We start from the raw sequence: 111,184 nt of genomic DNA on the forward strand, positions 1-111,184 counted from the left end.
TCCCGGAGCAGCGGCCCGGTCGGCAGCGTGATCACGGTCAGCGGCAAGAACTACAACCCGGACCGCTGGATCAATGTCATCGGCCTCGACGCCTCGGGCACCGGGCTCGACGACAGCGCGGTCTACGTCAAGAGCGGTCCGGACGGCACCTTCTCCGTCGAGTTCACCGTGGTCTCCGAGGCCGTCGTCGCCGTCCAGGCGGACGAGGGCAACGACCCGGCGACCGTACGGACCGCCCCGTTCACCGTCTCCACCGGCGAGGGAGGAGGCGGCAGCGCCGACCAGACGCTGAACACCTCGGTCAGGGCCGGAACCCTGTCCATGGTCCAGGACGGCGACACCGTCGACTTCGGCACGACGGTCCTGGGCGCCGGCAGCGGTGTGCAGCGCTCCCGGCTCAACCGGGTCGAGGTGGAGGACGCCCGCGGCGTCGACAGCGGCTGGTCCCTGACCGCCACCCTCACCGGCTTCACCAGCGCCGACGGCGGCACCATCCCGGCCGACGCCGTCCGCTGGACGCCCAGGTGCACGGCGCAGAACGGCAGCGTCGGGGTGCCGGTGGCCGGATCGCCCGCCGCGCTCGGGAGCGGAGCGGCGAGCCTCTGCCGGATGGACCCGGACGGCTCACGTCCGTTCACCGGCGGCCGGTTCGACGCCGATGCCGATCTCACCCTCACCGTTCCCGGATTCACCCGGCCCGGAGATTACAGCGCGACTCTCACCCTGACCCTTCTCTGAGCACGGAGACGAATAACTCCGGAGGCGCCCGCCCGCTCCATTTCGCATCGGAGCGGGCGGGCGTCGCCATTCCGAATTCGGAGAATTCCCGCAGCCGCGTCCCGGCCGCGGACGACACCCATGGAGGAGCGACATGCCCGCTCGGCAATCGAGAAGAACCGGAAGACCGGGTGCGGTGTTACGCCGTGCCGTGGCCCTCACCGCCGGGGCCGTGCTCGTCTGGACCGGCGGCACCTTCGTGCTCGCGCCCGCCGCCCAGGCCGGCACCGTCACCCCGACCGTCCACTGCACCCTGCCCGCCGGTCAGGGCGAGGCGACCGGGCCGCAGCAGATGAGCGTCGACCTGTCGCCGTCGATCGTCGACCCGGGCGGCAAGGTCCACGCCAAGGTCACCCTCGGCCCGTCCCCCGCCACCAGCGGCCTCAGCCTGAGCGACGTACCCACCACCCCCAGCATCGACTTCGCCATGTCCGGCGGCGCCACCGGCACGGTCACCGTCACCGGCCCCCAGGTCAACCTCGACATCCCGTCCGGCAAGCCCATCGAAATCCCGCCGTACGAAGGGGACTTCATCATCCCCGCCGACGCGAGCGGCCCGATCTCCTTCACCCCGGTACGCAATCTGACGCGTACGAAGGTGCTCGGATCCACCTACGAGACCCCGTGCGACGTGGTGAGCGGCGGCGGCTCCATCGGCACGGTGACCGCCGAGGGCACCGCGGGCCATCCGGCCACCCTGACCGCGCCCGCCACCGCCGTCCGGCCGTCCACAGCCGTCACCCTGTCCGGCAGCCTGTGGACCGCGGGCGCCACCCCCGTACCGTCGCTGTGCGCGGCGGACGGCGGCGGCTGCGATCCCGCCAAGTTCGTCTCCAGCACTCTCTCCATCAGCGGCTCCGGGGAACTGAGCGGCAGCGCGGTGCTCGCCGCCGCCGGCACCGTGCCCGACGGTTCGTACCTGGTGAAGGTCGGCGACGGTACGAAGGAGGCGACCGCGCCCCTGACGGTCAAGGCCTTCGTCCCCGCCGGGCCGCGGGCCATCGCGCTCTCCCGCTCCGGTGCGCCGGTCGGCAGCGTCATCTCCGTCACCGGCAGCAACTACTTCCAGGACCGGTGGATCAACACCGTCGGCCTGGACGCGAGCGGGGCGACGCTCGACGACACCGCCGTCTATGTGAAGAGCACCCCCGACGGCACGTTCAGTGCCGAGTTCACCGTCTCCGATCCGGCCATCGCCGCCATCCAGGTCGACGAGGGCAACGATCCGGCCACTGTGCTCACCACACCGTTCACCGTGACCGACGCCTCCGCGACGCTCTCCGCGGGCGCGGCGAAGGTCAAGCCGGGCGGGACGATCGCCCTCTCCGGTGGTGACTGGCCGTCCGGCACCACGCCCACCGCCGCGCTCTGCGCCGCCGACGGCGGGTCCTGCGACAGTGCCCGGATCAGCGGCTCCACCCTCCGGATCGGCGCCGACGGCACACTCGCCGGCACGGTCACCGTGGCCGGATCCACCCCGCGTGCCGTGTACGCGCTCCAGGTCACCGCCGGGGGAGTGCAGGCCCTCACACCGCTGACCGTCGCCCCGTCCTTCATCGTGCTCACCCCCTCGGCCGGACCGAAGGGCACGGCGGTCACCGTCGTCGGGCAGGGCTTCGCGAAGGTCGCGACCGTGTCCATCGTCGGGCTGCGGGCCGACGGCTCGCAGACGTCCGACCCGGCGAAGACCAAGGTGGTGGGGCTGGACGGGGCGTTCTCGCAGACCTTCACGGTCAACGCCACCGACACCGTCGCCATCCGGGTCCGGGAGGTACTCGTCAACCCGCGCACCGAGACGGCGGCGTTCACCGTGAAGGACGGAACCGCCCCCGCCGGACCGTCCTTCGCGCTCTCGCCGCCCGAGGGGCCCGTCGGCACGGCGGTCCAGGTGACCGGACGGGGATTCGCCCCCGTCGCCACGGTCTCGGTGACGGGCCGCACCGCGGACGGGAAGCAGACCGCCGACCCGTATGTCACCCGGATCGTCGGACTCGACGGCACTTTCGCCCTCGACTTCACCGTCCGTGACCCGGCGACGAAGTCGATCCGGGCCTGTGAGGTGCTCGTGAACGGAAAAATTGTGCAGCAGACATTCACCGTGAGTTGACGACAGTTCACTTCCGGTGCGTGAAGTGCCGTGAAGGCGTCGGCCGACCTGGACGCGCGTAGACCTCCGGGATCCGGCCGACGCCGCGCTGACCGGCACTTATGCTGCTTCAAGCCAACTCCCGTTCCGGCGACGCCCGGATTCTGGACGAGGCCTTCCGCTGAGCGGACTCGCTCGCTACTGTCCCAAAAAATGAACGCCCCGTGGCAGAGCCGCTCCGGGGCGCAGCCGGTGCCTGGTTAGGCCGGCGGCCTCTCCGTGCGTCGCCGCTGGGACCGGCGGCGCACATTCCGTGGGAACCAGCCGCTGCCGCTCATCAAAGAGGAGAGGGCGTCGTGACCGCGGAAACCTCCCAGACGCTCGACCGGGGCCTGAGGGTCCTCAAACTGCTTGCCGACACCGACCACGGTCTGACCGTCACCGAATTGTCCAACAAACTCGGGGTCAACCGGACCGTGGTCTACCGCCTGCTCGCCACCCTGGAGCAACACGCCCTGGTCCGCCGCGACTTGGGCGGCCGGGCCAGAGTGGGCCTGGGCGTGCTGCGCCTGGGCCGTCAGGTGCACCCGCTCGTGCGCGAGGCCGCGCTGCCCGCGCTGCGCTCGCTCGCCGAGGACATCGGGGCCACCGCCCACCTCACGCTGGTCGACGGCAGCGACGCGCTGGCCGTCGCGGTCGTCGAGCCGACCTGGACCGATTACCACGTGGCCTACCGGGCCGGCTTCCGCCACCCGCTGGACCGGGGTGCCGCGGGCCGCGCGATCCTCGCCGCCCGCCAGAAACCGGTCGGCGAGACCGCCTTCACCCTCACCCACGGCGAGCTGGAGGCCGGGGCGAGCGGGGCCGCGGCGGCTCTGGTGGGGGTGACCGGGGTCGAGGGCAGCGTGGGTGTGGTGATGCTCGCGGACTCCGTACCCGAGCGCGTCGGGCCCCGCGTGGTGGACGCGGCCCGCGAAGTGGCGGACGCGCTCCGATAGAGGGCCATCGGCCGGCGGGGCAACCGGCCGACTGGGAAACCGCCCGGCTGGGAAATCGCCCGGCTCGGAAATCGCCCGGCTCGGAAACCGCCCGACTGGGAAACCGGCCGCCCGGGAAACCGATGGGCCCGGAGAACCGATGGGCCCGGAGTGTCGCCGGGCCGAGCGGTCCCCGCGGGGCCGGTCGCGGACCGATTACCGATATCCGGGGCGGATTCTGGCCGGTTCATGTCTTCGCGGGCGCCCGGCCGGGCCGTATGTTTTCCGGGCTCACGCCTTGACCGGAGCGCGTGACCATTTCGGGGGGTCCGGATGGATGGTTCTGTTTTCCTGCTTCTCGTCATCCTGGGCATCGTCGTGTACTTCCTGCCCTTCATGATCGCCGCGGGGCGCGGGGTGAACACCGGCTCGGTGTTCGTGATCAATCTGTTCCTCGGCTGGACGTTCATCGGCTGGGTGGTCGCCCTGGCCATGTCGATGGGAAGCCGTCGGCGGACGCCGTAGGAACGCCCACAGGGCCTGTTCGGCGGATCACGGCCGGGGTCGGCGTACGGGGCGCCCGGCCCGTGCGTCTGGGCCGGGCCGGTTAGATTGGGCGGGTGCTCACTCGCCTCTCGCGCCCCCGTGCCCTCGTTCTGTGCGCCCTGCCCGTCCTCGCCCTGTTCGGTGTGGCCGCGTTCGCACCGCTGCCGTTCACCCTGGCGCAGCCCGGCTCGACGGCGAATGTGCTCGGGAGCGATCACGGCACGCCCGTGATCAGCATCAAGGGCACGCCGACCCGGACCACCGAGGGCGAGCTGCGGATGACGACGATCGTCGCGACCGGGCCGACCGCGGACGTCGGTATCGGTGATGTGATCGACAGCTGGTTCCGTACGGACCGGGCGGTCCTGCCCCGTGAGTCCGTCTACCCGAGCGGCGGCTCCGAGAAGGAGATCGAGAAGCACAATCTCGACGACATGCGCAAGTCGCAGGACTCCGCGGTCGACGCCGCCCTGAACTACCTCGGGAAGAAGCCCGGCTCGGTCGATGTGACCCTGCACCTCGCCGATGTGGGCGGCCCCAGCGCCGGTCTGTTCTTCGCGCTCGGCATCGTCGACAAGCTCGACGGCGACGGCTCCGGCGGCGATCTCACCGGCGGCCGTACCGTCGCGGGTACCGGCACGATCCAGGCGAACGGCGAGGTCGGTGCGGTCGGTGGGGTGTCGCTGAAGACCCAGGCCGCACGCCGCGACGGGGCGACCGTCTTTCTCGTGCCGAAGGCGGAGTGCAGGGAGGCGCGCGCCGAGCTCCCCAAGGGGCTGCGGCTGATCCCGGTCACGACGCTGAAGAGCGCGGTGTCCTCGCTGAAGGCGCTGGAGCAGGGCCACAAGGTCCCGGGCTGCTGATCTCCTCGGACGCCTGCGCAGGCAGGGACGCGCGGTCGGCCACCGCCCCCGCCTCGTCCATCGTGCGCCATGCCGGGAAGACCAGCGGGCTCAGCGTCGCCAGCAGGTACACCCCGCCCATCGCCAGCAGCGCCCCGCGCACGCCCGCGCTTTCCACCAGCAGGCCCGCCGCGAGACCGCCCACCGGCATGGCCAGCTCGCCGCCCGCCGTGAGGACCCCGGAGACCCGGCTGCGCAGCTCGTCGGGGACCGTTCCGTAGATCACCGTCGTCAGGATCGGGTTCAGCACCCCGCCCGCGAGACCGCTCAGCGCCATGGTCACGGCGAGCGGCAGGGTCGTCCCGGTCAGCGCCGCGACCATGTACCTGGGCGCGCCGCACAGCACCACGCACACCGTGAACACGGCCCGTCGCGAGAAGCGGTGCCCGACCGCCCCGTACAGCAGCGCCCCGGTCAGCCCGCCCGCGCCGAACAGGGCGGTGAGCAGGCCGATGTCCCCGGCCCCGCCCAGTTCGGTGGCGGCGTGCACCGGAAGCAGGACGGCGTTCCAGCCCTGGTCGGTGCCGTTCATGAACAGGACCGTCACCACGACCGCCAGCAGCAGCCGGTTGCCGAGCAGGTAGGTGAAGCCTTCGCGCATTTCGGTGCGGTAGGCGCGCAGCGAGACCGGCGCCGCGGCCTTGCGGGGCTCGGCCGCGCGCACCCCCCGGATGCCCGCCGCGATCAGCAGCGCGGAGGTCAGGAACGTCGCCGCGTCCAGCAGCAGTACGGTCTCCGCGCCGACGAGCGCGATCAGCACGCCGGCCAGCGCCGCCCCGACCATCCTGGCACCGCGCGAGACGGCGTCGAAGAGGCTGGCGGCGCGGGCCAGGGTGGTACCGGCGTGTTCGGCGAGATCCGGCACCAGGACGTAGCGCGCGGTGTTGCCCGGGGTGTGCAGGAGTCCGCCGACCGCCATCAGCGCGCACAGCATCCAGAAGGCGAGGGCGTCGGCGTGGTGCAGCAGCGGAATGGCGGCGACGGCGAGGCCGCACACCAGGTCGGAGGCGACGGAGACCCGGCGCCGCCCGATCCGGTCGATGACGGGGCCGCCGATCAGGGCGGAGACGACGATGGGCAGGGTCGCGCAGAAGGCGACGACACCGGCCCGGCCGGCGCTTCCCGTGGTCTCCAGGACGAACCACGGGACGCCGATGAGGGTGAGTGAAGTACCGGCCGTGGATATGGAGTTGGCGGACAGTACGGCGATCAGCGGGATACGGCTGCGGTCCCCCCGGCCGTTCACGCCGGGCCGGCTGCGGCCGAGGCGCCAACGGGGTGGCGGGGCAGGACGCGCAGCCCCAGGTCGACGAGGGCCCAGCCCAGCCGGGTGCGCAGCCCGGTGCGCGAGGGGGTGGGAACGAGGCCGAATTCCTGTGCCTGCTCTCGCAGTTCGGTGGAGCGCAGGTGGTGCAGCCGCAGATGGTTGTCGGGGTGCATGGCGGTGTCCTTCCGGTCAGGAGGGGCTCGTTGCCCGCCGGGGCGTCGTGCTGCGGGCTCGTTGCCCCGCGGGCGGATTACTCCGTGGGGCGCGGGAAGAAGTGCACATGGCTGCGGACGTTGGCCGATCCCTCGGTGCCTTCCGGGACCCGGCCCCGGTAGCTCTCGATGAGGTCGTGGACCTTGAGGATCAGCTCCTCGGTGAGATCCGGGGTGAGGCGCACCGCGAAATCGCTGATGTCCCAGCCGTCGCGCCATTCCTCGGGCCATTCGCGCATGGTGCCGACCCAGGTGTTCAGCTCCTGGGCGTGCGAGTTGGCGATCTCGTGGAGTACGACGTCGACCGCGCCGCGGACCTCGGGGTCCGGGTGGGTGAGGAATCTGCCGCTGTCGAAGATGGTGCCCCGGTGTGCGGCCCGCCACCAGCGCTCGCGGCCCTTGCCGCGCTCCGGGTCGTCCTCGACGAAGCCGTACGCCGCCAGCTGCCTGAGGTGGTAGCTGGTGGCGCCGCTGGACTCGCCGAGCCGGCCGGCGAGACCGGAGGCGGTGGCGGGGCCGTACTCCCGCAGGGCGGTCAGCAGGCGCAGTCGCAGGGGGTGGGCCAGCCCGCGCAGGGTGCGGGCATCGACCTTGTGGATGTTCTCGGTTTCGGCGGAGGGCTCGGCGCCGTCCTCTGGTGCGGGCATGGGACAACCGTAGAGTTGCAAAACTCTCTTTGCAACAAGTTTTTTGCAGTGGATTCTTTGCAACGGAATCTTTGCGAGCGGCGGGCGCCGATCGGGGGAGGGCGGCGACGGGGCTCCCGGCTCAGCCCTGCTTGATGAACCCCTCCTGGATCAGCCAGTCCTTCGCGACCTCGTGCGGGTCCTGCCCGTCCACGTCCACCTTGGCGTTGAGCACCTGGGCGACCTCGGTGGTCAGCTTCTTGCTGACCGGGTCGAGCAGCGCGGCGATCTGCGGATACTTCTCGAAGGTCTTGGTGTGGATCACCGGCGCCGCGTTGTAGTTGGGGAAGAAGTGCTTGTTGTCGACGAGCACGTCGAGGTCCATCGCCTTGATCCGGCCGTCCGTGGTGAACACCTCGCCCAGCAGGCAGGAGCCGGACTTCGAGACCTGGGTGTAGATGATCCCGGCGTCCATCTTCTTGATGTTGGAGGCCGGGAGCGACATCCCGTAGGCCTTCTGCATGCCCGGCAGCCCGTCGTCGCGCGAGGCGAACTCGTTCTCCACGCAGATCGTCACCGCCGACGGGTCCGTCCTCGCCAGCGCCGCGACGTCGGAGAGCGTCCTCAGGTGGTACTTCGCGTTGTTCTTCCGGCTGATGGCGAGCGCGTAGGTGTTGTTGAGCGTGGACGGCGTCAGCCAGGTCACCCCCTTCCTGCGGTCCTCGTCGCGGACCGCCTCCCACTGCTTCACCGGGTCGGGGATCGGCTTCGCATGGCCCAGATACGTGATCCAGCCGGTGCCCGTGTACTCGTACATCGCGTCCGCGTCGCCCTTGACGATCGCCTCGCGCGCGCTGATCGAGCCGGGCAGGTTCGTCCGGTCCAGGACCTCCGCGCCGGCGGCCTTGAAGACCAGGCCGATCATCTGGCCCAGGATGATGTTCTCGCTGAAGTTCTTCGAGGTGACGGTCAGCGAGGCACCGTCCAGCGGCTTCCCCCGGCCGACCGAGCCCGGCTGCACGTCGTCCGCCATCGGCGAGCCGCTCTTCAGCCCGCACCCGGAGAGCACCAGCGCCAGCGCCACCGCCCCCACCAGGCCGGCCCGTACCTTCCGCGGAGCCATCACCCCACCTCCAGTCCGCGCGGCGTCAGCGCCACCTCGGCCAGCGAGGCCAGCCAGTCCACCAGCAGCGCCAGTACCACCGTCAGCACGGAACCGAGCACCAGCACCGGCATCCGCTGGGTCTGGATGCCCGAGGTGATCAGGTCGCCGAGACCGCCGCCGCCGACGAAGGTGGCCAGCGTCGCCGTGCCCACATTGAGCACCAGCGCCGTACGCACCCCGGCCAGGATCAGCGGGACGGCGAGCGGCAGTTCGACCTTGGTGAGCGTCCCCGTCGCCGACATGCCGATGCCGCGCGAGGCCTCGATCAGGTTCGGCTCGATCGCCTTGAGACCGGCCACCGTATTGGAGAAGACCGGCAGTACCGCGTAGATCACCATGCCGATGATCGCCGTCGAAGGACCGATGCCCAGCCAGATCACCAGCAGCGCCAGCAGACCGATCGCCGGTGTCGCCTGCCCGATGTTGGCGACCGCCGTGACCACCGGGGCGCCCTTGCGCAGCCTGCGCCGGGTCAGCGCGATCCCCAGCGGAATGGCGATGATCAGCACCCAGAACGTCGAGATCGCGGTCAGCCGCACATGCTGCCACCAGCGCAGCTGCACATTGCCGCCGGTCAGCGAGTTCCGCGCGATCGAGTCGAGATGGACGTTGGTGATCCACAGATACGTGACGACCAGCACGATCGCCAGCACGAGCGGCATCACCACCAGCTTGCGCCAGGTGATCCGGCGCGGCGGACCGGCCGGTGGCGGGGCGGGCTCCTCCTCCTCGTCCCGGAACGCATGGCCCTTGACGTCGTGCTCGCCGGGCGGGCGGTCCTTGTCGGAGGAGGGGACCGGGCGCTCGGCGCGCGCCCGGCGGGAGGGCTCGTGGTTCAACGGCGAGTTGGGGGTCATGCGCCCGCACCGCCCTCCAGCTCCGCCTCGGTCTGGTGGCTGCGCATCTCCTCCAGATCGTGCTGGTGCTCGATGGCGGCGAGCCGGTCGGCCTCCAGCAGCTCATGGACGGAGTTCATCAGGGTCTGCATGTCGACGACCCCGATGAACTCGCCGCGCCGCCCGGTCACCGCGACCCGCCCGCCGCTGTCGGTCAGCACCGCCTCCAGCGCGTCGTGCAGCGTCGCGTCACGCGTCACCGTGTCATGGACCAGCTGCCCGGCCCGCGCCAGCGAACCCCGGGCCCGCATCAGGTCGCCGCGCCGCAGCCACTTGTACGGGCGGTTCCTGCGGTCCAGCATCAACAGCTCGTTGTGCGGGCCGCTGCGCAGCTTGTTGAAGATCGACTGGAGCGGGTCGTCGACCGTCACCGTCGGGAACGCGGCCATCTCCACATCCCGTACGCGGGTGAGGTTGAGCCGCTTCAGCGCCGCCCCGGCCCCGACGAAGCCCGACACGAAGTCGTCCGTCGGATTGGTGAGGATCGCCTCCGGGGTGTCGAACTGCGCGATGTGCGAACGTTCCCGCAGCACGGCGATCCGGTCACCCAGCTTGATCGCCTCGTCGAAGTCGTGGGTGACGAAGACGATCGTCTTGTGCAGTTCGTGCTGGAGCCGGATCAGCTCGTCCTGGAGGTGGTCGCGGGTGATCGGGTCGACCGCGCCGAACGGTTCGTCCATCAGCAGCACCGGCGGATCCGCCGCCAGCGCCCGTGCCACGCCCACCCGTTGCTGCTGGCCGCCGGAGAGCGCGCGGGGATAGCGCCCGTGGAACTCGCGCGGATCGAGCCCCACCAGATCGAGCATCTCCTCGACCCGGTCCTTCACCTTCGACTTCGACCAGCCGGTCATCTTCGGTACGAGGGCGATGTTCTCGGCGACCGTCATGTGCGGGAAGAGCCCGGACGACTGGATCGCGTAGCCGATCTTGCGGCGCAGCTTCACCGGGTCGATGTCGGTGACGTCCTCGTCGTCGATCCTGATCCGCCCGGACGACGGCTCGATCAGCCGGTTGATCATCTTCAGGGTGGTGGACTTCCCGCAGCCGGACGGGCCGACGAAGATCACCGTCTCGCCGGCCTTGATCTCCATCGAGACGCTGTCCACCGCCGGGTTGGGATTGCCCGGATAGCGCTTGGTCAGGTCCTCCAGCTGGATGGTCGCACCGGATGTGGTCCTCTTCGTCCCGGAGCTCCCGGAGCTCCCGGAGCTCCCGGAGCTCCCGGTCCTCCCGGCGTCCGTGCTCCCGGTGGCGGTCTCAGACACGAATCCCCCTTGGAATGGTGAGCCGCCCGAGCAGTACGTACGCGGCGTCGAAGAGCAGGGCCAGGATGACGATGCCGAGCGTGCCCGCGAGCACCTGATTGAGCGCGTTGGCGCTGCCCAGCGAGGCGATGCCGCGGAAGATCTCGTTGCCCAGGCCGGGACCGGAGGCGTACGCGGCGATGGCGGCGATACCCATCAGCATCTGTGTGGAGACCCGGATGCCGGTGAGGATCGGCGGCCAGGCGAGCGGGAGTTCCACCCGGAACAGCCGGGCCGGCCGCGACATCCCGATGCCCTTCGCGGCGTCGACCAGCGCCGGATCGACGCCGCGCAGCCCCACGATGGAGTTGCGGACGATGGGCAGCAGCCCGTACAGCGTCAGAGTGATCACCGTGGGCGCGACACCGAGGCCGACGAGCGGGATGAGCAGACCGATCGCGGCGAGGGAGGGGATCGTGAGGATCGTCGCCGTCGAGGTGATGGCCAGGGACCCCGCCCAGCCGCTGCGGTAGGTCACGACCCCGATCAGGATGCCCAGCGCGGTGGCGATGACCATGCACTGGAACACGGCGCTGACATGCTGGTACGCGTCGGTGAGCAGCTGTTGGTGCCGGTTGCCCAGGTACTCCCAGAAGCTCACGCGTCACTCCTCGGCTCAGTCGTTGTCCTCCGCGGCCTGCTCGACGAGCGGGATGATCCGCAGCGGGACCGGGTTCTCCATGACGATGGCCGTGGAGGCCCGGACGATGCCATCAAAACCGACAACCCGGTCGATCACCCGTTGGAGATCGGCGTTGGAACGCGCGACGAGACGGCAGAGCATGTCGCCGTGCCCGGTGGTGGTGTGCAGCTCCAGCACTTCCGGTACACCGGCCAAGTGGGCCCGTACGTCGGCTCCTTGACCCTGCTTGATCTCCAGCGTGGCGAACGCGGTGACGGGATAGCCGAGCGCCGCCGGATCGACCGTCGGGCCGAATCCGCGGATGACTCCATTCGACTGAAGCCGGTCGAGCCGGGCCTGCACCGTGCCCCGGGCCACGCCGAGCCTGCGCGACGCTTCGAGCACACCGATGCGGGGCTCATGGGCCAGCAGCACGATGAGCCGCCCGTCCAGTCGATCGATCGCCATGGTCATCTCCGAAGGGGTGGGCGTGATGGTCATCATGTACAGATAGCCCGCTCATCATCCCGACCCGCTGTACAGATTGCCCAGCCGATTCACAAACTATTGCGCACCTTGCGAAGCGGAGAGAGTCTTCGGACATGACTGAGACTCTGCACACCACCCCCGAGACAGCCCGGCAGGCCGACCCCTTCCCGGTCAAGGGAATGGACGCGGTCGTCTTCGCCGTCGGCAACGCCAAGCAGGCCGCGCACTACTACTCGACGGCCTTCGGCATGAAGCTGGTCGCCTACTCCGGACCGGAGAACGGCAGCCGCGAGACGGCGAGTTACGTACTGACCAACGGATCGGCGCGTTTCGTCTTCACCTCCGTCATCAGGGCCACCACCGACCACGGCCGCTTCCTCACCGCCCATGTGGCCGAGCACGGCGACGGCGTCGTCGACCTGGCCATCGAGGTCCCGGACGCCCGCGCGGCCTATGCGTACGCGGTCGAGCACGGCGCCCTCGGCCTCGACGAGCCGCACGAGGTCAAGGACGAGCACGGCACCGTCGTGCTCGCCGCGATCGCCACGTACGGCAAGACCCGGCACACCCTCGTCGAGCGCTCCGGCTACGACGGCCCCTACCTCCCCGGCTACACCGCGGCCGACCCGATCGTCGAGCCCCCGGCCAAGCGCACCTTCCAGGCCATCGACCACTGCGTCGGCAACGTGGAACTCGGCCGGATGAACGAGTGGGTCGGCTTCTACAACAAGGTCATGGGCTTCACCAACATGAAGGAGTTCGTGGGCGACGACATCGCCACCGAGTACTCCGCGCTCATGTCGAAGGTCGTCGCCGACGGCACCCTCAAGGTCAAGTTCCCGATCAACGAACCGGCGATCGCCAAGAAGAAGTCCCAGATCGACGAGTACCTGGAGTTCTACGGCGGCGCCGGCGTCCAGCACATCGCGCTCGCCACGAACGACATCGTCGCCTCGGTGCGCGCGATGCGGGCGGCCGGCGTCCAGTTCCTCGACACCCCGGACTCGTACTACGACACCCTCGGCGAGTGGGCGGGCGAGACCCGCGTGCCCGTCGAGATCCTCCGCGAGGAGAAGATCCTCGTCGACCGCGACGAGGACGGCTACCTGCTGCAGATCTTCACCAAGCCGGTCCAGGACCGCCCGACCGTCTTCTTCGAGATGATCGAGCGCCATGGCTCGATGGGCTTCGGCAAGGGCAACTTCAAGGCCCTCTTCGAAGCGATCGAGCGCGAGCAGGAGAAGCGCGGCAACCTCTGACCCCAGGGTCGGCACACCACAGGCTCCGGGCTGCTCAGCGGCCGCCCGGGGCCTGTGGCGTCGGTACGGGACGCTGCGGTTCGGGCTGCCGCGGCTGCGGTTCGGCCGCTTCCGGCTGCTGAGGCTCCGATTCCCGCGGTACGGGCTTCTGCCGCTCCGGCTGCGGTTCCGGCGCCGCGGCCGGTGCCCCCGGGGATGCCGGCGCCCGCGATGCCTGCGGTGCCTGCGATGCCTGCGATGCCTGTGGTGACGGAGGTGCGGGGGGCTCCGGCTCCGGGGCGGGACGCTCGGCATGCGGGGGAGACGCCAGACCGTCCAGGGACTCCTGGGCGGCCGGACCGTCCAGCGGCGAGAACCGCGGGTTGGAGCGCATGGCCTTCTCCAGGTTCCGGCGCGCCGGACCGTAGTCCCGCAAGGCCTTCTGGACCACGCCCAGGTGGTACGCGTACGAGGCGTCCTGCCCGCCCGTGTCCACCGCGCGGGCCGCGTACGGCAGCGCGGCGGACGGTTCGTCCGAGCGGTACAGGGCCCAGCCCAGCGCGTCCGCGACCGCCGCGCTGCGGTGGCCGCGCGCCCATTCGGCGTCCAGCAGGCCGACCGCCGCGTCCGGATCCCCGTGACCGGCCTCGAAGCGGCCGCGCAGGAGCGCGTTGTCCACGCCCCGGGCATCGTCCCGGTCGAGCGCCTCGCGGAGCGCCGCGTACTGGCCGCGGGCGTCGTCGTCCATCCCCATCGACTCGTACAACTCGCCCAGTTCCAGCATGTATTCGGGCCGGGGGAGACGCGCCAGCGCCGCCCGGTAGTCGCGCCGCGCCTCGTCCGTGCGGCCGAGCGCCACCAGCGCCCTGGCCCGGCCGGCGAGCGACGGATGGTGCGTCCGGTCGGTCCGCAGTGCCGCGCCGTACTGTGCGACCGCCTCCTCCGGCTCGCCCCGCGCCCAGGCCAGCTCGCCCAGCAGGGCCAGGCACTCCGCCTTCTGCACGGGGGTGTCCGCCCGGTCCGCCGCGTCCTGCGCGTTGGCCTGCGCGTCCTCGCGCCAGCCGCGGTCCAGATACATCCTGGCCGTCTGCACGAGCGCCGGAACCCCCGCACGCAGCGCCGTGAACCGTTCCACCGCCGTCTTCACCGACTTGTAGTCCCCGAGACCGGCGTACGCCTCGATCAGCGCCGGATAGACGGCCCACTGCTTCGGCTGCCGCGCCCGTACCGTCTCGCCCCACTTCTTCGCCGTGCCGAAGTCGTGCCGGGCATCGGCCAGCGCCGCGAGCCCCACCCAGGCCTCCGTGTTCCCGCTCTCACCCCGCCGCACGTCCAGCGAGCGCTTCAGCGCCTGCTCGGCCCGCCCGTAGTACGCCGTGTCCGCGGAACGGCGCGCCCACTCCACGTAGGCCGTACCGAGCACCGCCCAGGACCGCGCGTCGGACGGATGGGTGCCCACCCAGCGCTGCCGGTCCCCGATCAGCGCCGTCAGATCGGAGAGCGAGGCCGGGGAGCCGGCCGCCGTCGCCGTCAGCGCACGCGAGACCGGACCGGGTACGGGCGGCGCGGCCTTCTCCCCGTCGTCCGGAACGGCCACCACCGCACCCGTCACCAGCACCGCACCCGCCACCGCCCCCAGGGCCGCCCGGCGCAGCGTCGTACGCAGCGAGAGCGGCGGGAGTTCGTCCTCCGAAGCCGGGTCGAGGAGCGCGGACAGCGCGGAGGCCCCGGAGAAGTCGGAGGCGTCAAGGGGAGCGCGGCGGCTCGGGCCGGGGGACTGCGGAGGCTGCTGCGGCATGACATCCATGCCGATCACTCTGCGTCAGTAATAAGAGCACACCGCGCCTTGCGAAGGCCGCGGCAGACGGGTTCACACCAATGGGCCCGGGTGTCACGCTTGGATCATGAACGGTCTTCTCGAACAACTGCGTGCGGGTCTGCCGGCCGAGGCCCTGATCACGGATCCCGACGTCACCGCCTCGTACGCCCACGACATGGCGAGCTTCTGCGACGCGGGCACGCCCGCCGTCGTCGCGCTCCCGCGCACGGTCGAGCAGGTCCAGCACGTCATGCGCACGGCCACCGCGCTGCGCGTGCCGGTCGTCCCGCAGGGAGCACGTACCGGTCTGTCGGGCGCGGCCAACGCCTCCGACGGCTGCATCGTGCTGTCCCTGGTGAAGATGGACCGGATCCTGGAGATCAGCCCGGTCGACCGGATCGCCGTCGTCGAACCGGGCGTCGTCAACGCGGTGCTGTCCCGGGCGGTCAACGAGCACGGTCTCTATTACCCGCCGGACCCCTCCAGCTGGGAGATGTGCACCATCGGCGGCAACATCGGCACCGCGTCCGGCGGTCTGTGCTGCGTGAAGTACGGGGTCACCGCCGAATACGTGCTCGGCCTGGAGGTCGTCCTCGCCGACGGGCGCCTGCTCAGCACCGGCCGCCGCACCGCGAAGGGCGTCGCCGGATACGACCTCACCCGGCTCTTCGTCGGCTCGGAGGGCAGCCTCGGCATCGTCGTGAAGGCCGTGCTCGCGCTGAAGCCGCAGCCGCCGCGGCAGCTGGTCCTGGCCGCGGAGTTCCCGAGCGCGGCGACCGCCTGCGACGCGATCTGCCGGATCATGGAGCGTGGTCACACTCCGTCACTCCTCGAACTGATGGACCGTACAACGGTCCAGGCCGTCAACAAGATGGCCAACATGGGCCTCCCCGACACCACCGAGGCGCTCCTGCTCGCCGCCTTCGACACTCCCGATCCGTCGGCCGACCTGGCCGCCGTCGCCGAGCTGTGCACCGCGGCCGGCGCCAGCGACGTGGTCCCCGCGGAGGACGCCGCCGAGTCCGAAATGCTGCTCCAGGCCCGGCGGATGTCGCTCACCGCGCTGGAGACCGTCAAGTCGGCCACGATGATCGACGACGTCTGCGTACCCCGCTCGAAGCTCGGCGCCATGCTGGAGGGCACCGCGGCCGTCGCGGAGAAGTACGACCTGACCATCGGCGTCTGCGCGCACGCGGGCGACGGCAACACCCACCCCGTCGTCTGCTTCGACCACACCGACGCCGACGAGTCCCGGCGGGCCCGCGAGTCCTTCGACGAGATCATGGCGCTCGGCCTGGAGCTCGGCGGCACGATCACCGGTGAACACGGCGTGGGCGTACTGAAGAAGGAGTGGCTCGCGCGCGAACTCGGCGAGGTGAGCGTCGAACTGCACCGGGGCATCAAGCAGGCGTTCGACCCGCTGGGACTCCTCAACCCCGGCAAGGTGTTCTGACGGCGGGCGCGAGGGCCGGGCGGAGCGGTGCCCGCTCATGCCTCGCCGTCCTGCGACTCGTCCGACGGCCACGGGTCGCGCATCCACAGGTCGTCGGCCGGCAGCGGCGCGAGCAGTTCGGCGAGGCCCTCGTCGATCCCGAGCAGCTCGGCCTCCGTGCCGGGCGGGACCACCCGCAGCGTCCGCTCGACCCAGGCGGCCACCGCGGCGGACGGCACCTCCAGGAGCGCGTCCCCGTCGGGCGAGGTCAGCGCGACGAAGATGACGTTGCGCTGCTCGACCTTGGTCGGCCAGATCCGGACGTCCCCGTGACCGCACGGCCGGAACACGCCCTCGACCAGCAGATCCCGGGCGAACGTCCAGTGGACCGGGAAGTCGGAGCCGATGTGAAAGGCGACGTGCACGGCGTACGGATCCGCCGTGCGGTACGTCAGACGGGCGGGTACGGGGATGCTGCGCTCGGGCGACAGGACCAGCTTGAGTTCCAGCTCGCGTTCCACGACGGTGTCCATGAGTGCGTCCTTCCGGTGCCTGTGGACCGGTCCCATGACCGGCCCGCACAAGGAGAGAGCGCCCTCCCCGCCATCTATTACGCGACTTCCGAAAAAAATTTCCGGGCGACGGGAAAGCGGCCCAAACCCCTGGAGTGGCCCAGGGGTAGGCGGGCGTCTGGTAGATGTGGACCCGTTGCATTCAGGCCTCGAAGAGATACGGGACCACGGTGATGAGCGCCCCAACCCCGGCACCCGGTGACGAAAGCCCCCGCGAGGGGTACTACCCCGACCCGTCCATCCCCGGATACGTCCGGTACTGGAACGGCGCCTCGTGGGTGCCAGGCACGAGCCGCCCCGCCCCTCGGCAGGGCGAGACGATGCCTGCGGAGCCTTCCGGAGCAGAGCCCTCCGCACCGGCGGCCGAGCCACGGCCGGAGCCGCATCCGCCGGGGCGGCCACCGTCCCGGCCCGCCGTCCCGGCGCCGGTGGACGAGACCGGTCCGGTCTTCCTGGACGAGGAGCCGTCCGCGGGCAATCGCCCCGAACCGGCCACCGCCTGGCAGGCAGACGCCTCCCGGCAGACCGGATTCGGCGGGGAACGCGACCGGCGGGTCTCCTGGGGCGGCACCGGCCAGTCCGATGACCGGAGTGCCCAGGCTGATCAGGGCCGGCCTTCGGGTACGGAGCCGGGCCCCGATCCCCGTACGCCCGCAGTCGCCCCCGCCCCCGCCCCCGCCGACCCCGCCCCCGCCGACCGGGCACCGGCGGACCCGCGACAGCCCGCGGCAGCTCCCCCCGAGAACACGGTGGCGATCCGGCTCGGCCGCCAGGGCCGTCCCGGCAGCGACAGCGGAGGTGACGGAACGGGTGACGCGGGGCGGCCGCCCGTGGACGGGACGGTCACGATCCGGGCCGTGGGCCAGGGCGGCGGCCCGCCCGCTCACCGGACGCCGGAACCGGCGGCCTCGGAGGGGACGATGGCGATCCGCGCGATCGGCCCCGGTACGGGTGCCCAGAACCCCGCCCCGGCCCCCGCGCAGAACCAGGCCCCCGCCCCGGCGCAGAACCCCGCCCCGGCCCCGGGCCCCGTACAGAACCCCGCTCCCTGGGCGCAGCTCCCGGCCCAGCAGCAACAGCCGCAGCCGCAGCTTCCGGCTCAGCAGCAGCCGCAGCCGCAGCAACAGCAGCCTCAGCCTCCGGCCCAGCCGCAGCCGCAGCTCCCGGCCCAGCAGCAAGGGCCCCGGCCTCAGCTTCAGCAGCACCAACTCCAGCCCCAGCGACCCCAGCCGCCGCAGCCGTTCGGTGCGCAGGGTGCTCAGCCGGATCAGCCCGTCGTGCCCTGGAAGCCGCCGGTCGACGACCCCTTCCAGCAGCTCGCACAGGCCCAGGCGGCGGCCCGGCCCGCCGGGCTCGCCAAGCGGTTCGCCGCCCGGCTGATCGACACCGTCGTACTCATGGCGCTCGTCGGCGCCATCGGCTTCCCGCTCGTCTCCCAGGCGCTGGACCACATCGACGAGAAGATCGACGCGGCGAAGCTGTCCGGTGAGACGGTCACCGTCTGGCTGGTGGACTCCACCACGGCCGGCCTGTTCGGTGGGGTGCTCGGCGCGTTCCTCGTGCTCGGCGTCCTGCTGGAGGCGCTGCCGACGGCGAAGTGGGGGCGCACGCTCGGCAAGAAGGTCTGCGGGCTCGAAGTGCGGGACATCGAGTCCCACGACGCCCCGGCCTTCGGCGCCGCGCTGCGCCGGTGGCTGGTCTACAGCGTGCTCGGCGTCCTCGTGATCGGCGTGGTCAACGTCATGTGGTGCCTGATCGACCGGCCATGGCGCCAGTGCTGGCACGACAAGGTGGCACACACCTTCGTCGCGAGCTGAGCGCACCCGTCCGGCTGACGGCCCATCGGGTGAGGGCGGTCGGCGCCGCCCGTTCCCCCGAACGCACCTGAGCCGTTGCGGGCGCCCCCGCGCCGGGGTGCACTGCCCCCATGAGCAACGATCAGCCGACGTCCGGTCAGCCGCCCGAGGACGACCCGTTCCTCAAGAAGCCGCACGAGCCGCCGCCGTCATCGGGTTCGCCGTACGACAGTGCTCCGCCCCCGCCGCCGTACGATCCGGGGCCCTACGGCGGCGGACCGTACGGCGGTGCGGATCCGCTGGCCGGCATGCCGCCGCTCGGGGAGCCGGGCAAGCGCATCCTGGCCCGGCTGATCGACTTCCTGATCATCTCGATCCCGCTCTATCTGATCTCGCTGCCGTGGGGCGGCGCGGTCGAGGTGTCGGAGAACAACGGCAACGGCAACGGCGTCGGCGATGTCTTCAGCCAGACCTACAGCGGGCACCAGTTGGTGTGGTCGCTGATCGGCCTGGTCGTCTACGTCGCGTACGACACGTACTTCACGCACAAGGACGGCCGGACCCTCGGCAAGCGGCTGCTGAAGCTCCGGGTCGCGATGCTCAACGACGGCCGGGTGCCGGACACCGGCGCGGCGTTCCTGCGGGCCGTGGTGCTGTGGCTGCCGGCACTGCTGTGCTGCCCGTGCCTGTGGTGGCTGATCAACATCGTGCTCATGTTCACGGACAAGCCGTACCGGCAGGGCCTGCAGGACAAGGCGGCGAAGACGGTGGTCGTACAGACCAACTGAGCCGGACCGACCGAGCCGGATCGACTCAGCCGGACCGACCGAGCGCACCGGCCGGGCCGGACGGCCCGGCTAGGGCCGCAGCGAGTGCCGGCCCACGTGCTCGCCCGCGGGAGCCGCGGAGCGCTGCGCGGCCTCGCGGGGGGCGGTGACCGGGGTCCGGTCCGCGTCGCGTGCGAGGCCCTCGGCCTCGACGGCCGCGGAGACCGCGTCCTGGTTCACCCGGACCGCGGAGCGGGCCCTTGCCCGCTTCGCGGTTTTCACGTGTGACGGCTGGGGTACGGTCACGGCCACCAGCAGACCGAGCACGAGCGCCGCGGTTCCGATGACGGCGATTCCGATGCCCGATTCCGTACGGGAGAGCAGCAGCATCGCGAGGGTCGAGAAGACGACGGTGACCGAACCGTAGGAGAGCTGTGCGGCAGTGGGATGCGGCATGGCGGTATCCGTCCTCGGGGCATCGGATGGGCAGTCTCTCGACACGGTCGCACTGTCGATCGACTCTACGACGGTGGATGCCCGAGAGGGGCCACTGGTAAGCGTGGCCTAACCCACGGTGCCGGTGCACAGGGGGCGCACGGAGTCATTCCGTACCCCAACCATGGCCCGTGACGCGCCGGTTGTCCGCTTGGTGAACGTCCGGATAACGGAAGCGCTCTCCTGCATAGTGCACTTGGCCTGTCCAAGTCAAGATCTGTCTTTTCTCGCGTAACTCCGGTCGAATGTCGTCACTTGTGACGCGTATTCGCGCGCGGCCCCACACCACTCCTGGCCGCAGCGGCGAGTGCCGGGGAGGACTGCATCAAGTGACCACAAACAGACGGGCGCTTCGCGCTGCAGCGGTTGTCGTGGCCATGGCCGCCACTGCCGCCACGGCGTCGGCTTTTGCCACGGCCCAGGCAGATGACGCGACGTCGGGGGCCAAGAGCGCCGCCGTCGAACGCCGTGACCCGGGTTCGGCGAAGGGCAACGAGCACGACCTGAAGGGCCCGTTCACGGAGAAGCAGGACGCACAGCGTCAGGCCGCCCTGGAACAGGTCATATCGGGCGACAAGAAGATCACGAAGCGCGGCGGCTCGCAGGTCGTCAAGCTCGACGACAAGAAGTACGTCGAGCTCGGCCGTGAGAAGACCGACAAGATCTTCACGGTCCTGGTGGAGTTCGGCGACCAGGTCGACAACACCACCATGTTCGACCCGGACGGCGACGGCCCGAAGCCGCCCGTCCTGAAGTACGGGGGCACGCCCGGCCCGCAGCACAACAAGATAGCCAAGCCGGACCCCAAGAAGGACAACAGCACCGCCTGGCAGGCCGATTACAACCAGGCGCACTTCCAGGACCTCTACTTCGGTGAGGGCGCCGGCAAGGACTCGCTGAAGACGTACTACGAGAAGACGTCCTCCGGGCGCTACTCGGTCGACGGCGAGGTCTCCGACTGGGTCAAGGTGCCGTACAACGAGGCCCGTTACGGGTCCAACTACTGCGGCTCGACCAACTGCGCCAACGCCTGGGACATGATCAAGGACGGCGTGAACGCCTGGGCCGCCGACCAGAAGGCCAAGGGCCGTACGCCCGAGCAGATCAAGGCGGATCTCGCCCAGTACGACCAGTGGGACCGCTACGACTACGACAACGACGGCGACTTCAACGAGCCCGACGGCTACATCGACCACTTCCAGATCGTCCACGCCGGTGAGGACGAGTCCGCGGGTGGCGGCGCCGAGGGCAAGAACGCCATCTGGGCCCACCGCTGGTACGCCTACGGCACCAACGCCGGCGCGACCGGCCCGGCCGACAACAAGGCCGGCGGCACCGAGATCGGTGACACCGGCATCTGGGTCGGCGACTACACCGCGCAGCCCGAGAACGGCGGCCTGGGTGTCTTCGCCCACGAGTACGGCCACGACCTGGGCCTGCCGGACCTGTACGACACCACCAACACCGCCGAGAACTCGGTCGGTTTCTGGTCCCTGATGTCGGCCGGTTCCTGGCTCGGCACCGGCAAGGACTCGATCGGTGACCTGCCCGGCGACATGACCGCCTGGGACAAGCTCCAGCTGGGCTGGCTCGACTACGCCGAGGCCAAGGCCTCGACGAAGTCCACCCACAAGCTGGGCGTCTCCGAGTACAACACCAAGAACAAGCAGGCGCTCGTCGTCACGCTGCCCGAGAAGCCCGTCACCACCGCCGTCACCAAGCCGGCGGAGGGCTCCAAGCAGTGGTGGAGCGACATGGGCGACAACCTCAGCAACACCCTGTCCCGTTCGGTGGACCTGACCGGCAAGTCCAAGGCCTCCCTGGACCTTTCGGGCTGGTGGGACATCGAGAAGGACTACGACTACCTCTACACCGAGGTGTCGGACAACGGCGGCACCAGCTGGACCGCGATCGACGGCACGGCCGACGGCAAGGCGATCCCGCGCGACGCCAGTGACAAGCCGGCCCTGACCGACGTCTCCGGCGCCTACCAGAAGCTCTCCTTCCCGCTGGACGCCTACGCGGGCAAGAAGATCGACATCCGCTTCCGTTACGCCACCGACGGCGGCGCGGGCGGCGTCGGCTTCGCCGCGGACACCATCTCGGTGACCGCCGACGGTGCCGTGCTCTTCACGGACAACGCCGAGGGCGACGACAACGGCTGGACCGCCAAGGGCTTCTCCCGCGTCGGCGAGTCGTTCACCAAGGACTACCCGCAGTACTACATCGCGGAGAACCGCCAGTACGTCAGCTACGACAAGACCCTCGAGGTCGGCCCGTACAACTTCGGCTTCTCCAAGACCCGTCCGGACTGGGTGGAGCACTACCCGTACCAGAACGGTCTGCTCGTCTGGCTCTGGGACAAGTCCCAGAAGGACAACAACGTGTCGCAGCACCCGGGCCAGGGCCTGATCCTGCCGGTCGACGCGCACGCCAAGCCCCTGAAGTGGGCCGACGGCACGATCATGCGCAACAAGATCCAGCCGTTCGACGCCCCCTTCAGCTGGTACGCGACCGACGCCTTCACGCTGCACAACGCGGACGCTCCGGTCCGGGTGAAGTCGCAGCGCGGCATCCCGGCCTTCGACGACCACAAGGGCACCTACTGGTACAAGGAGAACCCGACCGGAAGTGTTCAGGTCCCTGACACGAACACCCGGATCTCGATCGTCAAGGAGCCGCGCAGCGGCCAGACGATCACCGTCAAGGTCGGTCCTTCGCACAAGTAGTTCCGCATAACCGCAGGTCAAAGCATGATCGGCCGTCGCCCTCTAGCGGGCGGCGGCCGATCGTGTTTAGGTGCGTCTTGTTCAGAAGCTTATTGACACGACGTCTCACGGGGGAGCGCGGAGCATGGCAGGCGGAGGTTTCTGCAAGTTGCCGAACGGCAGTGTGGTGGTGGCGATCACCCTGCCCAGTCCGACGGACGGGGCGGGTCCCGGCACCCCGGTCCGGGTCCTGGTGCACGCGGCCAACCGGGCCCGCGCCCTGACCCGGCTGCGCAACGCGGGCCTGCGCGCCGTCTATCTCCGCGGCAACGCCGAACCGCCCACGCCCGACGAGATCACCGCCGTGCTGCACCACCCCGACGGGCTGCTGTGGCAGGCGAGACCGCAGCGGGCGCAGGAGCTCTGGCACCCGATCCGGGCCCTGCTCCGCCCCGCCGTCCCCGTACGACGACCGGCCTGAGGCCCGCGGGGCGTCCGGCCCGGGGCCTGCGCGGGCCGCCGGGGCCGTGGCGCGCTCTACACCACCGGCTTGCCGGACAGCTTCACGCCGGCCCTGCGGAGCTCCTCCAGGGCCCGCTCCGTGGTCGTCTCGGCGACCCCGGCGGTCAGGTCGAGCAGCACATGCGTCGTGAAGCCCGCCCGGACCGCGTCCAGCGCCGTCGCCCGCACGCAGTGGTCGGTCGCGATGCCGACCACGTCGACCTCGGTGATCCGGTGGTCCCGCAGCCAGTCGGCCAGCCCCACGCCGTTCTCGTCCAGGCCCTCGAAGCCGCTGTACGCCGCGGCGTAGGCGCCCTTGTCGAACACCGCGTCGATCGCGCCCGAGGCGACCGTGGGCGCGAAGTTCGGGTGGAAGCCGACACCCTCGGTGCCGGCCACGCAGTGCGCCGGCCAGGAGTCCTCGAAGTCCGGCTCGGCGGAGAAGTGGCTGCCCGGGTCGATGTGGTGGTCACGGGTGGCCACCACATGGTGGTACCCGGCCTGGGCCTCCCCGATCAGATCGGTGATGGCGGCGGCGACATCGGCTCCCCCCGCCACGGCGAGGCTGCCGCCCTCGCAGAAGTCGTTCTGAACGTCGACGACGATCAACGCGCGGTGCATGGCGGGTGTCCTTCGGTGGGGGACGGTCGGCGGTCGTGGGGGGTGTGTTTTCGAGCCTAGAGACTCCGGCCCCGGATAGGGAGGGGACGGAACGGAGCCTTGCGGCGCCCGGGGCGCACGGTGGTGTGCGGGCACGCCCGCCCGCCACCGTGCTCCGCGGTCACACGTACTCCGTGGGAATCACCGGCTCGCCGCGCGACAGCTGCACCGCCGACATCGGCAGCCCCGCCCGTGCCGCGATGTGCCGCTCACGCGCCGCGTCCAGCGGCTCGCGGGCGATCACCTCACCGCCCCTGACCAGCTCGACCAGCAGCTGCCGGCCGGCCAGCTCCGGCGGGACGGCGCCGGTGCCGACCACCTCGGCCTCGGCCACCCCGTTCTCGTCCAGCCGGCGTGCGGCCCACTTGCGGCCGCCCACCGACGACTTCGCGCCGAGCGACTTCTTGGCCACCGGACGCAGCGGCTCCGCCGGATCGGCCGAGCCGGCACGGGCGACGAGCTTGTAGACCATCGAGCAGGTGGGCTGCCCGCTGCCGGTCACCAGCTGCGTGCCCACCCCGTACGCGTCGACCGGGGCCGCGGCCAGCGAGGCGATGGCGTACTCGTCCAGGTCCGACGTCACCACGATCTTCGTCTCCGTGGCGCCCAGCTCGTCCAGCTGCTGCCGCACCCGGTGCGCGACCAGCAGCAGGTCGCCGGAGTCGATCCGCACCGCGCCCAGCTCGGTCCCGGCGACCTCGACCGCCGTACGGACCGCCTCGGCGACGTCGTACGTGTCGACCAGCAGCGTCGTGCCCCGGCCCAGCGAGTCGACCTGGGCCCGGAACGCGTCGCGCTCGGTGTCGTGGAGCAGCGTGAAGGCGTGGGCGCTCGTCCCGACGGTCGGGATGTTGTAGCGGAAGCCCGCCGCCAGGTCGGACGTGGTGTTGAAGCCGCCGATGTACGCGGCGCGGGCCGACGCCACCGCCGACAGCTCATGGGTGCGCCGTGCACCCATCTCGATCAGGCCACGCCCGCCGGCCGCGGCGGACATCCGCGAGGCCGCGGCGGCGATCGCCGAGTCGTGGTTGAGGATCGAGAGGATCACCGTCTCCAGCAGCACGCACTCGGCGAAGGAGCCCTCCACCCGCAGGATCGGCGAGCCCGGGAAGTACACCTCGCCCTCCGGATAGCCCCAGACGTCACCGCTGAAGCGGTAGTCGGCCAGCCAGGCGAGCGTGGGCCCGTCCACGACGTTCTGTTCGCGCAGGAAGGTGAGCATCTCGTCGTCGAAGTGGAAGTTCTCCACCGCGTCCAGTACTCGTCCGATGCCCGCGACGACGCCGTAGCGCCGCCCCTCGGGCAGCCGGCGCGTGAAGGCCTCGAAGACCGAGCGCCGGTCGGCCGTGCCGGCCTTCAGTGCGGCCTGCACCATCGTGAGCTCGTACTGGTCGGTGAAGAGCGCGGTCGACGGCACACCGACCCGTCGCCCAAGGTCCGCAGAGTTCATGTTCCGGATGCTACCCCTATTTCGTCAGAGTGACGAGATCTCGGGTCGTTTGTGCGATGGACCCTCCCGAGTGGCAGCATGGGGTGGGTGAGCGTCGCACCCACAGAGATCGAGCGTCCCGAATCGGCCGAGGAGAGTGTCGCCGTCCCCGAGCCGGACGTCCCCTGGGTGACGCTGGTCCACAACGACCCGGTCAATCTCATGAGCTATGTGACCTATGTCTTCCAGGCCTACTTCGGCTATCCCAAGGACAAGGCGCACAAGCTGATGCTGGACGTCCACCAGAAGGGTCGCGCCGTCGTCTCCAGCGGCAGCCGCGAGGAGATGGAGCGCGACGTCCAGGCCATGCACGGCTACGGACTGTGGGCCACCCTCACGCAGGACCGCAACTAGACCTCCCCGCCCGTTCGCCCGACCCACCATCGGAGAAAACCCATGGCCGGCCACTTCGAGGCCACCCCCGGCGGCGGCGCGGCCGTCGCGCTCGACGAGGTGGAGATCGCGATCCTGCGCTCCCTCGCCGTCCAGCTGCTGGAACTGATCGGTCCCGGCGACGAACCCGCCGAGGGCGCGGACCCGCTCGCCGCCCTCTTCGCGGAAGGGCCCAGCGAACCGCCCACCGACCCCGCCCTGGCCCGCCTCTTCCCCGAGGCGTACGGCGACGAGGACAGCGAACTGCGGGCCGCCTCCGCCGAATTCCGCCGCTTCACCGAGAATGATCTGCGCACCCGCAAGCGCGACGACGCCCTCGCCGTCGTACGCACCCTGGACGCCCTCACGGTCGCCGGGGACGGCTCCGCCGTGCTCGAACTGACCGGCGACGAATGCCGCAACTGGCTCGGCGCCCTCAACGACCTCAGGCTCACCATCGGTACCCGGCTGGAGGTCTCCGACCAGGACGGGGGCGAGTCCGACTCCTCGCTCTACCGGCTCCCCGACACCGACCCGCGCAAGCCGATGGTCATGGCCTATCTCTGGCTCGGCGCGCTCCAGGAAACCCTCGTGGAAACCCTGATGCCGTAAGGGCTGTCCCGTGGCCGGTGACGGGGCGGCGTGCTCCCGACGGACGTCGGGCGTTCGCTCAACGGACGCTCAAATCCGAATAACGATCCCGTCACCCGAATGGCCTTTTTGCTGCGGCAGGGAACTCTTGTCCGCTTTTTACTGTGGTGTGCACCACATAACGTCCGGTGGCCCGCCCGGGTGTGCGTGATAAATCTTCACGACCACTCGGGGGACGCCACACCTGTTCCCGAGGACGCCACGAGCCGGCCACCACCGGCGGCACTCCATCCATATCCGGGGGGATCAGGACCCGATATGCGGCCTCGACGGCGCGGATCGGCGTGGAGAAAGGCGCAGCACATGACATCGGCACAGGTCGACAATGGGCAGGGCGGCCGGCGGGCCGTGGAAGTCGCGGATGCCGGGCCGGCGGGCGAGGGGTACCAGCGGGCCCTCGGCGCCCGCCAGATCCAGATGATCGCCATCGGCGGAGCCATCGGCACCGGGCTCTTCCTCGGCGCGGGAAAGGCGATAGCCAAGGCCGGACCCAGCCTGATCCTGGCCTACGCCGTCGCAGGTCTGGTGATCTTCTTCATCATGCGGGCCCTGGGCGAACTCCTCATGTACCGCCCGGTCTCGGGCTCCTTCTCCGAGTACGCCCGCGAATTCATCGGCCCCTTCGCAGGATTCGTCACCGGCTGGACCTACTGGCTGTTCTGGGTCGTCACCGGAATCACCGAAGTCACCGCGGCCGCCCAGTACATGACGTTCTGGTTCAGCATTCCCCCATGGGTCTCGGCGCTGATCTTCACCATCATTCTGTACGGCGTGAACCTGATCTCCGTGAAACTCTTCGGCGAACTCGAATTCTGGTTCTCCATGGTCAAGGTGACCGCCATCGTCGGCATGATCCTCATCTGCGCCGGAATTCTCACCCTCGGCTTCTCCGACGCCGGGAACACTGCGTCCGTCACCCACCTCTGGGCGGACGGCGGATTCTTCCCGCACGGCATCAAGGGCACCCTGATGACCCTGCAGATCGTGATGTTCGCCTTCCTCGCCGTCGAACTCGTCGGCGTCACCGCGGGCGAGTCCAAGGACCCCAAGACCGTACTGCCCAAGGCCATCAACACCGTGCCCTGGCGCATCGCCGTCTTCTACGTCGGCGCCCTCCTCATGATCCTCTCCGTGGTCCCGTGGACCGAGTTCTCGCCGGACGTCTCCCCGTTCGTCGAGGCCTTCGACAAGATGGGCCTCGGCCTCGGCGCCGGAATCGTCAACTTCGTCGTGCTCACCGCGGCACTCTCCTCCTGCAACTCCGGCATGTACTCCACCGGCCGCATGCTGCGCGACCTCGCCCTCAACGGACAGGGCCCGAAGCTCTTCACCCGGCTCACCAGGAGCGGCACCCCGCTCGTCGGCACCACCTTCTCCGCCGCGCTGATGCTCGTCGGCGTCTGGGTCAACTACCGGTGGCCCGGCGACGCCTTCACCTACGTCGTCTCGTTCGCCACCATCTCCGGAATGTGGGCCTGGATCATGATCCTGATCTGCCAGATCCGCTACCGGCGCCTCGCCGACCGCGGAATGCTCCCGCAGTCCTCCTTCCGGGCCCCCGGCGCCCCGTACACCAGCGCCTTCGCGCTGGCCTTCATCGCCGTGGTCGTCGTGATGATGGGCATCGACAAGGACACCAGGATCTCCCTGTACTGCGCCCCGCTCTGGGCCGCCCTCCTCGGCATCTCCTACGTGGTCCTCAAGGCCCGCAACCCCGAGAACAAGGCCTTCGCCAAGAACTGAGCCCGCCGACCTGCGGCTTCAGCGGACACGTCCACGATGCGGGCCCTCGTGTACCACACTTCGGTACACGAGGGCCCGCATGCCTATCCTGGCGAAATGCTGACCATCACCCAGGCGCTCCACGACCAGATCGTCGCGCACTCCCGCGCCGACCACCCCGACGAGGCGTGCGGCGTGGTCGCGGGACCGGCCGGGACCGGCCGCGCCGAACGGTTCATCCCGATGCTCAACGCCGCCCGCTCACCCACCTTCTACGAGTTCGACTCCGCCGACCTCCTCAAGCTCTACCGCGAGATGGACGACCGCGACGAGGAGCCGGTGATCATCTACCACTCCCACACAGCCACCGAGGCCTACCCCTCCCGCACCGACGTCACCTACGCCAACGAGCCCGGCGCCCACTACGTCCTCGTCTCCACGGCGGACACCGACGACGCGGGCCCCTTCCAGTTCCGCTCGTACCGCATCGTGGACGGCGAGATCACCGAGGAGGACGTCGAGGTCGTCGAGGCGTACGAACCCGCCTGACCGCGCCCTACCACCGCACCCCGGCAGACCGCCCACCGGCCGGACGGGACCGCACTCACCACGGCCCCGTCCACCTGCCGAACACCGGGCATCCACCAGGTGAGATCACACTCGGGATTACGGACCGGGAATCGATACGATGAGCGCATGGTTCCCCATGACGTGAGCGACAAGACGCCGGGCACGCTGCTCGTCGCGCGCCTGCACGTCGACCTGTGCAGGCTCTCCAGCGCGATCTGTACCTGCCGCACGCCCGCCGGCCGCAAGGCCTGAGCCGGGCCCGCGACCCGAGGCCGCACACAGCACCACACACACACCACCCCCGCGCGGGGCCAGAGCCGCGCGCCCCACGCCACCTCCCCGCTTCCGACAGGAGCCCACGCCATGGCCATCGAGGTCCGCATCCCGACCATCCTCCGCACCTACACCGACGGCGCCAAGGCCGTCGAAGGCAACGGAGCGACCCTCGCCGACCTCTTCACGGACCTGGAAAGCCGCCACAACGGCATCCGCGAGCGCATCGTCGACGGCGACGAACTCCGCCGCTTCGTGAACGTCTACCTCAACGACGAGGACGTCCGCTTCCTCGACGGCATCTCCACCAAGCTCAGCGACGGCGACAACGTCACCATCCTCCCGGCCGTCGCCGGCGGCATGAACTGATGCGGTACGACAGCCCGCTCGCCGCGGTGGGCAACACCCCGCTCGTCCGCCTGCCGCGGCTGTCACCCTCGAACGAGGTCCGCATCTGGGCCAAACTGGAGGACCGCAACCCCACCGGCTCGATCAAGGACCGCCCCGCGCTCCACATGGTCGAACAGGCGGAGAAGGACGGCCGGTTGACCCCCGGCTGCACCATCCTGGAACCCACCAGCGGCAACACCGGCATCTCGCTCGCCATGGCGGCCAAGCTCAAGGGCTACCGCATCGTGTGCGTCATGCCCGAGAACACCTCCCAGGAACGCCGCGACCTGCTCACCATGTGGGGCGCCGAGATCATCCCCTCCCCGGCGGCCGGCGGCTCCAACACAGCCGTCCGCGTCGCCAAGGAACTGGCCGCCGAACACCCCGACTGGGTCATGCTCTACCAGTACGGAAACCCGGACAACGCAGGCGCCCACTACGCCACCACCGGCCCCGAGATCCTCACCGACCTCCCGTCCGTCACCCACTTCGTGGCCGGCCTCGGCACCACCGGCACCCTCATGGGCGTCGGCCGCTACCTGCGCGAACACAAGCCGGACGTCAAGATCGTCGCCGCCGAGCCGCGCTACGACGACCTGGTCTACGGGCTCCGCAACCTCGACGAGGGCTTCGTCCCCGAGCTCTACGACGCCTCCGTCCTCACCACCCGCTTCTCCGTCGGCTCGGCGGACGCCGTCACCCGCACCCGCGAACTCCTCCAGCAGGAGGGCATCTTCGCGGGCGTCTCCACCGGCGCCGCACTCCACGCGGCGATCGGAGTCGGGAAGAAGGCCGTCAAAGCAGGGGAGAGCGCCGACATCGTCTTCGTCGTAGCGGACGGCGGCTGGAAGTACCTCTCGACAGGCGTCTACACCGCCCCGACCACGGAAGCGGCCATCGAGACGCTGCACGGCCAGCTCTGGGCATAAGGCCCGCCCGGCGGACCATCACCGAGAACCCGGCAGGGGTGCGCCCGGCACAGGGCGCACCCCACCGCACTCACCCCAGCCCCCGCACCCGCTCCCACACCTCCGCGTCCACGGCCCCCACCCGCCGCCGGAACCCCCGCACGGCCACCTCCCGCAGCTCGTCCGTCTCCAGGAAACTCGCCCGGCCCTGCGCATCCCCCACCGTCCCGGCGGGCAGCGCGATCACCCCGGGCCTGCCCTCGTGACGCTTGCTGGTGATCTTCGCGACGAGCGCCGAGCCACCCCGTACCGACAGCACCAGACACGGCCGGTCCTTCGCACCCGGCCCGTCCTCGTACGGCACCTCGGCCCACCAGATCTCACCCGGCCGCGGCCCGCGCTCCGGCCCCGCACCGCGCCCGGGCCCCGCCGGCGGCCGGGTCCGCCCGCCCGGACGCCCACCGGAACGCGACCCCGCCGACCCCACCGGCCCACGGGAACGTCCACGCGGCCCCCGCCCACCCCGCCCCCGCCCGTCGGCGACCGCCGCGACGAGCGCGAGCAGCACGACAAGAGCGAGCGCGATCCACCACCACGACATGTCCATGCTCCGACCGTACCGGCGTCCCCCACCGCTTCCATCGAACCGGTGACAGAGCAGGTGAGTTCCCCCACAACGGACGGCCACGGAGGAGCGACCGGCTGTTCCGCGCCTTACGCTCGACAAACCGCTCAACAGACCGCACGAACCCTCCCCGTTCCCACGTCTCGGAGGTTCACGCTCCATGAAGCTCACCGTCGTCGGCTGCTCCGGCTCGTTCCCGTCCGCGGGATCAGCATGTTCGAGCTACCTCGTAGAGGCCGACGGCTTCAGGCTGCTCCTCGACATGGGCAACGGCGCCCTCGGCGAGCTGCAGCGCCATGTCGGTCTCTACGACCTCGACGCCATCTTCCTCAGTCACCTCCATGCCGATCACTGCATCGACATGTGCGCGTACTTCGTCGTCCGCTACTACCGGCACGACGGAGGGCGCCCCGCCGCCATCCCGGTCTACGGACCCGAGGGCACCGAGCAGCGGCTGACCACCGCCCACGCCGACACCCCGTCCGAGCACGCGATGAGCGAGGTCTTCGACTTCCACACGCTGAAGCCGGGATCGTTCGAGATCGGCCCCTTCTCGGTCCGTACGGAGAAGCTCTGCCACCCCGTCGACACCTTCGGGATCCGGATCGAGCACGGCGGCCGCTCGCTGGCGTACTCCGGCGACACGGGGATCTGCGAGGCCCTGGACGAACTCGCCGAGGGCGTCGACCTGTTCCTCTGCGAAGCATCGTTCGTCCACGGCAAGGAGGACATCCCGGACCTCCACCTCAACGGCCGCGAGGCGGGTGAGGTCGCGGCCCGCGCCGGCGTGGGCCGCCTCGTCCTCACCCACATCCCGCCGTGGACCGACGCCGACCGCAACCTGGCCGACGCCCGCGTGGTCTTCGACGGACCGGCGGAGGTCGCGGCGCCGGGGGCGGTGTACGAGGTCTAGGACCCGCTGCCGCGCGGCGGACACGACGAAGCCCTCACCTCCCGCCATGGGAGGTGAGGGCTTCGCCGTGCGTCGGGCGAGGTCTACTTCGCCTCGGCCTTGAGGAGCTCGGCGAGCTCCTCGTCGGACTCACGGCCCGGAGTGGGCAGGTTGAACCTGGTGATCGCGAAGCGGAAGACCACGTAGTAGACCACCGCGAAACAGAGGCCGACCAGCACCAGCATCCACGGCTTGCTCGCGATGCCGAGGTTCAGGAAGAAGTCGACGGCACCCGCGGAGAAGCCGAAGCCGTCCTTCATGCCGAGCCCCCAGGTGAGAGCCATGGAGACACCGGTGAGCACCGCGTGGATCGCGTACAGCACCGGGGCGATGAACATGAACGTGAACTCGATGGGCTCGGTGACACCGGTCACGAAGGCGGTCAGCGCGAGCGAGAACATCATGCCGCCGACGACCTTGCGGCGCTCCGGACGGGCGCAGTGCACGATCGCGAGGCACGCGGCCGGGAGGGCGAACATCATGATCGGGAAGAAGCCGGTCATGAACTGTCCGGCCGTCGGGTCACCGGCCAGGAAGCGGTTGATGTCGCCGCTCTTGCCGTGGTACTCACCGGCCTGGAACCACGGGAACGAGTTCAGCAGGTGGTGCATGCCGACGGGGATCAGCGCACGGTTGGCGACACCGAAGATGCCCGCGCCGACCGCGCCGGAGCCGACCAGCCACTCGCCGAAGTTGTGCAGCCCGGTGCCGAGCACCGGCCAGATGTAACCGAAGACGATGCCGATGACCAGACCCGCGAAGGCGGAGAGGATCGGGACCAGGCGGCGGCCGCCGAAGAAGCCGGCCCAGGCGGGCAGCTTCGTCCGGTAGAACTTCTGGTAGAGCAGTGCGACGACGATGCCCATCACCACGCCGCCGAGGACCTTGGCGTCCACGGGGGCGTCCGTCATGACGATCTTGCCGTCGACCACCGTGGCGACCTGGGGAAGGTTGCTGTCGGTGAAGGTGGCGAGCACCTTCTGGAAGACCAGGTAGCCGGTGACGGCCGCGAGCGCGGTCGAACCGTCCGACTTCTTGGCGAAGCCGATCGCGATGCCGACGGCGAAGAGCAGCGCCATGTTGTCGAGGATCGCGTTGCCGCCCGCGGCCATGAAGCTCGCGATCTTGGTGACGAAGTCCGGGAACGAGTCCCTGCCGAGCATGTCGTCGTTGCCGAGACGCACCAGGAGGGCGGCCGCCGGCAGCACCGCGACCGGCAGCATGAGGCTGCGGCCGATGCGCTGCATGACCGACATCACGCCGGCGCCCTTCTTCTTGGTGACCGCGGGTGCGGTGTCTGCCGTGGACATCAACTTCCTCCATTGGACAAGGCGCCGCCCAGGACGTTGAGGGGGGAAGGCGACGACTCGAGAAACGCGGCAGAGCGCCACGTGGTCTGGACCACTCAGTGGTGTAGACCAGTTGTAGCACGGTGAGTACGGGATAAGGAACCTGCAAATCCCGACTACTTCGCATGAGCTATCACCCACGCTCGGTGACATGTCGAAGGCCCCCGGACCGCAAGGGTCCAAGGGCCTTCGAAGATGTGCTCCGGGCGGGCCCAAAGGCCCGCCCGACCTGCTATTTCGTGAGGTTCCTCTCGATCTCCTCCTCCAGCTCTTCGGGCTCACGCCCAGGCGTCTGGAGGTTGAATCTGGTGATCGCGAACCGGAAGATCACGTAGTACACGGCAGCGAAGACCAGCCCGATCGGGATGATCAGCCAGGGTTTGGTCGCCAGGCTCCAGTTGATGACGTAGTCGATCAGCCCCGCCGAGAAACTGAAGCCGTCCTTGACCCCGAGCGCCCATGTCACCGCCATCGAGACACCGGTGAGCACCGCGTGGATCCCGTACAGCAGCGGCGCGACGAAGAGGAACGAGTACTCGATCGGCTCGGTGATGCCCGTCACGAACGACGTCAGGCCGACCGAGAGCATCATGCCGCCGACCGCTTTGCGGCGATGCGGCTTGGCACAGTGGTAGATCGCCAGGGCCGCCGCGGGCAGGGCGAACATCATGATCGGGAAGAAGCCCGAGGTGAACTGGCCGGCCGTCGGGTCGCCCGCCAGGAACCGGTTGATGTCACCGTGCACGACCGTGCCGTCCGGCTTGGTGAAGTCGCCGAACTGGAACCAGACGAACGTGTTCAGGAACTGGTGGAGGCCGATGACCAGCAGCGCGCGGTTGGCGACACCGAAGATGCCGGAGCCCACCCAGTCCAGGTCCACCAGCCACTTGGAGAAGCTGGTCAGGCCGTCACCGATCGGCTGCCACAGCCAGGCACACAGCCCGGCGAAGAGCAGACCGACGAACGCCATGATGATCGGCACGAGCCGGCGGCCGTTGAAGAACCCGAGCCAGTCCACCAGCTTGACCCGGTGATACCGCTGCCAGAACCAGGCGGACAGCAGACCCATCACGATGCCGCCGAACACCCCGGGATTCTGGTACTCGGCAGCCGTGACCTTGGCGTCGCCGGTCACACAGGTGCCGAACCAGGTGCCGCCCGAGGTGAACGTCGACCCCGGAGCGCAGTCCACCGGGAAGGCGTGCAGCACCGCGTAGTAGACGAGGAATCCCGCCACCGCGGCGAGCGCGGTCGAGCCGTCCGACTTCTTCGCCATGCCGATCGCGACACCGACGCAGAACAACAGGGGAAGACCGAGCCCCGAGTCGAGCAGCGCACCGCCCGCGGCCGCGAAAACCTTGGCGATGTTGTTCCAGCCCAGACCCTCGTCGCCGAATACGTCCGGCTGGCCCAACCGGTTGAGAATGCCGGCCGCCGGCAGTACGGCGATCGGGAGCTGGAGGCTGCGGCCCATCTTCTGGAGGCCCTGGAAGAAGCCGTTCCACCACGTCTTCTGCGGCACTGCGGCACTGCTTGAGCTCATCGGCATCCTCCCGGAACAAGCACGTTCGGCGGTCGTTGCAGACTGGTGTAGACCAATTGAGGTACGGTGCGTAACCCGCCTGGAAGACAGGGGCACCGGTGATCGTCATCATTGAGGACCACCCGGCCACCCGCTCGCGAAGCTGGGCCAAACGTGCGTTACGGTGACGAAACGGACCCAGGGTGGGCCGTCGCACGCATGTGAACAACCAGGGAGAAGGCCATGGCCAGCAAGGCTGAGAAGATCGTCGCCGGGCTCGGCGGTATCGAGAACATCGACGAGATCGAAGGCTGCATCACCCGCCTCCGCACCGAGGTCCACGACCCGAGCAAGGTCGACGAAGCCGCACTCAAGGCCGCCGGAGCCCACGGCGTCGTGAAGATGGGCACCGCGATCCAGGTCGTCATCGGCACCGACGCCGACCCCATCGCCGCCGACATCGAAGACATGATGTGACCGGCCACCGAACCCCCCGCTGAGCCGACCGCCCGGCACCGCACAGGCCCCGCCCGACCGGACGGGGCCTGTGCCGCACCCGAACGGACGCCACCCCGGTACCCGATAGGGTCGACGCCATGTCTCGTATCGACGGCCGCACCCCCGAACAGCTCCGCCCCGTCACCATCGAACGCGGATGGAGCAAGCACGCCGAAGGCTCCGTACTCATCTCCTTCGGCGACACCAAGGTCTTCTGCACCGCCTCCGTCACCGAAGGCGTCCCGCGCTGGCGCAAGGGCAGCGGCGAAGGCTGGGTCACCGCCGAATACTCCATGCTCCCCCGCTCCACCAACACCCGCGGCGACCGCGAATCCGTACGCGGCAAGATCGGCGGCCGCACCCACGAGATCAGCCGCCTCATCGGCCGCTCCCTGCGCGCCGTCATCGACTACAAGGCCCTCGGCGAGAACACCATCGTCCTCGACTGCGACGTCCTCCAGGCCGACGGCGGCACCCGCACCGCCGCCATCACCGGCGCCTACGTCGCCCTCGCCGACGCCGTCACCTGGGCCCAGCACAAGAAGATCGTCAAGCACGGCCGCAAACCGCTGACCGACACCGTCTCCGCGATCAGCGTCGGCATCGTCGACGGCACCCCCCTCCTCGACCTCTGCTACGAGGAGGACGTCCGCGCCGAAACCGACATGAACGTCGTCTGCACCGGCGACGGCCGCTTCGTCGAAGTCCAGGGCACCGCCGAGGCCACCCCCTTCGACCGCAAGGAACTCGGCGCCCTCCTCGACCTCGCCACGGCCGGCTGCACGGACCTCACCGCCATCCAGCACGAGGCCCTCGCCCACACCCTGGGCGAGTAAAGAAGCAACCAAGAACGCACCACAACGCGTCGTTACGAACACGGGCGCACGGGTCGAACCGTGCGCCCGTCCGCGTATCCGCACCCGGGGAGGAACCGCACCATGGCCAAGGCCACCCGCCACCGCCGCACCACCGTCGCGCTGACCCTGACCGCCCTCGCCCTCACCGCCGCGACCGGCTGCGGCGCCGTCGACAAGGCACTCGACTGCGTCCGCACCGCCGACGCCATCGCCACCAGCGTCGACAACCTCCAACAGGCCGTCTCCAACGCCACCAACGACCCCACCCAGGCCTCCGAAGCCCTCGACGACATCCAGAAGTCACTCGGCGAACTCGGCGACAAGACCGACAACGCCGACCTCGGCAAAGCCGTCGACGACCTCCAGGCCGGCGTCGGCAACGTCCGCGACTCCATCGACAAGGGCGACGCCACCCCCGACATCACCCCGGTCACCGACGCCGCCGCGGAGATCGGCAAGGTCTGCACCCCCTGACCACCCCCGATACTGGGTGACATGACCCGCCTCATCCTCGCCACCCGCAACGCCGGGAAGATCACCGAACTCCACGCGATCCTCGCCGACGCCGGCCTCACCCATGAGCTCGTCGGCGCGGACGCGTACCCGCACATCCCCGACGTCAAGGAAACCGGCGTCACCTTCGCCGAGAACGCCCTGCTCAAGGCCCACGCCCTCGCCAAGGCCACCGGCCTCCCCGCCGTCGCCGACGACTCCGGCCTCTGCGTCGACGTCCTCGGCGGCGCCCCCGGCATCTTCTCCGCCCGCTGGGCCGGCACCCACGGCGACGACAAGGCCAACCTGGACCTCCTCCTGGCCCAGCTCTCCGACATCGACGCACCCCACCGCGGCGCCCACTTCGCCTGCGCCGCCGCCCTCGCCCTCCCCGACGGCACGGAACGCGTGGTCGAGGGCCGCCTCACGGGCACCCTGCGCCACACCCCGTCCGGCACCCACGGCTTCGGCTACGACCCGATCCTCCAGCCCGAGGGCGAGACCCGCACCTGCGCGGAGCTGACCCCGGCGGAGAAGAACGCGATCAGCCACCGGGGCAAGGCGTTCCGGGCGCTGGTGCCGGTGGTGCGGGAGTTGGTGGGGTGAAACGAGAGATGCCTGGTCCCCGAGGGGCCAGGCATCTCTTTCCCGGTGCGCCCGGTCGGATTCGAACCGACACAAACACGACCACCTAAAGATCGCCGCTCACCAGTTGGCGTACGGGCGCAGAACGAAGCCAAGGCTACCGTGCTGCGCGGAGCTGGTGGGAACGGTTGGAGAAATTTGCGCTTTGGCTGTGGCAGGACGGGCACAGGTAGCGCAGGTTTTCCAGGCGGTTGTCGAGCCGGTCGCCGTTGATGTGATCGATCTCCAGGACTAGGCGCTTGCCCTGCCACACTTCCCTCAGGCCACATTCACCGCAGGTTCGCGGTGCCCCGGTCTCGTCGAGTGCTCGTCGTAGCAGGGCTGTCTTGGTTCGCGGTGCCCCGGCAGGGAGCCGTTGCAGGATGTCCTGCGCTGCACGGCGGGTGGATGGCGGGCAGCCAGCGTTGTGGCCTTGCCCCACGAAATGGGCTGTCGACAGCTCGTACAGGGCAATGCTTCGCTTGGCTTTTGCTCTCCCTGCGCCATTCAAGGGATGCTTCCCGAGTGCGCGCATCACGCCAGCCATGCTGCGCGATTCCGCGACGGCCCGAGTGATTTCTTCCCGAGAGAAGTGCCGCTGGTCGCCCCGGCGGCCGGAGCCGGTGAAATGCGCGGTGTCGATGCCGAACTTCTCAAGCCTTCGACTGATGTGGGCGTAGAGGCTGTCGTACGGCACGATGCCCATGAACTCAAGCATCTCGCGGACGCTGTATGAGTGGGCCGCTGCCTCCTGCAGGCGCTCTCTGGTGTACGAACGGGCAGGCTGACGAGGTAGCGGCTCGTCTGCGAAGTGCGTCGTGTCGATGCCGTAGTGGGTCAGCCTGATGCGGAGGTATCGACGAGGCCCGCTGGCAAGGGGGGCGTCGAGGCGACGCATGAGATCGACAAGGCTTGTCGCCGCAGCTGCCGTCCGGGCAAGCAACTCGGGTGTGTACCGCGGACTGTTCAAGACATCGCCCGTCGCTTGCGTCCGCGGTAGGTGTCCGTAACTGCATGGCAGTTGGGGCACAGTAATCTCAGGTTGCCCGGACGGTTGTCCCACCACTCGCCGTTGATGTGGTCCACTTCGTGCCGGAGCGGCTTGTTGTTCCATTCGGTGCCCGTACCGCACAGTGTGCAGCGTTCCGGTACCCCGATGCGGATGAGTTCCCGGCGGAGCCGGTCGCCGGAAGTCCTTCCGGCCAGTGGCGACTTAAGGGTGAGCAGTTCGCCACGCGGGCTTCTTGAGCGGCGCGGGGACGCGGAGAAGTGTGATGTGTCGATGCCCAGCGCTGCGATTCGACGGCTGATGAGAGTGTGGTTGCCTCCAACCGGGCTGATGCCGAGGCGCCGGAGTACATCCTTCATGCTGACGGACTCGGAGACCACCTCGCGCAGTCGCGCTTCGTGGTGGCGGATCCGCCCCGTCGTGAAATGAGATGTGTCGATGCCTGCCTGCGCCATCTTCCGGCGCAGATAGCTCCGGCTCCCCGGCGTCGGCGTTCCCCCGCACCAGCGGACCGCATCGTTCGCGTTCGTGGTTTCCCGCGCCGCCTCTTCGAGTAGCTCGCGGGTGTATCGAGCCGCCATGTTCCCCTCCGCATCCGGCCACGTGTTCGCAGCCTCGTACGGAGCAACGAGCCGTTTATCGGAGGGTCACGTCCGATATCCGACAAGATGTGGAATGGCGTGCGCCGCTTCGGTCGAGGCTGAAGCGGCGTAGGCCATTCCGGGGGCCGGGGCCAGGGGGTCCGGCAGTGTGGTCGGCTCAGATGCCGAGGTCCTTGATGATCTTGGCGACGTGGCCGGTGGCCTTGACGTTGTAGAGGGCGCGTTCGACCTTGCCCTCCTCGTCCACGACGATCGTGGAGCGGATGACACCCGTCACCGTTTTGCCGTAGAGCTTCTTCTCGCCGAAGGCGCCGTACGCCTCAAGGGTCTCCTTGGACGGGTCGCCGACCAGCGTGACCTGGAGGTTCTCCTTCTCGCGGAACTTGGCGAGCTTCTCGGGCTTGTCGGGGGAGACGCCGATCACGTCGTATCCGGCACCGGTGAGCAGCTCCAGGTTGTCGGTGAAGTCGCAGGCCTGCTTGGTGCAGCCGGGGGTGAGGGCGGCCGGGTAGAAGTAGACGATGACCTTGCGGCCCTTGTGGTCGGCGAGCGAGATCTCGTTGCCGTCGGCGTCGGGCAGGGTGAAGGCGGGGGCGGTGTCGCCGGGCTGGAGTCGCTCGCTCATGGTTCTCCTCGGGTGGCACGTGGGGTGTACGGGATCGAGGGTAATAGGGGTGCCGCCGGGTGCGCGGGCGGTCGAGCTGACAGACTGTCGATGAAGGTTTACCGGACGAGGACCACGGAGGCGGCGCAGTGTCGGATGCCAGGACCCCTGCGCAGATCGAGGCGGACATCATCAGCAGGCGTGAGCAGCTTGCGGTGGTGCTCGATGAGATCGGGGTGCGGGTGCACCCGGATACGATCATGGGTGATGTGAAGGCCAAGGCTGTCGAGGCCGTGGACCGGACGGCCGGGCGGGCTTTCGTCGCGGTGAACCGGGCCGTGTCGGATGTGAAGGCACAGTTCGTGTCCGAGGACGGGGCCCCGCGGCTGGAGCGGGTGATTCCGGCGGCGCTGCTCGCGGTGGGTGTCGTGGGTCTGGTAGTGGCGTCGAAGCGGCGCCGGAAGGGCTGATGTCGCGGCCTGTGCACCCCGGAGGGGCGTGCGGGCGCGGCGGGCAGGTAGGTTGCGGGGCGTGAGCGAGAACACCGACGACAAGCTGCCCATTCGCATGCTGCACGACCGTGTGCTGGTCCGGTCCGATACGCCTGAGGGTGAGCGGCGTTCCGGTGGCGGCATTCTGATTCCGGCGACGGCTGCGGTCGGCCGGCGGCTGGCCTGGGCCGTGGTGGTGGCGGTCGGCCAGAACGTGCGGACGGTGGAGCCGGGTGACCGGGTGCTGTACGACCCCGAGGATCGTGCGGAGGTCGAGGTGCGTGGTGTGGCGTATGTGCTGATGCGTGAGCGGGATCTGCATGCGGTGGCGGCGGACCGGTTCGAGGGTTCGGTGGATTCGACCGGGTTGTATCTGTAGGTCCTGTTTCATCCGCGGGTCCTGCTTCTCCGCAGGTCGTGTTTGTTCCGCGGCTCCTGCCGCTGGCGTGGCCCGTGGGTGCGGGTGCTTGGCCTGGTGACCGGTGTCACCAGGCCTTTTGCATGTTCTTTGCTACGGTGGGGGCACCCGACGAGACGCGCCGTACCGGGCTTCGACAAGACGACGCACCGTGTTGTCCGCGTGTTCTGTCTCGTCGGAGGTGCCGTCATGGCGTGGGTTCTGCTTGTTGTCGCCGGTCTGCTGGAAGTGGCCTGGTCGATCGGGATGAAGTACACCGAGGGGTTCACCCGGTTGTGGCCGAGTGTGTTCACGGGTCTCGGGATCGTGGCGAGCATGGTGATGTTGTCGCATGCGGCCAGGACGCTGCCGATCGGTACGGCGTACGGGGTGTGGGTCGGGATCGGTGCTGCGGGTGCGGCGATATTGGGGATGGTGGTGCTGAACGAGCCGGTGACCGCCGCCCGGATCTTCTTCGTCTGTCTGCTGCTGGTGGCCGTTGTGGGGCTGAAGGCGACCTCGGGTCACTGACGCGGGGCGGGGGTGCCCTGAGGTGCGGGGAGGGTTCCGCTGGTTTCTCCTGGGGCGCCCCCTTCGCCGTTGTCGCCGCCGGTGTTTTCGCTGCCGCTGCCGGTGTTGTGTGTGCCGGCGTTGCCGGTGGGGCCTTCGGCCGGGGTGTTGGTGTCGGTGCCGCCGGTGGCGGGTCCGCTGGGGCCGGGGGGTGAGGGCTTGTGGGGCGGGGTGGTTCCGGGGCGGTTGGGCGGGGTGCCGGTGGTGGTTTCGGAGGGTGTTCCGGTGTTCTGGCGGGTTTCCTCGGCGGTGGGCGGGGCGGGTTCTTCGGCGCCGCGTTCGAGTTCGAGGTCGAAGTCGGTGGCCGTGGTGCCACGCAGGGCGGCCTCGGTGTACTGGGCCCAGGTCTGGGCGGGTGCGCCGCCGCCGTTGATGCGGGCCAGTCCGAGTGCTCCGTAGAGCGGTTTCTGTACGCCGGTCCGGGGGTCCTGGCCCATGACGGCGATGACGGTGGTGAGGTCGGGGGTGTAGCCGGCGAACCAGGCGGCTCTGTCCTCCTCGGCGGTGCCGGTCTTGCCTGCGGCGGGGCGTCCGGCGCTCTGGGCGGCGGTGCCGGTGCCGCCCTCGACGACGCTCTGGAGGATCGAGGTCGTGGTGTCGGCGGCCGGGCGGTCGACCGCCTGTTCGGCGTGGCCGGTGTCGGGGAGTGTGAGGTCTTCGCCGTTCTTGCTGATTCGTTCGACGAGGGTGTACGCGTTGTGCCGTCCGTGGTTGGCGAGGGTGGCGTACGCCTCGGTCATGTCCAGGACGCTGGCGGTGGAGACACCGAGTGCGATGGACGGGGTGGCGGTGAGGTCGGGGGTGTTCTTCGGGAGGCCGAGGCCGATGGCGGTCTGTTTGACGTTGTCCGGGCCGACGTCCTCGGCCATTTGGGCGTAGACGGCGTTGACGGATTTGTCGGTGGCGGTGGAGACGGTGATGGGTCCGTAGTCGATGTCGTCCTCGTTGGCGGGGGCGTATCCGGTGGGTCCGTGGGGGCCTTGGACCATGCGTTTGTTGGTGCCGTCGTAGAGGGTGTTGGGGGTGATGCGCCGGCCGTCCTGGGTGGTGGAGCCGTTGGCGACGGCGGAGGTGAAGACGAAGGGTTTGAAGGTGGAGCCGACCTGGTAGTCGCGCCGGGTCGCGTTGTTCACGTACTGCTTGGTGTAGTCGATGCCGCCGTACATGGCGACGACGCGGCCGGTGGCGGGGTCGATGGAGGCGCCGCCGACGCGGACGTTGCGGTCGGCCGGGCGGTCGGGGCTGGTCTGGGACATGACGTTGTCGTCGACGGCCTTGACGAGTGCGTCCTGCTTCTTCTTCTCCAGGGTGGTGGTGATCCGGTAGCCGCCGGTGGCGAGGGTGTTCTCGTCGATGACGTCGTTGCCGGTGAGGTAGTCCTCGACGGCCTGGACGATGTAGCCGCGTTGTCCGGAGAGGCCGGTGGACGGCTTGACCTTGCCGGGCAGGGGGAATTTCATCGCGGCGCGTTCGTCCGCGCGGAGCCATTTCTCCTTGACCATGCCGTCGAGTACGTAGTTCCAGCGTCCGAGGACCGCGGCCTTGTTCTCGGGGTGGACGACGACGTCGTACGCGCTGGGGGCGTTGAGCAGGGAGGCGAGGTAGGCGCCTTCGGCGGTGGTGATGTCGCCGATGTCCTTGGAGTAGTAGGCCTGGGCGGCGGCCTGGATGCCGTAGGCGTTGCGGCCGAAGTAGCTGGTGTTGAGGTAGCCCTCGAAGATCTGGTTCTTGGTTTCCTCGCGGTTGAGTTTGACCGCGATGAAGAATTCCTTGATCTTGCGGACGACGGTCTGTTCCTGGCCGAGGTAGTAGTTCTTGACGTACTGCTGGGTGATCGTCGAGCCGCCTTGTCTGCCCTTGCCGGTGAGGGTGTTGAAGGTGGCGCGGGTCATGGCTTTGACGTCGATGGCCCGTTCGGAGTAGAAGTCGCGGTCCTCTGCGGCGAGGACGGCGTGCTGGACGGTGAGCGGTACCTGGGCCAGTCTGACGTTCTCCCGGTTGATCTCGCCGGAGCGGGCGAGGACGCTGCCGTCCTTGTAGAGGTAGACGTTGGACTGTGCGGTGGCGCTGGTGTTGGCGGCCGGGATGTGGACGAGTTGGTATCCGGCGATGAAGCCGCCGATCAGGAGTACGGCGATGAAGAGGGCGGCGCCGAGGACCATCCGCCAGGTGGGGAGGGCGCGGCGCCATCCGGTGCGTCTGGGGCGCTTGGGTTTCTTCGTCGTGCTGCCCCCGCTTCCGTCGTCGGGATTGCCCGGATGGCCGGGGTTGCCGGGGTTGCCGGACGCACCGGCGCTGCCGTGGGCGGCCTGATCCCTGGGGGCCCAGCCCCGGGGTTCGTGGTCCCCGCCCGGCTGCTGTGGTTCGTCGCTCATTTCCGTGCAGACTCCTCGGCCGCGGTCAGTTCCCCCATAGTGCCCTTTTCTGCGGAATAAGCACCGGATCGACCCCGTGGTCGGCCCTGAAAAGCGGTCGCGGTGGCTGTTCCGGGTGGACTAGGGTCGTGCGCTTTGGTGTCCAAAGCCGTTGGGCGCCGGGTGACGGGGGGTGTATGCGGTGCGGCTTTACGCGGTGGTGGCGGCGGGACAGTTCCGGCGCTACGCCACCTACCGGACCGCCACGGCGGCGGGGGTCTTCACCAACACGGTTTTCGGGTTCATTCTCGCGTACACCTATGTGGCGTTGTGGGACGAGCGGCCGCAGCTCGGTGGTTATGACATGTCCCAGGCGCTCAGCTATGTCTGGCTGGGTCAGGCGCTGCTGATGACCTGTTCCATGATGGGCGGCGGTTTCGAGGACGAGCTGATCGAGCGGATCCGTACCGGTGACATCGCGGTCGATCTCTACCGGCCGGCGGATCTCCAACTGTGGTGGCTCGCGGGTGATCTGGGGCGTGCCGCTTTTCATCTGCTGGGGCGTGGCATCGTGCCGATGCTGGTGGGGTCGCTGGCCTTCGATCTGGCGTTGCCGTCGTCGCCGGGGATCTGGGTGGCTTTCCTTCTGTCGGTGGCGCTCGGTGTCGTGGTCAGTTTCGCGATCCGTTATCTGGTGGCGCTTTCCGCGTTCTGGCTGCTGGATGGGGCGGGGATGGCGCAGATGGCCTGGCTGGCCGGGATGTTCTTCTCCGGGATGCTGCTTCCGCTGACGTTGTTCCCCGGGGTGCTGGGGGATGTCGCGCGGGCGTTGCCGTGGTCGTCGCTGCTCCAGGTGCCGGTGGATGTGTTCCTCGGCGAGTACCCGGGGTGGGAGCTGGTGCGGGCGTATGCCTTCCAGGGCGGCTGGGCGCTGGCGCTGCTGCTGGTGGGGCGGATGGTGCAGTCGGTGGCGACGCGGAGGGTGGTGGTCCAGGGTGGCTGAGGCGACGGGTGCGGTGGCGGGGGCGGCGGAGGTGTCCGGCGGCCGGTCCGCCGAGTGGCCCGAGGAGGTGTTCGCCCGACGGCCGGGGTTCGTCGAGGGGGTCAGGGCGTACGGGCTGATCGCGATGATGTGGTTGCGTTCGACGATGGCGTACCGTGCCTCGTTCGCGCTGACGGCGTTCGGGAACTTCGCGGCGACCGCCTTCGACTTCGTTGCGATTCTGCTGATGTTCTCGCACGTGGACCGGCTGGGTGGCTACACGCTGCCCGAGATCGCGCTGTTGTACGGGGTGTCGGGTACCGCGTTCGGTTTCGCCGATCTGTTGCTGGGGTCGATGGACCGGCTGGGTTCGCGGGTGCGTGACGGCACGTTGGACACGCTGCTGGTGCGGCCGGTTCCGGTGCTCGCCCAGGTGGCGGCGGACCGGTTCGCTCTGCGCAGGCTGGGGCGGGTGCTCCAGGGGGCGCTGGTGCTGGGGTACGCGTTGGTGGCGCTGGACATCGCGTGGACGCCGCTGAAGGTGGTGATGGTGCCGTTGATGCTGCTGAGCGGGGCGGCGATCTTCGGGGCGTTGTTCGTGGCCGGGGCGGCGTTCCAGTTCGTCGCGCAGGATGCCGCCCAGGTGCAGAACGCTTTCACGTACGGCGGGAACACCCTGCTCCAGTATCCGCCGTCGGTTTTCGCGAAGGACCTGGTGCGCGGGGTGACGTTCGTGGTGCCGCTGGCCTTTGTGAACTGGCTGCCCGCGCTGTACGTGCTGGGCCGGGAGTATCCGTTGGGTCTGCCGGACTGGGTGGCGTTCCTGCCTCCGGTGGTGGCGGGCCTGTTCTGGTTGCCGGCCGGTCTGGCCTGGCGTGCGGGCCTGCGTGCGTACCGCAGTACGGGAAGTTGATCCATGACGACGAACGGGGCAGGGCAATGGGCAGGGATGTGGGAAGTACCGCCGGATTCATCGAACTGGACGATGTGGAGAAGGTCTTCGACGTGCGTCGCAGGACCGGTTTCATGCGGGGTGAGCGCCACCGGGTGCGGGCGGTCGATTCGATCAGTTTCCGTGTCGCGCGTGGCGAGATGGTGGGTTACATCGGCCCGAACGGCGCGGGGAAGTCGACGACGATCAAGATGCTGACCGGCATTCTCACTCCGAGCGGCGGCCGGCTGCGGGTGGCGGGTATCGACCCTTCCCGGGAGCGTACGAGGCTGGCGCACCGGATCGGTGTGGTGTTCGGTCAGCGGACCACGCTGTGGTGGGATCTGCCGCTGCGCGATTCGTACCGTCTGATGCACCGGATGTACCGGATTCCCGACGCGCGGTTTCGGGAGAATCTGGATCGCTGTGTCGAACTTCTCGATCTGGGTGAGCTGTTGGATGTTCCTGTGCGTCAGCTGTCGTTGGGTCAGCGGATGCGTGGTGACATCGCCGCGGCGCTGCTGCACGATCCCGAGGTGCTGTATCTGGACGAGCCGACGATCGGGCTGGACGTGGTGTCCAAGTCCAGGGTGCGTGGCTTCCTGCGTGACCTGAATGCCGAGCGCGGTACGACGGTGCTGCTCACGACCCATGATCTGACGGACATCGAGCAGCTGTGCAAGCGGGTGATGGTGATCGACCACGGCCGGTTGATGTATGACGGTGCCTTGGCCGGTCTGCATGAGGTGGGTGAGAGCGAGCGGACGCTGGTGGTCGATCTGGAGCGTCAGCTGCCGCCGATCCGGCTGGAGTCGGCGCCTTCGGTCCGTACGGTGAAGGTGGAGGGGCCGCGGCAGTGGCTGGCCTTCCCGGCTTCGGAATCGGCTGCTCCGCTGGTTGCGCGGATCGCCGCGGACTATCCGTTGGTCGATCTGTCGGTGCGCGAGCCGGACATCGAGGCCGTGATCGCGAAGATGTATGAGTCCGCTCCCGGTATGTAGGACTGTGACGTCTGCGCGGACGTTCAATAGGCTGCGCGGTATGACAAGTGACCTTCCGGAGATGCGTGCCTCCGATACAGAGCGCGAGCGTGTCGCCGAGATCCTGCGCGAGGCGGTTGCCGAGGGCCGGCTGGAGATGGAGGAGTTCGAGCAGCGGCTCGAAGCGGCCTACAAGGCTCGTACGCACGGGGAGTTGCAGCCGCTGGTGCGGGATCTTCCGGCGTCGGGTGCGGAGGTCGCCCCGGTGGGGGCCGCTGTGACGCGGACCGGTTCGCAGAAGCGGTGGGCGGACCGGATCGGCAAGCCCGCCACGTCGAGCGGCGCGTTCGCGCTCTGGGGTGGTTTCGGGCGTCGGGGGAACTGGACGGTGGGCCGGAAGTTCACGGCGTTCGCGATGTGGGGCGGCGGTGAGATCGATCTGCGCGAGGCGAACTTCGAGGACCGCGAGGTGGTCATCCGCTGTTTCGCGATCATGGGCGGTATGCAGGTGACGGTTCCGCCGGAGCTGAACGTCGAGGTCCGGGGCATCGGCATCATGGGTGGTTTCGGGGAGCGCACGAAGGACGACGGGGTTCCGTCGCCGGACTCCCCGCGGGTACGGATCACCGGTTTGGCGCTGCTGGGCGGCATCGGTGTGGAGCGCAAGCGGAGCAAGGCGGAGAAGCAGCGGCTGCGGGACGCGGAGCGCGGGCGCGGCCGGCTGGAGAAGGGCCTGTCGGACTGAGTGCGGTGGTGCCCCTGGAGCATCCCGGGGCACCGCCCGTCGACGTCGCCCGTCAGAGCTGGTCGGACCTGGGCTGTTGGGGCGTCAGCGCCGTCAGGTCCACCAGTGAGCCCAGGAGCCGGTAGCCCGCGTCGTTGAGATGGAGGCGGTCGCCGCTGTCGTACGCAGGCCGGAGCCGGGCCGGGTGGTGGGGGTCGCGGGCCGCCGCGTCGAAGTCGATGACGTGGTCGAAGATCCCGCCCGCCCGGATCAGCCCGTTGACCCGTTCCCGTACGCCGTCGCGTGCGGGTGTCCAGGTGCGGTATCCCTCGTACGGCATCAGTGTCGCGCCGACGACGTGCAGTCCGCGTGCGTGGGCGCGCCGGGTCAGGGACCGCAGGGCGTCCGCGATGCGCTGCGGGTCGGTCTCCTGGGGGGAGCGCTGTACGTCGTTGATGCCGAGCGCGACGACGACGGTCTTCACTCCGGCGATGTCCAGTACGTCGCGCTCGAAGCGGGCGCTCGCCCGTACGCCGCTGCCGTCGCGCAGGATCCGGTTGCCGGCGATGCCCGCGTTGGCCACTCCGTACCGGCCGCCCAGCCGGTCGGCGAGCACGTCGGGCCAGCGGCTGTTCGTGTCGAGGGTGGAGCCGGTGCCCGCGGTGAGCGAGTCGCCGATCACGGCGACGGTTCCGGCGGCGGCCAGGGTGTGCACGTCGACGGCGGTGAGGTAGCGCCAGTCCTCGGTCCGCCGGGTGCCCCACGCGGTGTCCACGTACGAGGTCTGGTGGCTGCGTCCGTGGACGGTGACGGGCCCCTCGGCGGTGGGGGTGCGCAGGGTGACCACCAGGTCGGAGTCGGCGGCCACGCGGACGGCGACGGGGTCGCTGACGACCTGCCCGCCGGCTGCGACGGTCACGCGCCCGGCGCCCCGGAAGGTCACGGGGCGGCTGCTCACGGTGGCGCGGTCCACGAGCAGTGGACGGGTGCCGAAGACATTGGAGAGGGTGATGCGGGCCGCGTCGCCGCCGATGCTGGTGTGCACGATGTTCCGGACGGTGCGTTGGTGCAGGGTGCTGCCGTCGTGGGAGTCGGCGACGCCGGAGACGGGTGCGGCCGCCCAGGTGGCGGCCCAGAGGCCGGTGGAGTGGGCGGGGGCGGCGGGTGTTCGGGCCACGGAGCGCGGGTCGGGTGCGCTGATTTGCTCCGGCGGGGTGCCGGGGCCGGAGAACAGCAGGGAGCCGGCGAAGGCCACGGCGGCGGCGAGTGCGGCGGTGCCCGCCACGGGGGCGATGAGCGGGGCATACCCCTGGCGCCTGGGCATGGGCGGTGTCTCTCCTCATGATCAATTGGACTGGTCCCATGATGGGGCAGGTCGTCGGGAACTCGACGCGTGGCCCGGGAGTAGGTCAGGTAGGGACAATGCGTACGGGACATGGGGGGCGAGGCGTACGCGGACGGGTGGAGCGGATGGAACGGATCGATCGGACCGGCCCCGGGGAGCCGGGGGCGCGGCAGCTGGAGCGTGCCGGGGAGCAGGCGGCGGGTGCGGCCCGGCCGGCACCCGGTGGCCGGGCTGCTCCGCTCGCGTCGTTCGCGTACACGGCGGCGGACGAGGAGAAGCGGCGCGGGGTGCGCCGGATGAAGGCGACGGCCACGGGCCTCCTCCTGCTGGTCGCGTTGGTGTACGTGCTCGCCACCTGGGCGAAGAGCGCGGGTGTGGGCGGCTGGCCGGGCTTCGTCGCCGCGGCCGCCGAGGCGGGGATGGTGGGTGCGCTGGCCGACTGGTTCGCCGTCACGGCGCTGTTCAAGCGTCCGCTCGGCCTGCCGATCCCGCACACCGCCATCATCCCCACCAAGAAGGACCAGCTGGGGGCCTCCCTGGGTTCCTTCGTCGGTGAGAATTTTCTCTCCGGTGACGTCGTGCGGGGCCGGATCCACGCGCTCGGTGTCGGTGGGCGTCTCGGTGCCTGGCTGGCCGAGCCGGAGCACGCGGACCGGGTCACCGCCGAGCTGTCGACGGCGTTGCGCGGTGCGCTGAGGGTGCTGCGGGATTCCGATGTGCAGGCCGTGGTGGGTGAGGCGATCACCCGGCGGGCCAACGCGGCGGAGATCGGGCCCGGTCTCGGCAAGATGCTGGAGAAGATCGTCTCCGACGGCGGCCACCGCAAGGTGGTGGACCTGATCTGCGTGCGCGCCCACGACTGGCTGGTGCTGCACGGCGACTCGGTGATGGACGCGGTGCAGGGCGGGGCTCCGGGCTGGACGCCGAGGTTCGTCGACAAGCGGGTGGGGGAGCGGGTCTACAAGGAGCTGCTGCGCTTCGTCACGGAGATGCGGGACATGCCGGGGCACCCGGCGCGGGCCTCGATCGACACGTTCCTGACGGACTTCGCGGCCGATCTCCAGACGGACTCGGACACCCGGGCCAGGGTGGAGCGGCTGAAGTCGGAGATCCTGGGGCGCGGCGAGGTCCAGGACGTCATCGCCTCGGCCTGGTCGTCCGTACGCACGATGATCATCGCGGCCGCGGAGGACGAGCAGAGCGAACTGCGGCTGAGGGCGCGGGCCTCACTGATGGCGCTGGGGGCACGGCTGGCGAGCGACGGCCGGCTCCAGGCGAAGCTGGACGGCTGGCTGGAGGACGCGGCGGTCTATGTCGTCACGACGTACCGCGCGGAGATCACCTCACTGATCAGCGACACGGTCGCCGGCTGGGATGCGGACCAGACGTCGCGGAAGATCGAGGCGCACATCGGCCGCGACCTCCAGTTCATCCGGATCAACGGCACGGTGGTGGGTGCGCTGGCGGGGCTGCTGATCTACACGGTGTCGTGGGCGCTGGGGGCCTAGGGCCTCGTTCGGTTCAGGCCGGGCCCGCGGGGTCCGGCACGCACGCCCGCCGCCGCGTCGCCGGTCGCCGGGGCTCCTTCCCCGGGCTCTCGGCTCTGCCATGCGATCGCACGGCCGGGCTCTTGGCTCCGCCTCGCGATCGTACGCACCGGACCCCGCTCCCTGATCCGGCTTGATCCGGACGGAAGACCCCGGCACGGCACAGCACGGCACAGCACAGCGCGGGAAAGGGGCGGGGCCTTTCGCGGCCCCGCCCCTTTCCCGTGCTCCCGTGCTTCCGTACGTGCGGCTCAGGCGGCCCGGCGGGTGACCGCCCACGACGCGGCGGCCACGCCGCCCGCCACGGTGAAGACGGCGGGCCAGGCGCCGACCTTCTTGGCCAGCGGGTGCGAGCCGGCGAACGCGGCGAGGTACGCCGCGGTCAGCCCGGCGGCGGCACGCGGCCCGGCCTGCCGGTTCCATTCGTACGCGGCGACGGTGCCCGCGGCGGCGAGGGCGACCCCGCCCAGCGGGCGCTTCCTGGTCCACCGCGCCATGGCGTACCCGCCGACCAGCCCGCTCGCCGCCACCGCCGCTGCCGGAACCTTCGCCATCGCAGCCACCTTCGCCTTCTCGTCCGTGTCGTCCGGGCCGTGGGAGCCCGGGTCTTCGAGGCTAACGCGGCGCCCGGCGTTCCGGTCGCCGAGGGGGTGCACAAGCGTTTACCCTGGGGTGAACGCGCGTGCACCCCTGCGCTGCTTCGCCTCTCACCCCGCACCACCCCGCCCGCCACCGAGCACCGTACGGAGAGCCATGCCCGCGGACATACCCGCCCCGGCCGCCACCACCGAGGCCCCGCATCCCCGCTTCGCCGTCGGTGTGCTGGCGTTCTGCGGTGTCGTGGTCGCGGTGATGCAGACGATCGTCGTCCCGCTGCTCCCGCACATCCCGGCCCTGACCGGCGCGACCCCGGCCGCCGCGAGCTGGCTGGTCACCGTCACCCTGCTCACCGGCGCCGTCTTCACGCCCGTCCTGGGGCGGGTCGGCGACATGTACGGCAAGCGGCGGGTGCTCGTCGCCTCGCTCATGGTGCTGGTGCTGGGTTCGGTCCTGTGCGCGGTCAGCTCCCACATCGGGGTGCTGATCGCCGGCCGTGCCCTGCAGGGTGCCGCCCTCGCCGTCCTGCCGTTGGGCATCAGCATCCTGCGCGACGAACTCCCGCCCGAGCGGGTGCTGTCCGCAGTCGCGCTGATGAGCTCGACGCTCGGCATCGGCGCGGCGATCGGGCTGCCGGTCGCGGCCCTCGTCGTCGAGAACTTCGACTGGCACACGATGTTCTGGGTCTCGGGTGCGATCGGCGTCATCGACATCGTGCTGGTGCTCTGGTGCGTACCGGAATCACCGGTGCGTACCCGTGGCCGCTTCGACGCCCTCGGCGCGCTCGGGCTCTCCGGTGCCCTGGTCTGTCTGCTGCTCGCGGTCACCCAGGGCGCCGACTGGGGCTGGACCTCGGCCCGGACGGTCGGCCTGCTGGTGGCGGCCCTCGTCGTGGCGCTGTTCTGGGGGGCGTACGAGCTCCGGGTGGCGTCGCCCATGGTCGACCTGCGGGTCTCGGCCCGCCCGGCGGTCCTGCTCACCAACGTCGCCGCCCTGTTGATCGGCTTCGCCTTCTACGCGAACTCCCTGGTCACCGCACAGATGGTGCAGGAGCCGAAGGAGACGGGATACGGACTCGGCGCCTCGCTCGTCGTCAGCGGTCTCTGTCTGCTGCCGGGCGGCGTGATGATGGTGGCGCTCTCGCCGGTCTCGGCGCGGATCTCCGCGAAGTACGGCCCGAAGGTCAGCCTGGCGCTGGCGGCCGGGGTGATCGGCGCGGGTTACGTGGTGCGGTACTTCACCAGCCACAACCTCTGGCTGATCATCGCCGGTGCGACGGTCGTCGCCTCGGGCACGGCCATCGCGTACTCGGCACTCCCGGCGCTGGTCATGCGCGGTGTTCCGGTCAGCGAGACGGGCGCGGCCAATGGCCTCAACACCCTGATGCGCTCGATCGGCCAGGCCTTCTGCAGCGCGACGGTGGCCGCCGTCCTCGCCAACATCACCTTCCGGGTGGGCGGCAGAACGGCCCCGACGCTCCACGCGTACCAGCTGGTCTTCCTGATCGCGGCGGGCGCGGCGCTCGCCGCGCTGCTGGTCACCCTGTTCCTGCCGGGCAGCCGGGCACCCGCGACGGGTACGGTCGAAGAGCACCATGACGTTCCCGCCGGCCGGAAGGACGGTGTGGGGACGATGCCGATCCAGGAGGGCGCATGACCAGTGGCCAGGCCACCGCACCGGCTCCGGCCCGGCCCGCCGCCGACCCGGGCACCGGCCGGGACGCGATCCTGCGCGCCGCCCGCCGGGCGTTCACCCAGCGCCCGTACGCCGAGGTCACCATCAGGGGGATCGCGGCCGACGCCGGAGTGAGCCCGTCCCTGGTGGTCAAGCACTTCGGCCGCAAGGAAGAACTCTTCAACACCGTCGCCGACTTCGGGCCCGCCGCCGCGGAACTCTTCGACGCCCCGCTCGGCGTGCTGGGCCGCCACATGGTGGTGACGCTGGTGACCCGCCGCCGCGAACTGCAGTCCGACCCGCTGCTGCGCGTCGTCTTCTCGCTCGGCAACCGCGACGAGCGCTCCCTGCTGCGCGACCGCTTCCAGCAACAGGTCACCGACGCCCTGACCGCCCGCCTCCCCGGCCGCGAACGCGCCCTGCGCGCCGAACTGGTCGCCGGCCACCTCCTCGGCCTCGGCGCCACCCTCAGCCTCCACCGCCAGGGTGCCGGCGCGGACGCCACCCCCGAACACATCGCGGACCTGTACGCGCCCGCGCTGCAGTCCCTGATCGACCGCCCCTGACCGGAACTCCTCGGCGGGCACCCGTGATCGACGGGCGAGGGCGCGGGGCCCGGGCCGGCGAGCCGGGCGGAGAGGTAAGGTCTGGGCCAACCGGACGAGGGGGGCCTCATGTCCATCCGTACCGAAGCATGCCGCGCTGCGACCGCCGTGGTCGCCGCGGTGGTTCTCGGGGCGTTCCTGGCGGGGTGCTCGGCCGAGACCTCGCAGGGGCCGGGCGGTGACGTTCCCGACGTGGCGCCGTCCGCGAACGCAGCCGCCGCGTCCAGGGCCGCCGACCGGGCCGACGCGGCACGGAACGCCGCGGACGAGGCCGGTGCGGAGGCGGAGGCGTCCCGGGCGGCCGAGGCGGAACTCAACAGGCCGGAGGCCGTACGAGACGCCTTCGCGGGCCTCCAGGCCACGTTCAACGACGACTGTGCCCCGGGCTCGTCGAACTGCGCCTACTTCCTGGGCCGGGTCCACGACGAACTGGCCCGCCTGGACCGGGCCATGAAGGCGGACGCCCAGGGCCCCGGCCACTTCAAGGAGCCGATCGCCCGGATCGCCGCCCTGCGCGGGACGCTGAAGGACGACACCTCCACGGAGAACCTGGAGAAGCACCGTTCGAACTGCTCGGCACCCGCGACCGCATCAACACCTGGATGCAGGGCCACCCCGAGGACTACCGCTGACCGTGACCCACCGCTGACCCACGGGCACCTTCACGTTCACGGGCGGTAGAGCGCCCGGCACCGGACGGGGTCGACCGGCTCGCCCTCCCGCACCGGCAGGAAGTACTCCACCTGCCACTCCTGCGTACGGCCCGCCTGGCGACCGGTCGTCGTCACCCACGGCGGGTAGACGCGGAAGGCGCGCTTCCCGCCCACACCGTCGCGCGACACGATGTCCCGCTCGCAGAGCACCTCGCGCGGGAACACGAACTGCCCGAAGCCGTCGGCGCCGCGGGAGCTGATGACGAAGAGGTCGACCGGGTCCGCGGAGTCATAGGGCCGGATCGGCCCGGCCGAGGACCGCTTCCACACCGTCACGAACTGGCCGGCCTTCGTCGGCGTGGTCCGCGCCACCCGGAACCTGACGGCGGAGCCGTCCACGGTGAACGAGTGTGCGCCGTACTCGGCGCTCTCCGCCTCGGCCACCGGCCGCGTGCACACGAGCCCGCTCGGTTCGTAGACCAGCGTCCTCGCCGCGAGGAGGTCGGGATGGAGGGACTCGGGAAGTGTGGTCATTTCCCCCATTCTGTCAGCAGCTGTCCCCTCGTCGCACGGCCGGGGCGGGCGACGGGTTCCCCCGGTGACCACGGCGAACCGCCGCCCCCGCTTCCCGCATACGACACCACCCCGGTACGAGGGCGGGGCGGCTCGTACCGGGGTGGGGGTCGCGGGGCGCGGTGGGATCAGCTGAAGACGACCGAGCGCAGCTTGAGCCGCTCGGAGGCGTGACCGCCCTTGGGCCGGAGGGTGAAGTAGTCGCCCTCGCAGTCGGGGCCGCTGAAGACCGTCGCGCTGGAGTCGGTGAAGTTCCACGGAGTGTGGGCGGGGTTCGTCGAACCGGGGTCGGCCACCTCGGGCAGGGTGATGCACATCCGGCTCGGCGGGTCGACGAGGAAGCCGAACTGTGGCGACCCGTCGAGGCCGGTGTAGGTGTACCTGAAGTCCCCGGTGGCCGCGCCGGCCGAGGTCGGCACGGCGACAATGAGTGCGAGCGCGCCGAGGGCGGCAGCGACGGTGGAACGAAGGCGCATGGGGGGAACTCCTTGTACGGGGTCGGAAACGCCCCAAGTCTGCGTCGCTGACCTGCGGTTACTGTCGAAGGAGAGGCTCCGTCACCCGGACGGGAACCGCTGAAACGGTTCTTCCGGCGGCCAAGTGGGTCATGGGCCGGCCCCACCGTGTTGACCACACCACCGCACCGGTCCGCTGCCAGGTCCTGGTGCGGCCCGGGTAGGACACGGACGACCGTGCTCAACGGGGGCCGGTCGAGGCGATGCCCGCAAGATCACGCGGGGCGACCGCGTCCCGGGCATGGCGGCCGCGCAGGCGGAGCCGGTCCGTCAGGGCGTGACGTACGACATCGAGGTGGACACGACGCGGAGCGGGTCCATGGAGTGCGCGCGGCTCATCGCAGCCCACCTCGGCTGACCGGGCGCGGCCCATCGACGTACGCTCCCGACGCCGCGCCGGGCCGCGCCACGCCACCGACGGAGGCTCTCGCGGTCCCACCGACACAAGCTCGCGCCGTCCCACCAGCACAAGCTCGCGCCGTCCCACCGACGAAGGCTCCCGCCACCTTCTGATCGTTTCCGGCCACAGCACTGCGCACACAGCTCTGCGCACACAGCACCGTGCGCAGAGCGCCGTGCGCAGAGCGCCGCGCACAGAGCACTGCGCACAGAGCACTGCGCACAGAGCACTGCGCACAGAGCACTGCGCACAGAGCACTGCGCAGCACCGCGTGGTACTTCACAGCCCGCGCGGCGCCGTGCGGCAAGCACTACGCGTCGCCGAGCTCCAGCTCACCGACGACCTGATCCCCGCTCATCTCCCCGGTCAGCCGGAATCCGAGCTTGAAGTAGAACTGCTCGGGCCCGTGTTCACCGGGGGCCCAGCTCACGGTCGCACGGGTCTGTCCCCGCCGCCGGATCTCCTCGCAGACCGCCTCCACCGCGAAGCGTCCGTATCCCCGTCCCTGTTGATCGGCGGCGATGTTCAGCCGCCAGAGCCCGGAACGCAACCGGTCGTCGTTCGGGTCGTCCGGATAGAACCGGACGTCGAAGAAGGCCATGACGAAGCCGACGAGCTGCTCGCCGTCGAGGATCAGCCGGGGCCAGGCGATGTCGGGGGTCGCATAGGCCTGGGCCAGCGACCAGGCGACCGGCTTCACGAGCCCGTCCTGGTCGGGTCGTACTTTCAGGTGGCAGGCGGCCTCGACGTTGTCCGGCCCGACCTTTTCCAGCCGCAGTGTTGAAGACATGCGGGCAACCTACGGACGGACGCCCTGCCACAACGAACGAATACCCGGTGCCGCCGAGGCGGTGGCACCGGGTACTCGATGAACTCCCTTTGCCCGAAGGGAAGTTCGAAGGTCAGTTCGCGGGCGCCTGGTACAGGCCCCGGCCGGCGCGGTGGGCCCGGGAGGTGGCGACGAGCCGGTCGAGGGTGCTGCGAACGGTGTTGATGCCGTTGGGGGTGAGTTCACGCCCCAGGGCCTTCGTCACGTCGCGGGCGCGGACGGGGGTGTCGCCGGACGCGGCGAGCACCTTCATGGTCAGCTCGGTGAGGCTGCCGCTGTCGTCGACGGCCGGTGCGGCGTCCGCGGAGGGCGCGGCCTTCTTCGGGGCCTTGGCCTTCGCGGGCTTGGCGGCCTTGGACGGCGCGGTCTTGCTCGTCGCCCTGGCCGTCTTCGTCGCCTTCGCCGGTGCGGCGGACTTCGCCGTCGCCTCGGTGTCCTTGGCGTCCTCGACCTGCTCGGCGGACTTGGCGGCGACGGCCTTCTTGGTCTGGCCGCGCTGGGCCCTCGGCTTGGCGGCGGCCTGCTTGCGGCCCTTGGGCGCGGCAGGCGCCTTGCGGGCGGCGCGGCGCGCGGGGGCGGCCGCGGCCTGCTCCTGCGGGGCTTCCGCCTGGGCGGTGGCTTCGGCGGAGTCGGCGGAGTCGATGGAGGCCTGCGCCTGCTGCGGAATCCTTGCAGCGGGAACGCTCACCGCGTCGGCCCCGGCGTCCTCCGCCTCGACCGGCTCCGCCGCCGCGCTCGCGGAGGGGGCAGGGGCGGGGGAGGCCGACAGCGCGCGCAGCGCCGTCAGTGCGGTCCGCACCGACTCCAGGCGCTCGGTGACGGTGGCGAGCTCCTTCTCCAGGGTCTGCTGGTGCTGCTCAAGGGCCGGAAGTTCCGCCTCCAGCAAGGTGGTTGTGGCATCGATGGTGACCAGTGTGCTGGTCTCGGAGGTCATGTTGTCGCCCTTCTGTCCCGGCCGACCGTTGGTGACCGATGTATCGCAGGGTAAGGGGTGTTGTGTTGTGGCCGGAAATCGCCCGTCCACCACGGCGATCCGCAAAGCACCGTCAGCACCGGTCGCCAGTCTCCTGAACTGCGCCGCGGCGTGCCCCGGAGTTGGTCCGGGAGACACTCGTTTGGCCGTACCGGGGAATCGGTGGAGGTGTCCGGCACGCGGCAACGCCGACCGGATGCGGATCCGTTCAGCCCACGTGGTCCGCCGTGCTTTCGCCCTGCCCACCGCGTGCGGCCGCTTCCGCCATGCGCGCCGTCGTACGGGCACCGTCCAGGGCCTCACGGACGATGTCCGCGTGCCCGCTGTGGTGTGCGATCTCCCGGAAGACGTGCAGCAGCACATGACGGACGGTCCATGTGAGGGGTTCCGGCGGTGACCAGGGGTACCGGGGAAGCGAGACGAGCCGATCGAGATCGGGCTCCTGGCGCACCGTGCGGTCGAACTCCGCTGCTGCCGCCCGGAAGGCGTCGAGCAGCCCGGCCAGGGTCTCGCCCTCGGTCATACGGGTGCCGTCGGGGTCGAGATCGGCCCGGCCGACCTCGGCCGGCGCCGTGCCCTCGACCACCGCGAGCCAGGTTCGCTGGACCTCACCGAGATGCTTGACCAGACCGCCGAGCGTCAGCTCGCTGACGGTGGTGGTGAGCCGGGCCTGGTCCTCGCCGATGTCCGCGAGGGCGTAGAGGAAGTTGGTGCGCTGATCGGCAACGATCGCGAGAAGATCTGTGCGCTCCCCGGCCTGCGCGTCGTCGCCGGTGCTCGTCGTTCCCATCGGGTGTTCCCCTTCCGCCAGGATTCCGGCCCACGGCCCTGGGCCGATTCGCTGGGATCATTCCCGCCGGCCGGGGTCGTCATCGATGATGTCCGTATGACCGACCGCATCAGCGCTTTGATCTCGGCCTTCGGTGTCCTGGCCGGCATGTCGCTGCTCGCCCTCGCCGTTCGTGAGTGCCGTGCCGGGGCATCGGCCCTCTGGATCGGGGCCGGAGCGGTGATCCTCCTCTGTGCCTCGTACACGCTGGTGCGGGATGTGCGGCGGCTCCGCACGGGACCGACGGCCTGAGGAGCACCGCCGTCCCGGTCGGCCCCATCGGTCGTTGTTCATGGGTGCTGTTGACCGACGCACAGCGGGCGCGCGTCCTGCCGGGCGGACGCTCATGGAGCGCGGGGGTTCCCGCGAAGTCGGTGTCGGCCGCTCCGGGGCGCTGCCGGGGCCGTCGGCTCACTGGCCGGGGCCGCTCGGCCGCCCGGTCCCGTCGGCATGGGCGATCGTGCCGTACCGCCGGTTCGAGCAGCGGCAACGTCCGCCGCTGTGCGTCCAGTCCGGCCCGGATGCCGACCGGCTTCGGCGGATTCGGGGCGGCGTACCCGAACTCGACGCCACCCGGGACCGGGATGTCACGGCCGCCGAGGGCATCGAGGACGGTCTCGGGGAGGGGCGGCGCCGCGTCGGGCGTCCCGAGTCCACCGATCTCGCGCGGAACGCCCACGACCGTCCCGGAAATCCGATCGAGGATGCCGCAGTGCCGCAGCACCTGCGGATCGCTCCCACAGTGCCGCAGCACCTGCGGATCGCTCCACACCCACGATGCCTGGCCGCCCCTCTCCTGCCAGAACAGCACCGAGCCGTCGAACCGTTCGCGCGGCAGCGCAAAACGCGTCGCCTGTGCCCGCACCATGCGCTTGAGTACCCCGCCGATCAACCGCCCTTCGGTGCGACCGGCACGCCGGCACTTCCACGACGGGCCGACAGGCAGCGCATCGATCGCTTCTGGGGCGGGTCGGGTCAGACCCCCGCCTCCCCGAGTGCCTGCCCGCTCGGGGAGGGGGACACGGCCTGCCGGTCCCCGCCCCGCTCCAGACCCAGCCGCAGCGCCATCACCAGCAGAGCGGCGACCGCGAATCCGACTCCGGCCCAGGGGAGTTGACGTGCTCCGTACTCGGCCATGACCCAGCCGCCGACGGCGGTGCCGACGGTGATGCCGAGGTTGGAGAACGAGATGAAGAGGCTGTTCCCGAACTCGGGCGCATCGCTCGCGTCCCGCCCCAGCCAGCTCTGGCTCACGACGAGCCCGCCCGAGTGCACGGCGCCCCAGACCAGGACCATCGGAACCATCGGTGCGAACAACGGGCCGACGGCGTACAGAAGGATGTAGACCAGCAGGCACAGCACCGGATACGCGACCGCCGTGCCGACGAGACTGCGCCGCAGCAGGCCGCCGAACGCGAAGTTCCCGAGGATCATCACGATGCCGAACGCCATCAGCATGGCGCTGACCCACGTGCCGTCCATGTGTGCGACCTGCCCCAGGTACTCGGCGGAGTAGCCGTACACCGAGAACATCGCGGCGAAGACGAGGACGACGGAGGTGATGGTCAGCCACATCCGGGGCTGCTTGAGAAGACTCAACTGGTCCCCGTACGAAGCTCGTTGGGAATCAGGAACCGGCATCGACGGGACGAACCGCAGGATGCCGAGGAACGCGATCAGATTGACGAGCGCGCCGAACCAGAAGGCCGAGGCGAGCGACAGGTGCCCGGCGAGGTACGAGGTCAACGGCACGCCGAGCGCGAAGCCGACGGTGACCCCGGCGAACACGGTCGTCGTGGCCCGGGTCGCGTCCTTCGCGGGTACCAGCCGTGCGGCGGTGGCGAGGGCGACCGCGAAGAACACGGGGTGGAAGAGGGCGGGGACGATGCGGAAGGCGAGCATCACCTCGTACTGCGTGGTGAGCGCGTAGACGGCGTTGGAGAGTGCGAACACCGCGATCGCGGCGGCGAGCACCTTCTTGCGGTCGATGCCGGACGCAAGCAGCGTCGTGAACGGCCCGGACACCGCGATGACCAGGGCGAACGCCCCCACGAGCCAGCCGGCGGCGGACGGTGTGACACCGAGTTCGGCCGAGACCCGGGGCAGCACGCCGACCATCCCCATCTCTGTGGTGATGATCCCGAACACGCCCAGGGCGAGCACCAGAACGGTGAGGGAGGTCTTTCTCATCGGAACGGTCGTTACCTTTCGTCAAATCTAGAAAAATAGATGCATTGGAAGGGGTGTTCGGGAGTGTGTGAGGGGTCGTGGTGGGACTACAGCTCGTCGCGGACGTGTGCGGCGAACTCCGCGATCACCGGCTCGTTGCGCCGGTAGTACGTCCACTTGCCGATGCGCTCCGAGGTGAGCAGCCCCGCGTCCTTCAGGGTCTGCAGGTAGCCGGACACCACCGACTGCGCCAGCCCGGACTGTTTCTGGATGTCGCCGACGCACACACCGATGTGGAAGCCGAGCCCCTGCTGCCGGTAGGAGTCCTCGTCGAAATGCTTCTCCGGCTCCCTCAGCCACCGCATGAACTGCAGGCGCGCGGGATTGGCGAGTGCCTTGTGCACGGCCAGCGGGTCCATCGCTCCACCTCTCCGACGATCTCCGTGTTACGCATCTAGCTTTCGCGATATGTAGCGGCGAGTCAAGTCGTGCCGAGACCGGTGCAGTGTGCGACCGTCGCATCGTCCGCCGCCACCGCGTGACGCGCCTCCGCCTGCCGGACGCGATGGACGAGCTCGGCGGGGCCGCTCGATGCCAGGAGGGCCATGGCCCCTGGCCGGTCGACGAGCCGGAACCGGTCCACGATGCGGGCGGCCCCGTTGCTGAGCAGCGCGGCACTGGCCGGGCCGGCGACCGTACGGCTTCCGGTGACCGCCTCGTCCGCCGCCCGTGGATCGTCCTTGGCCACCCAGAACCCGCCCGGACGGTTCCGGTGGGCGCGCAGGTCCCGCAGGATCCGGCGGTACTCCTCGCTCCCCTCGGCGACGGCTCCGAGCGCGGACGCGTACGGCCGGCCGACGATCAGCTCTCGGGGGTCGGAGACGACGAGCGGCGGGCCGTCCGCCGCGTCGAGCACGAGGAACGCGTCACCGAGCACCAGGTGGTCGACGCGGTCGCCGGACAGGCGCAGGACGGCCACGGCCGCCGACGGACTGACCGGGGAGGCGACGTCGCAGGTGTCCCGGTGGTCTTCCGTCACCCGCTCGATGGCCTCCGCGAGGAGCGCTGGAAGGCTGCGATCCGGCACGCGCGACAGCAGGCCGAGGAGACTGCCTCCCAGGCGGCCCGCGTACCAGGCGACACCGTGCCGGCAGATCGACGCGGTGCCGGGGATGCCGGCACCGTCGATCAGCACCACTGCCGTCGGCAGGGCGCCGACGAAGTCCTCATTCGCGCGGCCGGCCCGCGCCGCGACGCTCGTCGTCATCACTCGCACGGTGCGGGGCGCCTCCTGCGTGGAGTTCTGCTGGTGGGACCGCTCGCTGCGACAGGAGCCGTCCACGCCGGCCGGGCGGGGGCGGGCTCACCGGTCCTGGTCCGGTACCTCGCCGACGGCTCGCTGGAGGCGGAGCTGACCGATCTCTGCGGCGTTCTTCATCAGTTCGGCGTTCACCCAGGCAATCATGTGGGCGACGGTGTGCCGAGGATCATTCGGCCACGGGAACGGGGCCGTGGTGTCCAGACCGGCGGGGGTGAGCCGGTCCAGCGCCGCCAGCCAGTCCTCACGCAGGCCGCGCAGCCACTCGATGGCCGGCTTCCCCGCTCCGGGCCAGACGGTGTCCTCCCGCTCCCGGGGCGTTCTCCCATGGGCGTGATCCGCGGCCACGCTCCACCACCAGCCGATGTGCCAGCTCAGCCAGCCGATGGTCGGCACAGGAACAGGTTCGGGCTCGGTCTCCGACCAGTCCGCCGTCCATGTCCCGTCGTCGGCCCGGTGCATCGTCCAGCAATGTGCGGCGGGTTCCCACAGGAAGTCCTCGGGGACGAGCCGCTCCAGGTGGTACTCGAAGAGCGACCATGTCAGGTCGAACTGCCAGCGGAGCAGGTCGAGTGCACGGACGGAACCATCGGGGGAGTCGGTCATCGTACGACTCTGCCACGGGGACGGCTCCGGCGAGAAGCGCATACCCGGCGGGCGGGTCCGCCCGACTGCCCTGCGGGGCTGCGGAGTTGACGGGCCAACGGGTGCGCCAGGGGTCGCGGCGGTTCTTCGCGTACGAGCCCGGCGTTCCCGCTGCCGGTGCCGCGACGACCGGGCACGAGACCTCCGCGCCGCCGATGCCGCGGCAGCCCGCCGGGTTCTTGTCGAGGAACCGCTGGTGGTGACTGCTCGCTACGACAGGCGCCAAGGTCTGTGGCGACTGGAACGAGGCAGTGGCGCAGGGGTGGGCGAAAGGCACCCGTCCTGCTCACCCCGCAGAGGCTGCCCCGACGCAGAACTCATTGCCCTCCGGGTCCGCCATCAGCACATGATGCCCGTCGAACTCTTCAAGGACGGTCCCGCCCGCCTGCACCAGGCGTTCGGACTCTGCCCTGATCCGCGCCCATCGCTCGTCGGGGCTGCCGTGTCCCGGCACTCGCACGTCGATGTGGAGCCGGTTCTTCGCCGTCTTGGGCTCGGGAACCTTGAGGATGCACAAGCGGGGGCCGACGCCATCGGGATCGCAGAGCCACGCGCCGTCGTCCACGGATTCGTCCTCCGGCAGGTCGAAGTGCGCGAACCACTCCGCGCGTGTTCTGAAGGGAGCCGGCGGTGGCTCGTCGACATAGCCGAGGGCCGTCTTCCAGAACACGGCAAGGTGCTGTGCGTCCGCACAGTCAAGCGTCAGGTCGATCTTGGCTGCCATGGGGGGACCGTACTCCGCGCCTCTGACAGCCAGGTCTCCGGAGCATGGATGCCACCCACGCCGTCGCGCCACCCACGCCGTCGTCGCAGTCGATCCCCGGGCGGTGCGGGTCGCGTCCCGGCAGAGTGTGAGCCCGCCCGGACACACCGATCGGCACACGCGCCGCTGCCGCCTGCCAGGCCACCTGCCTTGCCGCCTCCGGAGCCCGCTCCATGTCCTTGGACGCGGCGGTGGCCCGGCTGGTCGCAAAAGCATTCCTCTGCCTCGTTCGCGGCCGGGCCCCGGGTCACGGGCATGCCCCCGCTCCTGCCCGGTGCCGTGCGGCACCGGGTCACGGGCAGCCTGTCACTCCCCGGCCGGAGCCACCCCGATCGGGCACGAGACGCCCGTGCCGCCGATGCCGCAGTAGCCCGCCGGGTTCTTGTCCAGGTACTGCTGGTGATATCCCTCCGCGGGCCAGAACGTGCGGCCCTCGGCCGGGAGGATCTCCGTGGTGATCGTGGAGTGGCCGGCGGCCGTGAGGACCTTCTGGTACGCCTCGCGGGAGGCTGCCACCGCCGCCTCCTGCTCGGGGGAGTGGGTGTAGATCGCCGAGCGGTACTGGGTGCCCACGTCGTTGCCCTGGCGGAAGCCCTGGGTCGGGTCGTGGGACTCCCAGAAGAGCTTCAGCAGCTCGGCGTACGAGACGGTCCTCGGGTCGAAGACGACGCGGACGGCCTCGGTGTGGCCGGTCAGGCCCGAGCAGACCTCTTCGTACGCGGGGTTCTCGGTGTAGCCGCCCTGGTAGCCGACGAGCGTCGTCCAGACGCCGTCCGTCTGCCAGAACTTGCGCTCGGCGCCCCAGAAGCAGCCCAGCGCGAAGTCCGCGACCTCCAGACCCTCCGGGTACGGGCCCAGCAGCGGGTTGCCGAGGACCGTGTGGCGGGACGGGACGCTGAATTCGGGGGTGGGGCGGCCCTTCAGGGCCTCTTCCGGGGTGGGGAGCTGGGGGGTGCGGCGTTGCAGGAACATGCGGGGGCTCCTCCTCGGTGGGGTGTGCAGTGCGTACAACGCGGCCGGGGCGCCATGGATTCCGCCCGGCCGTACGTCCGGCTAGTGCGGCAGCGTCGCCGGGCTGCCGCCGTTCGCCTCGTAGCCGGCCACCGCCAGCGCCCGGTAGACCGTGTACTCGGCGGCCGGGTCGGCGTCCTGCGTCCACGGCAGCGCGCCCACGTGGCCGTCGATGTGGACGAGCTGGGCCATCGCCTCCGACCAGCGCTCCATCCGGACGAGGAAGAGGACCAGCAGATGGCGCACGTGCGCGAGCATCGGGTCGTCCGGGCGGGCCGCGTGCACCGCGAACAGGGCGCCCTCGACCGCCTTGGTCACCACCAGGCCGCGGTAGAAGCCCTGCACCAGATTGACCTCGGGCAGGTGCTCGTACACCGCGAAGAGCGGCAGCGCGGCGAGCAGCGAGCCCTGCGGGGCGCGGGCGGCGGCCGAGGTGGCGAAACGGTCGGCCTCCTCGCGGGAGCCGTGCCACTTCTCGCACCAGAAGTGCAGCGCGGCGATGTGCGCGCCCATGTGGGCCGGGGCCCGGTCCATCACCTTCGCCCAGAGCCGGTCGAACTCCTCGTGGGAGTAGCCGAGTCCGCGGGAGACCGCGAGTTCGACGATGTACGGGACGGGGTCGCCCGGTGCCAGCAGGGCCGCCTCGCCGCAGACCGTACGGGCCTCCTCCAGGATGATCCGGAAGTCGTCCGTCCCCGCGGTCGACGAACGCCACGCCTGCTGCACCAGGAACTCGGCGTGCACCGCCGCACCACCCGCGTCCTTCGGCGCCTCCGCCCGCCACTTGCGCAGCCACGCGCCACCGACCCCGGGCTGCTGCGCCAGCTCCAGCGAGGCGGCACCGGCGAAGGCCTGCACCCGCTGCCACCGCACCTCGCCCTCCTTGGGCGTACCGGCCAGCAGCTGCGAGGCCGCCCGCCAGTCCTGGGAGCGCTGCACGACATCGAGCACATCGAGAAGATCCTGGTCCGGGCCCGGCAGCCGGATGTCCAGCTCCTCCTGGCGCACGAAGCCGTAGGCGTCCGGGTCGGCGGCGTCCGGGGAACCCGGCGCGACCTGGCGGATTCCGCCCCGGCGGCGCAGCACGAAGGGGCCGACGACCGCGGCGAGCATGCACAGGGCGATCAGGAACCAGAGAATCTCCATGCACCCATTGTCACCGGACGGCCCGGTAGTCCGGTGGGCGCCCTCGCGACGAACTACGCTCTGGCCCCATGAGCGACCAGCACAGCTTCGAAACCCTCGCGATCCACGCGGGAAACACCGCCGATCCCCTCACCGGCGCCGTTGTTCCGCCCATTTACCAGGTGTCCACGTACAAGCAGGACGGTGTGGGCGGACTGCGCGGCGGCTACGAGTACAGCCGCAGCGCCAACCCGACCCGTACCGCCCTGGAGGAGAACCTCGCGGCCCTGGAGGGCGGCCGCCGCGGACTCGCCTTCGCCTCCGGCCTGGCCGCCGAGGACTGCCTGCTCCGTACGCTGCTGACCCCCGGCGACCACGTGGTCATCCCGAACGACGCCTACGGCGGGACGTTCCGGCTGTTCGCGAAGGTCGTCTCGCGCTGGGGGGTCGAGTTCTCCGTCGCCGACACCTCGGACGTGGCGGCGGTACGGGCGGCGATCACCCCGCGCACCAAGGCGATCTGGGTGGAGACCCCGTCCAACCCGCTGCTCGGCATCACCGACATCGCCGCGATCGCCGGTGTGGCCCGCGCCGCGGGTGCGCGCCTGGTGGTCGACAACACCTTCGCCAGCCCCTACCTCCAGCAGCCCCTCGCCCTGGGCGCCGATGTGGTGGTCCACTCCACCACGAAGTACATGGGCGGGCACTCGGACGTCGTCGGCGGCGCGCTGATCGTCAACGACCCCGAACTGGCCGAGGAGTTGGCGTACCACCAGAACGCCATGGGCGCGGTCGCCGGACCGTTCGACGCCTGGCTGGTGCTGCGCGGCATCAAGACCCTGGCGGTCCGCATGGACCGGCACAGCGAGAACGCCACCAAGGTCACCGATCTGCTCACCCGGCACCCCAAGGTGACCCAGGTCCTCTACCCGGGGCTCCCCGAGCACCCCGGCCACGAGATCGCCGCCAAGCAGATGAAGGCGTTCGGCGGCATGGTGTCCTTCCGTGTCGAGGGCGGCGAGGAGGCGGCGGTCCAGGTCTGCAACAGGGCGAAGCTGTTCACCCTCGGTGAGTCGCTGGGCGGCGTCGAGTCGCTCGTGGAGCACCCGGGCCGCATGACGCACGCCTCGGCGGCGGGCTCCCCGCTGGAGGTGCCGGCCGACCTCGTACGCGTCTCCGTCGGCATCGAGAACGCCGACGACCTGCTGGCCGACCTGACGCAGGCACTCGGCTAGGGCCTCTCGTCGTCCGGATCGTGCCGGGCTCGTCAGGTCCGGCACGCACGCCCGAATCCGGGCGGACCCGAAGCCTCGGGCCCGCCCGGACGTGCGCGGCGGGGTCAGGCGCCGACCTTCTCGTCCTCCAGCATCGCCCGGATCTGTTCGCGCAGTTCCGGGCTGTCGGCGTGCTCGTGGACGGAGACCGCGTGCTCCGTCGCCGCCCGTACGACTTCCTCCTCCTCACCGGAGATGGTGAGCGAGCAGTGCGACACACTCGGATGCTTGCGGCAGTCAGCGATCTTCCTGGTCATGGCAGCCTCCTCGGCCGGATCCGCGTGCCGCCCATTCCAGGGTAGATCGCCCGCGAGAGGGCAGACCGCCCGCGAGCCCGTGATCACCGGCCGGTGATCACCAGCCGTCCAGCGGCGTCGTCTCGGCGGGAGGAACCTGCCAGGGATGCACCTGAATCGCCCAGACGGTGAAGGCCACCACCGCGGCGCACGCCACCAGCAGCATCAGCCGGCGGGCGAACAGCCGGCGGCGCAGCAGCCTGCCGCCGTGCTCCGCCACCCGCTGCGCCAGATCGGCCGGCACCTGCGGATGCGGACCGTCCAGCATCCGCCGGACCTCGTCCTCCCGGTCGCCGCTGCGGCTCATCGCGCCACCCTCGGCGGGCCCGGCGTGCCGCGCCGTGCCGTGGGCCGGCGGGTGCCGCGCATCGTGGCCACCGCGCGGTTGCAGACCGCCCGCACCCGCTCCACCGGCACACCGATCAGCGCGGCCGCCTGCTCCTCCGCCACCCCCTCGTACAGCCGCAGCACGAGAACGAGGCGTTCCTGCGGGGTCAGGGAGTCCAGCAGACCGCCGCGCGGCCGGTGGTGCCGCCAGACCTCATGGGCGAACCGGGCGGCGAGCTCGCGCCGGGTGCGGTCGTACGGGTCCTCGCCGCGCAGCCCGTCCCACTGTGCGTAGGTGTGCGCCAGGGCGGCCGTGAGCAGCCGCTGGGCACGGGGATTGGCCCCCGGCGGTCGCATGGGCTCGGCCGTGAGCAGCGTGGCGGTGTGCAGCAGTCGGCCGGCCGCGCCCGCGACGAAGGTCTCGAACTCCTGGGCGCGGCGCCGCTCCCGGCCCGTCTGGCGCTCTCGCACAGTCCACATACGAGCCGCTGCGGGACTCCCGGTCAAGAGGTATGCCGCAGTCCGCCCGGGGCCGGGGCCTCCGTCAGCCCGCCGGGGGCGCCTGGTGCGCGGTCTGGCGGGCGGCCAGCGAGGTGTTGAACCGGGTGAGCAGCGCGCAGAAGGTCTCGCGCTCCTCGGCGGTCCAGCTGTCCGTCACCTGGGTCATGAGCTCGCGCCGGGAGCTGCGGACCTCTTCCAGGCGCGCCTGGCCGCGCGGCGACAGCTGGAGCACGACGGCCCGGCCGTCCTCGGGGTGCGAGGTGCGCTTGACCAGGCCGGTGTCGACGAGCGGTGCGACCTGCCGGGTCACGGTCGAGGAGTCGATCCCCATGCCCGCGGCGAGGGCCTTGACGCCCATCGGACCTTCCCGGTCCAGCCGGTTGAGCAGCAGATAGGCGGCCCGGTCCATGGAATTGCGCACCTGGCCGACCCCGCCGAGGCGGGTCTGCTCGGCACGGCGGGCGAATACCGCGACCTGGTGCTGCAGAGCGTCGAGGACGTGTTCGGAACCCGTGGGTTCGGGGGCGGCGCCCCCGGAAGGAGACGCAGCTGTCGTCATGTCCTGAGGGGGCATGGCCGGGGGCTCTCTTCGTGCGGTGTCGGATGGGTGGGGGACAGAGTACGCGGCCACGGGGCAACGTGTACCAGCGCTGCACAAACCTGTGGACAACGGCCCAGGAGGGGACCGGACGCGTCTGCCGGTGCCCCGCCGGACGGCGGGAACCCGCAGGCCGAGCTGCAAGACTTACCGTATGAACTTCCGCGCGACCGGCCACTTCCCCCCACTGATCCTCGACGACATCCTCGGGGCGCAGAAGATGCTCTCCGGTGTGGCCAGGGTGACCGCCATGGAAGGCAGCCGCCATCTGAGCGCGCTCGTGGGCGCGCCGGTCCATTTCAAGTGCGAGAACCTGCAGCGGACCGGCTCGTTCAAACTGCGTGGCGCGTACGTACGGATCGCCGGCCTGTCCCCGGTGGAGCGGGCGGCCGGGGTCGTCGCCGCGAGCGCCGGAAACCATGCGCAGGGTGTCGCACTCGCGTCTGCGTTGCTCGGCGTACGGTCCACGGTCTTCATGCCGGTCGGGGCGCCGCTGCCGAAGGTCGCCGCCACCCGTCAGTACGGGGCGGAGGTCCGGCTGCACGGACATGTCGTCGACGAGACGCTGGCCGCCGCGCAGGAGTACGCCCAGGAGACCGGTGCGGTCTTCATCCACCCCTTCGACCACCCGGACATCATCGCCGGACAGGGCACGGTGGGCCTGGAGATCCTCGAACAGTGCCCCGAGGTGCGCACCATCGTGGTGGGGATCGGCGGCGGCGGCCTCGCGGCGGGCATCGCGGTGGCGGTCAAGGCGGTCCGGCCCGATGTGCGGATCGTCGGGGTGCAGGCGGCGGGCGCGGCCTGCTATCCGCCGTCGCTGGCCGTGGGCCATCCGGTGTCCATCGGCTCGCTGAACACGATGGCGGACGGCATCAAGGTGGGGCGCCCCGGAGATGTGCCGTTCGAGCTGGTCAGGGAGCTGGTCGACGAGGTCCGCACGGTCTCCGAGGACGAGCTGTCCAGTGCGCTGCTGCTCTGTCTGGAACGGGCGAAGCTGGTGGTGGAGCCGGCCGGGGCCAGCCCGGTCGCGGCCCTGCTGAGCGACCCGGAGTCGTTCCGCGGGCCGGTGGTCGCGCTGCTCTCGGGCGGCAATGTGGACCCGCTGCTGATGCAGCGCATCCTGACCCACGGCATGGTGGCGGCCGGCCGCTACCTGAGCCTGCGGCTGCGTCTGAGCGACCGTCCCGGCGCGCTGGCCACGCTGCTGGGCGTGCTCTCGGTGGTCGACGCCAATGTGCTCGACATCGGTCATGTGCGGACCGATCCCCGGCTCGGGCTCACCGAGGTCGAGGTGGAGCTCCAGCTGGAGACGAAGGGGCCGGAGCACTGCACGGAGGTCTCGACGGCGCTGCGCGACGCGGGCTATCTGGTGATGGACTGACCTGTACCGGAGCCGCGCCGGCCCCGGGGCACCCGGGAACCGCCGCACACGCGGGGAGCCTCCGGCCCGAAGGCCGGAGGCTCCCCGCGTCGGCGGTGCGTGATCAGCCGGTGTACGGCTTGGCCGCGAGGATCTTCACCGTGGCCGTCCTGCCGTTCGGCAGCTCGTACTCGGCGTCGTCGCCCATCCGCTTGCCGTTCACGCCGGTGCCGAGCGGCGACTGCGGGGAGTACGTCTCGATGTCCGAGCTCGCGTACTCGCGGGAGGCCAGCAGGAAGGTCATCGTGTCGTCCGGGTCTCCGTCGAAGGCGATCGTCACGACCATGCCGGGCTCGACCACGCCGTCGTCGGCAGGTGCCTCGCCGACCTTCGCGTGCTCCAGGAGCTGGGTCAGCTGGCGCACCCGGAGCTCCATCTTGCCCTGCTCCTCCTTGGCCGCGTGGTACCCGCCGTTCTCACGCAGGTCGCCCTCCTCACGGGCCGCCGCGATCTTTACGGCGATCTCCGTGCGCGCGGGACCAGACAGGTACTCCAGCTCGGCCTTGAGCTGGTTGTACGCCTCCTGCGTGAGCCAGGTGACGTTTTCGCTGGTCTGGGTCACAGGGTGCTCCTCGTCGGTACTGGGAATACAAAGCATCGCCCTACCCGTAAGCATGTGCCACCACGGGTGGGCGAAACCACGAGCCTAACAATTCCCCAGGAAAAGGGGGAGAAGGTAAATCACCGGGACCGCGTATGCGCAGGTCGGACCGGGGAACGGTGGGTCAGGGCCGGCGTGCGCCGGTCAATGCGACGCCCCGTCGTCCATGGTGCAGCCCAGCAGCTCGACGCTGGTGGCCCTGGCCGTCGTACGCAGCGTCAGGATCCGGTCGATCCGGTCGGTGCGCTCGTCGAAGCGGAAGTCCTTGCGGGCCACGTCGCTGCCGTCCTCGTGCTGCGCGCGCAGGGTGCAGTAGCCCTTGGCGTCCTTGTCCTTGCGCACTTCGAGGTGGATGTCGACCCGCTGGTCCGAGACGACCTGGCGCTTGATCACCTCGGCGCTGATGCCCTGACCGGCGACGTAGTCGTAGCCGATCCAGCCGACCACACCGAGGAGCACGACGCCCAGCACCGAGCCGACGATCTTGAGCTGGCGGTCCGCGCGCCGGTCCGCGGAGCGGCCGTAGCGGTTCTCCGGAGGCGCTTCGCGCACCGCAGTCATGATCGTTCCTCCCGTGCCGGGGATCGAGGAATTTTCCACCCCCCGGTTCGGTCACTATAGAAGCCTGCCTACATGCCGAATCACTGAGGATCGAGTCTTGACCGAGCAGCTGCGACTGATGGCCGTCCACGCCCACCCCGACGACGAGTCGAGCAAGGGCGCGGCCACCATGGCCAAGTATGTGTCCGAGGGGGTGGACGTGCTGGTGGTGACCTGCACGGGAGGCGAGCGCGGCTCCATCCTCAACCCGAAGCTCCAGGGCGACGCGTACATCGAGGAGAACATCCACGAGGTGCGCAGGAAGGAGATGGACGAGGCCCGGGAGATCCTGGGCGTCGACCAGGAGTGGCTCGGCTTCGTCGACTCGGGTCTGCCCGAGGGCGACCCGCTGCCCCCGCTGCCCGAGGGCTGCTTCGCGCTGGAGGACGAGGAGAAGGCCGCGGGCCGCCTCGTCCGCAGCATCCGCGCCTTCCGGCCGCAGGTCGTCACCACGTACGACGAGAACGGCGGGTACCCGCACCCCGACCACATCATGACCCACAAGATCACGATGATCGCCTTCGACGGTGCGGCGGACACCGAGACGTTCCCCGAGTCGGAGTTCGGCCCGGCCTGGCAGCCGCAGAAGCTCTACTACAACCAGGGCTTCAACCGGCCGCGCACGGTGGCGCTGCACGAGGCGCTGCTGGCCCGCGGTCTGGAGTCGCCGTACGGCGAGTGGCTCAAGCGCTGGAAGGAGTTCGAGCGCGACGAGCGCACGCTGACCACGCACGTTCCGTGCGCGGACTTCTTCGAGATCCGCGACAAGGCGCTGATCGCGCACGCCACGCAGATCGACCCGGACGGCGGCTGGTTCCGCGTGCCGATGGACATCCAGAAGGAGGTCTGGCCGACCGAGGAGTACGAGCTGGCGAAGTCTCTCGTCGATACCTCCCTCCCCGAGAGCGACCTCTTCGCGGGCATCCGCGACAATGCCTGATATGTACGCGACCCAGGCACTGACCGACCTCGTTCCGCTTGCCGAAGAGCTCGACAAGAACAAGGTGACCCCCGGCGTTCTCGGCTTCATCGTCTTCGCGGCGCTCGCCGCAGGCGTGTGGCTGCTGATGAAGTCCATGAACCGGCACATGGGCAAGGTCGACTTCGAGGAGGCCCCGGACCCGGACGCGGTGGCGGCCGAAGCCACCGCCGGGGCGGGCTCCGCGAAGCGGAAGTAGCAGCAGGGGCAGAAGGGGAGGGCGGGGCGGCCCCGGAGCGTTCCGGGCCGCCCCGCCGTGCGGCGCCGGTCCGGCCAGTCCTTGGCCGGCCGGGCCCGCGCCGCCCTCAGTCGTCGGCCGGGGTGTACCCGGCCGGGACCGGTACGCCCATGACCTCCCGGGCATGCCGCGTCGGCGTCATGCCCAGACGCCATGCCTGCCAGCCGTCCTCCAGGTCCACGCCGCGGTTCAGCACCACCGTGTACGCCTCCGCGCAGTCCTCCAGCTTGCGGTCGCGCGCCGGGTGCCCGGCCCCCAGCAGCTCGGCCAGCTCCTGCTGCGCCACCGCCGTACCCACCTCGCTGCCGCCCGGCGAGGCGTAGGGCAGCAGCGTGCAGCGCAGGAAGCGGGCCCAGTCCGTGCCCCGCGCGTCGCCGTACGAGCCGAACAGCTCCACGGCCTCGCCGCACAGCTCCAGCGCCTGCGGGGCCCGGTTGTTGCCCGCGTCGATCAGGGCCAGCTCCAGGCACGTCCACGCCTCGCCGTGGGCGACCCCGATGCGCCGGAAGTCGGCGCGGGCGTCCACCAGGAGCTGGCGGGCGAAGCCGGAGTTGCGCAGGTTCCCGGTCTGGGCCGCCCGCTGGTCACGGGTGACCCGGCCCGAGTGGTGGCGGGCGCAGGCCAGCCCGTACACGTCCCGCATCCGGGAGAACATCGTGCGGGCCCGCTCCAGCTGCCGGACCGCGCGGTCGGTGTCACCGCTCTCCTCCAGGGCCTGGCCCAGGTAGAACAGCGTCCACGCCTCGCCGCGCGCGTCCTCGTTGTCCCGGTGGCGGGCCAGCGCCCCGTTCAGCTGCTCCACCGCCGGGGCCGGGTCGCCGTCCAGGAGCCGGGCGCGGGCCAGCTGGGTCAGCGCCCATGCCTCGCCGCGCTCGTCACGGGTACTGCCGTACAGCTCCAGGGCCCGGCGCAGTGCGTCCTCGGCCCGCTCCACCTCGCCCATGCGCAGCAGGGTCTGCCCGAGCTGGAAGCGGGTCCACGCCTCGCCGTGCAGCGACTCGCCCTCCCGGTGCAGGGCCAGCGCGGTGTCCAGCAGGGTCAGCGCCTCCGTGAGCCGGGCCCGGTCGCGCTCGACGGCCGCCAGCGCGTGCATCGACCAGGCCCGGTCCTCCGCCTGCTCCTCGGAGGACTGCAGCTCGATCGCCTCGCGCAGCCGCGCCGACGCCTCGGTCAGATTGCCCTGGTGGTGCAGGGTGATGCCGAGCGAACAGAGCGCCAGCGCCGTACCCGCCTCGTTCTGTGCCTCGCGGTACAGGCCGACGACCGACGACAGCGTGGTCCGTGCCTTGTCCAGCTCACCGAGCTGACGGGCCGCGATGCCGGTACGCCACTGCACGGACCGCTCCAGCAGCCCCTGGTCCACCGCCTGCGTCAACTCGCTGATCTCGCCCAGCCGGTAGAGGTCGCCACGCAGCAGGCAGTAGTCGCACAGCGCGCCCAGCAGGTCCAGCACGGCGCCCTGGTCGACGCCCTCGGCGTGCCGCAGCGCGGATGTGATGAAGCTCGACTCGTCGTCCAGCCAGCGCAGCGCCGAGTCCAGCGAACCGAAGCCGTGCGAGCCGAACTGCCCGGCCCTGGTGGACATCTTGCCGTCCACCATGCGGATCACCGCACCGGCCAGGTCCGCGTAGTTGCGGATCAGCCGCTCCTGCGCGGCGGTACGGTCCGCCGTCTCCTCCTCGTCCCGCAGCCGGGCCAGGGCGAAGCCCCGTACGAGGTCGTGCAGCCGGTAGCGCGAGCCCCGTACATGGGTCAGCAGCCCGGCCCCGGCCAGGTCCTTCAGCAGCCGCTCGGCCTCCTGCTCGTCGGCGGAGAGCAGCGCCGCCGCGGCGGCGGCGCCGAGGCTCGCCCGCCCGGCCAGCGCGAGCCGGCGCAGCAGCCGCCGCGCCTGCTCGGACTGGTCGGTGTAGCGCAGCCACAGCGCCCGCTCCACCGGGGCGACCTGTCCGTACTCCGCGAGACCTGCGGCCAGCGCGCCGCGGGTGCGTGCCCCGAGCGAGGAGCCCGCGATCCGCAGCGCGAGCGGCAGCCCGCCGCACAGCTCGGCGACGGTGTCCGTGGCCCGGGCGTCGTACGGCCCCTCCTCCTCGGCCCGTGCCGTCTCGCGCAGCAGCTCCTCCGCACCGGCCGCGTCCAGCGCCCCGACCGGCAGCCGGTGGACCCGGGCCGGGATGTCGGCCGGCAGTTCCAGGGGCTCGCGGGCGGTGACCAGGACGAGGCTGTCGGAACGCTCGGGAACCAGGGTGCGGACCTGCTCCGCGTCGCCCGCGTCGTCCAGGACGATCGTCACCGGGGTGCCGGTCAGATGCTGGTGGTACAGCTCGCTCAGCCGCCGCACCTGCTGCTCGGCGGAGGCCCCCTCCCGGAACAGCAGCTGCTCGCGGGGCGCGCCCAGCCGGTTCAGCAGGTGCAGCAGCGCGTCCCGGGTCGGCAGCGGTGCCTCACCGGCCACATCGCCGCGCAGATCCACCACGCAGGCGCCGCGGAACAGGTCCTTCAGGCTGTGCGCGGCCCGCACCGCGAGCGAGGTGCGCCCGGAGCCGGGCGTGCCGTGCAGGACGACCACGGTCGGTTTGGTCTCCGTCGACGCGCGAGCTTCCCGCACCCAACGGGCGATCTGCTCCAGCTCGGCCCGCCGCCCCGCGAACGGCCCGTCGGAGGAGGGCAGCTGGCCGAAGGACTGCTCCAGCAGCGCACGCGTACGGGCCGCCGCGCTGCGGTCCGTACGGCGCGGCGAGACGGCGGTCCGTGACTGCGCCGGGACCTTCTTCGCCGGGGTGCGGGACGAGGCGGTGAGCATCCGCTGCTGGTCGATGAAGGGGCGGATGCCCCGTACCTCCAGCGCCGCCAGCCACTGGAGCCGCAGCTGTTCGGTGCCGCCGGGCTGCCCCAGCGCGCCGGCCCGCCGGTGGGCGGCGGGCCAGTGGGACGCGGTGACCTTGGCGACGGTGGCGGTCGCCCCCGCGACCGCCACGACGGCGCCCGCGCCGAGCGCCGGCCCGGTCGCCGTACCGAAGGCGACATCCGCGCCGATGGCGGCGACCGCGGCAACTCCCGTCACCAGCAGGGGCGTTCCCATCGTCGCCCGGCTGAACCGCTGCGACAGCGGTTGCGTCCCGGCCCCGGCCGCGTCCAGCGCCCGGGTGTACGCGGCATACTCGTCGTCCGCGGCGACCGCCAGCGAATCCAGCGCGGCCCGCCCGCGCGCCGTCAGTGTGGCCGCGTCGGCCCGGCCGCCCGAGCGCCGCACCTCTTCCTCCACGGCCCGTACCAACAGCCCTTCGGCTTCGGCCCGATGGCTGTCCCGCATGTGTGTCCCCCTCCGGGTACGACGGATACGACGGTTGTGACTGCCCTGCGGCAGACGGTGGTTCGACGTCACGGCCCAGTCTCCTGTCTGCGGCCCGTCAGCGCGAGACGTCGCACCCGTGGCGTGGGGGAGGGGCGGGCGGCGGACCGGCCGGGACCGTGCCCCTTTCTCCCGGGCGCCGGGCAGGGGAGCCGCAGCCGCCCGGCCGGTACGCTTCCGGGGTGATGGAGCACACCGGGCGGGACGGGCGGCGGCCCGCGAACGACGGGCCGAAGGCTGCCGCCCGTAACCGGGCCGCTCTGGTCACCGCCGCCCGGGAGATCTTCGCGGAGCACGGTCTGGAGGCACCACTGTCCGCGATCGCGCGCAGGGCCGGGGTCGGGCAGGGCGTCCTCTACCGGCATTTCCCGGACCGGACCGCCGCGGTGGCCGCCGTTCTGGAGGAGAACGTGCGGCAGATCGAGCAGGCGGCCGAGGCCGAGGACGCGACCTTCGCGGGCGTTCTCGGCGTGCTGACCTGGCATCTGATCGAGTCGGCGGCTTTCATCGGCCTTCTGCACGCCGACCGGGCGGCGGGCCGCTCCGACATCCGCGCACATGCCCTGGGCCTGTCCGAACGCGTGGAGCGCGCCCTGCGAAGAAGGCTGCCCGGCGGTCATCGGCTGAGTGCCGTGAACGACCTCGTGCTCTCGGTCGCCATGGTCTCCGCCGCCGTCACCGGCCCCACCCGGGAGGAGCGGGAGCGCCGGGCGCTGGCCGCCTGGCGGCTGCTCGGCGTCGAGGTGGGACCGGTGCGGGCCTTCGGCGGTTGAGCAAGGGCCGGCGTCAGCCGCCGTTGGACTGCCGGATGCCTTCCGCGAGCGCGTCGAAGGCGTACAGATATCCACCGGCGGGGCCGCTGACGGTCATGTACGCCCTGGTCCCGCCGGGTGTGATGGCCACGTTCGTCGCCGACTCCAGACCCTCGGTCCGTGCGGGAAGCCCGACCGTCGCCAGCCGCTCACCGTGCCGGTCGTACACGGCCATCGCCGCCCGGCCGTGCAGCCCCTGGTAGAGGTTGCCGTCCGCGTCCACGGCGATCGAGTCGGTCTGCGCGATTCCGCCGTCCACGCGGATGGCGGTGTGCCGGGACGTCACCTCGCCCTCGTCGTCGAGGCGCAGGTAGGAGATCCGGTTCTCGGTGAGTTCGCTGAACCACAGCCCGCGGTAGTCCGCGTCGAACGAGATCCCGTTCGGTGCGGCCAGGTCCTTCGCCAGAACAGTGGCGTTCTTGCCGTCGCGGCCGATCCGCACCACACGTCCGTGGGCCTCGCCCTCGGACAGGCCGTGTGAATCGCTGACGTACAGATTGCCCTTCCGGTCGAAGGCGATGTCGTCGGGGTTCATCCGCGCCCCGTCGACCTCGCCGGCGAAGAAGGTCCGCGGATCGCCCCCGTCGGGGGCCAGGCTCACGATCTCGCCGTGGGCGAAGTCGCTGAGGTAGAGCCGTCCGTCGTACGGGCTGAACTGTGCCGAGGTGTAGGCCCCCCGGCCGTCGGTGTGGACGGCGCGGGAGGTCTTCCTCCCGACGTCGACGCGCATGACCTTGGGCTTCCCTTCGGGTGCGGTGACGTCGACGACGTACAGGCCGCCGTCCTCCCCGAACGTCGGCCCCTCCAGCAGGGTCATCCCGGTCTCGGGGTGCACCTGGGTCAGTCGCATGACCTTCTGCGCGCGGATGGTCCTGCCCGCGGCGACGGACGCCGCCTCGTGCTTCTCGGGATCGCCGCTCTGCGTACCGCATCCGGTGAGGACCAGCGTGCCGACCGTGGCGAGAACGGCGAAGGACCGGGGCGAAAGTCGCTGCATGGGGGGATCACTCTTCCTGTCCGCTGCGAGGGGTCTGTGAGCCGGGGACGCGCGGCACGCCGGAGGTGTGAGAGCTGCCTGGCCGAATGTCGCGGTACCGCCGGACTTCAACCGGACACCATTGTCCGGTACTTGTTACCGTAGCGGACCGCCGCCCTGCATGGGCGGTTCCAACTCCCAGGATCGAGGCCCCACATGACACCCCCTCACGATCCCGACCCCCATGGGCTCGCCGCGCTGAGGCAGCGCTACCGCTTCGAGCGCGAGCGGCGCGTCCGCCCCGACGGTGCCGCCCAGTACCGCGACGCCGACGCCGAGTTCGGCTACTACGCCGCCGACCCGTACACGACGGGGCCGAACGAGCGAGAGCCGCTTCACGACACCGTCGACGTCGCTGTGATCGGCGGCGGGTTCGGCGGCATCCTCGCCGGCGCACACATACGGCGGCAGGGCGTGGAGCGCGTCCGGGTCGTCGAGAAGGGCGGAGACTTCGGTGGCACCTGGTACTGGAACCGGTACCCGGGCGTCCACTGCGACATCGAGTCCCATGTGTACCTGCCGATGCTCGACGAGACCGGCTACGTACCGGAGTGGAAGTACGCCCCCGGTGACGAGATCCGCCGCCACGCGGTGCGGATCGCGCGCAGCCACGACCTCTACGCGGACGCGCTCTTCTCCACCGCGGTCACCGCTCTGACCTGGGACGAGGCTTCCGGGACGTGGATCGTGGCCACGGATCGCGGTGACACCTTCCGGGCCACGTACGTCGTCAGCGCCACCGGCACCCTCACCGACCCGAAGCTTCCCGGGATCCCCGGGATCGAGGACTTCAAGGGCCACACGTTCCACACCTCGCGATGGGACTACGCCTACACCGGCGGCACCCCGGAGGGCGGCATGACCGGCCTCGCGGACAAGCGGGTGGGCATCGTCGGCACCGGAGCCACCGGCATCCAGGTCATTCCGATGCTGGCCGAGGACGCCGCGCACCTCTACGTCTTCCAGCGCACCCCCTCCACCGTGGACGTACGGGCCAACCGCCGCACCACCGCCCAGGACGTCGGCGCCGACCGCGAGGGCTGGGCCCGGGAGCGGCGCGAGAACTACCTCCGCATAGTCTCCGGCGAGCCCGCCGAACAGGATCTCGTGGCGGATCGGTGGACCGCTTCGGCGGGCCTGCTGGAGAAGCTCCTGCCGAGCTTCCGGCGCCAGGGCGACCGAAGGACGTTCGAAGCGGACTACGAGGCCGCCGACGCCGCCAAGATGAACGAGCTCCGCGCCCGCGTCGAACAGACCGTCACCGACCCGGAGACGGCACGGAAGCTCAAGCCCTGGTACCGCTACGCCTGCAAGCGCCCCACCTTCTCCGACCTGTACTACCCGGCGTTCAACCGCGACGACGTCACCCTGGTCGACACCGCCGACACCCACGGCATCGAGCGCATCACCGGACACGGCGTCGTCGTCGGCACCACCACGTACGAACTCGACTGCCTGATCTTCGCCACCGGATTCAACGTCGGAACCTCCGGAATCCACTCGGGCAGGCTCCCCGTCCAGGGCCGCGGCGGCGTCCGGCTGCTGGAGAGATGGGCACAGCGGGGCCCGCGCACGCTCCACGGCTTCACCAGCAACGGCTTTCCGAACCTGATCCAGATGGGCTCCCTCCAGAACGCCAGCAGCGTCAACTTCACCCACATCCTGGACGAGCAGGCCAGCCACGCCGCCGCCCTCATCGCAGCCGCCGAGGCCGAGGACGCCCTCATCGAACCGTCCGTCGGGGCCGAGGACGCCTGGACCGCCGTCCTGGCCGAGGGCGCCCCCGATCACGAGTGGTTCCACGCCGAGTGCACCCCCGGCTACTACAACCGTGAAGGAAGAGGACGGCCCAACGGCCCGACCGCCTACCCGCACGGGGCCGTCGCCTTCCACGCACTCCTGGAACGATGGCGCGACGAGTCCATGGGCGAAGTCCTCCGGGCGAGGACCGGGCCCTTCTAGGTCCGCACGGCCGCCGTTCCGGCCCCGCGAGCACCGGGCCGGCACGCCTCTGCCCCGTTCGTGCGCCGTCCCCGTGGCGCATGGGCGGCGCGGAGGCGGGTGCGCAAGGATGGGGGCATGTCCAATCGACTCGCGCAGGCCACCTCCCCGTATCTCCTTCAGCACGCGGACAACCCCGTTCACTGGCGGCCATGGGAGTCGGAGGCGTTCGAAGAAGCCCGGCGGCGCGATGTCCCGGTGTTCCTGAGCGTCGGCTACAGCGCCTGTCACTGGTGTCACGTCATGGCGCACGAGTCCTTCGAGGACGACGAGACCGCCGCGTACCTGAACGAGCACTTCGTGTCCGTCAAGGTGGACCGTGAGGAGCGGCCCGACGTCGATGCCGTCTACATGGAGGCGGTGCAGGCGGCCACCGGACAGGGTGGCTGGCCCATGTCCGTGTTCATGACGCCGGACGGCGAGCCCTTCTACTTCGGGACCTACTTCCCGCCCGAGGCCCGCCATGGCATGCCGTCGTTCCGTCAGGTGCTCGAAGGCGTGCACAACGCCTGGACGAGCCGACGGGACGAGGTGGGCGAGATCGCGGGGAAGATCACCCGGGACCTCGCCGAGCGGCAGCTGAGCACGGCGGGGTCCGGGACGCCCACCGAGGAGACCCAGGCCCAGGCCCTCCTCCGGCTGACCCGGGACATCGACTCCGTGAGCGGCTGGTTCAAGGGAGACACCAAGTTCCCGCCGTCGATGGTGATCGAGTTCCTGTTGCGCCACCACGCGCGGGCCGGTTCCGTGGCCGCCCTGGAGATGGCGGAGGGGCTGTGCGGCGCGATGGCTCGTTCGAGCCTGTACGACCAGGTGGGAGGCGGGTTCCACCGGTACGTACTCACACCGGGTACCGGTGGGCCACTGGTGCCCCACTTCGAGAAGATGCTCTACGACAACGCGCTGCTCTGCCGGGTCTACGCGCACCTGTGGCGGACCACCGGCTCGGAGCGGGCCCGCCGGGTCGCCCTGGAGACCGCCGACTTCATGGTGCGTGAACTGCGCACCGCCGAGGGCGGTTTCGCCTCCGCGCTCGACGCGGACAGCGAGGACGGGGCCGGGCGGCACGTCGAGGGCGCGTACTACGTGTGGACGCCCGGGCAGCTGCGGGAGGTCCTCGGCGAGGAGGACGCCGCCTTCGCCGCGGAGCACTTCGGGGTGACGCCGGAGGGCACGTTCGAGGAGGGCGCCTCGGTCCTGCGGCTGCCGCGGGCGGACGACGGGGCGGACGCGGACCGGGCCGCCCGGGTGCGGGCCGCGCTGCTGGTCGCCCGTGAGCTGCGCCCGCGCCCCGGCCGGGACGACAAGGTGGTCGCCGCCTGGAACGGTCTGGCGGTCGCCGCGCTCGCCGAGGCCGGGGCGTACTTCGACCGCCCCGACCTCGTCGAGCGCGCCACCGAGGCGGCGGACCTGCTGGTACGGGTGCACATGGGCGACACCGCCCGGCTGGACCGCACGTCCAGGGACGGGCGGGCCGGCGGACACGCCGGGGTGCTGGAGGACTACGGCGACGTGGCCGAGGGCTTCCTCGCCCTGGCCTCGGTCACCGGCGAGGGCGTCTGGCTGGAGTTCGCAGGCTTCCTGCTCGACATCGTGCTCCTGCACTTCACCGGCGAGGGCGGCCGGCTCTACGACACGGCGGACGATGCCGAGCAGCTCATCCGCCGCCCGCAGGACCCCACCGACAACGCGACCCCGGCAGGCTGGACGGCGGCGGCCGGAGCGCTGCTCTCGTACGCCGCGCACACCGGCTCCGAGGCCCATCGCACCGCCGCGGAGGGCGCGCTGGGTGTGGTGAAGGCGCTCGGGCCGCGGGTGCCGCGCTTCACCGGCTGGGGCCTCGCCGTCGCGGAGGCACTGATCGACGGGCCTCGCGAGGTCGCGGTCGCCGGGCCGGTCGGCGGCGAGCTGCACCGTACGGCGCTGCTGGGCACGGTGCCGGGTGCGGTGGTGGCGGCGGGGGAGACGGGCGGGGCCGAGTTCCCGCTGCTGGCGGACCGGCCCACGGTGGGCGGGGCGCCGACGGCGTATGTGTGCAGGCACTTCGTGTGCGACGCGCCGACCACGGACGCGCGGGAGCTGGCGCGCGCCCTCGGGGACGGCGGGGCCTGACGCGGTTCAGAGCCCCGGGCCGCCCTCCAGGGTGTCCAGCGCCTCGTCGACCATTGCGACGAGGTCGCCCTTCTGGCCGTGCTCGCCCCAGTACAGCGTCACCTCGCGCAGCGCGCCCAGCACCGCCGCGACGAAGACCCGGACCGCCAGGTCGTCGGGGGCGCGACCGCTGCGGGCGGCGAGCACGCCGGCCAGTTCCTTCGCCGTGCCCGCCATGTTCTCCGCCATCCGGACCCGGATGGCGGGGACTTCCACCATCAGCCGGGTGCGCTGCCGCAGCTCCTGTTCCCCGGTGGCCAGGAAGGCGGCGAGCGTGCCGGTCAGCACCTGCCGGACCGACTCCAGCGGCGGTTCACCGGCCGGGCGGGCGCGCAGGGCGGCGGCCAGGGCCCGGTCGTACTCGTCGGTGAGGACGATGTCCTCCTTGGCCGGGAAGTACCGGAAGACGGTGCTGGGCGACACCTCGGCCGCCTCCGCGATCTGCTCGACCGTCGTCGCGTCGTACCCCTGCTCGGCGATCAGCCGGTAGGTGGCCCGGCGGATCGCGATCCGGGTCCTGAGCTTCTTCCGCTCGCGCAGTCCCAGCTGCGGCGGTGTTCCCGGAACGGAAACGGAAGGGGTACGGGAGGTGGCGGCCATGGTCGTCATTGTCGGGCATCGGCGGGCCGCCGGCACCGGTCGGGAAGCGGGCTCAGTGGTGGTTGTAGGCCACCAGCGAGATGCCGACGTAATGCACCACGAAGGCCGCCAGCGTCAGCGAGTGGAACACCTCGTGGAAGCCGAACCACCGCGGCGAGGGGTTGGGGCGCTTGATGCCGTAGATGACACCGCCGGCGCTGTAGAGCAGCCCGCCGACCACGACCAGCACCAGCACGGCGATCCCGCCGGTGCGCAGGAAGTCCGGCAGGAAGAAGACGGCGGCCCAGCCCATCGCTATGTAGCACGGTGTGTAGAGCCAGCGCGGGGCGCCGACCCAGAACACCCGGAAGGCGATCCCCGCGGTGGCGGCCGCCCAGACCGCCCACAGCAGCGGGGTCCCGGTGGACTCGGGGAGCAGCAGCAGGGTCAGCGGGGTGTAGGTGCCCGCGATGATCAGGAAGATGTTGGCGTGGTCGAGCCGGCGGAGCACCGCCTCGCCGCGCGGGCCCCAGGTGCCCCGGTGGTAGAGCGCGCTCACACCGAACAGCAGGCAGGCGGTCAGGGTGTAGATCCCGCAGGCGATCCGGCCGCGGGAACTGTCCGTGAAGGCGATCAGCGCCACCCCCGCGACGATCACTGCGGGGAACATTCCGGCGTGCAGCCAGCCGCGCATCCGCGGCTTCGCCGGGACGGTGTCGGACTCGGCTGGTTCCAGCCCGGCGGACTCGGGCGCGGCGGCGGCAGCAGTCATTCCCGCATCGTACCTACGCGACCGTAGGTAACCGGTACGAGTGGCAATGCTCACGTGGGCGCCCCCCTGGACATATGGGCGAAACGGTCGGATGATCAAATGAGTGCGGTCGGCACCGGATGAGCGCCAACGGGATTCGAAGGGGTAGAAGCATCCGGGTCGCAGCCCCCACGGGGCAACTACCAAACAGACACCCTCAACAAGGAGCGATCGTGGCGCGCGACATCGCGGCTCCCCTCACTGTCCCCACCGATCACCAGGAGCTCGTTTCCTGGGTGAACGAGATCGCAGCGATCACAGAGCCGGACCAGGTGGTCTGGTGCGACGGATCCGAGGCCGAGTACGAGCGCCTGTGCGGGGAGCTCGTGGCCAAGGGCACGTTCACGAAGCTGGACGAGACCAAGCGCCCGAATTCGTACTACGCCGCGTCCGACCCGAGCGATGTCGCCCGCGTCGAGGACCGCACGTTCATCTGCTCCGAGAAGGAGGAGGACGCCGGCCCGACGAACCACTGGAAGGCCCCCGCCGAGATGCGGGCCGTCTTCACCGGTGAGAAGGGCGTCTTCCGCGGCTCGATGCGCGGTCGCACCATGTACGTCGTCCCGTTCTGCATGGGCCCCGTCGGCTCGCCGCTCTCCGCGATCGGCGTCGAGATCACCGACTCCGCGTACGTCGCCGTCTCGATGCGCACCATGACCCGCATGGGACAGGCCGTCCTGGACGAGCTCGGCACCGACGGCTTCTTCGTCAAGGCCGTCCACACGCTGGGCGCACCCCTGGAGGAGGGCCAGGAGGACGTTCCGTGGCCGTGCAACTCCACCAAGTACATCTCGCACTTCCCCGAGGACCGCGAGATCTGGTCCTACGGCTCCGGCTACGGCGGCAACGCCCTGCTCGGCAAGAAGTGCTACGCGCTGCGCATCGCCTCCGTCATGGCGCGTGACGAGGGCTGGCTCGCCGAGCACATGCTGATCCTCAAGCTCACCCCGCCGCAGGGCGAGGCGGAGGCCCCCAGGTACATTGCGGCCGCGTTCCCGAGCGCCTGCGGCAAGACCAACCTCGCCATGCTGGAGCCGACGATCCCCGGCTGGACCGTGGAGACCATCGGCGACGACATCGCCTGGATGCGCTTCGGCGAGGACGGCCGGCTGTACGCGATCAACCCCGAGGCGGGCTTCTTCGGTGTCGCGCCCGGCACCGGCGAGCACACCAACGCCAACGCCATGAAGACCATGTGGGGCAACTCCGTCTTCACCAACGTCGCGCTCACCGACGACGGCGACGTGTGGTGGGAGGGCATGACGGAGACCGCTCCGGCCCACCTCACCGACTGGAAGGGCAACGACTGGACGCCCGCGTCCGACACCCCGGCCGCCCACCCCAACGCCCGCTTCACCGTCCCGGCCGGCCAGTGCCCGATCATCGCGCCCGAGTGGGAGGACCCGAAGGGCGTGCCGATCTCGGCCATCCTCTTCGGTGGCCGCCGCGCCTCGGCCGTCCCGCTGGTCACCGAGTCCTTCACCTGGCAGCACGGCGTCTTCCTCGGGGCCAACGTGGCGTCCGAGAAGACCGCCGCCGCCGAGGGCAAGGTCGGCGAGCTGCGCCGCGACCCGTTCGCCATGCTGCCGTTCTGCGGCTACAACATGGGCGACTACATGAACCACTGGATCAAGGTCGGCGCCGACAAGGACCAGGCCAAGCTCCCGAAGATCTACTACGTGAACTGGTTCCGCAAGAACGAGGCGGGCAAGTTCGTGTGGCCCGGCTTCGGCGAGAACAGCCGCGTCCTGAAGTGGATCGTCGAGCGCCTCGACGGCAAGGCCGAGGGCGTCGAGTCCCCGATCGGCGTCCTGCCGGCCAAGGGCTCCCTCGACACCGACGGCCTGGACCTCTCCGAGTCCGACCTGGACTTCCTGCTCAGCGTCGACAAGGAGGTCTGGCGCGAGGAGGCGGCGCTGGTCCCCGAGCACCTCAACACCTTCGGCGACCACACGCCGAAGGAGCTGTGGGACGAGTACCGCGCGCTGGTCGAGCGCCTGGGCTGATGCCCCCGGGCGCACCCCGCGCGGGTGCGCCCCGCACGCCCCGCGGCCGGGCTCTCGGACATCCGCCCTGACCTGTGGGGTCAACAGCCCGCCGCGGCAAGGCCCCCGGAATCCCCTCACGGTTCCGGGGGCCTCCCCATGTTCCGCTCCGCGCCCTGCCCGTTTCCTTCCGGTTTCATGAAGAACGGCCCGGCATCGCCCTGCCCTTGCGCACGGCACCTTCACAAGATTCGATGTTCCTCCACATGTCCCCGGCTCGGTCGGCCGGGGACCAACCGTGCCTGTGGGGGACTCAGTTGAGAAGGAATCAGCACCACACACCTGTCGCGGCGACGCTCGCCGCGCTGACGCTCGCCGCCGCCGGGCTCACCGCCCTCGCCCCGTCCGCCGCCCTCGCGGCCGACAGCCCGGTGCCCGGGGACACCGTGGCCAAGCTGCCGATCTCGTCGTACTCGGCGATGGTCGTCGACTCGGCGCACGAGCGGGTCTACCTCACGGACGACCGCCGCAACCAGTACGCGAACCAGGTCCACGTCTACAACTTCCAGGGCCAGAAGACCGGTTCGCTGCCCACCGCCTCCGCGCCGTCCGGGATGGCCCTGAGCACGGACGGCGGCACGCTCTACGTCTCGCAGTCCTCGGGCATCCTCGCGTTCGACACCGTCACACAGCAGGTCACCGGTATCACCTACCCCGCGTACGACGTGCCCTGCCCGCGCGACGTCGCCTTCGCGGGCGGCAAGCAGTGGCACACCGAGACGCCGTACCTCACCACCGAATGCGACAACCGCCAGACCTGGCTGTACGGCACGACGGGCAACCAGAGCACCAACACCGGATGGAACGCGCCGGGCCGGCTGCGGCTGACGAGCGGCCCCGAGGTCCCGGACCGCATCGTGATGGCGCAGAGTCGCAGCACCGGCGAGGCCGACCCCTTCCTCACCACGCTCGACGCGAGCGGCGACACGCTCGTGCGCGGCCCGGAGCGCCGGTTCGCCGATGCCGAGGGCCGAGGTGCCCTCGACATGAAGGACGTGGCGCAGTCCCCCGACGGCCGGCGGATCGCCGTCGCCGACGCCGCGTACGGCACCCGGCTCCTGGACGCCGCCGATCTGTCCGACGCACCGGCCGGGTACCAGCCGCTGCCCGAGGGGGCGAAGGCGTCCGCCGTAGCCTTCAGCGGCGACGGCACCTACATCGCGCGGGGCGCCGCCGCGACCGGGAGCACGGCGGATCTGCTCGTGCAGCCGGCCGACCCGGCGGCCGGTACGGCCCCGCTGGAGTTCGCCTTCGACGGCGCGCTCGACGGGGACCGGATCGCGCCGCGCGGACTCGGCTGGTCGAAGGACGGCTCACGACTGTTCGCCGTCACCACCAACACCGCCGGCAACGAGTTCTGGCTGCATGTCGTCCAGCCCCCGGCCGCCCAGTACGACTCCCGCTTCACCGGCGCGCTCTCCACCACCCCGGGCCGGCCCGTCGTCGGTGAGCCGGTCGGGATCAGGGGCCGGCTGGAGCTCGACGGGCCCGCGCCCGCCGAACCGGTCAGGGTGACGGCGATACGGCACGACGCGAACGGCGACCGCCGGCTCGCCCCCGTCGAGGTCGACGCCGACGGATCGTTCACCGTCCTCGACGTCCCGTCGCTGGTCGGCGACGCCACCTACACCGTCTCGTTCACCGGTGACATCACCCACCGCCCGGCCGAGGACACCGTGCTCACCGTCACGGTCGACAAGGCCCCGACCACTCTCGCCCTCACCGCCCCGGCGGAGGCGACGAAGAGCGCCGGGCTCACGATCACCGGCACCCTCACCGGCCAGGGGCGGCCGCTGCCCGCCGGGATCACGGTGTCCGTGGTGCGCACCGACCGGAAGGGCACCGGCACCCTGACCTCGGCCGCCGTCGCCGCCGACGGCACGTTCACCGTCAGCGACCTGCCCCGGGCCACCGGCCAGGTGACGTACCAGGTCGGCTACACCGGTGACGCCCTGCACAGCGCATCGACGGCGTCGGCGACGGTGCGGGTGCGCAGCTGACGGAAGCCGTTCGCGGCCCCCAGGAACCGCGGCCCGCGGGCCGGGACGGGCACTACCCGTTCCGGCCCCGGTCCTCCAGGTAGCGGGTATGCGTCTGCTGGCGCCGCGTCTCCGCCTCCCGCAGTGATGTCGCCAGCGCCTCGATCTCCCGGTGCAGCAGCGCCAGTTGCTGTTCCAGATGGCGCTCGGGCGGTTCCGTTCCCGGCACCATCCGCGTCCACGGGCGGACCCGTACGAACGCGTCGACCGACTCCAGGAGGTCCTGGCGCACGGCGCGCGCCAGGACATGAACGCCCTCCGGGTCGGCGGCCAGCGCCTCGGCCACCGGCCCGGGGGCCAGCAAGCCGTCGAGCAGTTCCGTCAGTTCGGTGAGCCGTCCGGACGCGGCGGGCGGCAGCTCGACCTCGTCCAGATAGCCGCACAGGGCGTGGTAGTCGGTCCGCACCGCGTCCAGCTGGGTCGACGGGTCGGGGAAGACCGGGACCGGCGGGCGCTCGGGCGGGGCGATCAGCGCGCCCGCGCCGTACAGCCCGGCGACCACCACCGGCCAGTACGCCCCCGCGAGCCCGGTGAAGGTGAGGACGAGGCCGGCCAGTCCGCAGGCGCTCCCGGCGATGTTCTTCCGCGACCCCAGGTAGGCCGGCACCCGGCCCGCCGGCCTGCCGCCGGGCGTTCTACTGGTATCCACGGATCTCCTCGAAGGCGCCGTCCAGCGAGCCGGGGCCCTGTTCCTTCGTCGCGTCGAAGAGCCGGCCGCCGGTCAGTTCGGCGATCCGGTCCAGCTCCTGGCGGTCCGAGTCGCCGAAGACGACCGGGAAGACCGGGGTGACCCGTCGCGCGGCCGGGAGCGCACGGTAGTAGGAGGAGAATCCGCCGGCCGTGTCGCCCGTCGTGTTCTCGCCGTCCGTCATCAGCACGATCGAGGTGAACGCGGACTCGGTGCCGTCGCCGATCTGCTCGTAGGCCGACTTCAGGCTCGAATAGATCGCCGTCTCGCCGCCGGCCGTCAGCGCGGCGGTGTCCGCCCCGATCGCCGCCAGGCCCCGCTGCGGATCGGCGGGATCGACGGTGTGCGTACGGATCTGCTTCACCGACGAGCCGAACGGCAGCAGCGTGACCTCCTCCCGTTCCCTGAAGTCCCCGGTCAGCCCGGTCAGCGCCGCCTTCAGCGCCTTCAGCCGGTCCCCGGCCATCGAGCCGGAGGTGTCCAGCACGTACACGGTGCGCGAGGGTCGGCGGAGCTTGTTCTCGTAGCTGTGGAGCAGCCCGTCGGCGACGGACCGGGTGCCGGGGAAGGGCAGTTCGCGGCGGGCGTCGGTGGCGAGCGGCGCCGCGGGCGGCACCGAGGGCACGACCGGGCGGCGGAAGGTGTCCCGGGTCAGCTGCCGCTGGACGTCGGGCGTGCGGAGGTACGCCGTCAGCGCGCGGACCGAGTCCTTGGCATCCGGAGCGGCGGCCACGAGCGCGCTGAGCGGGTAGTCGGCGGTCACCACCCCGTCGCGGGGGCGGATCACGGTCAGCCCGGTGTGGCTGTCGCGGTTCAGCGAGAGCAGCACCGACTCGTAGTTGATCAGTGCGTCGACGGTGCCGCGCCGGGCGTACGCGGTGGCCAGCCAGCCCGAGGAACCGGAGGTCAGCCGCTGCCCCGCGAAGAACTCCTTGAGCTTTCCGCTCGCCCTGCGGACATCGGCGTCGGTCAGCGCGGACTGCGCGCCGGAGAGCCCGGAGGCGACCGAGACCAGTGCGGAGAAACCGGAGTTGGAGCGGTCCGGATCGGTCATCCCGTAGGTCAGCCGGCCCTCGGCGACCGCCCGGTGCACCTGCGACCAGGTCACCTCCGAGGGCTTCCAGCCCAGCCGCTTCACGGTCGCCGGGCGGACCCCGAGAGCGACCGGCGACGTCATCAGCGGGGTCTGCGAGGTGATGCGCCGCGCCGCCTCCGGGTGCAGCCGCAGATAGTCGTCGGACGACAGCCAGACCGCGTCGTACGCCCCGTCCGCCTTCCCGGAGCCGAGCTGCTCGACGGCGTCCAGCGTGCCGGTCCAGGTGGGCCGCACGGTGATCCCGGTGGCCTTGCGTGCCTGCTCCAACAGGGGCTTCATGTCCGCGAGTTCACTGGAAGCCAGGACCCGCAGTGTGCCGGCCCGCGGCCGGCCGTCGTCCGTCCCGGGCCCGCCGGACGCCCCGTCCAGAGCTCCGTCCTTCGATCCGGAGCAGGCGGTGAGCGGGGCGAGCACGGCGACGGCCAGCAGTGTGACGAGCGAACGGGAGACCCGGCGCCGCAGCCGTACCGGCCGTTCCCGGGAAGGGCCCGTCATGCCGGCCCCCCGCCGTCGAGCGAACCGGCCGACCGGCTGCGTTCCAGATGGGCACCGGCCTGCTGGAGTTCGGCGGTCAGCGCCTCCACGGTCGCCGCCATCGACTCGGTGGCCTGCACCTTGTACGTGTCGATGGCGTCGAGCGTCCGGTAGATCTGCTGGAACGCGGTGCGCAGCGTCTCCGCGCCCACCGCCGGATCGGCCGCGATGCGCTGGATCTCGCCGCTCTGACCGGCCAGCATCTCCGCGTTGCCACGGATCAGGTCCTCGGTCGTGGAGCGCAGCACCTGCACCTGTTCGGTCACCTTGCGCTGGCTCTCCAGTGCCGAGGCGAGCATCACGGCGATCCGCAGCGCGGAGACGGTGGTGGTCGCCGCCCGGTCGACGCCCTTGATGAGCTCGTCGTTGTTGCGCCGTACGACATCCATCGCGAGGTACCCCTGTGCGCAGACCGCGAGCTGGGTCAGCAGGTCCTGGTGCTTCTGCCGCACGGGGAAGAGCACATCGGCCCGCAGTGCGTCCGCCTGCACCGGGTCGGTGGCGGCGGCCCGGGCGATGCGCTGCTCGACGGCGCCGTCCAGTGCCTCGGTGAGCACGACGTACTCCTGGAGCTTGCCCATGGTCTCCCAGAGCCGGGTGCGCTCGGTGTGCAGGGCGGCGTTGTCGCGGCGCAGCTCGTCCTGCCCGCCGCGCAGCGAGCCCACGATCCGGTTCAGGGTGGCTTGGGAGGAGGCGTACTTGGCGACGTGGTCGCGGAGCCTGTTGCCGCCGGGGAGCCGGGCCAGCAGCCGGCGGGCACCGCGGCCCGGGGTGTCGCGCGGGTCGAGGTCCTCGACGGTGCGGCGCAGCTCGACCAGGGACGAGCCGACCCTGGTCTGCGCGTCCGCGCCCCCGGACCCGGCCAGCGAGCGGACGGTGCGGTCCAGCATCCGGTTGGACTGCTGGGCGGCGCTGCGGATGTCGCCCTGCCCGAGCGCGGTGATCTCCCCGATCCGGGTGGTGAACTCGGGGGACCGGGCGTCGAGCCCGGCGAGGCCGCCGACGTACTCGGCGGCGCGGCGTGTCATCTCCGCCCGTACCGAATCGTCGACCGGTACGAGACCGGCGGCCTGCTCGGCACGGACCGGGGCGACCGGCTCCGGCGGGGTGAGGACGAGCGGCGGGGCGGAGTCGCCCGGCGGGGTCAGGGTGAGCGGTTGCGGCTCTTCGGTCATGGCTGAGGTCTCCCGGGAGGCGTGTGTCGTCAGCCGCGGGTCCGCCGCGCCATCGCGCGCAGCACCGTGGCGGTGGGCACGGGCGCCTGGCGGACACCGGTCAGCTGTTGGTCGATGTAGTCGGTGTGGTCCGCGGTGGCCGCGGTGAACTCGGCCGCGGCGCCCTGCGGCCGGAAGCCGTGCCGTACCGCGAGCTTGCGCAACTTCGGGTCGGTGGACAGCAGTTCGCCCAGCCGGCGGCCGGTGTCGGTCAGCGGTACGAGGGTGTGGTCGCTGGAGACGGTGGTGTCGGGGTAGAGGAGGACCAGGTCCCCGGTGTCCTGGCGCTGCATCAGCAGTGAGGCGACCTGCGACTCGTACACCAGGACCAGCGGATTGCCGACCCCGCTGATGAAGTCCCGGAACGGTGCGTCGCTGCTGGTCTGCTGCGCCCCCTGCACCTGGATCAGCTTCTTCAGCAGCGGTGCGGTGCGGTCGATCGCGGCCTCGTCGGCGGCGACCCGGCCGCCGTCGGCCACGTACGAGGCGGCGGCGAGGTAGAGGGCGCCGGAGTTGGACGAGACGGGGTCGGTGCTGGTGATGAACACCGTCCCGGTCAACTCGGCGTGCCTGTCGGCTCCTTCGAGCTGCTGCCAGGTCCGGTCCGCGCGGGCGGCCCGGAGGTAGGGGCCCATGAGGAGCTTGCCGCTGGACTTTCCGTTCAGTGTCGCGAGCCCGTTGCCGGCCAGGACCTGGGCGGCGGAGCGGTGCGCGACGACGACCAGCGGCGAGTAGAAGGGCCTGAGCGGCCCTCCCTTGACGGCGGACCGGCGCTGCAGCTCGTCGGCCGGGGCCTTGGAGCCCGGGAAGGCGAAGTCATAACCCTTGAGCGGGAGTTGGTCCATGGCCCAGGACCCGGACGTCTCCGCCTTGACGGTGAGCCCCTTGGCGGCGAGGGCCTTCACCACGTCGGGATCGGCGAAGAACTCGGCCTTCTCCGACCCGATCACTCCACGCACGGTCTTCGTTGCCGTGCTCTTGTCCCCGCTGTCGCGGCCTGCTGCGACGGCCACTGCCACTCCGCCGATCAGCAGCACCGCCAGGACGATTCCCACGATGCGTCTCACACGCGCAGCCTGCTCGCGGAAACCCACATTCCAGGCGGAGTTGGGTGGACGGAAGGTTAAGCGATGATCCCAGTACGCAACGGAGGCGCGACAGGAACGGAAGCGTCCGCCCGGGCGTCACGGGGATGGGTGGCACCCGGCCCACGCGCCTCGACGGCACGCGGACCGGGGCCGTCAGCGGGCGCCGACCAGCGGGGCGGCGGGGATGGCGGCGAGCGCCGCGGTGTGCGCGTCCATGCGCTCGGCCGCGAGGATCGCGACGGCCGTGTCGGCGCGGGACGCGGCGACCACCAGTGCGCGGCCCGCGAGGGCGTGGGCGCGGCGGTGGAGCGTCGGTGCGGGTGCGTCGGTCCTGCCGGCGTGCCGGGCGGGCGGCGCGCCGCGCAGCCTGGCGACCTGCTCGGCGATGCGGTCGCCCGCCTCGCCGAGGCCCAGCTCGTCGGTGACCGCGAGGAGCGCGGCCAGGTGCCCGGCGAGCTGGATGTCCAGCTCTTCCCCGCGGGAGCGGTGCGGGAAGTCGTCGGCGTGGTCGTCCGGTGTGTGGACCGATTTGGTGCGGATCGGTTCGTACATGGATGGCCTCCTGGTGTTGCAGTGGGACCATCCTACCTTGGATTCAGTCTAAAGTTGTCTGCGATCGATTCTGGTGTGCGCGGAATCGACGGCGGGCGGGATCACGGCTGGCCGTACCCGTCCAGGAAGTGCGCGATCCGGTTCACCGCGTCCGTCAGGTCCTCGGTCGTCGGCAGCGTCACGACCCGGAAGTGGTCGGGCTCCGGCCAGTTGAACCCCGTCCCGTGCACGACCATGATCTTTTCGGCCCGCAGCAGATCGAGCACCATCTGCCGGTCGTCCTTGATCTTGTAGACCTTGGGGTCGAGGCGCGGGAAGAGATACAGCGCCCCCTTCGGCTTCACACAGGTCACACCGGGGATCTGCGTCAGCAGCTCGTACGCCGTGTCGCGCTGCTCCAGGATCCGCCCGCCCGGCAGCACCAGGTCGTCGATCGACTGCCGCCCGCCCAGCGCGGTGGCCACGGCGTACTGCGAGGGCATATTGGCGCACAGCCGCATATTGGCGAGGATCGTCAGCCCCTCGATGTACGAGGAGGCGTGCGCCTTCGGACCGCAGACCGCCAGCCACCCCGACCGGTATCCGGCCACCCGGTAGTTCTTGGAGAGCCCGTTGAAGGTGAGCACCATCAGATCGGGCGCGATCGTCGCGGTCGGGGTGTGGGTCGCCCCGTCGTACAGGATGCGGTCGTAGATCTCGTCGGAGCAGACCACCAGGTGGTGGCGCCGGGCGATCTCCGTCAGCCCGCGCAGCATCTCGTCGTCGTACACCGCACCCGTCGGATTGTTCGGGTTGATGATCACGAGAGCCTTGGTGCGGTCGGTGATCCTGCGCTCGATGTCGGCGAGGTCCGGCATCCAGTCGGACTGCTCGTCGCACCGGTAGTGCACGGCCGTACCACCGGCCAGTGACACCGAAGCGGTCCACAGCGGATAGTCCGGAGCCGGTACGAGAACCTCGTCGCCGTCGTCGAGCAGCGCCTGCATCGACATCTGGATCAGCTCGGAGACACCGTTGCCCAGGTAGATGTCCTCGACGTCGAGGTCGATCCCCTTGGTCTGGTAGTGCTGCATCACCGCCCGCCGCGCGGACAGCAGCCCCTTGGCGTCGCCGTAGCCGTGCGCCCCGGAGAGGTTGCGCAGTATGTCTTCGAGGATCTCGGGCGGGCACTCGAACCCGAACGCGGCAGGGTTGCCGGTGTTCAGCTTGAGGATGCGGTGACCGGCCGCTTCCAGCCGCATCGCCTCCTCGAGCACGGGGCCCCGGATCTCGTAACAGACATTGGCGAGCTTCGTGGACTGGATGACCTGCATGTCTGGGAGCTTACGACCGCACCCCGCGCCCCGCCCGGCCTTTCCCCTCCGGTTGCCCCACCCGGGTGCCCTCCCCGTCTTCCATCGCCATGCCCCCACCGCCCGGCACCGTGGGAACCCCGGGCGGGGACGGCGGCGGGGCTTCGAATGCGGTGGAACAGGGGCGTGACGGACACGGACGGGTGAGATGCGCCACGACACGGGAGGCGTGCGGGGCGTGCGGGCGTGACATAGCAGGACCACATCGAGTGCATCGAGGAGGGCGGTACGGCGCCGGCACGCGGGTACGGAAGGCGGCACGGATGTCCGCCCCCACGCGGCGTCCGGTGGTCCGGCTTCCGTCATTCCGGCAGCCGTGTGCCCGGAGGCAGGCGGATGCCGAAATCGCTCGCCAGCACGCGCAGCACCTCGTCGCCGTCCGCGAGCCCGCGTTCCTCACGGGTGCCGTTCGGCGCGGTGACCGTGAGGGTCCGGCCGGCCAGCGACAGATGGGTTTCCGGAGTGGTGCGCTGGGCGTACACCCGGTGCGCGAACGGGGAGCGCGGGTTGGTCGCGATGTGCCAGTTGATCACCTCGTAGTCCGGCGCCTCGAAGGGCTCCAGGGTGAAGGCGTACTGCGACTCCCACTCCCCGTCGGCGGTGTACGCCTGGAGCTCCCACTGCTCCAGCGGCCCGTCGTGCGGGGTGTTCGCGAGCCGGTGGCGGCGCGGGGTGTCGCGCAGCTCGGCACCGGCGACCAGCAGGATCGGCTCCAGCAGCGCGCCGATGGAGCCGAATCCGACATCCACCACGTACGGCGTCGCCTCGCCCGGCACCCCGGCCAGCATCAGCATGTGCGTGCGCGGCCGGATCTCCCCGGGCCCGGCCCCGACCACGACCCGTGCGCACAGCAGTGTGATCCTGAAGCCGAGCGCGGTCAGCGCGGCGGCGAGCAGGGTGTTCTGTTCGTAGCAGTACCCGCCGCGCCCACCGCGTACGAGCTTCGCCTCCAGGTCCGCGAGCGCCAGCGAGGGTGCACTGCCCAGCACCGGGTCCAGGTTCTCGAACGGGATGCCCAGGGCGTGGGCCCGGTGCACGGAGCGCAGCACCTCCGCGGTCGGCCGGCGCTCCCCGGCCCAGCCGATGCGGGCGAGGTAGGCGTCGAGGTCGGGCAGACGATCGCGGTCGGAAGTCATGCCCCCGACAGTACGCAGCGGGGGCGGGCGGCCGCCTCCGGCCCGGGACGGAGGCGGCCCGGTCCTCGGGGCCTCCGTCGCCGGGCCCCGGACGCCTTCCCCGTACCTCAGATGTGGCTCAACTCGGGTGAGGGAGCGATTCCCCCGGGGGATCATGACCACATGATCGGAAATAGGAAGCAGGACATGCCCGTGGTCGTGGTGCGCGACGCGGAGGCCATCGGCGCGGCGCTCCGGCAGGCGCTGGAGACCGCGGGCGCGGAGGAACGCCCCGGCCTGGAGCGGGCCCTCGCCGTGGTCGCCGACGCGGCCGGCGCACCGGACTCCGAGGTGCGGGGCCGTTGGGCGCGGCGCCTGATCAGGGCGGGCGGCCACCAGGGTCCGCTCGACGAGGTCGCGGCGGTCAAGGCACTGCGCACGGCCGAGCCGGGGCTGGGCCTGCGTCAGGCGGTGCAGCTGTCGAGGGAAGCGGCCGCGACGGAGGCCATGTAGCCCTGCTGCGGCCCCGGCAGAACTCGTATGACGTGCCCGGCGTCCCCGCCGTAGGGTCCCCGCCATGGACTGGCAGGCATGGCACGACACGTACGACGACCCCGATTCATGGCTGACGCGGCGGCTGCGGGCCGTCCAGGACCGGATCCGGGACGCCCTGGACACCGCGCCCCCCGGCCCGCTGCGCGCGATCAGCGTGTGCGCCGGTCAGGGCCGCGACCTCATCGAGGTACTGGCGGACCACCCACGGCGCGAGGACGTACGGGCCCGGCTGGTGGAGCTGGACCCCGGAAACACCGCGACGGCCCGGGAGTCGGCCCGCAGGGCCGGGCTGACGCGGGTGGAGGTGGTGACGGGCGACGCCTCGCTCACCGATCACTATCGCGATCTCGCACCGGCCGATCTCGTGCTGGTCTGCGGGGTGTTCGGCAATGTCGTCGAGGCCGGGATCGAGCGCACCGTCGACACCTGCACCCGGCTGTGCGCGCCCAACGGCACCGTCGTCTGGACCCGCCACCGCGCCGCACCCGACCGGGTGCCGCTGGTCTGCGACTGGTTCGAGGAACGCGGCTTCGAGCGGCTGTGGCTGTCGGAACCGGACGCGGGGTACGGCGTCGGCGCCCACCGCTTCACCGGCCAGCCGGGCGAACTCGCGCCGGGGCAGCGGATGTTCGACTTCGTCGGCTACGACGTCCTGAAGGCGGCGCAGGCCGGTGCGCGGGCCGCGAGGCCCTGATGCGCGACGCCACGACACCGCCGCGCACCGGCCCGTCTCCCCGGAGCCGGGCCCTCGGCCATGTCGCCTCGCTCTCCTCGGGGTGGCCGCTCGACGCCTCGCTGCGGCTGACGCTGAACTTCCATCCCGACCGCGAGGCGGCGGGCCGGCCGGTGCTGGCCGCTCTGGCGCAGGACGGCGTCTACCGCTCGCAGTTCGTGACCGGCACGAGCAACGGCGGTCTCACGGCGCACCCGGGCGGGGACAGGTGGCGTTGGGAGAGCCGGATCTTCGACGGGGCCTACGACGAGGCGCCCGGCGAACAGCGCCCGGTCTACGGTGCGTTGAACTTCCGAAACGTCTCCGTCGGTGCTGCCCCCAGGTTCGGCTCCGCGTATTTCCGGCTGACCGCGGACACCCTCCCGCGCGCCACGTTCTGCTACCCGGACAGCGCGGCCGAGCCGGTGGACTTCGGTGTCGCGTCCGGGATGCACCTCATCGAGCTGGCCGAAGCCGACGAGCGGGACGCGCTCGACGACTACATCGAGGCGCAGATCCACGGCCCGGTCGTCCTCGACCGCCATGTGGAGGCCCTGGTGCTCGACCCCTGCTACCGGTCCACCCCGGTCGAGGAGGCGGCCCGCCGGCTTCCCTGCCGGACGGAGTGGCACGCGGGATTCCGGCTGACCGTCGAGCGGCTGCGGTGCCATCCCGGCTACCGGGGAGCGGAGTTCACCGAACTCGGCACCGAGATCGCCGAGGACGGCCTCCTCGACCCGCGGATCATCGGTGACGCCGCCCGCTCCGGCCGCCACGACCTCCAGTCACTGAAGAAGGTCTGGCACTGCCTCGCCCGCTTCGGCGCACCGCCTCGCCCGACCCGACCGCACCGGGCACAGGATGTCGGGCCTACGGGGGTGCGCGGTTCCTAGCGTGGGTGCCCGTAAGGGAAGGAGGCCGGGGTGCTGGAGAAGCTGAACCAGGCCATGGAACACATCGAGGGCCGTCTCGATCAGCGGATCGAGGCGGCCGAGCTGGCGCGGATCGCCATGACGTCGGAGTACCACTTCCGGCGGATGTTCTCCGCGCTGGCCGGGATGCCGCTCTCGGAGTACGTACGGCGCAGGCGGCTGACGCTCGCGGGCGCCGAAGTGCTCCACGGGGAGCGGACCTTGCTGGAGGTCGCCGTGCGCTACGGCTACTCCTCGGGGGAGGCGTTCGCGCGGGCGTTCCGTGCCATGCACGGCGTCGGTCCCGGCGAGGCCCGGCGGGCCGGTGCGGTTCTGCGGTCGCAGCCCCGGATGTCCTTCCGTCTCGTGGTCGAAGGGAGCAGCAGCATGGAGTACCGGATCGTGGCGAAGGACGGGTTCCGGGTGGTCGGCAGGAAGGCGCGGGTTCCTCTGGTGCACGAGGGGGTCAACCCGGCCATCGCCGAGTTCGTCCGGAGCATCGACAAGGAGACCGTGGCGCGCATCGCCGCGCTGTCCGACCAGCAGCCGGAGGGCATCGTCCAGGTCAGCGACAACCTCGCGGAGAACCGCGCGGAGGGGACCGGACTCGACTACTACCACGCCGTGGTGACCGGCGCGGACGCGCCGGACGACCTGGACGTGCTGGTGGTCGCGGCCGGCACCTGGGCCGTCTTCGGGAACTCCGGGCCCTTCCCGGAGGCGCTCCAGTACCTGTGGCGGGACGTGTTCACCCAGTGGTTCCCGTCCAATCCGTACCGGAGCAGGCCCGGGCCCGAGATCCTGCGCGTCGGGCCGTCGCCGGTGGCGGGGGAGGCCTCGGCCGAGCTGTGGATCCCGGTGGAGCCGGACGCCGGCTGACGGGCCCCGGGTACGGACGGCTTGAAACCGCCCCTTGTGGGGGCCCCTTCAGTGCGCCAACATGCGCATGTCAAATCCGAAGGAAACTTCGGTGGGCGGGAGCCATCAGGACCCTGCCCAGGTCACTTGAGGGGACCCCCACATGAAGAAGCCTCTCGTCGGTGCGCTGTTCGCCGTCCTGCTCCTCGGGGCAGGTGTCGCGCCCGCAACCGCGGCAACCGGCCACGAAGCGGCGGCGTCCGTCGCGGTCAAGGAGAAGGTCAGGCCCAAGGCGGTCAACTTCGCCGGGACCGTGGCGCTCAGCAACTGTTCCGGCTCCGTCGTCCGCACCCCGGACTCCCAGCCCGGCGACCCCGCGCTCGTGCTCTCCAACGGGCACTGCATGGAGACGGGATTCCCGGGCCCCGGCGAGGTCGTGTTCGACCAGCCGTCCACCCGTAGCTTCACCCTGCTGAACGCCTCGGGCAGCGGTGTCGGCACCCTGCGGGCGAGCAAGATCGCGTACGGGACGATGACCGACACCGACATATCGGTGTACCAACTCACCAGCACCTACGCCCAGATCGAGAGCAAGTACGGCATCAAGGCGCTGGAGCTCAACACCGCGCACCCGGTCCAGGGCACCGCGATCACCGTCGTGTCCGGGTACTGGAAGCGCACGTACGCCTGCAATGTCGACGGCTTCGTCTACCGCCTCAAGGAGGGGGAGTGGACCTGGAAGGACTCGGTCCGCTACACCTCCGCCTGCCAGACCATCGGCGGTACGTCCGGCTCCCCGGTGATCGACAACGCGACCGGCAAGGTCGTCGCCGTCAACAACACCGGCAACGAGGACGGCCAGCAGTGCACGGACAACAACCCGTGCGAGGTCGACGAGAACGGCAATGTGACGGTGCGCGAGGGCATCAACTACGCCCAGGAGACGTACGGCATCGTGCCGTGCATCGGCGCCGGCAACACGTTCGACCTCGACCGTGCGGGGTGTGCGCTGCCCAAGCCGTGACCGTGTGAAGGACCCGTCGCCGCCGCGATGCCCGTCACCGGGTGTCGCGGCGGCGGCGCGCGTTTCACGTCCCACGTTCCGTGATTCACCGTTCGCTATTCACCGTTCGCGGTTCACGGGGGTCGCCGCGCGTCCGATCGCCGCCTCGATCCCGTCCAGCAGCACCCCGAGTCCCACGTCGAACGTCTCCCTCGCCTCCCGCTCCAGGTGCGGCACCGCCTCCTCGCCGGGGACGGGGGCCGGTGGCTGCGGGGCGGAACCGGTCTCCATCGCCATCAGGTTCGGATAGCGCTCCGCGAAGTCGGGGGCCACCTCGCCCAGCAGCGCCGAGCGGGCGAACCACCACTCCTCGTCCGGCTCGCCCGTCGCCGCCGCGGCCTGCCGGGCCTCGGCGACCGTGCCGGCGCAGCCGCGGACGAAGTGGGACAGCGTGCCGGTCAGCCGCCGCAGCAGCCGCGCTTCGAGCCCGGTCGCGTTCAGCAGGCGTACGAGGGTGTCCAGTCCCGCGTACTCGTGCGGGCCGAGCACCGGGCGGGCCTGCGAGACCTGGAGCACCCAGGGGTGGCGGAGGTGGAACGCCAGCGTGTCCCGGGCCCAGTCGGTCAGCGCCGCGCGCCAGTCGCCGGTGTCGTCGTACTCCGTGGGCAGCTCGGCGTGGACCGCGTCGTACATCAGATCCAGCAGCTCGCTCTTGCCGGGGACGTAGGTGTAGAGCGCCATGGCGGTGCGGCCGAGCCGCTCGCCCACCGCCCGCATCGACAGCGCGGCCATGCCGTCCTCGTCCGCGACGGCGATCGCTGCGGTCACGATCGCGTCGACGCTCAGCCCGGGCCGGGGGCCGGGACCGGGGCGCCTCTCCCGCTGCTCCGGCCCGCCGGAGCGCCAGAGCAGGGACATCGAACGGCGGGCGTCGCCCTGTCCGGCAAAGACCACCACTTGCGACTCCTTACGTCGTAAAGTAACTTCACCCGGGTAATTCTTTACGGCGTAAGCTATCAGTCGGAAAGGGTGGGGGTCGCGATGGGGCAGGCGTTGGCCGTTTCGTATGTGCGGGTCGTCGGCGTGGAGCGGATCACTCCGCGGACGGTGCGCGTCACCTTCGCCGGTGACGCGCTGGCGGAGCTCATGGAGGACCGGCCCGACCAGCAGATGAAGCTCTGCTTCCCCAGGGCGGGGCAAGCGGCGCCCCGGCTGCCGGAGCCGGAGGCCGACGACACGTACGGGATGCGGTGGTACGAGGCGTACCTCGCGATCCCCGAGCCCGAGCGGCCGCTGATGCGGAGCTTCACCGTGCGCGGGTACGACCGTCGGCTGGACGTGATGGCGGTCGACTTCGTGCTCCATGGCGACGACGGGCCCGCCGCCCGCTGGGGACGGGCCGCGCGACCCGGCGATGTGCTCGGCATGGTCGGCCCGTCGTCGCTGTACGCCCGGCCGCTGCCCGCCGCCGACTGGCTGCTGCTGGCCGGCGACGAGACGGCGCTCCCCGCGATCGCGACCCTGCTGGAGTCCCTGCCGGCCAGTGCGCGGGCGCTCGTCTGCGCCGAGGTCGCCGACGCGGCGGAGGAGCGGCCGCTCGGCCCGCCCGGCGACGTGACCGTCCAGTGGGCGCACCGCGACCGGGGCGGGTCACTGGCGGACGCGGTGCGGGCGGCCCGGCTGCCCGCCGGGTCCGGGGCCGCGTGGCTGGCCGGTGAGGCGGGGGCGGTGCGGGCCCTGCGCCGCCATCTGGTCGAGGAGCGCGGGCTGCCCCGGGCTGCCGTGCGGTTCAGCGGCTACTGGCGGCGCAGCCTCACCCAGGACGACGCCCCGACCGAGGAGGACCTGGCCTGGGCGAAGGAGCAGGCGGGGGAGTGAGGGCGGCGGGGGCCGGGCGCGCTACCCCGCGGCGCGCCCCGTTCCCCGGACGGCCCGGCCCGCCAGTGTCTGGGTGCGGCGGCCGTCCTCGATGACGAACCGCCCGTCGATCAGTACGTGCGGGATGCCGTCCGGCAGGGTGCGCGGCTCCTCGAACGTGGAGCCCGCCGCCACCGTCGCCGGATCGAAGAGGACCAGGTCGGCGCGGTACCCCTCGCGGACGTACCCCCGGTCGGCCAGACGCAGCCGCCGGGCCGGGCGCGAGGTGAGGTGGGCGACGCACTCCTCCAGTGACAGGGTGCCCAACTCCCTCACGTACCGGCCGAGATAGTGCGGGAACGTGCCGTAGGCGCGCGGGTGCGGCTTGTCGCCCTGGAGGATGCCGTCGCTGCCCCCGGTGTGCACCCGGTGGCGCATGATCTCCCGCACGTTCTCCTCGTGGCCCACGTGCTGGAGGATCGTCGAGCCGAGCCGGTCCTCGACGAGCAGTCTGCGCGCGGTCACCCACGGCGCCTCGCCGCGCAGCCGGGCCGATTCGGCGACCGTGCGTCCGACGTGGTCGGCGAGCGCGGGCGTGCCGACCCCCGAGATCTCGATGGTGTCCCACTCGATCGGCACACCGTGGCAGCCGTCCGAGCCCAGCTCCTCCATGTGGTGCCGGATCCGTTCCGCCGTCGCGTCGTCCGCGAGGCGGGTGAGCACCGACTCGGGCCCGCCCTCGCTCGCCCAGCTCGGCAGCATCGCGACGAGGGTCGTGCACCCGGGGGTGTACGGGTAGGTGTCGAGGGAGATGTCGGCGCCCGAGTCGAGGGCGTCGTCGAGCAGGGCGAGCAGCTCGGGCGCCCTGCCCTTGTTCACGCCGAAGTTCATGGTGGCGTGGGCGAGATGGAGGGCGCAGCCCGCGTTCCTGGTGAGCTGCACCATCTCCTTGTAGGCGCCGAGCGCGCCCGCCCCGTAGGAGCGGTGGTGCGGGCAGTAGTAGCCGCCGTGCGCGGCCACCACCCGGCACAGTTCGGTGAGTTCGGCGTCGCCCGCGTACATGCCGGGCGTGTACGTGAGGCCGGAGGACATGCCGACCGCGCCTTCCGCCATGCCCTGGGCGACGAGTTCCTTCATCCGGGTCAGTTCGGCACCGGTGGCGGGGCGGTCCTCCCAGCCCACCGCGTACATCCGGACCGTGCCCTGCGGGATGAGGTAGGCGGCGTTGACCGCGATGCCCCGGCCGTCGAAGTTGCGGTCCAGGCGGTCCAGGTACTCGCCGACCGTGCGCCAGTCGAAGTCGATGCTCGTGTCCTCGGGCGCACCGCCGTTCCAGCCGGTGATGGAGCGGCGGACCTCGGCGAGCGTCCGGTCGTCGACCGGGGCGTACGAGAGGCCGTCCTGGCCGAGGACTTCGAGGGTGACGCCCTGTGCGGCCTTGGCGCTGTGGTCCGGGTCGCGGAGCAGCGCGAGATCGCTGTGCGCGTGCATGTCGATGAAGCCGGGCGAGAGGACGAGCCCGTCGGCGTCGAGCGTGCGGCGGGCGGAGGGGCGCGGGCCCAGGGAGCCCTCGGGGCGGATCTCGGCGATCCGGCCGTCGGTGATGGCTACGTCGGCGCGGTGGCCGGGGGCGCCGGTGCCGTCGACGACATGGGCGTTACGGATGACCAGGTCCATGAGGGGCTCCAGTTCAAGCCCCTCCGGCGATCGAGGAGCGGGGGTCCGGGGGCGGAGCCCCCGGACACGGGAAGGGGCGGGGTGGGGAGCGGCCCCGCAGAGCGGCTCCCCCGGGGCATCAGAAGAACGTGCGGATGTAGTCCGTGACCGTCCCGTCCGCCGCCACCAGCGGAATCAACTGCCACTTGTCGAAGCTGGTGCACGGATGCGACAGGCCCATCCCCACCCAGTCGCCGACCTCCAGCTCCGCACCCGGCTCCGTACGCACCCAGGTGTGCTGGTCCGAGAGCCCGGTCACCGAGACACCCGTCGCGGGCCGGACCGTGCCGTCCCGGCCGGACCGCACGACCTGCGCCTCGGGCAGGTCGAGGTCGTACGCCGCGTCCCGCTTGCCCGCGTTGAGGAACGCCTGCTCGGCCGACGGGCGCGACACGACCTGCGCCCACAGCCGGAAGGCGGGTTGCAGCTCCCCTTCCTCCGGCACCCGGTTGAACGGGGTCAGATGGCGGTAGTGGCCGTCGTCGTGCGAGACGTAGGCGCCCGAGCGCAGCAGCTTCAGCACCGGCGCGGACAGCTCCGGGATCTGTGCGAACACATCCGCCACCGCGTCGAACCACGCGCTGCCGCCCGCACTGATCACGATCTCCTCGCCGGCCGCGAAGCGCCCCGCGCGGTCGAAGTCGACGGCCAGCGCGACGAGCCGGCGCAGCCAGTCCCGTACCCGCTCGCCGGACGCCTCCGGCACCTCGCCCTCGTAACCCGCCACGCCCACCAGACGCAGGGTCCCGGTCGCCGCCACCGCGTCGGCCACCGCAGCGCACCCGTCCTCGGTGCGGACACCGGTGCGGGCACCCTCGCCCGCGCCCAGTTCCACCACGACACCGACGGGGCGGGAGGCGCCCGCCGCGCGCAGCGCCTCGTCCATCAGCTCCACGCCGCGCACCGAGTCGACGTAGCAGACGAAGCGGAACTCCGGATCGGAGTCCAGCTCGGCGGCGAGCCAGCGCAGGGCCGCGGCGTCGACGAGCTCGTTGGCGAGGAAGATCCGCCGGATCCCGTACGCCCGGTACACCCGTGCCTGGTGCGGCACGGCGGCGGTGATGCCCCAGGCGCCGTGCTCCAGCTGGCGGGCGAAGAGCTGCGGGGACATGGACGTCTTGCCGTGCGGGGCGAAGGCGAGCCCGTGGCGCTCCGCGTATGTCTCCAGGAGGGCGAGGTTGTGCTCGACCGACTCGGCGGACAGGGCGAGCACCGGGGTGGTGAAGCCGCCCGCGAAGAGGTTGCGCCGCTCGGCGGCGAGGGCGCCGACGGTCAGGCCCTCCGCGTCGGGCGGGAGCGCCTTGAAGCGGTGGTCGACGGGCTCGTCGGCGAGTCCGGACACAGGACGGTCGGCGCCCAAGGGGGCCTCCTCGATCGAAGTCGTCGTTGCATCATATGCAACACCCATTGCGTATATCGCTTAACGCTGTCTAACATCCGAGCCGACGCCGGGTCAATGGCGTGTACCCCCGCCGCGCCCCGAACCGCAGCACCGAACCCGCGAGGAGCCCCGAGTGTCCGGAACCCCGGCCAGGACCGCCGACGCCGCCACGGCCGCCGAAGTCGTGTGCCTCGGCGAGTCCATGGTGACGTTCCTGCCGTCGCAGCCCGGACGCCTCGCCGACGTGCCCTCCTTCGGCCGCGGCATCGGCGGCGCCGAGTCCAACGTCGCCTGCGCGCTGGCCGCCGCCGGGCACCGGACGGCCTGGGTCAGCCGGGTCGGCGCGGACGGCTTCGGCGACCACCTCGTCGGGGCGATCGCCGGATACGGGGTCGACACCTCCGGAGTGCGGCGCGACTCCTCGCGGCCCACCGGGATCTACTTCCGCACCGCCACCGACCGGGCCACCGATGTGCACGAGGTCGCCTACTACCGGGCCGGATCCGCCGCCTCCGCGATGTCGCCGCGCAACATCCCGTACGAGACGCTCCCCGCGGCCCGGGTCCTGCATCTGTCCGGCATCACCGCGGCACTCTCCGCCGACTGCCTGGACCTGCTCCACGACCTGACCGCGCCCCGCCCCGGCCGCCCGCTGATCTCCTTCGACGTCAACCACCGGCCCGGCCTGTGGCGCGACGCCGACGCGTCCCCCGAGGTGCTCCTCGGCCTGGCCCGCCGCAGCGACCTGGTCTTCGTCGGCGAGGACGAGGCGCAGGAGGCGTGGGGGGTGACCGGCGCGGAGGCGATCCGCGCGGCGCTGCCGGAGCCGTCCGTCCTGGTCGTGAAGCGGGGCGCGGAGGGCGCGACGGTCTTCTCGGGCGCCGGCGGCCTCCCCGGTTCCGGCAATGTCCCGGGCGCCGACGACGTCACCACCGTCCCCGCCCTGCGCGTGGACGTAGTCGCACCCGTCGGCGCCGGCGACGCCTTCGCCGCCGGCTTCCTCTCCGCCACCCTCCGCGACCTCCCCGTGCGCGACCGCGTCCGGCACGGCCACCTCATGGCCGCCGCCGTTCTCACCGTCCCCGGCGACCTCACCGCCCCGCCGGCCCGCGCGCACGCCGACGCCCTTGCCGCCCTGGACGACGAGGCCTGGGGGAGACTTCGTCTCGGCCCCGGGTGGACGGGGGACGACCAGGAGGTACGTACGACATGAGTCAGACCGTCGACCGGGCGCTGAGCATCCTGCCGCTGCTCGCCCAGGGACCCGCCGACCTCGGCCAGGTCGCCGAGCGGCTCGGCGTCCACAAGTCCACGGCGCTGCGCCTGCTCCGTACGCTCCACGAGCACGGACTCGTCTACCGCCAGCAGGACCAGCGCTACCGCCTCGGCGCCCGCCTCTTCGCCCTCGCGCAGGAGGCCGTCGAGAACCTCGACGTACGGGAGATCGCCCACCCCCACCTCGTCGAACTCAACGAGAGCTGCGGTCACACCGTGCATCTCGCGGTGTACGAGGAACAGGAGGTCCTCTACATCGACAAGGTCGAGAGCCGCTACCCGGTCAGGATGTACTCGCGGATCGGCAAGCCCGTCGCGATCACCGTCGCCGCCGTCGCGAAGCTGCTCCTCGCCGACCTCTCCGAGCCCGAGCGGCGCGCCGTCGCCGAGAAGCTCGACTACCCCATGTACACGTCCCGTTCGACCCCGAACGCCGGTGCCTTCCTCAAGGAGCTCACCGCCGTCCGCGAACAGGGCTGGGCCACCGACCTCGGCGGCCACGAGGAGTCCATCAACTGCATCGGCGCCCCCATCCGGGGTGCGGACGGGCGGGTCGTCGCCGCGATGTCGGTCTCCGCGCCCAACGTCGTCGTCACGGCCGAGGAACTCCTCACTCTGCTCCCGCTGGTGCGCCGCACCGCCGACTCCATCAGCCGGGAGTACTCCGGCACCACCCGACCCAAGAAAGCCTGAACAGCCATGACCGAGAAGATCGCCCTCACCCCGAGCACCCACACCACGCCCCCCGCGAAGTTCTCGCACGGGGTGAAGAAGGGGAACATCCTCCAGGTCGCCGGCCAGGTCGGCTTCCTGCCCGCCGTCGAGGGCCAGGCCCCGACCCCTGCCGGTCCGACGCTGCGCGAGCAGACCCTCCAGACCTTCGCCAACGTCAAGGCGATCCTGGAGGAGGGCGGCGCGAGCTGGGACGACGTGATGATGATGCGCGTCTACCTCACGGACGTGGACCACTTCGCCGAGATGAACGAGATCTACAACTCCTACTTCGCCGAGCAGAACCTCAAGGCGGCCCCCGCCGCCCGTACGACGGTCTACGTCGGCCTGCCCAAGGGCCTGCTGATCGAGATCGACGCGCTCGCGGTACTCGGCTGAACCAGCTGATCCACTTGCCGCACCGGCTCCACGCGCACGGCACGGCGCTCCACCTCGTGGGGGCGCCGTGCCGCGCTCCCCCACACCCGAAAACCGTCTCCGACAACGGAGTTACGCATGCTGCTCGCCGCAGCCCCACCACCGGCCGAGACACCGCCCCACACCGGTGGCATCCTGGTGCTGATCGACGGCACCACCGGTCTGCTCACCGTCGCCGCCCTCGGAATCGCGCTCCTCCTCTTCCTGATCATCAAGGTCAGACTGCAGCCGTTCGTCGCGCTGCTCGCCGTCTCCATAGCCGTCGGCCTGGGCGCCGGACTCTCCGTCACCGAACTCTTCGGCACGGTCCAGAGGTCCGCCGCCGTCTCCGTCATCGAATCCGGCATGGGCGGCATCCTCGGCCATGTGGCGATCATCATCGGGCTCGGCACGATGCTCGGATCGATCCTCGAAGTCTCCGGCGGCGCCGAGGTGTTGAGCACCCGCCTGCTGAATCTCTTCGGAGAGAAGCGCGCCCCGCTCGCCATGGGCCTGACCGGCCTCATCTTCGGCATCCCGGTCTTCTTCGACGTCGGCATCTTCGTCCTCGCGCCGATCGTCTACGCCGCCGCCAAACGCTCCGGCAAGTCGATCCTGCTCTACGCGATGCCGCTGCTGGCGGGCCTCTCGATGACCCACGCCTTCCTGCCGCCGCACCCGGGGCCGGTCGCCGCCGCCGGACTCTTCCACGTCTCCCTCGGCTGGGTGATCCTGATGGGCGCCGTCGTCGGCATCCCGTCCGTCCTCGCCGCCTGGGGCTACGCGGCGTGGATCGGGAAGCGGATATTCGTCGCGGTCCCGCAGGACATGGTCGAGGCCGCCGAGGAGGCCAGGGCGGCGGTCGTCGCCGAGCAGCGGGCCGCCGGAGTCACCCCGCGCGAGGAGCCGGTCGCGCTCTCCACCGTGCTCACGATCATCGGCACCCCACTGGTGCTGATCCTCGCCGCGACGTTCTCCTCCATCGCGCTGGACCCCTCCACCCCGCGCTCCGTCATCGAGTTCTTCGGCAATCCCTTCGTCGCCCTGACGATCGCGCTGGTGCTGGCGTACTACCTGCTGGGCATCCGCCGCGGCTGGTCCCGCAAGTCCCTCGAATCGGTGTCCACCTCATCCCTCAAGCCGGTCGGCAACATCCTGCTGGTCGTCGGCGCGGGCGGCGTGTTCGGCGCCGTCCTCAAGGCCAGCGGCATCGCGGACGCCCTCGCCAAGACCTTCGACGACGTCGGCCTGCCGGTCATCCTGCTCGCCTGGCTGATCTCCGTGGTCCTGCGCGTCGCCCAGGGCTCGGCGACCGTCGCCATCGTCACCACCGCCGGCATCGTCGTCCCCCTGGTCGAGGGCCAGGACCTCTCGCAGGCCCATCTGGCCCTGATCATCATGGCGATCTCGGCCGGCTCGATCTTCGCCTCGCACGTGAACGACGGCGGCTTCTGGATGGTGTCGAAGTACTTCGGCATCTCCGAGCGCGACACCCTGAAGTCCTGGACGGTCCTGGAGACGGTCCTGTCGGTCGCGGGGTTCGCGGTGGCGGCGCTGCTCAGTCTGGTGATCTAGGACCTCGTCGGCTTCCGGCCGTGACACCCGGCGGTTGCCGCCCGGACCCGAAGGCCCGCAGGAACCCCGGTCCCGGCGGGCCTTCGGGAGGCCGGCGTTCCGGCCCGGTACGGACGGACCGGCAACGGACGGACCGGCAACGGACGGACCGGCAACGGACGGACCGGCAACGGACGGACCGGCAACGGACAGATCAGCAACGGACGGATCAGCACGGACAGGGGTCCGCACCCGTGCCCGGGCCGAGCACGTCCCCGCCCCAGGCACGTCCCCGTCCCAGGCACGTCCCCGTCCCGCAGCGCGCCGGAGCAGGCCCGCACCCCGGTGGAGGGTGACCGGCGCCTCCGCCGCGCCGGAGTGCGGGCGGGGTGCCGGGGCGCGCCCGGTCAGGCCGCCGAGGCGCAGATGATGCTCCGGCCGTTGTTCACCTGCCAGTACCAGAACCGCTGCCCGCTCCCTGCCGGGCAGGTCCAGTTGGTCCCGGCCGAGGGCGCCCGGTAGTACCCGGTGATCCGGAGGATGGACTGGCCGGCCCGGGGGACGGTCGACGAGTTGCAGGACAGCACCACCGTCAGATCGGCGTTGACGGCCCCCTGGACCTGCGCGGGGAAGCACTGGCCCACCTGGTAGACCCGGTCGAGGCAGAGCGTGCGCTCGATACCGTCCACACCGGACTTGTGCCACCAGGTGAAGCCCTGCCCCGTGTCGCAGGAGCTGGATTCCCCGGACTGCGAGGTGACCCGGTTGACATGCATATAGGCGTTCCAGGCACGGCAGTTGACCCGGACCGGGGTCGTGGCGCTCATCTTGCCGTGCCCGTCGCCGTACACATTGAGACAGTCGCCGGCGCTCACGGCGCGGAACGCCCGGTCGGTGGCGTCGGGTGTCGGTGTGGGGGTCGGGGTCGAGGTCGGGGTCGGTGTGGGTGTGGGTGTGGGGGTCGGGGTCGGGGTCGGCTCGTCGAAGGTGCTGTCCGACTCGTCCGAGGTGCCCCCGGAGCCGTCGCTCCTGTCGCCGGTGCCGGTGTTCTCGTCGGAGTGGGTGTCGAGACCGCTGCCGGATGTGACGGCACCGGAAGTGGTGGTGCCGGCGGAGGAGCCGCCGCTGCCGCCCGCCTTCCCCGACGTGTCCCAGGGCTGCCAGATCACCAGGGCGACGACGACGGCGACGGCGATCAGCCAGCCCCAGTTCGAGGAGCTGCCCGAGGAGCCGCCCGACGGGCGCGTCGTGCCCCCGGCGGACGAGGCGTTGCCGGCCGAGGCGTTGGAGGATGCGGCGTTGCCGGAGGATGCGGCCGCCCGCGCACGCGCGGCGCGGATCGCCTGCTCGGCGCGGGCGGCCTCCTGCGCGCGCTGCCTCTCGGCCCGCTCCCGCGCGGCCGCCTCCCGCCGGGCCTGTTCCTGCGCGGCCCGTTGCCGCTCGGCGCGCGCGGCCTCCTGGCGGGCGGCCTCCGCGCGCTCCCGCTCGGCGCGCTGTGCCTCCTGGCGGGCCGCCTGCGCCCTTTCGCGCTCCGCGCTTTCCTGTTCGGCGCGTTCGGCCCGTTCGGCCCGTTCGCGCTCCTCACGCTCCCGTTCGGCCTGCTCCGCCCGCTGCCGCTCCGCCAGCTCCGCGAGCGCCGCCAGCTCCTGGCGCGTACGGTCGCGGCGGGCGCGGTCGCGGGCGGCGCGGGCCTTGCGCTCCTCCGTGTAGACCATCGTCGGGCGGGGCGGCGGCACCACGTTCGTGGGTGCGTCGACGGTCGGGGCCGCCGGGTTCGCGGGGCGGGCGTTCGCGAGTTCCAGGCCCTGGGTCGCGTACGCACCGATCAGTTCCGTCCACCGCGGGGGCAGCCAGCGGGTACCGCTGTGCGACGCGGGCAGGCCCGCCTGGTCCCGGCGGAAGCGGGCGAGCAGTGCGGCGGGGGTCGGGCGCCCGGCCGGGTCGGCGGCGAGACAGGGCCGGATCGTCGCGACGAGTTCCTTGGGCAGTCCGTCGAGGTCGAGTTCACCGCGCTGGACGCGGGCCAGCAACCGCAGGGTGTCGCCGTCCGAGGCGTACGGCGGCCGTCCCGTGGCGAGCAGGAAGAGCGTCGCGCCCAGCGAGTACACGTCCGAGGCCGCCGTCGACGCCTCGCCGCGCGCCTGCTCGGGAGAGGTGAAGGCGATCGTGCCGAGCGTGAGCCCGGTGAGCGTGAGGTCGCTGGCGTGCGAGATGCCGAAGTCGATGACCCGGGGGCCGTCCAGCGGCAGCAGCACGTTCTGCGGCTTCACATCGCGATGGACGATGCCCAGGCCGTGCAGGGTGACCAGCGCCTCCGCCGTCCCGGCGGCGATCCACCGTACGGCTGAAGCGGGCAGCACCCCACAGGTGCGGACGAGTTCGGCGAGCGAGGGTGCGGCGATGTAGTCGATGGCCATCCACGGCCGCTCGGCGTCCGCGTCGGAGTCCCGTACGCGCGCCGTGTACGCGCTGTCGACCCGCTGCGCGAGCGACACCTCGCGCGCGAAGCGCCGCCGGTCGGTGTGGCTGACGCTCCCCTCGGCCAGCAGCGTCTTCACGGCGACGAGCCCCCGGCCGCCGCGTTCTCCGCCGCGCGCCAGATAGATCCGCCCCATGCCACCGGACGCCAGCCGTCCGATCAGCCGGTACGGTCCGAGCGTCTCCGGATCGTCCGCGCCCAGTGCCTGCACCCGCGCCCCGGCCATGACTCTCCCCCTGTCGCATCACCGTCGAGCCCGACAACGGTGCCACGTGTGCGCTCGAACGGCCATGGAATGAGGGAAGTCCCGGACACTCTGTTGCCGGTCCGGGACAGGAGCCGGACGGCCGCCGGACCCGGAACGTGCAGCAGCGCCGCCGGGGGAGCGGCGGCGCTGCTGGTCATTGATGCCGGCGGGCGGTCGGGGCCGCCTGCCGTGTGGTGCGCACCGGCAGTGTGGTGCGTACCAGGCGCCGGTCACGCACCGGCCGTTGGTTACGGCAGGCCGTGCACGTGCGGGGCCACCGCGTTCGACCAGGCGTTGCCCGACTTGGCGTCCCAGTTGGTCGACCAGGTCATCGCGCCCCGGATGCCGGGGTACGTCTTCGAGGGCTTGAACGTGCCGCAGTTGGTGCCGGCGGCCAGGCAGTCCAGGGCCGCGTTCACGACCGAGGGCGAGACGTAGCCGCTGCCCGCGCCGCTCGGGGAGGCGGGCACACCGAGGCCGACCTGCGACGGGTCGAGGCCGCCCTCCAGCTGGATGCAGGCGAGCGCGGTGAGGAAGTCCACCGAGCCCTGCGAGTACACCTTGCCGTCGCAGCCGAGCATCGAACCGCTGTTGTAGAACTGCGTGTTGACGACGGTCAGGATGTCCTTGATGCCGAGTGCCGTCTTGAAGTACTCGCCCCCGGTGGACTGCATGTCGATGGTCTGCGGGGCCATCGTGATGACGAGGCCCGAGCCCGCCTTCTGCGAGAGCGAGCGCAGTGCCTTCGTCATGTACGTGGAGTTGAGGCCGTTCTCCAGGTCGATGTCGACGCCGTTGAAGCCGTACTCCTGGATGAGCGAGTAGACCGAGTTCGCGAAGTTGGTCGCGGAGGCGTCGCTGTTGACCGAGATGGAGCCCTTCTCGCCGCCGACCGAGATGATGACGTTCTTCCCGGCCGCCTGCTTCGCCCTGACGTCGGCCTTGAACTGGTCGACGGTGTAGCCGTTCAGGCCCGCCGTGTCCAGGTTGAAGGTGACGGCGCCCGGCGTGGTGGTGGCGTCGGCGAAGGAGACCGCGATGATGTCGTAGTTCGCGGGTACGTCACTGAGCTTCTGCACGGTCGCGCCGTTGTTGAAGTTCTGCCAGTAGCCGGTCACCGCATGCTTGGGGACGGAGGTGCCGGGGTTGGGGTTTCCGCCGCCCTCCTTGGCCGTACGGCCGCTGACCGTCGTCGACTTGACGGACTCGCCGGCCGCGTTGGTGGCGGTCACCGCGAACTGGTACGCCGTGTCGGCTGCCAGCCCGGTGACGGTCGTCGAGTTCCCGGTGGCCGTGGTCGCCTTCTGGCCGTCCCGGTAGACGGTGTAGCCGGTCGCGCCGGACACCGCGTTCCAGGACAGGGACACGGAGGAGGAGGTGGTCGCGCCGACCGCGAGCCCGGCCGGGGCGGACGGAATGGTCGGCTCCGGGTCGGTGCCGCCCCCGCCGTCGGGGCCGTTGACCGAGACGTCGTCCACCAGATAGGCGGACTGCCCGTACCAGCCGTGCGTGTAGACGTCGACCGAGGTGGTGCTCGCGCCGGTCTTGAAGGTGGTGGTGAGCTGCGTCCAGTCGCCGGAGCCGGGGGACCAGGTCGACACATCGGTGGTGCCGGTGCCGCTCGCGCCGAGGTACGCGTACCCGCCCTGTACCCAGGAGCTGAGCGTGTACGTCGAGTTGGGCTTCACGGCCACGGTCTGCGTGCACCGCGCGTTGTCCTGGCCGGCCGGTGTGGCCTTGAGGGCGGCGGTGCCGCCGTGCACGGGGGAGGAGACCGTGGTGCCGCTGCCGCCCGTACAGGACCAGTTGGCGAGCCCGGACTCGAAGCCGGCGTTCTTGGCGA

Annotated in this window: 110 protein-coding genes, 1 tRNA gene, 3 pseudogenes and 1 riboswitch (2 of these 115 only partly in view); of the genes and pseudogenes, 55 read left to right on the top strand and 59 right to left on the bottom strand. The window is 70.9% G+C overall.

The window, feature by feature from the left end; all coding sequences use genetic code 11:
* The 5 genes from AB0D53_RS17240 to AB0D53_RS17260 form a co-directional block, all read left to right on the top strand.
* A protein-coding gene (locus tag AB0D53_RS17240) for a hypothetical protein (protein ID WP_362446663.1) crosses the window boundary here: on the top strand, positions 1–738 show its 3' end. 876 nt of this gene lie to the left of the window's left edge; the window shows 738 of its 1,614 coding nt (coding positions 877–1,614); its start codon lies beyond the left edge, outside the window; its stop codon occupies positions 736–738.
* 175 nt (positions 739–913) lie between these two features.
* Entirely contained in the window at positions 914–2,884 is a 1,971-nt protein-coding gene (locus AB0D53_RS17245; RefSeq protein WP_362446666.1) for a hypothetical protein, read from the top strand.
* A gap of 335 nt (positions 2,885–3,219) precedes the next feature.
* Positions 3,220–3,861: a helix-turn-helix domain-containing protein gene (locus AB0D53_RS17250; RefSeq protein WP_124723277.1), complete on the top strand. Its 642-nt coding sequence runs from the start codon at positions 3,220–3,222 to the stop codon at positions 3,859–3,861.
* A 312-nt stretch (positions 3,862–4,173) separates the two neighbouring features.
* The gene (locus AB0D53_RS17255; protein WP_362446669.1) at positions 4,174–4,365 is read left to right on the top strand and encodes a superinfection immunity protein; all 192 of its coding nucleotides are present in this window, start codon (positions 4,174–4,176) and stop codon (positions 4,363–4,365) included.
* Between the two features lie 95 nt (positions 4,366–4,460).
* Positions 4,461–5,249 carry a S16 family serine protease gene (locus AB0D53_RS17260; RefSeq protein ID WP_362446671.1) on the top strand — a complete coding sequence of 263 codons (789 nt, stop codon included), beginning with the start codon at positions 4,461–4,463 and terminating at the stop codon, positions 5,247–5,249.
* Here the strand turns inward: AB0D53_RS17260 and AB0D53_RS17265 are convergent.
* The 8 genes from AB0D53_RS17265 to AB0D53_RS17300 all read right to left on the bottom strand — a co-directional run bounded on the left by AB0D53_RS17265 (position 5,179) and on the right by AB0D53_RS17300 (position 11,848).
* Positions 5,179–6,534 (bottom strand): MFS transporter, encoded by a 1,356-nt coding sequence (locus tag AB0D53_RS17265; RefSeq protein ID WP_362446674.1) that lies wholly within the window; start codon positions 6,532–6,534, stop codon positions 5,179–5,181. The genes AB0D53_RS17260 and AB0D53_RS17265 overlap by 71 nt on opposite strands.
* Positions 6,531–6,728, bottom strand: a complete 198-nt coding sequence (locus tag AB0D53_RS17270) for a hypothetical protein (protein WP_362446677.1) — start codon at positions 6,726–6,728, stop codon at positions 6,531–6,533. The genes AB0D53_RS17265 and AB0D53_RS17270 overlap by 4 nt, the downstream gene beginning before the upstream one ends.
* Positions 6,729–6,805: 77 nt before the next feature.
* Positions 6,806–7,414, bottom strand: a complete 609-nt coding sequence (locus AB0D53_RS17275) for a winged helix-turn-helix domain-containing protein (protein WP_362446680.1) — start codon at positions 7,412–7,414, stop codon at positions 6,806–6,808.
* A 121-nt stretch (positions 7,415–7,535) separates the two neighbouring features.
* Positions 7,536–8,516 (bottom strand): glycine betaine ABC transporter substrate-binding protein, encoded by a 981-nt coding sequence (locus AB0D53_RS17280; RefSeq protein ID WP_362446683.1) that lies wholly within the window; start codon positions 8,514–8,516, stop codon positions 7,536–7,538.
* Positions 8,516–9,415, bottom strand: a complete 900-nt coding sequence (locus tag AB0D53_RS17285) for an ABC transporter permease (protein WP_362446686.1) — start codon at positions 9,413–9,415, stop codon at positions 8,516–8,518. Before AB0D53_RS17285 ends, AB0D53_RS17280 begins: the two co-directional genes overlap by 1 nt.
* The gene (locus AB0D53_RS17290; RefSeq protein ID WP_362447077.1) at positions 9,412–10,611 is read right to left on the bottom strand and encodes a betaine/proline/choline family ABC transporter ATP-binding protein; all 1,200 of its coding nucleotides are present in this window, start codon (positions 10,609–10,611) and stop codon (positions 9,412–9,414) included. Before AB0D53_RS17290 ends, AB0D53_RS17285 begins: the two co-directional genes overlap by 4 nt.
* A 100-nt stretch (positions 10,612–10,711) precedes the next feature.
* Complete coding sequence (locus AB0D53_RS17295; protein ID WP_362446689.1) at positions 10,712–11,359, bottom strand: ABC transporter permease; 648 nt, start codon at positions 11,357–11,359, stop codon at positions 10,712–10,714.
* 15 nt (positions 11,360–11,374) lie between these two features.
* Entirely contained in the window at positions 11,375–11,848 is a 474-nt protein-coding gene (locus AB0D53_RS17300) for an Lrp/AsnC family transcriptional regulator (RefSeq protein WP_329818261.1), read from the bottom strand.
* Between the two features lie 134 nt (positions 11,849–11,982).
* On the opposite strand from AB0D53_RS17300, the gene hppD reads away from it, so the two are divergent.
* On the top strand, positions 11,983–13,128 hold the full coding sequence (gene hppD / locus AB0D53_RS17305; RefSeq protein ID WP_362446693.1) for a 4-hydroxyphenylpyruvate dioxygenase: 1,146 nt from the start codon (positions 11,983–11,985) through the stop codon (positions 13,126–13,128).
* A 34-nt stretch (positions 13,129–13,162) separates the two neighbouring features.
* On the opposite strand, the gene AB0D53_RS17310 is transcribed toward hppD, so the two are convergent.
* On the bottom strand, positions 13,163–14,914 hold the full coding sequence (locus tag AB0D53_RS17310; protein WP_362446696.1) for a tetratricopeptide repeat protein: 1,752 nt from the start codon (positions 14,912–14,914) through the stop codon (positions 13,163–13,165).
* Between the two features lie 97 nt (positions 14,915–15,011).
* Between AB0D53_RS17310 and AB0D53_RS17315 the strand changes: the two genes are divergently transcribed.
* Entirely contained in the window at positions 15,012–16,379 is a 1,368-nt protein-coding gene (locus AB0D53_RS17315; RefSeq protein WP_362446699.1) for an FAD-linked oxidase C-terminal domain-containing protein, read from the top strand.
* 35 nt (positions 16,380–16,414) lie between these two features.
* On the opposite strand, the gene AB0D53_RS17320 is transcribed toward AB0D53_RS17315, so the two are convergent.
* The gene (locus AB0D53_RS17320; RefSeq protein ID WP_329818257.1) at positions 16,415–16,891 is read right to left on the bottom strand and encodes an SsgA family sporulation/cell division regulator; all 477 of its coding nucleotides are present in this window, start codon (positions 16,889–16,891) and stop codon (positions 16,415–16,417) included.
* 212 nt (positions 16,892–17,103) lie between these two features.
* On the opposite strand from AB0D53_RS17320, the gene AB0D53_RS17325 reads away from it, so the two are divergent.
* Positions 17,104–18,747 (top strand): RDD family protein, encoded by a 1,644-nt coding sequence (locus AB0D53_RS17325; protein WP_362446704.1) that lies wholly within the window; start codon positions 17,104–17,106, stop codon positions 18,745–18,747.
* 110 nt (positions 18,748–18,857) lie between these two features.
* A complete protein-coding gene (locus AB0D53_RS17330) occupies positions 18,858–19,514 on the top strand; it encodes an RDD family protein (RefSeq protein ID WP_362446707.1) in 657 nt (218 codons plus the stop codon).
* A 69-nt stretch (positions 19,515–19,583) separates the two neighbouring features.
* Here the strand turns inward: AB0D53_RS17330 and AB0D53_RS17335 are convergent, their stop codons facing one another.
* Positions 19,584–19,949: a hypothetical protein gene (locus AB0D53_RS17335; RefSeq protein ID WP_362446710.1), complete on the bottom strand. Its 366-nt coding sequence runs from the start codon at positions 19,947–19,949 to the stop codon at positions 19,584–19,586.
* Positions 19,950–20,317: 368 nt separating this feature from the next.
* On the opposite strand from AB0D53_RS17335, the gene AB0D53_RS17340 reads away from it, so the two are divergent.
* Complete coding sequence (locus tag AB0D53_RS17340) at positions 20,318–22,717, top strand: immune inhibitor A domain-containing protein (protein WP_362446713.1); 2,400 nt, start codon at positions 20,318–20,320, stop codon at positions 22,715–22,717.
* A 124-nt stretch (positions 22,718–22,841) separates the two neighbouring features.
* A complete protein-coding gene (locus AB0D53_RS17345) occupies positions 22,842–23,177 on the top strand; it encodes a hypothetical protein (RefSeq protein ID WP_362446716.1) in 336 nt (111 codons plus the stop codon).
* A 56-nt stretch (positions 23,178–23,233) separates the two neighbouring features.
* On the opposite strand, the gene AB0D53_RS17350 is transcribed toward AB0D53_RS17345, so the two are convergent.
* Both AB0D53_RS17350 and AB0D53_RS17355 read right to left on the bottom strand, forming a co-directional pair.
* The gene (locus AB0D53_RS17350; protein WP_362446719.1) at positions 23,234–23,818 is read right to left on the bottom strand and encodes an isochorismatase family protein; all 585 of its coding nucleotides are present in this window, start codon (positions 23,816–23,818) and stop codon (positions 23,234–23,236) included.
* Between the two features lie 160 nt (positions 23,819–23,978).
* A complete protein-coding gene (locus AB0D53_RS17355) occupies positions 23,979–25,307 on the bottom strand; it encodes a nicotinate phosphoribosyltransferase (protein WP_362446722.1) in 1,329 nt (442 codons plus the stop codon).
* 78 nt (positions 25,308–25,385) lie between these two features.
* On the opposite strand from AB0D53_RS17355, the gene clpS reads away from it, so the two are divergent.
* From clpS to AB0D53_RS17390, 7 genes are all read left to right on the top strand, one after another.
* The gene (gene clpS, locus AB0D53_RS17360) at positions 25,386–25,700 is read left to right on the top strand and encodes an ATP-dependent Clp protease adapter ClpS (protein WP_329818249.1); all 315 of its coding nucleotides are present in this window, start codon (positions 25,386–25,388) and stop codon (positions 25,698–25,700) included.
* Between the two features lie 42 nt (positions 25,701–25,742).
* Positions 25,743–26,330 (top strand): DUF2017 domain-containing protein, encoded by a 588-nt coding sequence (locus AB0D53_RS17365; protein WP_362446726.1) that lies wholly within the window; start codon positions 25,743–25,745, stop codon positions 26,328–26,330.
* Positions 26,331–26,672: 342 nt separating this feature from the next.
* Positions 26,673–28,112: an amino acid permease gene (locus AB0D53_RS17370; protein WP_362446729.1), complete on the top strand. Its 1,440-nt coding sequence runs from the start codon at positions 26,673–26,675 to the stop codon at positions 28,110–28,112.
* 96 nt (positions 28,113–28,208) lie between these two features.
* Positions 28,209–28,640, top strand: coding sequence for a M67 family metallopeptidase (locus AB0D53_RS17375; protein WP_072484210.1), 432 nt, complete (start codon positions 28,209–28,211; stop codon positions 28,638–28,640).
* A 147-nt stretch (positions 28,641–28,787) separates the two neighbouring features.
* Positions 28,788–28,913, top strand: a complete 126-nt coding sequence (locus AB0D53_RS17380; protein WP_362446732.1) for a putative leader peptide — start codon at positions 28,788–28,790, stop codon at positions 28,911–28,913.
* A gap of 111 nt (positions 28,914–29,024) precedes the next feature.
* Positions 29,025–29,303, top strand: coding sequence for a MoaD/ThiS family protein (locus tag AB0D53_RS17385; RefSeq protein ID WP_329818245.1), 279 nt, complete (start codon positions 29,025–29,027; stop codon positions 29,301–29,303).
* Complete coding sequence (locus AB0D53_RS17390; protein ID WP_362446736.1) at positions 29,303–30,253, top strand: cysteine synthase; 951 nt, start codon at positions 29,303–29,305, stop codon at positions 30,251–30,253. The genes AB0D53_RS17385 and AB0D53_RS17390 overlap by 1 nt, the downstream gene beginning before the upstream one ends.
* Positions 30,254–30,323: 70 nt before the next feature.
* Here the strand turns inward: AB0D53_RS17390 and AB0D53_RS17395 are convergent, their stop codons facing one another.
* Positions 30,324–30,839: a type II toxin-antitoxin system PemK/MazF family toxin gene (locus AB0D53_RS17395; protein WP_362446739.1), complete on the bottom strand. Its 516-nt coding sequence runs from the start codon at positions 30,837–30,839 to the stop codon at positions 30,324–30,326.
* Between the two features lie 178 nt (positions 30,840–31,017).
* On the opposite strand from AB0D53_RS17395, the gene AB0D53_RS17400 reads away from it, so the two are divergent.
* The gene (locus AB0D53_RS17400; RefSeq protein ID WP_362446742.1) at positions 31,018–31,770 is read left to right on the top strand and encodes an MBL fold metallo-hydrolase; all 753 of its coding nucleotides are present in this window, start codon (positions 31,018–31,020) and stop codon (positions 31,768–31,770) included.
* Positions 31,771–31,853: 83 nt separating this feature from the next.
* Here AB0D53_RS17400 and AB0D53_RS17405 read toward each other — a convergent pair whose 3' ends face one another.
* Both AB0D53_RS17405 and AB0D53_RS17410 read right to left on the bottom strand, forming a co-directional pair.
* Positions 31,854–33,119: a PTS transporter subunit EIIC gene (locus AB0D53_RS17405; protein WP_362446745.1), complete on the bottom strand. Its 1,266-nt coding sequence runs from the start codon at positions 33,117–33,119 to the stop codon at positions 31,854–31,856.
* 271 nt (positions 33,120–33,390) lie between these two features.
* Positions 33,391–34,701 (bottom strand): PTS transporter subunit EIIC, encoded by a 1,311-nt coding sequence (locus tag AB0D53_RS17410; protein ID WP_362446748.1) that lies wholly within the window; start codon positions 34,699–34,701, stop codon positions 33,391–33,393.
* 222 nt (positions 34,702–34,923) lie between these two features.
* On the opposite strand from AB0D53_RS17410, the gene AB0D53_RS17415 reads away from it, so the two are divergent.
* The 4 genes from AB0D53_RS17415 (at position 34,924) to rdgB (ending at position 37,133) form a co-directional block, all read left to right on the top strand.
* The gene (locus AB0D53_RS17415; RefSeq protein WP_014156020.1) at positions 34,924–35,157 is read left to right on the top strand and encodes a PTS glucose/sucrose transporter subunit IIB; all 234 of its coding nucleotides are present in this window, start codon (positions 34,924–34,926) and stop codon (positions 35,155–35,157) included.
* Positions 35,158–35,276: 119 nt separating this feature from the next.
* Positions 35,277–36,014 carry a ribonuclease PH gene (rph, locus tag AB0D53_RS17420; protein ID WP_362446751.1) on the top strand — a complete coding sequence of 246 codons (738 nt, stop codon included), beginning with the start codon at positions 35,277–35,279 and terminating at the stop codon, positions 36,012–36,014.
* Positions 36,015–36,116: 102 nt separating this feature from the next.
* Positions 36,117–36,509, top strand: coding sequence for a hypothetical protein (locus AB0D53_RS17425; protein WP_362446754.1), 393 nt, complete (start codon positions 36,117–36,119; stop codon positions 36,507–36,509).
* A gap of 21 nt (positions 36,510–36,530) precedes the next feature.
* Positions 36,531–37,133: an RdgB/HAM1 family non-canonical purine NTP pyrophosphatase gene (rdgB, locus tag AB0D53_RS17430; protein ID WP_362446757.1), complete on the top strand. Its 603-nt coding sequence runs from the start codon at positions 36,531–36,533 to the stop codon at positions 37,131–37,133.
* 46 nt (positions 37,134–37,179) lie between these two features.
* Here the strand turns inward: rdgB and AB0D53_RS17435 are convergent.
* The 4 genes from AB0D53_RS17435 to bcp all read right to left on the bottom strand — a co-directional run bounded on the left by AB0D53_RS17435 (position 37,180) and on the right by bcp (position 39,387).
* Positions 37,180–37,254, bottom strand: a tRNA-Leu gene (locus AB0D53_RS17435).
* Positions 37,255–37,269: 15 nt separating this feature from the next.
* Positions 37,270–37,869: an HNH endonuclease signature motif containing protein gene (locus AB0D53_RS17440; protein ID WP_362446760.1), complete on the bottom strand. Its 600-nt coding sequence runs from the start codon at positions 37,867–37,869 to the stop codon at positions 37,270–37,272.
* Between the two features lie 248 nt (positions 37,870–38,117).
* Positions 38,118–38,741 carry an HNH endonuclease gene (locus tag AB0D53_RS17445; protein WP_362446763.1) on the bottom strand — a complete coding sequence of 208 codons (624 nt, stop codon included), beginning with the start codon at positions 38,739–38,741 and terminating at the stop codon, positions 38,118–38,120.
* Positions 38,742–38,919: 178 nt separating this feature from the next.
* A complete protein-coding gene (gene bcp, locus AB0D53_RS17450; protein WP_362446766.1) occupies positions 38,920–39,387 on the bottom strand; it encodes a thioredoxin-dependent thiol peroxidase in 468 nt (155 codons plus the stop codon).
* A 128-nt stretch (positions 39,388–39,515) separates the two neighbouring features.
* Here bcp and AB0D53_RS17455 point away from each other — a divergent pair, with 128 nt between their 5' ends.
* From AB0D53_RS17455 to AB0D53_RS17465, 3 genes are all read left to right on the top strand, one after another.
* Complete coding sequence (locus tag AB0D53_RS17455; RefSeq protein ID WP_329818233.1) at positions 39,516–39,836, top strand: DUF3618 domain-containing protein; 321 nt, start codon at positions 39,516–39,518, stop codon at positions 39,834–39,836.
* Positions 39,837–39,897: 61 nt separating this feature from the next.
* Positions 39,898–40,236, top strand: a complete 339-nt coding sequence (locus AB0D53_RS17460; protein ID WP_030923137.1) for a co-chaperone GroES — start codon at positions 39,898–39,900, stop codon at positions 40,234–40,236.
* A gap of 120 nt (positions 40,237–40,356) precedes the next feature.
* A riboswitch (guanidine-III (ykkC-III) riboswitch) is annotated at positions 40,357–40,426 on the top strand.
* Between the two features lie 38 nt (positions 40,427–40,464).
* Positions 40,465–40,785, top strand: coding sequence for a multidrug efflux SMR transporter (locus tag AB0D53_RS17465; protein ID WP_329818232.1), 321 nt, complete (start codon positions 40,465–40,467; stop codon positions 40,783–40,785).
* On the opposite strand, the gene AB0D53_RS17470 is transcribed toward AB0D53_RS17465, so the two are convergent.
* A complete protein-coding gene (locus tag AB0D53_RS17470) occupies positions 40,779–43,199 on the bottom strand; it encodes a transglycosylase domain-containing protein (RefSeq protein ID WP_362446771.1) in 2,421 nt (806 codons plus the stop codon). The two genes, AB0D53_RS17465 and AB0D53_RS17470, sit on opposite strands and share 7 nt — an antisense overlap.
* Positions 43,200–43,380: 181 nt before the next feature.
* On the opposite strand from AB0D53_RS17470, the gene AB0D53_RS17475 reads away from it, so the two are divergent.
* The 4 genes from AB0D53_RS17475 (at position 43,381) to AB0D53_RS17490 (ending at position 46,816) form a co-directional block, all read left to right on the top strand.
* A complete protein-coding gene (locus AB0D53_RS17475; protein WP_362446774.1) occupies positions 43,381–44,181 on the top strand; it encodes an ABC-2 family transporter protein in 801 nt (266 codons plus the stop codon).
* Between the two features lie 31 nt (positions 44,182–44,212).
* Entirely contained in the window at positions 44,213–45,073 is an 861-nt protein-coding gene (locus AB0D53_RS17480; RefSeq protein ID WP_362447080.1) for an ABC transporter permease, read from the top strand.
* 26 nt (positions 45,074–45,099) lie between these two features.
* Positions 45,100–46,092: an ATP-binding cassette domain-containing protein gene (locus AB0D53_RS17485; RefSeq protein ID WP_362447083.1), complete on the top strand. Its 993-nt coding sequence runs from the start codon at positions 45,100–45,102 to the stop codon at positions 46,090–46,092.
* A gap of 61 nt (positions 46,093–46,153) precedes the next feature.
* Positions 46,154–46,816, top strand: a complete 663-nt coding sequence (locus AB0D53_RS17490) for a DUF1707 domain-containing protein (RefSeq protein ID WP_362447086.1) — start codon at positions 46,154–46,156, stop codon at positions 46,814–46,816.
* Positions 46,817–46,868: 52 nt separating this feature from the next.
* Here AB0D53_RS17490 and AB0D53_RS17495 read toward each other — a convergent pair whose 3' ends face one another.
* Positions 46,869–48,119, bottom strand: a complete 1,251-nt coding sequence (locus AB0D53_RS17495; RefSeq protein ID WP_362446777.1) for an SGNH/GDSL hydrolase family protein — start codon at positions 48,117–48,119, stop codon at positions 46,869–46,871.
* A 98-nt stretch (positions 48,120–48,217) separates the two neighbouring features.
* Between AB0D53_RS17495 and AB0D53_RS17500 the strand changes: the two genes are divergently transcribed.
* Positions 48,218–49,648 (top strand): DUF445 domain-containing protein, encoded by a 1,431-nt coding sequence (locus AB0D53_RS17500; protein WP_362446780.1) that lies wholly within the window; start codon positions 48,218–48,220, stop codon positions 49,646–49,648.
* Positions 49,649–49,938: 290 nt separating this feature from the next.
* On the opposite strand, the gene AB0D53_RS17505 is transcribed toward AB0D53_RS17500, so the two are convergent.
* Complete coding sequence (locus AB0D53_RS17505) at positions 49,939–50,241, bottom strand: hypothetical protein (protein WP_362446783.1); 303 nt, start codon at positions 50,239–50,241, stop codon at positions 49,939–49,941.
* Between the two features lie 199 nt (positions 50,242–50,440).
* On the opposite strand from AB0D53_RS17505, the gene AB0D53_RS17510 reads away from it, so the two are divergent.
* The 3 genes from AB0D53_RS17510 to AB0D53_RS17520 all read left to right on the top strand — a co-directional run bounded on the left by AB0D53_RS17510 (position 50,441) and on the right by AB0D53_RS17520 (position 53,244).
* Positions 50,441–51,940: an MFS transporter gene (locus tag AB0D53_RS17510; RefSeq protein WP_362446787.1), complete on the top strand. Its 1,500-nt coding sequence runs from the start codon at positions 50,441–50,443 to the stop codon at positions 51,938–51,940.
* Positions 51,937–52,524 (top strand): TetR family transcriptional regulator, encoded by a 588-nt coding sequence (locus tag AB0D53_RS17515; RefSeq protein WP_362446790.1) that lies wholly within the window; start codon positions 51,937–51,939, stop codon positions 52,522–52,524. Before AB0D53_RS17510 ends, AB0D53_RS17515 begins: the two co-directional genes overlap by 4 nt.
* 108 nt (positions 52,525–52,632) lie before the next feature.
* On the top strand, positions 52,633–53,244 hold the full coding sequence (locus AB0D53_RS17520) for a hypothetical protein (protein ID WP_362446793.1): 612 nt from the start codon (positions 52,633–52,635) through the stop codon (positions 53,242–53,244).
* On the opposite strand, the gene AB0D53_RS17525 is transcribed toward AB0D53_RS17520, so the two are convergent.
* Positions 53,232–53,750: a MepB family protein gene (locus tag AB0D53_RS17525; RefSeq protein WP_362446796.1), complete on the bottom strand. Its 519-nt coding sequence runs from the start codon at positions 53,748–53,750 to the stop codon at positions 53,232–53,234. The two genes, AB0D53_RS17520 and AB0D53_RS17525, sit on opposite strands and share 13 nt — an antisense overlap.
* A 167-nt stretch (positions 53,751–53,917) precedes the next feature.
* Complete coding sequence (locus AB0D53_RS17530) at positions 53,918–54,265, bottom strand: hypothetical protein (RefSeq protein WP_362446799.1); 348 nt, start codon at positions 54,263–54,265, stop codon at positions 53,918–53,920.
* A gap of 247 nt (positions 54,266–54,512) precedes the next feature.
* Here AB0D53_RS17530 and AB0D53_RS17535 point away from each other — a divergent pair.
* Positions 54,513–54,662, top strand: a pseudogene (locus AB0D53_RS17535) (chloramphenicol phosphotransferase); the annotation flags it as partial.
* 352 nt (positions 54,663–55,014) lie between these two features.
* Here the strand turns inward: AB0D53_RS17535 and AB0D53_RS17540 are convergent.
* From AB0D53_RS17540 to AB0D53_RS17550, 3 genes are all read right to left on the bottom strand, one after another.
* Positions 55,015–55,494 (bottom strand): GNAT family N-acetyltransferase, encoded by a 480-nt coding sequence (locus tag AB0D53_RS17540; RefSeq protein WP_362446802.1) that lies wholly within the window; start codon positions 55,492–55,494, stop codon positions 55,015–55,017.
* A gap of 112 nt (positions 55,495–55,606) precedes the next feature.
* Entirely contained in the window at positions 55,607–56,467 is an 861-nt protein-coding gene (locus AB0D53_RS17545; protein WP_362446805.1) for a hypothetical protein, read from the bottom strand.
* A gap of 247 nt (positions 56,468–56,714) precedes the next feature.
* The gene (locus AB0D53_RS17550; protein ID WP_362446808.1) at positions 56,715–57,296 is read right to left on the bottom strand and encodes a DinB family protein; all 582 of its coding nucleotides are present in this window, start codon (positions 57,294–57,296) and stop codon (positions 56,715–56,717) included.
* Positions 57,297–57,392: 96 nt separating this feature from the next.
* On the opposite strand from AB0D53_RS17550, the gene AB0D53_RS17555 reads away from it, so the two are divergent.
* The gene (locus AB0D53_RS17555; RefSeq protein WP_362446811.1) at positions 57,393–57,587 is read left to right on the top strand and encodes a hypothetical protein; all 195 of its coding nucleotides are present in this window, start codon (positions 57,393–57,395) and stop codon (positions 57,585–57,587) included.
* A gap of 271 nt (positions 57,588–57,858) precedes the next feature.
* Here the strand turns inward: AB0D53_RS17555 and AB0D53_RS17560 are convergent.
* The 9 genes and pseudogenes from AB0D53_RS17560 to AB0D53_RS17600 form a co-directional block, all read right to left on the bottom strand.
* Positions 57,859–58,227: pseudogene (locus AB0D53_RS17560) on the bottom strand (LD-carboxypeptidase); the annotation flags it as partial.
* Between the two features lie 83 nt (positions 58,228–58,310).
* A complete protein-coding gene (locus AB0D53_RS17565) occupies positions 58,311–59,525 on the bottom strand; it encodes an MFS transporter (RefSeq protein WP_362446814.1) in 1,215 nt (404 codons plus the stop codon).
* 86 nt (positions 59,526–59,611) lie between these two features.
* Positions 59,612–59,923, bottom strand: a complete 312-nt coding sequence (locus tag AB0D53_RS17570) for a metalloregulator ArsR/SmtB family transcription factor (protein WP_362446817.1) — start codon at positions 59,921–59,923, stop codon at positions 59,612–59,614.
* 62 nt (positions 59,924–59,985) lie between these two features.
* A complete protein-coding gene (locus tag AB0D53_RS17575; protein WP_362446820.1) occupies positions 59,986–60,771 on the bottom strand; it encodes an integrase in 786 nt (261 codons plus the stop codon).
* Between the two features lie 96 nt (positions 60,772–60,867).
* Positions 60,868–61,428, bottom strand: a complete 561-nt coding sequence (locus AB0D53_RS17580) for a DinB family protein (protein WP_362446823.1) — start codon at positions 61,426–61,428, stop codon at positions 60,868–60,870.
* 145 nt (positions 61,429–61,573) lie between these two features.
* Positions 61,574–61,678 (bottom strand): annotated as a pseudogene (locus AB0D53_RS17585) (peptide-methionine (S)-S-oxide reductase); the annotation flags it as partial.
* A 75-nt stretch (positions 61,679–61,753) separates the two neighbouring features.
* Positions 61,754–62,191 carry a VOC family protein gene (locus AB0D53_RS17590; protein ID WP_362446826.1) on the bottom strand — a complete coding sequence of 146 codons (438 nt, stop codon included), beginning with the start codon at positions 62,189–62,191 and terminating at the stop codon, positions 61,754–61,756.
* 345 nt (positions 62,192–62,536) lie between these two features.
* Positions 62,537–63,202: a peptide-methionine (S)-S-oxide reductase MsrA gene (msrA, locus tag AB0D53_RS17595; protein WP_362446829.1), complete on the bottom strand. Its 666-nt coding sequence runs from the start codon at positions 63,200–63,202 to the stop codon at positions 62,537–62,539.
* A gap of 81 nt (positions 63,203–63,283) precedes the next feature.
* On the bottom strand, positions 63,284–64,387 hold the full coding sequence (locus AB0D53_RS17600; RefSeq protein WP_362446832.1) for a hypothetical protein: 1,104 nt from the start codon (positions 64,385–64,387) through the stop codon (positions 63,284–63,286).
* A gap of 68 nt (positions 64,388–64,455) precedes the next feature.
* On the opposite strand from AB0D53_RS17600, the gene AB0D53_RS17605 reads away from it, so the two are divergent.
* A complete protein-coding gene (locus AB0D53_RS17605) occupies positions 64,456–65,601 on the top strand; it encodes a cystathionine gamma-synthase (RefSeq protein ID WP_072484072.1) in 1,146 nt (381 codons plus the stop codon).
* Between the two features lie 104 nt (positions 65,602–65,705).
* Here the strand turns inward: AB0D53_RS17605 and AB0D53_RS17610 are convergent, their stop codons facing one another.
* The 4 genes from AB0D53_RS17610 to AB0D53_RS17625 form a co-directional block, all read right to left on the bottom strand.
* The gene (locus AB0D53_RS17610; RefSeq protein WP_329818212.1) at positions 65,706–65,897 is read right to left on the bottom strand and encodes a DUF1059 domain-containing protein; all 192 of its coding nucleotides are present in this window, start codon (positions 65,895–65,897) and stop codon (positions 65,706–65,708) included.
* Positions 65,898–65,994: 97 nt separating this feature from the next.
* Positions 65,995–66,243 (bottom strand): hypothetical protein, encoded by a 249-nt coding sequence (locus AB0D53_RS17615; RefSeq protein WP_362446837.1) that lies wholly within the window; start codon positions 66,241–66,243, stop codon positions 65,995–65,997.
* On the bottom strand, positions 66,240–66,734 hold the full coding sequence (locus tag AB0D53_RS17620) for a sigma factor-like helix-turn-helix DNA-binding protein (RefSeq protein WP_362446840.1): 495 nt from the start codon (positions 66,732–66,734) through the stop codon (positions 66,240–66,242). The genes AB0D53_RS17615 and AB0D53_RS17620 overlap by 4 nt, the downstream gene beginning before the upstream one ends.
* Positions 66,735–66,807: 73 nt before the next feature.
* Positions 66,808–67,338 (bottom strand): MarR family transcriptional regulator, encoded by a 531-nt coding sequence (locus AB0D53_RS17625; protein WP_362446843.1) that lies wholly within the window; start codon positions 67,336–67,338, stop codon positions 66,808–66,810.
* A gap of 178 nt (positions 67,339–67,516) precedes the next feature.
* Between AB0D53_RS17625 and ilvA the strand changes: the two genes are divergently transcribed.
* Positions 67,517–68,746, top strand: coding sequence for a threonine ammonia-lyase (gene ilvA, locus AB0D53_RS17630; RefSeq protein WP_362446846.1), 1,230 nt, complete (start codon positions 67,517–67,519; stop codon positions 68,744–68,746).
* 103 nt (positions 68,747–68,849) lie between these two features.
* On the opposite strand, the gene greA is transcribed toward ilvA, so the two are convergent.
* Entirely contained in the window at positions 68,850–69,347 is a 498-nt protein-coding gene (gene greA, locus AB0D53_RS17635; RefSeq protein ID WP_124716732.1) for a transcription elongation factor GreA, read from the bottom strand.
* 183 nt (positions 69,348–69,530) lie between these two features.
* Complete coding sequence (locus AB0D53_RS17640; protein ID WP_362446850.1) at positions 69,531–69,947, bottom strand: DUF4307 domain-containing protein; 417 nt, start codon at positions 69,945–69,947, stop codon at positions 69,531–69,533.
* Positions 69,948–70,044: 97 nt separating this feature from the next.
* Between AB0D53_RS17640 and mca the strand changes: the two genes are divergently transcribed.
* Both mca and AB0D53_RS17650 read left to right on the top strand, forming a co-directional pair.
* Positions 70,045–70,926, top strand: a complete 882-nt coding sequence (gene mca / locus AB0D53_RS17645; RefSeq protein WP_362446853.1) for a mycothiol conjugate amidase Mca — start codon at positions 70,045–70,047, stop codon at positions 70,924–70,926.
* 1 nt (position 70,927) lies between these two features.
* Positions 70,928–71,164 (top strand): hypothetical protein, encoded by a 237-nt coding sequence (locus AB0D53_RS17650; RefSeq protein WP_329818205.1) that lies wholly within the window; start codon positions 70,928–70,930, stop codon positions 71,162–71,164.
* A 106-nt stretch (positions 71,165–71,270) separates the two neighbouring features.
* Here AB0D53_RS17650 and AB0D53_RS17655 read toward each other — a convergent pair whose 3' ends face one another.
* A complete protein-coding gene (locus AB0D53_RS17655; RefSeq protein WP_362446857.1) occupies positions 71,271–74,513 on the bottom strand; it encodes a tetratricopeptide repeat protein in 3,243 nt (1,080 codons plus the stop codon).
* 221 nt (positions 74,514–74,734) lie between these two features.
* On the opposite strand from AB0D53_RS17655, the gene AB0D53_RS17660 reads away from it, so the two are divergent.
* Positions 74,735–75,325, top strand: coding sequence for a helix-turn-helix domain-containing protein (locus tag AB0D53_RS17660; RefSeq protein WP_362446860.1), 591 nt, complete (start codon positions 74,735–74,737; stop codon positions 75,323–75,325).
* Positions 75,326–75,338: 13 nt separating this feature from the next.
* On the opposite strand, the gene AB0D53_RS17665 is transcribed toward AB0D53_RS17660, so the two are convergent.
* Positions 75,339–76,361, bottom strand: coding sequence for an SMP-30/gluconolactonase/LRE family protein (locus AB0D53_RS17665; protein WP_362446863.1), 1,023 nt, complete (start codon positions 76,359–76,361; stop codon positions 75,339–75,341).
* A 195-nt stretch (positions 76,362–76,556) separates the two neighbouring features.
* Here AB0D53_RS17665 and AB0D53_RS17670 point away from each other — a divergent pair, with 195 nt between their 5' ends.
* Both AB0D53_RS17670 and AB0D53_RS17675 read left to right on the top strand, forming a co-directional pair.
* On the top strand, positions 76,557–78,362 hold the full coding sequence (locus AB0D53_RS17670; protein WP_362446866.1) for an NAD(P)/FAD-dependent oxidoreductase: 1,806 nt from the start codon (positions 76,557–76,559) through the stop codon (positions 78,360–78,362).
* A 117-nt stretch (positions 78,363–78,479) separates the two neighbouring features.
* Positions 78,480–80,513 (top strand): thioredoxin domain-containing protein, encoded by a 2,034-nt coding sequence (locus AB0D53_RS17675; protein ID WP_362446869.1) that lies wholly within the window; start codon positions 78,480–78,482, stop codon positions 80,511–80,513.
* Positions 80,514–80,519: 6 nt separating this feature from the next.
* Here the strand turns inward: AB0D53_RS17675 and AB0D53_RS17680 are convergent, their stop codons facing one another.
* Positions 80,520–81,152: a TetR family transcriptional regulator gene (locus tag AB0D53_RS17680; protein WP_362446872.1), complete on the bottom strand. Its 633-nt coding sequence runs from the start codon at positions 81,150–81,152 to the stop codon at positions 80,520–80,522.
* 52 nt (positions 81,153–81,204) lie between these two features.
* Positions 81,205–81,903, bottom strand: a complete 699-nt coding sequence (locus tag AB0D53_RS17685; protein ID WP_362446875.1) for a hemolysin III family protein — start codon at positions 81,901–81,903, stop codon at positions 81,205–81,207.
* A 212-nt stretch (positions 81,904–82,115) separates the two neighbouring features.
* On the opposite strand from AB0D53_RS17685, the gene AB0D53_RS17690 reads away from it, so the two are divergent.
* Together AB0D53_RS17690 and AB0D53_RS17695 are read left to right on the top strand one after the other, a co-directional pair.
* The gene (locus AB0D53_RS17690) at positions 82,116–83,948 is read left to right on the top strand and encodes a phosphoenolpyruvate carboxykinase (GTP) (protein ID WP_362446878.1); all 1,833 of its coding nucleotides are present in this window, start codon (positions 82,116–82,118) and stop codon (positions 83,946–83,948) included.
* Positions 83,949–84,244: 296 nt separating this feature from the next.
* A complete protein-coding gene (locus tag AB0D53_RS17695) occupies positions 84,245–85,987 on the top strand; it encodes an Ig-like domain repeat protein (RefSeq protein WP_362446881.1) in 1,743 nt (580 codons plus the stop codon).
* 52 nt (positions 85,988–86,039) lie between these two features.
* On the opposite strand, the gene AB0D53_RS17700 is transcribed toward AB0D53_RS17695, so the two are convergent.
* The 7 genes from AB0D53_RS17700 to AB0D53_RS17730 form a co-directional block, all read right to left on the bottom strand.
* A complete protein-coding gene (locus AB0D53_RS17700) occupies positions 86,040–86,675 on the bottom strand; it encodes a hypothetical protein (RefSeq protein WP_362446884.1) in 636 nt (211 codons plus the stop codon).
* The gene (locus AB0D53_RS17705) at positions 86,662–88,305 is read right to left on the bottom strand and encodes a substrate-binding and VWA domain-containing protein (protein WP_362446887.1); all 1,644 of its coding nucleotides are present in this window, start codon (positions 88,303–88,305) and stop codon (positions 86,662–86,664) included. The genes AB0D53_RS17700 and AB0D53_RS17705 overlap by 14 nt, the downstream gene beginning before the upstream one ends.
* Entirely contained in the window at positions 88,302–89,519 is a 1,218-nt protein-coding gene (locus tag AB0D53_RS17710) for a toxic anion resistance protein (protein WP_362446890.1), read from the bottom strand. Before AB0D53_RS17710 ends, AB0D53_RS17705 begins: the two co-directional genes overlap by 4 nt.
* Before the next feature lie 29 nt (positions 89,520–89,548).
* The gene (locus AB0D53_RS17715; protein ID WP_362446893.1) at positions 89,549–90,652 is read right to left on the bottom strand and encodes a hypothetical protein; all 1,104 of its coding nucleotides are present in this window, start codon (positions 90,650–90,652) and stop codon (positions 89,549–89,551) included.
* Positions 90,653–90,799: 147 nt separating this feature from the next.
* Complete coding sequence (locus tag AB0D53_RS17720) at positions 90,800–91,198, bottom strand: hypothetical protein (RefSeq protein WP_362446896.1); 399 nt, start codon at positions 91,196–91,198, stop codon at positions 90,800–90,802.
* A gap of 101 nt (positions 91,199–91,299) precedes the next feature.
* Positions 91,300–92,511: a pyridoxal phosphate-dependent aminotransferase gene (locus AB0D53_RS17725; protein ID WP_362446899.1), complete on the bottom strand. Its 1,212-nt coding sequence runs from the start codon at positions 92,509–92,511 to the stop codon at positions 91,300–91,302.
* 341 nt (positions 92,512–92,852) lie between these two features.
* Positions 92,853–93,686 (bottom strand): arylamine N-acetyltransferase, encoded by an 834-nt coding sequence (locus tag AB0D53_RS17730; RefSeq protein WP_362446902.1) that lies wholly within the window; start codon positions 93,684–93,686, stop codon positions 92,853–92,855.
* Between the two features lie 162 nt (positions 93,687–93,848).
* On the opposite strand from AB0D53_RS17730, the gene AB0D53_RS17735 reads away from it, so the two are divergent.
* The 5 genes from AB0D53_RS17735 to AB0D53_RS17755 all read left to right on the top strand — a co-directional run bounded on the left by AB0D53_RS17735 (position 93,849) and on the right by AB0D53_RS17755 (position 97,725).
* A complete protein-coding gene (locus AB0D53_RS17735) occupies positions 93,849–94,178 on the top strand; it encodes a hypothetical protein (protein ID WP_362446905.1) in 330 nt (109 codons plus the stop codon).
* A gap of 64 nt (positions 94,179–94,242) precedes the next feature.
* The gene (locus tag AB0D53_RS17740) at positions 94,243–94,914 is read left to right on the top strand and encodes a class I SAM-dependent methyltransferase (protein ID WP_362446909.1); all 672 of its coding nucleotides are present in this window, start codon (positions 94,243–94,245) and stop codon (positions 94,912–94,914) included.
* Entirely contained in the window at positions 94,914–95,825 is a 912-nt protein-coding gene (locus tag AB0D53_RS17745; protein WP_362446912.1) for a DUF3626 domain-containing protein, read from the top strand. The genes AB0D53_RS17740 and AB0D53_RS17745 overlap by 1 nt, the downstream gene beginning before the upstream one ends.
* 30 nt (positions 95,826–95,855) lie before the next feature.
* A complete protein-coding gene (locus AB0D53_RS17750) occupies positions 95,856–96,722 on the top strand; it encodes an AraC family transcriptional regulator (protein ID WP_362446915.1) in 867 nt (288 codons plus the stop codon).
* Between the two features lie 142 nt (positions 96,723–96,864).
* Positions 96,865–97,725 carry a serine protease gene (locus AB0D53_RS17755; RefSeq protein WP_362446918.1) on the top strand — a complete coding sequence of 287 codons (861 nt, stop codon included), beginning with the start codon at positions 96,865–96,867 and terminating at the stop codon, positions 97,723–97,725.
* Between the two features lie 99 nt (positions 97,726–97,824).
* Here the strand turns inward: AB0D53_RS17755 and AB0D53_RS17760 are convergent, their stop codons facing one another.
* Positions 97,825–98,661: a TetR/AcrR family transcriptional regulator C-terminal domain-containing protein gene (locus AB0D53_RS17760; RefSeq protein WP_362446921.1), complete on the bottom strand. Its 837-nt coding sequence runs from the start codon at positions 98,659–98,661 to the stop codon at positions 97,825–97,827.
* An 84-nt stretch (positions 98,662–98,745) separates the two neighbouring features.
* On the opposite strand from AB0D53_RS17760, the gene AB0D53_RS17765 reads away from it, so the two are divergent.
* A complete protein-coding gene (locus AB0D53_RS17765; protein WP_362446924.1) occupies positions 98,746–99,582 on the top strand; it encodes a siderophore-interacting protein in 837 nt (278 codons plus the stop codon).
* 21 nt (positions 99,583–99,603) lie between these two features.
* On the opposite strand, the gene AB0D53_RS17770 is transcribed toward AB0D53_RS17765, so the two are convergent.
* Together AB0D53_RS17770 and AB0D53_RS17775 are read right to left on the bottom strand one after the other, a co-directional pair.
* Positions 99,604–101,238 carry a D-aminoacylase gene (locus tag AB0D53_RS17770; RefSeq protein WP_362446927.1) on the bottom strand — a complete coding sequence of 545 codons (1,635 nt, stop codon included), beginning with the start codon at positions 101,236–101,238 and terminating at the stop codon, positions 99,604–99,606.
* A gap of 118 nt (positions 101,239–101,356) precedes the next feature.
* Positions 101,357–102,685 (bottom strand): amino acid deaminase, encoded by a 1,329-nt coding sequence (locus AB0D53_RS17775; protein WP_362446930.1) that lies wholly within the window; start codon positions 102,683–102,685, stop codon positions 101,357–101,359.
* A 106-nt stretch (positions 102,686–102,791) separates the two neighbouring features.
* Between AB0D53_RS17775 and AB0D53_RS17780 the strand changes: the two genes are divergently transcribed.
* From AB0D53_RS17780 to AB0D53_RS17795, 4 genes are all read left to right on the top strand, one after another.
* Entirely contained in the window at positions 102,792–103,871 is a 1,080-nt protein-coding gene (locus AB0D53_RS17780; RefSeq protein ID WP_362446933.1) for a sugar kinase, read from the top strand.
* Complete coding sequence (locus AB0D53_RS17785; protein ID WP_329818183.1) at positions 103,868–104,626, top strand: IclR family transcriptional regulator; 759 nt, start codon at positions 103,868–103,870, stop codon at positions 104,624–104,626. Before AB0D53_RS17780 ends, AB0D53_RS17785 begins: the two co-directional genes overlap by 4 nt.
* 6 nt (positions 104,627–104,632) lie before the next feature.
* Entirely contained in the window at positions 104,633–105,043 is a 411-nt protein-coding gene (locus AB0D53_RS17790; protein WP_189545226.1) for a RidA family protein, read from the top strand.
* Positions 105,044–105,160: 117 nt separating this feature from the next.
* Positions 105,161–106,636, top strand: coding sequence for a gluconate:H+ symporter (locus AB0D53_RS17795; RefSeq protein WP_362446937.1), 1,476 nt, complete (start codon positions 105,161–105,163; stop codon positions 106,634–106,636).
* Between the two features lie 386 nt (positions 106,637–107,022).
* Here AB0D53_RS17795 and AB0D53_RS17800 read toward each other — a convergent pair whose 3' ends face one another.
* Complete coding sequence (locus tag AB0D53_RS17800) at positions 107,023–109,320, bottom strand: serine/threonine-protein kinase (protein ID WP_362446940.1); 2,298 nt, start codon at positions 109,318–109,320, stop codon at positions 107,023–107,025.
* A gap of 269 nt (positions 109,321–109,589) precedes the next feature.
* On the bottom strand, positions 109,590–111,184 hold the 3' portion of the coding sequence (locus AB0D53_RS17805; RefSeq protein ID WP_362447089.1) for a glycoside hydrolase family 18 protein. Its footprint extends 73 nt past the window's final position; the window shows 1,595 of its 1,668 coding nt (coding positions 74–1,668); the start codon falls outside the window, past its right edge — the gene reads right to left on this strand; its stop codon occupies positions 109,590–109,592.

Origin of the sequence: Streptomyces sp. NPDC048295 (assembly GCF_040652135.1) — a bacterium.
In the GTDB taxonomy this organism is placed as follows: Bacteria; Actinomycetota; Actinomycetes; order Streptomycetales; family Streptomycetaceae; genus Streptomyces.

Coding starts and splice junctions, on each gene's coding strand:
- AB0D53_RS17255 (WP_362446669.1), top strand. CDS start 4,174: ATGGATGGTTCTGTTTTCCTGCTTCTCGTCATCCTGGGCATCGTCGTG.
- AB0D53_RS17270 (WP_362446677.1), bottom strand. CDS start 6,728: ATGCACCCCGACAACCATCTGCGGCTGCACCACCTGCGCTCCACCGAA.
- AB0D53_RS17275 (WP_362446680.1), bottom strand. CDS start 7,414: ATGCCCGCACCAGAGGACGGCGCCGAGCCCTCCGCCGAAACCGAGAAC.
- AB0D53_RS17280 (WP_362446683.1), bottom strand. CDS start 8,516: ATGGCTCCGCGGAAGGTACGGGCCGGCCTGGTGGGGGCGGTGGCGCTG.
- AB0D53_RS17285 (WP_362446686.1), bottom strand. CDS start 9,415: ATGACCCCCAACTCGCCGTTGAACCACGAGCCCTCCCGCCGGGCGCGC.
- AB0D53_RS17300 (WP_329818261.1), bottom strand. CDS start 11,848: ATGGCGATCGATCGACTGGACGGGCGGCTCATCGTGCTGCTGGCCCAT.
- hppD (WP_362446693.1), top strand. CDS start 11,983: ATGACTGAGACTCTGCACACCACCCCCGAGACAGCCCGGCAGGCCGAC.
- AB0D53_RS17310 (WP_362446696.1), bottom strand. CDS start 14,914: ATGGATGTCATGCCGCAGCAGCCTCCGCAGTCCCCCGGCCCGAGCCGC.
- AB0D53_RS17315 (WP_362446699.1), top strand. CDS start 15,012: ATGAACGGTCTTCTCGAACAACTGCGTGCGGGTCTGCCGGCCGAGGCC.
- AB0D53_RS17320 (WP_329818257.1), bottom strand. CDS start 16,891: ATGGACACCGTCGTGGAACGCGAGCTGGAACTCAAGCTGGTCCTGTCG.
- AB0D53_RS17325 (WP_362446704.1), top strand. CDS start 17,104: ATGAGCGCCCCAACCCCGGCACCCGGTGACGAAAGCCCCCGCGAGGGG.
- AB0D53_RS17330 (WP_362446707.1), top strand. CDS start 18,858: ATGAGCAACGATCAGCCGACGTCCGGTCAGCCGCCCGAGGACGACCCG.
- AB0D53_RS17335 (WP_362446710.1), bottom strand. CDS start 19,949: ATGCCGCATCCCACTGCCGCACAGCTCTCCTACGGTTCGGTCACCGTC.
- AB0D53_RS17345 (WP_362446716.1), top strand. CDS start 22,842: ATGGCAGGCGGAGGTTTCTGCAAGTTGCCGAACGGCAGTGTGGTGGTG.
- AB0D53_RS17350 (WP_362446719.1), bottom strand. CDS start 23,818: ATGCACCGCGCGTTGATCGTCGTCGACGTTCAGAACGACTTCTGCGAG.
- AB0D53_RS17355 (WP_362446722.1), bottom strand. CDS start 25,307: ATGAACTCTGCGGACCTTGGGCGACGGGTCGGTGTGCCGTCGACCGCG.
- clpS (WP_329818249.1), top strand. CDS start 25,386: ATGGGGTGGGTGAGCGTCGCACCCACAGAGATCGAGCGTCCCGAATCG.
- AB0D53_RS17365 (WP_362446726.1), top strand. CDS start 25,743: ATGGCCGGCCACTTCGAGGCCACCCCCGGCGGCGGCGCGGCCGTCGCG.
- AB0D53_RS17370 (WP_362446729.1), top strand. CDS start 26,673: ATGACATCGGCACAGGTCGACAATGGGCAGGGCGGCCGGCGGGCCGTG.
- AB0D53_RS17375 (WP_072484210.1), top strand. CDS start 28,209: ATGCTGACCATCACCCAGGCGCTCCACGACCAGATCGTCGCGCACTCC.
- AB0D53_RS17380 (WP_362446732.1), top strand. CDS start 28,788: ATGGTTCCCCATGACGTGAGCGACAAGACGCCGGGCACGCTGCTCGTC.
- AB0D53_RS17385 (WP_329818245.1), top strand. CDS start 29,025: ATGGCCATCGAGGTCCGCATCCCGACCATCCTCCGCACCTACACCGAC.
- AB0D53_RS17390 (WP_362446736.1), top strand. CDS start 29,303: ATGCGGTACGACAGCCCGCTCGCCGCGGTGGGCAACACCCCGCTCGTC.
- AB0D53_RS17395 (WP_362446739.1), bottom strand. CDS start 30,839: ATGGACATGTCGTGGTGGTGGATCGCGCTCGCTCTTGTCGTGCTGCTC.
- AB0D53_RS17400 (WP_362446742.1), top strand. CDS start 31,018: ATGAAGCTCACCGTCGTCGGCTGCTCCGGCTCGTTCCCGTCCGCGGGA.
- AB0D53_RS17405 (WP_362446745.1), bottom strand. CDS start 33,119: ATGTCCACGGCAGACACCGCACCCGCGGTCACCAAGAAGAAGGGCGCC.
- AB0D53_RS17410 (WP_362446748.1), bottom strand. CDS start 34,701: ATGAGCTCAAGCAGTGCCGCAGTGCCGCAGAAGACGTGGTGGAACGGC.
- AB0D53_RS17415 (WP_014156020.1), top strand. CDS start 34,924: ATGGCCAGCAAGGCTGAGAAGATCGTCGCCGGGCTCGGCGGTATCGAG.
- rph (WP_362446751.1), top strand. CDS start 35,277: ATGTCTCGTATCGACGGCCGCACCCCCGAACAGCTCCGCCCCGTCACC.
- AB0D53_RS17425 (WP_362446754.1), top strand. CDS start 36,117: ATGGCCAAGGCCACCCGCCACCGCCGCACCACCGTCGCGCTGACCCTG.
- rdgB (WP_362446757.1), top strand. CDS start 36,531: ATGACCCGCCTCATCCTCGCCACCCGCAACGCCGGGAAGATCACCGAA.
- AB0D53_RS17440 (WP_362446760.1), bottom strand. CDS start 37,869: ATGCTTGAGTTCATGGGCATCGTGCCGTACGACAGCCTCTACGCCCAC.
- AB0D53_RS17445 (WP_362446763.1), bottom strand. CDS start 38,741: ATGGCGGCTCGATACACCCGCGAGCTACTCGAAGAGGCGGCGCGGGAA.
- bcp (WP_362446766.1), bottom strand. CDS start 39,387: ATGAGCGAGCGACTCCAGCCCGGCGACACCGCCCCCGCCTTCACCCTG.
- AB0D53_RS17465 (WP_329818232.1), top strand. CDS start 40,465: ATGGCGTGGGTTCTGCTTGTTGTCGCCGGTCTGCTGGAAGTGGCCTGG.
- AB0D53_RS17470 (WP_362446771.1), bottom strand. CDS start 43,199: ATGAGCGACGAACCACAGCAGCCGGGCGGGGACCACGAACCCCGGGGC.
- AB0D53_RS17485 (WP_362447083.1), top strand. CDS start 45,100: ATGGGCAGGGATGTGGGAAGTACCGCCGGATTCATCGAACTGGACGAT.
- AB0D53_RS17490 (WP_362447086.1), top strand. CDS start 46,154: ATGCGTGCCTCCGATACAGAGCGCGAGCGTGTCGCCGAGATCCTGCGC.
- AB0D53_RS17495 (WP_362446777.1), bottom strand. CDS start 48,119: ATGCCCAGGCGCCAGGGGTATGCCCCGCTCATCGCCCCCGTGGCGGGC.
- AB0D53_RS17500 (WP_362446780.1), top strand. CDS start 48,218: ATGCGTACGGGACATGGGGGGCGAGGCGTACGCGGACGGGTGGAGCGG.
- AB0D53_RS17505 (WP_362446783.1), bottom strand. CDS start 50,241: ATGGCGAAGGTTCCGGCAGCGGCGGTGGCGGCGAGCGGGCTGGTCGGC.
- AB0D53_RS17510 (WP_362446787.1), top strand. CDS start 50,441: ATGCCCGCGGACATACCCGCCCCGGCCGCCACCACCGAGGCCCCGCAT.
- AB0D53_RS17515 (WP_362446790.1), top strand. CDS start 51,937: ATGACCAGTGGCCAGGCCACCGCACCGGCTCCGGCCCGGCCCGCCGCC.
- AB0D53_RS17520 (WP_362446793.1), top strand. CDS start 52,633: ATGTCCATCCGTACCGAAGCATGCCGCGCTGCGACCGCCGTGGTCGCC.
- AB0D53_RS17525 (WP_362446796.1), bottom strand. CDS start 53,750: ATGACCACACTTCCCGAGTCCCTCCATCCCGACCTCCTCGCGGCGAGG.
- AB0D53_RS17530 (WP_362446799.1), bottom strand. CDS start 54,265: ATGCGCCTTCGTTCCACCGTCGCTGCCGCCCTCGGCGCGCTCGCACTC.
- AB0D53_RS17540 (WP_362446802.1), bottom strand. CDS start 55,494: ATGTCTTCAACACTGCGGCTGGAAAAGGTCGGGCCGGACAACGTCGAG.
- AB0D53_RS17545 (WP_362446805.1), bottom strand. CDS start 56,467: ATGACCTCCGAGACCAGCACACTGGTCACCATCGATGCCACAACCACC.
- AB0D53_RS17550 (WP_362446808.1), bottom strand. CDS start 57,296: ATGGGAACGACGAGCACCGGCGACGACGCGCAGGCCGGGGAGCGCACA.
- AB0D53_RS17555 (WP_362446811.1), top strand. CDS start 57,393: ATGACCGACCGCATCAGCGCTTTGATCTCGGCCTTCGGTGTCCTGGCC.
- AB0D53_RS17565 (WP_362446814.1), bottom strand. CDS start 59,525: ATGAGAAAGACCTCCCTCACCGTTCTGGTGCTCGCCCTGGGCGTGTTC.
- AB0D53_RS17570 (WP_362446817.1), bottom strand. CDS start 59,923: ATGGACCCGCTGGCCGTGCACAAGGCACTCGCCAATCCCGCGCGCCTG.
- AB0D53_RS17575 (WP_362446820.1), bottom strand. CDS start 60,771: ATGACGACGAGCGTCGCGGCGCGGGCCGGCCGCGCGAATGAGGACTTC.
- AB0D53_RS17580 (WP_362446823.1), bottom strand. CDS start 61,428: ATGACCGACTCCCCCGATGGTTCCGTCCGTGCACTCGACCTGCTCCGC.
- AB0D53_RS17590 (WP_362446826.1), bottom strand. CDS start 62,191: ATGGCAGCCAAGATCGACCTGACGCTTGACTGTGCGGACGCACAGCAC.
- msrA (WP_362446829.1), bottom strand. CDS start 63,202: ATGTTCCTGCAACGCCGCACCCCCCAGCTCCCCACCCCGGAAGAGGCC.
- AB0D53_RS17600 (WP_362446832.1), bottom strand. CDS start 64,387: ATGGAGATTCTCTGGTTCCTGATCGCCCTGTGCATGCTCGCCGCGGTC.
- AB0D53_RS17605 (WP_072484072.1), top strand. CDS start 64,456: ATGAGCGACCAGCACAGCTTCGAAACCCTCGCGATCCACGCGGGAAAC.
- AB0D53_RS17610 (WP_329818212.1), bottom strand. CDS start 65,897: ATGACCAGGAAGATCGCTGACTGCCGCAAGCATCCGAGTGTGTCGCAC.
- AB0D53_RS17615 (WP_362446837.1), bottom strand. CDS start 66,243: ATGAGCCGCAGCGGCGACCGGGAGGACGAGGTCCGGCGGATGCTGGAC.
- AB0D53_RS17625 (WP_362446843.1), bottom strand. CDS start 67,338: ATGCCCCCTCAGGACATGACGACAGCTGCGTCTCCTTCCGGGGGCGCC.
- ilvA (WP_362446846.1), top strand. CDS start 67,517: ATGAACTTCCGCGCGACCGGCCACTTCCCCCCACTGATCCTCGACGAC.
- AB0D53_RS17640 (WP_362446850.1), bottom strand. CDS start 69,947: ATGACTGCGGTGCGCGAAGCGCCTCCGGAGAACCGCTACGGCCGCTCC.
- AB0D53_RS17650 (WP_329818205.1), top strand. CDS start 70,928: ATGTACGCGACCCAGGCACTGACCGACCTCGTTCCGCTTGCCGAAGAG.
- AB0D53_RS17655 (WP_362446857.1), bottom strand. CDS start 74,513: ATGCGGGACAGCCATCGGGCCGAAGCCGAAGGGCTGTTGGTACGGGCC.
- AB0D53_RS17665 (WP_362446863.1), bottom strand. CDS start 76,361: ATGCAGCGACTTTCGCCCCGGTCCTTCGCCGTTCTCGCCACGGTCGGC.
- AB0D53_RS17670 (WP_362446866.1), top strand. CDS start 76,557: ATGACACCCCCTCACGATCCCGACCCCCATGGGCTCGCCGCGCTGAGG.
- AB0D53_RS17675 (WP_362446869.1), top strand. CDS start 78,480: ATGTCCAATCGACTCGCGCAGGCCACCTCCCCGTATCTCCTTCAGCAC.
- AB0D53_RS17680 (WP_362446872.1), bottom strand. CDS start 81,152: ATGGCCGCCACCTCCCGTACCCCTTCCGTTTCCGTTCCGGGAACACCG.
- AB0D53_RS17685 (WP_362446875.1), bottom strand. CDS start 81,903: ATGACTGCTGCCGCCGCCGCGCCCGAGTCCGCCGGGCTGGAACCAGCC.
- AB0D53_RS17705 (WP_362446887.1), bottom strand. CDS start 88,305: ATGACGGGCCCTTCCCGGGAACGGCCGGTACGGCTGCGGCGCCGGGTC.
- AB0D53_RS17710 (WP_362446890.1), bottom strand. CDS start 89,519: ATGACCGAAGAGCCGCAACCGCTCACCCTGACCCCGCCGGGCGACTCC.
- AB0D53_RS17720 (WP_362446896.1), bottom strand. CDS start 91,198: ATGTACGAACCGATCCGCACCAAATCGGTCCACACACCGGACGACCAC.
- AB0D53_RS17725 (WP_362446899.1), bottom strand. CDS start 92,511: ATGCAGGTCATCCAGTCCACGAAGCTCGCCAATGTCTGTTACGAGATC.
- AB0D53_RS17730 (WP_362446902.1), bottom strand. CDS start 93,686: ATGACTTCCGACCGCGATCGTCTGCCCGACCTCGACGCCTACCTCGCC.
- AB0D53_RS17735 (WP_362446905.1), top strand. CDS start 93,849: ATGATCGGAAATAGGAAGCAGGACATGCCCGTGGTCGTGGTGCGCGAC.
- AB0D53_RS17740 (WP_362446909.1), top strand. CDS start 94,243: ATGGACTGGCAGGCATGGCACGACACGTACGACGACCCCGATTCATGG.
- AB0D53_RS17745 (WP_362446912.1), top strand. CDS start 94,914: ATGCGCGACGCCACGACACCGCCGCGCACCGGCCCGTCTCCCCGGAGC.
- AB0D53_RS17755 (WP_362446918.1), top strand. CDS start 96,865: ATGAAGAAGCCTCTCGTCGGTGCGCTGTTCGCCGTCCTGCTCCTCGGG.
- AB0D53_RS17765 (WP_362446924.1), top strand. CDS start 98,746: ATGGGGCAGGCGTTGGCCGTTTCGTATGTGCGGGTCGTCGGCGTGGAG.
- AB0D53_RS17770 (WP_362446927.1), bottom strand. CDS start 101,238: ATGGACCTGGTCATCCGTAACGCCCATGTCGTCGACGGCACCGGCGCC.
- AB0D53_RS17775 (WP_362446930.1), bottom strand. CDS start 102,685: ATGGGTGTTGCATATGATGCAACGACGACTTCGATCGAGGAGGCCCCC.
- AB0D53_RS17785 (WP_329818183.1), top strand. CDS start 103,868: ATGAGTCAGACCGTCGACCGGGCGCTGAGCATCCTGCCGCTGCTCGCC.
- AB0D53_RS17790 (WP_189545226.1), top strand. CDS start 104,633: ATGACCGAGAAGATCGCCCTCACCCCGAGCACCCACACCACGCCCCCC.
- AB0D53_RS17795 (WP_362446937.1), top strand. CDS start 105,161: ATGCTGCTCGCCGCAGCCCCACCACCGGCCGAGACACCGCCCCACACC.
- AB0D53_RS17800 (WP_362446940.1), bottom strand. CDS start 109,320: ATGGCCGGGGCGCGGGTGCAGGCACTGGGCGCGGACGATCCGGAGACG.